The sequence below is a fragment of the Salinisphaera japonica YTM-1 genome, from assembly GCF_003788585.1.
GTDB lineage: Bacteria > Pseudomonadota > Gammaproteobacteria > Nevskiales > Salinisphaeraceae > Salinisphaera > Salinisphaera japonica.
The window spans coordinates 1-83819 of sequence record NZ_AYKG01000003.1 but is presented as its reverse complement, the minus strand read 5'-3'; the positions used below and the strand labels follow the sequence as shown (position 1 = coordinate 83819).

Below are 83819 nucleotides of genomic sequence, written 5' to 3'. Positions count from 1 at the left end.
CCTCGTCTTGCCGCAAAACAGCGCTTGGCGCGGACTCGTACGAAACGGCAACAGCCCCTAGTCATCGCAGGGCGTTATGGCGGTCGTTGGACGCGGTCTGATCAGCCGCCAGGATGCGTGCTGGCACAGCGCTGGTGTATCGCTTCGATAGCAATTATCCATAGCCGCGAGCATGGAAAAAGCGCTGCACGCGAGGATAGCGCTTGGCCGCGGGTGGCAACGCTTGGGTATGCAGCGGCCAAGGCCGCATACTTCACGCTATTCGCTATAACGATATTCGTTTCGAGCATGGCCAAGCCCACGGACAGACCCGCGACCGAAGAATGTGAGCCGGATTATCGTTTCACTCTGGCCAACGAACGTACGTTTCTGGCCTGGATACGAACGGCGTTGGCCTTGCTGGCCGGGGCCGTTGCCATCACGCAGTTGGTGCCCGATCTGGGCGTGCCGCTGGCGCGCCAGATCATCGCCTCGTCGCTGGCGATCATCAGCATCGCGGTCGTTGCCGGCAGCGCGCTGCGCTGGCGCAGCACCCAGCTCGCCATGCGGCGCAGCCAGGCCTTGCCCGGCACGGTCATGCCCTGGGCGTTATCGATCGGCGTCATGGCGATCGGTGGACTGGTCGTGGGTCTGGTGCTGCGCTACGGCGTGAACTAGATGAGCGCCGCCAACCAGTCACCGAGCGAGGCAGGCCTGCAGGCCGAACGTACGGATCTGGCTTGGTCCCGTACGGCGTTGTCCTGTGCCGTCAACGGCGCCTTGTTCGCCTTGCAACATCACCTGCAGGGCCCGGTCTGGGTTGAAGCGAGTGCGATCGGCCTGGCGGCCATGCTGTGGCTGATGACCTGGCTGATGAGCACACGCCGGCGCCGGGTGCTCGATCGGCGCCCGTTGCCCGAACCACTTGCCGCCCCGGCCACGATCACACTGTTGAGCCTGGGCACAGCCTCGCTCGGCGTGCTTACGCTCGTGCTCGTCTGGATCGAATAGTCACGCCGGCACGGTGCTTCTAGCCGCCGATCCAGAGCAACAAAGCCGCCCCGAAGATGATGCGATACACGGCAAACGCGGTGAATCGATGGCTCTGGATATAACGCAGCAGCCATTTGACGGCGACAAAGGCGACGAGGGTCGACACCACAAAGCCAACGATCACACCGGGCCAGTCGATATGCGCGGCGTGCCCGGCCTGTACCTCGGAGACTAGCTCATAGCCACTGGCGGCGAACATGGTCGGGATACCCACCAGAAACGCGAACTCGGTGGCCGCACTACGGTCGTTCGTGCCGGCCAGCAGGGCAACGAAAATCGTGGTCGCCGAGCGTGACGTGCCGGGAAACAAACCCGCCACCATCTGGGCGATACCTACCAGAATCGCGACCGTCCAGGTCACATGCGCCGAATGCGGCCGGCGCGCGGCAACCTGTTCGGCCACGATCATCCAGATCCCGCCGATGATCAGCGCCCAGGCCACCGGCCCGATTTCCGTGGGCAGGGAAAACCCGGCCTTGACCGCGATCAGGCCAAGTACGGCCGTGATGAGAAAAGCCAGCGTCAATTTACCCAGATAGGCGCGTGTTTCTGAATCGCGCCAACCGGTCGCCAATTCGTAGAGCCGTGTGCGATAGATCAAACAGACCGCCAGAATCGCGCCGGCCTGGATCACGATATTGAACAGGTCCGAGCGCAGCCCCAGCCAGCGTTCGGCGATCAACAAGTGTCCGGTGCTGGAAATCGGTAGAAACTCGGTAATGCCCTCGATGATGCCGAGCAGCACCACATTGATCAGATCGCCCACGAAACGGCCCTTCGTCGAAAAGCGTGCAGCTTACCGAAGATGGCGTTGTACGGGGCTATCGTCTTGCCGCTTGTAATCGCGTTTGGCCAGCGTGCCCGCCTGGTGGGGCCACGCCTAGAAAATGACGCGCATAGCGCGGGGTCAGTGCCGCCAGATCTAGATGCATGAACACATCGGCCACGTTGAAATCCGGGTCGTGGCAGGGCGCGCCGCCGACTCGGGCGCCGATACGCAAATAGGCCTTGATCAGCGGCGGCAGGCTGATGCTTTGTGCCATCTCGCTGGTGCCTGGCTCGGGCAACGCACGATAGGGCGCGACCCGGCAATCCGCCGGGGCGGGCTGGCGGGCCAGGATACGGTTACAGATCGCATGCGCCTGGCCCAGGCCGCCGGCCAAGTCGATACTCGCGCAGCCGATCAGGTGATCATAATCGTCCCCGCGGATCAGATCGGCCAGGCCGGCCCACAGGGCGGTGATGGCCGCGCCGCTGCGATAGGCCGGGTCCACGCAGGTGCGTCCGATCTCCAGAAACCGCCCGGGCCGTTCCAGTACCGCCGCGATATCAAACTCGGTCGCTGAATAAAACCCGCCGGCCACAATCGCGGCCTCGTGGGTCAATGCCCGCGTACTGGCCACCAGGCGATGGGTGGTCGAATCACGTACGCCGATATGCAGGCAATACGCATCCAGCGCATCGGTTTCGCGCCCGGGGGCGCCGGCGGCTCGTGCGCCTTTCTCCTCAACGAACACGCGATGGCGCAGCGCCAGGCTTTCGGCGACGTCGGCATCGGTCTGGGCGAATTCGTGATAAAAGCCGCCACTCGGGCGGGGCGCGACAGGCATCGAGAGTACGGCAGACATAAGCAAGCGCCTTTCGTGGATCACTTGTGAAGGTGACTTGCCACGCAGTCTCCGCGTCTCAGATGATGCGCCGATGACCTGGCGATGACGGGCCCATGACAACGAGCGCCGCACGATCGTGGCGCGTGCCTCGGATCGGGGCGCTGTCACTGCCCGGTCATGTACGGCGTGTTGACTGGGGCCATGCCAACCCAAACCCCACAACCGCTGGCCGATATCGCCACCCTGTGCCGGCTATGGCTGACCAAGCCACGCCAGATAGCGACCTGGGCGCCCAGCAGCGGCGATGTCGGTCGGGCGTTCGTGCGCCAGCTGGCCGGCGCGCCCGACGGCCTCGTCGTGGAACTCGGCGCCGGTACCGGCCCCATTACCGCGGCACTGCTGGAAAACGGACTGGCTCGCGAGCGGCTGATCGTCATCGAAGCCGATCATATTCTTCATGCCCGGCTGTGCCGGCGCTTTGGTCCTGAAGGCATGCGCTGCCTGGATGCTCGTGACCTGGCGCCCACGCTGGGTGACGCCTTGGCGCGGGGTGGTTACGAGCACGTCAGCGCCATCGTCTCGACCCTGCCGATACTCAACTTTGCAAAAGCCGACCAGAAAGCGGTTCTCGATGGCTGTTTCGCTCATGCCGCACCCACGGCGGTCATGACCCAAATCACGTATCTGCCCGGCTCACCGGTGCGCCAGCGCGCATTGGCCGGGTGGGGCTATTACGCCCAGCGCGTTGCGCGTGTTCGACATAACTGGCCGCCGGCCACGCTATGGCAATATCAGCGCGCCTGAATTGGGTGTTGTCGGCCGCCTACAGCCGACAAGCGCACGGCGCGCTGTCGGCCAGGGGCGGCCAACCATCTTCTAGTTTGCCGCTCCGCCTTCGGTGGCCTGGCTACATTCGGCTCTTGCCGAGTCGCTGTCGCAGCGAATCTTCTTGAGCAGATGTTGCATGCGATGGTCGTACCAGCCGCTGGCCCAGAGATCACCCCGCGCGCGGCGTAGCAGCTCGACATATCGGGCCTTGTTCTGGGGGCTGATATCGACCCAGTGACGCGGCAAAACATCATCTTCGGCGGCGCGCATCCGAACCAGCGCCTTATCAAACAGATGATCGATGACCCAGCGACGTGACCGGGCGCCGAAGTCGTCGGGGAAACGTCCCTGATGCACGATGATCTGTACCGACAGCATCGATAGCACCAGATCGGCAATGCCGCCTTGCTGGCCAAGCCCTTTGGAGAGTTCGAGCCCGTCGTAAGCGATGGCCGGTGCGAACGCCATATCGACCGAGCCGTTGGTGAACATCGGCCCGAACGTGGCAATCGATGCGTTGACTGCCGACGCCCCGGCCGCATCCACGATCGTCGTTTGTTGTTTGTCGCCGGTCAGTACCGCGATTTTCTTCCCGGCGCTATCGGCCAAGCTGTCCAGATATTGTTTCCGGCGCGCGAAAATGAACACCTTGCCAAACGGCATGACGCCGACGACTTCATAGCCGTTTTCCTGCATGTACGGTGCGGCTTTCGGGCTCGACATGACGCGGATTGCCGTCCGCTCCTGGTCATAGGTCTGAAGCCCGCCCACCATATCCAGAGAGCCGGCGAATTTGACGAAGTTGATGGTCTTGATGCCGGTCAACGCGGCCAGATCACAACGCCCGGCCTTGAAATCGCGGGCAGCGACCTGTTCGTCGGTATAGGCCCGGGGCTTGAGTTTATAGCCCCAGGCGTTGGCCTGAATCACATAGTTCTGCGCGATCTGATAGAACACGCCGTTGGCCCCGACGGGGTCAAAGATACAGAACGTGCGCTCTTTGGCCGGGGCGGCCGAGACGGTGGCCGTGATCACCAACAGACCAAGCCCGAAGACCAATGACAGGGCGCTTGTATAGGCACGGCCCAGGAGACTGCCCGGGCCGCGTGCCCCGCACACGGGCGCAAGTGTTTCATTCATCACAAGGCGGCGCCTGGCGCGTGGCGAAACACGTTGTCGATCGTTGCTGTACGTGAACGAGCGGATATCGAATCCGGCATGTCTTTTGCTATTCATGACCCCCTCCGTATTGGCAGCGCTTGAGGCGCAGGTGCCAGGTTGTGACTTGCCGCCTGTGGCATCTGAGCAGTTGCCCCGTAAACACGGGCGTTCAGCCACTCATGACGTGTTGCATGATCTTTCGCTGCATGGCCCGCGGCGATATCCGATTGGTTTGTGCGGTGAATTTATTCATCCAGCCGGCCACCACGCTGGCCCGCCCACGCTCCAGACCTGCAATGCCCGCGTTTACCACCGGTTCGGGCGGCGTCATCATGTTTTTTGGCATAGGCTTGGGCAAAAAAGGCCCCCAGACCGCTGGACGCGCCGGTAATCAGGGTGCGTGGGTGTTTTGATGAAGTCATGGCGTTATCCTTGTGCCTTGGGATCGGCGTCGCCGGGGCGAAGGCCGTACCAGATGGCATACATGGCCGGCAGAAAGACCAGCGTGAGAATGGTGCCGGCAAACGTGCCGCCGATCAGGGTGTAGGCCAGCGTGCCCCAGAACACCGAATGGGTAAGCGGCACGAACGCCAGCATGGCCGCCGCCGCGGTCAGAAGCACCGGGCGCGAGCGCTGTACCGTGGCTTCGATGACGGCATGAAACTCGTCGAGCCCGTTTTGTCGATTCACATCGATCTGGCCGATGAGAATCAGCGTGTTACGCATGATGATCCCCGACAGCGCGATCAGACCCACGAGGGCGTTGATACCGAACGGCTGCTGGAAGACGATCAGCGTGGGCACCACCCCGATCAGGCCCAGCGGGCTGGTCAAAAACACCATGAACATGGCCGATATCGAGCGCACCTGAATGATAATGATCAACAAGGTCGCGGCCACCATCAGCGGAAACAGCGGCAGCAGTGCTTTCTGGGATTTGCCGGATTCCTCGATCGAGCCGGCCTCGGCGATGTCATAGCCCGAGGGCAGCGTTTCTCGCAGATGCTTAAGCTCGGCAGTGATCGTGCTGGAGACATCCGGCGGCTGTAGACCGGGGGCAACATCGCTACGCACGGTGATGGTTGGCGTGCGATCCCGGCGGCGCATGATCGGTGCTTCCTGCTCGACCGAGAGCTCGCCGATCTGGGCCAGCGGCACACGCTGGCCCTGGTCGCCGACAAGCGACAGATCCTTGATACGGGCCGGGTCAAGCCGGACATCACCAGCGGCCCGGGCCATCATCTCCACGGTACGAATATCTTCGCGTACCTGGGTGATCTGTGCCCCGCTCAGCAGGAACTGAAGCTGCTGGGCGGCTGATTGCGCATTGAGCCCCATCGCCTGCAGCCGGTTGGCATCGAGCGCGAAATGCAGCGCGGGCACCTTGGCCCCCCAGTCTTGATTGACCGTTCGAGTCAGGGGACTGGCCCGCATGACAGTGGCCACCTGATCAGCGATATCGCGCAGGCGCTCGGTATCCGGGCCGGATACGCGATACATCACGGGGTAGGGCGAATACGGGCCAAAGACCAGTTGCGTGACCCGGACCTGGGCGGCAGGCGCCAGGCCGTTGGCCACGGCCGTGCGCAAACGGTGCTGCAGGGCATCACGCTCGGCCTGGCTGGCGGTACGAATCACGATTTTGGCAAACGACGGATCGGGCAACTCCTGGCCCATGGAGAAATAAAAGCGCGGTGCGCCCTGACCGATATAAGCGGTGACGACTTCCGACTCATCTTGTTCTCTAAGCCAGGCCTCGACCTGTTTTGTGGCGGCTTCGGTCTGGCCGATGGCCGTGCCGTAGGGCATCTGTATTTCAACCAGCACTTCAGGCCGATCCGAAATCGGGAAGAACTGTTTCTTGACCACCGACATACCCAACACGGATGCCACAAACAGCACGACAACGATGGCCGCAGTCAGCCATTTGTGGGCAATGATCCGTATCAGCGCCGAGCGAAAACGTCGATAGCGCGGCGTGTCGTAGACCGCGCCGGGACTGGTGGCGTGGCCCTGGATCTTGGGCAGCAGCTTGACGCCCAGATACGGCGTGAACACCACCGCCACGACCCAAGAGCAAAGCAGCGCGATACCCACAATCCAGAACATATTGTGGGTATATTCACCGGCCGCGGAGCGGGCAAACCCGTTGGGCAGAAAGCCGATGGTGGTCACCAGCGTGCCGGCCAGCATGGGCGCGGCGGTATAGCGCCAGGCATAAGCCGCAGCGGCCACGCGCTCGATGCCTTCTTCCATTTTGACCACCATCATCTCGATCGCGATGATGGCGTCGTCGACCAGCAGGCCCAGTGCCAGAATCAGTGAGCCCAGCGTGATTCGGTCAAAGTTCTTGCCCGTGGCCGCCATGATCACGAACACCATGGCCAGCGTCAGCGGTACCGCCGCGGCCACCACCAGGCCCGCTCGCCAGCCCATGCTGAGAAAACTGACGAGCATGACCACGAGCAGAGCGACAACAAACTTGACCATGAACTGATCGACCGCGGCCTTGATGTTGACCGATTGATCAGTGACTTCTCGCAGGTGGATACCCAGCGGCAGATCCTGGTTGATCGCGGCGACCTCATCGGCCAGGGCCGCCCCCAGGTCCAGCCCGTTCCAGCCCGGGCGCATGACCACGCCCAGCAGTAGGCTCTGCTGGCCGGCGTTGTGCACGATGAAACTGGCCGGGTCTTCGTAGCCGCGGGTGACGGTGGCGATATCGCCTACCCGCAGGCTTTGGCCGGCAACGACGACCGGGGTATCGCGAATCGTGTCCAGATCGTCGAGATCGTTATCCAGGCGCACATATACACGCGGCCCGCTGGTCTCTATCGAGCCCGAGGGCGTCATCTCGTTTTCATTATTGAGGGCGGCAAACACCCGCTGCGGCGTGAGGCCGAGTTTGGCCAGGCGCTCATGCGAAAAATTGATATAGATGCGCTCGTCCTGCTCGCCGATCAGGTTCACTTTCTTTACGCCCGGCACGTGCAGTAACTGTTGGCGCAGCCGCTCGGCGTCACGCACCAGCAGGCGCTGGGGCTCGTCCTTAGCGTTGAGTGCATAGAGCGCGAAGGTCACATCCGAGTATTCGTCGTTGACCTCGGGCCCGATAACGCCTTTCGGCAAGTTGTCGGTTTCGTCACGTAGCTTCTTGCGGGCCTGGTAGAACTGCTCCGAGACCTCGTCGGGCGGTGTACTGTCCAGTAGCTGGAGTTTGGTGAAAGCAAGACCCGGCCGGGTGAAGGTGTCGGTATGGTCGTAGTAGCGCAGCTCCTGTAGCCGCTTTTCGAGCTTGTCGGCGACCTGATCCTGCATTTCCTTGGCGGTGGCCCCCGGCCACGCGGTCACGACCGTCATGACCTTGACCGTGAACGCAGGATCCTCCTCGCGGCCCAGGCCGTAGAAAGCCACGATGCCGGCGATACCGATCAAGATGATCAGAAACAGCGTCACGGATCGTTCTCGAACCGCGAGCGCCGACAGATTGAAGCCCGTTTTATTCACGTCCGAGGATCTCCGCATCGGTTTCACCCGTCGTGGACACGCGTACTTGAGCCTCGGGATGGAGCCGGTCGGCGCCGAGCGCCACGATCTTCTGACCCAGCGCCAGGTCCGCGCTGATAATCGCGTTCTGATCGGTTACGCGCAGCAGTGCCACCGGCTTCCAATGCACCGTTGCGGGCTTGCCGGGGGCAACGGTCCATAACCCCGGACCGTCTCCCGGATCGTGGATAGCCAGTAGCGGCACCTGAAGCGCATGTTTCTGCGTCTCGTCCGGCGCGTGCGCCACGTTGACCGTGACCGTGGCGCCCAGCGGCGCGTCGAGGCTTTGCGTGTCAAGCACGTAGCGTGCTTCATACGTGCGCGTGGCGGGGTCCGCGGCGTCCGAGAGCAGGCGCAGGTGGGTGGCGATCGCGCGATCCCCCTGGCCATAGATCATCGCCTGGGCCGTGCTGCCCAACGCCGGGCGCTCGGTTTCGGGCAGGCTGATCTTGGCCTCTCTCGGGCCCGCCTGGGCGATTCGGATCACGACCTGGCCGGGGGTGACCACCTCACCCGGCTCGGCCATCGTGTTCATGATCACGCCATCGCGATCCGCGATCAGCTCGGCATACCCCTCGGCATTACCCGCGACCTTGGCGTTGGCCTGTGCTGCGTTCAGGTCGGCCTGGGCCGACTCGGCGGCAGCTTGAATCCGGTCATACGTGGATTCGGATATGGCGCCGCTGCCGCGCAGGTCACGATACCGCGCCAGATCTTCCTGGGCCTGCTGTGCGCGAGCCCGCGCGGCGGCGACAGACTCACGGCGTGCGTTCTGAGCCAGCGCCAGATCGTCTGGATCCAGTCGCATCAGGGGCTGGCCGTGTTCGACAGTCTCGCCACGCTCGACCAGCCGGGCGATGACCTTGCCTGATACCCGAAACGCAAGATCACTTTCGACACGTGCCACCACGGTCCCCGTGTAAGCGACGCTTGCTGGCGGCGCCGACTCGACGATCGCCGTGCGGACCAACGGCGGGGCGGTCCGGGGGTCGTCGGCTGTTGCATCAGCATGGCCACAGCCGCCAAGGCCAACGCTCGATATACCCGTGATCAGGCATAGCAGGGGCAGACGAGTCGATATCCATAGCCAGCGCGATTCGATCATGGCGTCCTCGGTGCCAAACAGGATCGAATTGCAGTTTCTTTCGGGTGACTAAATAAGTCAATAGTCACAAAGTCGCGATATGGCTCGCGGCTGTATCGTGCTCGTCAGGGTGCCAGACTGCGTAGCACCAGGCTGGCCAGCTCAAGCGGCGCGCTATCGGCGCGGTCGAGGTTATGCTCGAGCAAGAGCGGGTGCATATAAGGCCTGAGCGCGTGATTGATTGCTCGCGTGGTCTCATCAAGCGGCGTCTTGCGCTCGAATGCACCGCTTTGGCGCCCGGCGATCACGATCTCTTCGATCAACGCTTCGATCTGTCGCTCATATCGGCCGACCGGCGCCCAGTTCTCGGTCGCGGCCGATGCGGCGATCTCATAAAGCTTGAAATCATGAAACCACAGGTTCAGGCCCGCCTTGGCGGCCGTGGAAAAGAGCCGGCGTATCTTTTCCTGTGGCCGCTCGGCCTCGTGTACGGCCTCTTTGACCTCGACCATCAAACGATCCAGGCATTGCCCGCAGATCACTTCGCCGATCGCCTGTTTCGAGGCGAAGAACTTGTATACATAGGCTTTTGAAAAGCCGATAGCGCGCGCCAGATCCGATACCGTTGTCTTGTAATAACCGTAGCGTCTGAAATGTTCGGCAGCCGCAACAACGATTTGGCCGCGAATATCATGCTCTTCGGGGCCGCGGAGGTCAGTGGGCTCGGAAATAGTATCGCTCATACGCAAAGCATATCGTGTGTCGACTGCTTTGACAGTATGTGACCAAATTAGTTTATAGTCACTAAACGCGTTTGTTCGTCGTTTTCCTGAGGCTGGCTATGTCGCTGTTTCGCATCGTTTTAACGCTAGGCAGCCTGACTGCATTGGCGGGTTGTGCCGTCGGGCCGGACTACGAAAGACCAGAGCTTGCGCTGGATGAAAGCTATAGCCCGCAGATAGCCGGCTCGACGGGTCCGGGCACATCCGCGCCGGTCGACGACGCGGCGTTAATACGCTGGTGGAACCAATTCGATGATCCAGCGTTGAGCCGTTATATGCGTTTGGCCTTGGCGCAAAACCTCAACCTTGCCCAGGCGCGCGCACGCGTAACCCAGGCACGGGCAGTCGTTGGCGGTGCCACGGCTGATTTGTTGCCATCGGCCAACGTCAGTGGCCAGGCCGCCCGCGCGTATCAGTCGGTAGAAACCCAGCTTGGGCGAGTACTGAACACCATTCCCACCTACGAACGCTATAACGACAACTACGAAGCAAATCTGACCGCGAGTTGGGATTTAGACCTGTTCGGCGGATTACGCCGCGCGCGTCAGGCCGCACTTGCCGACTACGAAGCCTCGATGGCAGGCGTGGCCGCCACGCGCCTGGGTGTGGCAGCCGAAGTGGCTGATACCTATATGGTGCTGCGTGGCGTGCAGCAACGCCTGGATATCGCACAGCAGAAACTTAATACCCAGCGCGAGCTTCTCCGGCTGACGCGCAAACTCTCTGATCATGGCCTGATACCCGAGGCGCAGACCGATCAACAAGCCGCGCGCGTGGCCCAGACCCGAGCCGCGCTGCCTGTATTGCGGGCCGCGCGAGATCAAGCGACCAACGGCCTGGACGTGCTGCTCGGCGTACCGCCTGGTACCTATCGCAACGACTTTGCATCGACCCACGATATCCCGCGTGCCCCGGCCCTCAACGCGATGGGCAGCCCGCGTGATCTGCTCACGCGACGCCCTGATCTGATGATTGCCGAGCGCCGGCTGATGGCGGCCAACGCACGAATCGGCGCCGCGATAGCCCAGTACTACCCGAGTATCTCGTTAACCGGGCTCATTGGTACCGCAACGACGATCGGGGGCAGCAATCTCTTTTCCGATGGCGCCACCCAAGCCGCGGGCGCGGTCGGGCTGCGCTGGCGGCTGTTCGATTTCGGACGAATCAACGCCCAAATCAAGGCCGCGCGAGGACGAAACGCCGAAATGCTGGCCGCCTATCGCCAGACAGCGCTTCAGGCGACCCAAGACGTCGAAAACGCGGTCTCAGCACTCACGAATCGCCAAGAACAAAGCGCCACGCTCGCCAGCGGCGTGGCGTCGCTGGACCGTGCAAGAGCCGCACGCCAGAAAGCCTATGAACGCGGTGTGGCCAGCCAAATCGATGTACTGCAAGTCGATGCCCGGCTTTTGTCTGCCCGCGATGCCGAAGTGCAGGCCCGCGTAAGCGCAGCACAGGCGGCGGTGGCCACGTTCAGAGCGCTGGGCGGCGGCTGGAACTACCTCGGTAGCGCAAAAGACTCATAGCCAAAGCGCCGGCGGGTACGACAGCACCACGCAGCGATTTAAGAATTGGTGGGCCCGGTCGGACTCGAACCGACGACCAAGGGATTATGAGTCCGCAACCATACGAATTAGTCTAAACTTACATGCGCTTCTCAAGCCGTTGCAGCGTAAAGGATACGGCGATTTTTAGAGCATTGTAGATATATCTGCGTTAGTCTGCATTTACGGCAATTTGCTGCCCAGGTGCTGCCCAAGTGCTGCCCAGGGCGACCGAGGGATTGTCGTAAAGGTGGCCGCGACGTATTGCACCACGTCGCGGCCGGACCACAGACCACCTGTAGAGAGGTGACGCATGGCCAGTGCAGATGCTACCAGCCGGGTGAACTTCACCCACCGCCGCGTGGATACTTTCCGCTGCCCTGATGGCAAATCCGGCGCCTACCTTTGGGATGCCCGCACGCCGGGCCTTGGCATACGCGCCCGGTCGAACGGCAGTCGCCACTACCTGTTCCAGACCCGCATGCAACGCGAGACCGTGCGCGTGACGATCGGGCGGGTGGAAAGCTGGTCCCTTGATGACGCCCAGGCTGAGGCGCGCCGACTGCGCGTGTTGGTCGATTCAGGCGTGCATCCGAAGGAAGAACAACAAGCACACCTCGAACAGCGTGAATCACAGCGTCAGGAGGCAGCCCGGGCGACCGTGACCCTGGCCGACGTGTGGCCCGTCTACATCGCAGCGCGCCAGGCCAACTGGAGCGAGTCACACCGCCTCGATCACGACAAGATGATGCAGGCGCCCGGCCAGCCTCGGCGGCGCTCTCATAAGACCACCACGGCCGGCCCGCTGTATGAGCTGAGCGCCGCGCGCTTGGTCGATCTCGATGCTAGCCGTATCACGGCCTGGATTGAGCAGGAGAAAGCGCATAGGCCGACCGTGGCAGCGCGAGCGTATCGGCTACTGCGGGCGTGTCTTGTCTGGTGTGACGAACAGCCGGCCTTTCGTGGCCTCGTGGACGTGCCCCGCGTGTTCAGTAGCACGGTGCGCCGGGCAGTGCCCAAGCCGCGCGCCAAGTCGGACGTGTTGCAGCGCGAGCAGCTCGCCCCGTGGTTCGCGGCCGTGCGCACCATCGACAACCCGGTGATGGCGGCCTATCTACAGGCGTTGTTGCTCACTGGCGCTCGGCCCAGCGAGATGGCGCGTCTGAAATGGCCCGATCTTGATCTGCGCTGGAACAGCGTGACGCTGCGTGACAAGGTCGAGGGCGATCGAGATATACCGCTCACGCCCTACCTATCCCAGTTATTCGGCTGGCTGCCACGACGCAACGAGTGGGTATTCTCAAGTCCCACGGCCGAATCCGGGCGCCTGACCGACGCCAACCACCGTCACACCCGCACGCTACAGGCCGCGGGCCTGCCGCACGTCACGCTGCACGGGCTGCGCCGGAGTTTTGGCACGCTCTCGGAGTGGGTGGAGTGCCCTGTAGGCGTCGTTGCCCAGATCCAGGGTCACAAGCCGAGCGCACTGGCCGAGAAGCATTACCGCCAACGGCCGCTTGACTTGCTGCGCATGTGGCATGTGCGGATCGAGGCTTGGGTTCTTGATCAGGCAGGGCTAGGACAGCCGAAAAGTCTTAACGCAAAACGTTTGGAGGCCGCTCAGTAACGAATGCTAATTCATGCTTGCATGCATGTCCGGAATAGTGCAGCATTTATCGTAGAAGCTGTCAGTATTGCGTCCAAAGGTTGCGCTACAGGCGGCTTTTTTGTGTCCGGATTATTTAGCGCGGTCCGACGAATACAACCCGCTCTAACCAATTCCCATTAATTCATACTTGCTCGATTTAAATCGGTGCGGTATGGAAAAAGGAAAGCTACCAAAATAGTATCCAACGGATGCTGCCTTGGTAGTTTTTTTATTTCCGGAATATCTAACAGAGCCCGTCAATTGAGCGGGCTTTTTTGTGCATATCAAATATGCGCCACGAACCCGCCCTCGAGCGGGTTTTTTTATGTCTGGAGAAAATCTCATGGATCAAGAAAACCAGCCGGCGAATGGCCTTTCGACCGAAAGCTTGGCCCGCGCTATCGATGGCAAGGCTAGCGCCATTCGGGTTCGACTTTGCAAAACCGGTAGCTACCACGGCATCAAGCCCCGCAAGCTCCCAAGCGGCCGTCTACTTTGGCCCAGTGACTCGGTCGAGCGCCTGCTAAAAAAGAAGCGGAGCACCACGGCATGAGAACGCTTGCAACGATCTCTAAGTGGTGGCATATTCCAAATGTCCTCGCAAAATCGAGGGCCGGGTTTAGCAGCCTGAATGAATCTAGGCGCACAAGCGCCAACCACCTAAGCGGCGCTTTTTTTGTGCTCGCTCTCAATGGTGGCTGTGCGTGGGAGGCTTTCGAGCCTGCCGGTTTCCTAGATTCCCGGTCTGCTAACCCGCGTACAGCCATCTCCCTTCGATTAGCAGCGAAAGGCGGTGGCTCCAATAATCTAGGAGCCGCAATGCAAACCCCATTCCGCGCGAACCGCCGCGCACACGCCCATCGACGCATGGCCTATGCCGCCCTGCGTTCTGATTCCAGCCTCGCTGTCCGGCTGAGGCGCTACAACCGTCACATGTCGAAAGCTCGCCGCTTGGCCGATGCGGGAGAGTTGTCATGAGTGTGAAGAACAGCGCAAGCACTGGCATGTCGACAGCGGCTTTCGCCGATTCGATCGGGGCGAAAGCCGGATCGATCCGCGTCCGCCTGTGTCAGACAGGCTCCTACTTCGGGATCAAGCCTAAGAAGCTTCCCAATGGCCGCCTGCTCTGGCCAGCCGACTCCGTTGAGCGCCTTTTGGGCGAGGTGCCGGCATGAGCGATCACACCCGCAGTTCACTCGAACGCTTGAACGAGATCCACGCTGCGATCGAAGGCATCGCGGAGATTCAGCGCGATATCGATTTCGAGCGCGTTTGCAACATTGGCGAACCCGAGTGGTGGACTTCGCGCCACGAGAGCAGCTTGATCAACGCCACCCGTCTGCTGGCGGGTCAGGCCGCCAAGCTGACCGAGGATATTCAGTCCGAGCTCAAGGCGGTGCGTCATGGCCGGTAATGTCATCGATCGCGCGTTCTACGTCGCTGAAGCCCGCACCACGCCCGGCGGCCAGCGCATCACCGAACACGCCTCCGGCCGGTTCGATGATGCCGACGAGGCGCGCCAGGCGTGTATCGCCATGCGTCATGCCGAACCCGAGCGATCGCTGCACTGCGTGGAGGTGACCAGCTATGACTGATCACCACCACCTTGAGGCCTTCGAGGGCTGTAAGCGCGTGATCGTCTACGTCCACGGCGACACGGGCGAGATCGCCCGGCGTGCCACCCATGGGGCGATGGACGATCGCGGCTTCATCGAGCGCTTTATCGGCCGCGACGCCGCCCGGATCGGGGCGGCAGTCGAGCGGATTGCGCACGACGGCATGACTGACGAGCGCCTGGCGGATCTGACCAACGGCCGAAAGGCGTTGTCGCAGATCCGGGCCATTCTCGACCAGACGTAGAAAGGCCCATCTCGAGGGACGATCGAGACGGGCCTACTTACCTACGGCACACGCCGCATCACAGAAATATAACAATAGCAGGCGTGTGCACGATCTGTCACAGGAACGTGCATGGATTCTAAAGAAAAGTTGCCATTTGTCGTGCGCTGGCGCAAGGCGCTGTTGTCCGAGAACGGCCCCGAAAAACCGATGACGCGTTACGTGCTCGATGTGCTTTCCAAGTACATGCAGCCCGACGGCACGCAGTGCTACCCGTCTACGCGATCGATTGCACGCGATTCCGGTCTCAGCGAGCGAGCCGTGTGTGAGCACTTGGCGCTTGGCGCCGATGCGGGGTGGATTGTGAAGACATCGCGCCAAGCCGGTGGGCGCGAATGGCGAAGTCACTTATACATCCCAATTATCCCCTCGGGCGCTGACTCTCAGTTAGTACCCGATAGCCGAGGCACTGACCGAGAGTCAGTGACTCATGATCGGGGCACTGACTCTCACAACAGTGGGGCACTGACTCTCACGCCGCGGGGCACTGACCGAGGGTCAGTCGAAGTAACCAAAGAAGTACCCAAAGAAGTAAAGACTCGCGCGAGACCTGATGAACTGCCCAAATCGGTAACCACCGAATTGTGGTCGGACTTTGTCGATCACCGGAAAGCGCTCAAGAAACCGATGACGGATAAGGCCGTCTCGATGATGGTTTCCAAGCTCGCCAAGCTTGAGGCTGATGGGCATAGCGCTGCGGATGCCTTGAGCGAATCAATTATTCAGGGCTGGCAAGGCGTGTTCACCCCGAGGTTTGGCGACCGAACTGCCGGGGCCGCCAAGCCCAGCCAGCGGCGTGTATCGCCCTCCGACCATTTCATCGCCAGCTATGACTGAGCCCACCCGAATGTTCGACGAGTCGGCCGAGCGGGCGGTGATCGCCGCGGCGGTGTTCGATGACAGCGCAGTGGTGGATATCGCATCGGTCATCACGCCGGGCGATTTCTACGTTAGTGCCCATCGGGCCATCTGGCAGCGCGTTGTGCAGCTGCACGCCGCCGGCACGCCCATCGATGCCGTCACGCTCGGCGATGCCGTGCGCGACGATGGTCACACGGTGCTGGCGGGCCAGATCGCGCTTGATGCCTTCACGGCGGCCAACGCGGCCAGCTACGCGCGGATTGTCTCCGACTGGTCGCGCCGCCGCGCCGTGGTGGCCGCCTGCCAGCAGGCGATCGCAGGCGCGACGAGCTCCGAGCCCGGCGAGCTGATCGCCGATCTGGCCGGGCGGATCGAGGCGGCCGGCGAGCAGGCCATTGGCGAGAGCCTGGACATGCACACGGTCATGACCCGGCTGATGGGCGAGATCGAGCAAGCCAGCCAGACCGGCGATGACGGCTTGGTGGGCGTGCGAACCCGCATCCCCATGATCGACGGCGCCCTGGGCGGGCTCTGCCCCACGCGGCTGATCGTGCTGGCGGCCCGGCCATCGATCGGCAAGACCGCGCTCAGTTTGCAGATTGCGGTGAACGCCGCCCGAGACGGCGTGCCCGGCGGAATCTGTTCGCTCGAAATGGGTGAGACCGAGCTGGCCGCCCGCATGAACGCCTATCACGCCGGGGCCAACTTCACCCGCCTGATGCGTGGCCGTAGTGACGCGCTCGATCGCATGGTATCGGCATGGCGCAGCGATCAGCCGGGCACCTGGCCGCTTCACCTGGACGTGGATACCTACGGCCTGGCCGGCATCGAGGCTCGCATCACGTCGTGGAAGCGCCGGCACGGCATCCGGTTCGCGATCGTCGATCACATCGGCCTGGTCGAAGTGGAGGGCGACAAGAGCCCGTATGACCGTGTGAGCCTCGTGTCACGCCGGTTGAAGAAGCTCGCCAAGCGTCTGGATATCGCGATCATCGCCGTGGCCCAGCTCAACCGGGCGCTGGAAAAAGAGCGCCGCAAGCCGACGCTGGCCGACCTGCGCGACTCGGGGAATATCGAGCAAGACATCGATATCGGCATGTTCCTGCACGTTGACCCCGACGACATGGACGCCCAGCCGGTGCCCGTGCAGGTCGGCTTTCTCAAAAACCGTACCGGGCGCCGTGGCTGGCAACGTGAGGCGTTGATGTTTGACGGCCAGTGCCAGACCTTTCGCGAGCAAGCCGTGGGATACGGGGGGCCGAGCTGATGGCCTCCCCGGTCAACCAGTTCCGCGACCTGATCGAGGCCCTGGAGGTCGGCCCGGAGGTGCCCGGCGACGTGGCCGCTTGGCTGCACGACGGCTGCGTGCGCTTCGCCACCGGCGAGACGCGTTCGCTCGATGCAGCGCTCGGGCTGCGGGGGCAGGGGATCAATCGCCCAGCCAGCCAATACGCGTTGGAAACCCGCGACGCCGAGCTGATCGCGGCGCTGAACCTGATTGATGGCAAAAGCGATCGTGCCCGCTGCAAAGAGCTTCGCCGCCAGATCGCCGCCTTCGACTCTCGCACCTGGCCACGGGTGCGGGCCTACCACCGACCGCCGGATCGACTAACGCCGATACAGGCACATCTGTTTCATGCGTTCAAGACGGGGCAACACATGCCGGAGGCCGGGCGCCTGGCCGAAATTGCACGACGAAACCCCCTGTTTTCCTCGTGCAAAAAGGACGGAATCATGGAAGGCAGTCAAGAACCGAGCGGCTCATGAATCCGAAACTGATACGTCTGGAAAACCTCGCCGACGCCGCACATGCCCAGCTGCGCCAGTGCGGCGAGAACCTGCGCAAGGCCCGCGAGGAGCGCATGGCGCTGGATCGGCACCGCGAGGATCTGGAAGCGAAGAAATTCAAGCTCAGCGCCTCCGACCGCGAGCGTCTGAACGAGCTGGCTGATCGCGTAGAGCATCTGACGGGCGTCTACGACGACCTGCGGGCAGACCACCGGGCCAAGCGCGATCTGTTCAACCGCTGCAAGGAGCACGCCCATGGCTAAGCGCCCCGAGAACGCGGTGGCCGATCATCGCGAGGCGATCACCGAGTTGAAGGCGGCGCGGGCCGAGGTACTGGCCCAGCCGACCACGCCCAGCGAGGCCGAAACCCGTATTGATCGATATCTGGCCGGCGAGGCCGCGCAGTATCGCGAGCGGGCCACGGTCGAGCGCCTGAAACACCGCGGCGCCATCGACGATCTGGGCACGAAGGACAATGCGTTCTTTGCCTTCTATTTCCGTGAGCCCATCAAGGCGGCGCTCATGGCCGAGATGGCCGAGGGTATAGCACAGGGCGACCGTGCCGCGGAGATCGAGCGCATCGATACCGATCTGTACGCGGCCGAGCGGGCCGAAGAACAGGCGATCTGCGAGGCCGAGGCCCGCGGCCATTCCATTACCCGGCGTGCCGATGCTGATCCGCGCACTGTCCTGTCTGTCGAATAACCGGAGGCACGTATGCCCTCACTCGATATCTTTCGCGGCGATGCCTTCCACATGGATACGTTGTCGCACACCGTGAACCAGATGCCGCGGCTGGAAACCAAGCTGGCGGCCATGAATCTATTCGCCCAGAACGGCATTCGCACCACGGAAATGTGGATCGAGCGTCAACAGGGCGACCTGAGCCTGGTACAGACCCGGCCCCGGGGCGCGCCCAGCCAGCAGATGCGCGGCGACGATCGCGACGCGCTCAAGTTCAAGGTGCCGCACGCCAGTCTGGAGTCGACCATCTACCCGGACGAAGTGCAGGACGTGCGTCGGTTCGGAAGCGACAACGAGATGCAGTCGGTGCAGGAGGTGGTGAACGCCCGGATGACCAAGATGCGCCGGCACATCGACGCCACCACCGAGCACATGCGCGTCGGCGCTTTGAAAGGCCAGATCCGCGATGCCGATGGCTCAATCATCCATGACCTGCATGACGAGTTCGCCACGTCGCCGACCAAGGCCAGCTTCCAGTTCAGCGATCCGGCGGCCAAGATTCGCCAGTCGTGCCTTGGCGTGTCGCGCACGATTGAGGACGAGCTGGGCGAGGAAGGCCACAGCGGCATTACGGCCATCTGCGGCCCGATGTTCTTCGACGCGCTGATCGATCACCCCGACGTTCGCGAGGCCTATGCCCGCTGGCAGGACGGGGAAGCCCTGCGCAACGACCCGCGGGCCGGCTTCCAGTTCGCCGGGATCGAGTTCGTCGAATACCGCGCCAAGACCAACGGCAAGAACTATCTCGACCCCGACGATTGCCTGGCCTTCCCGCGGGGCACGTCGCTGTTCATCGAGCGCTACGCACCGGCGGACTGGATCGGCGCCACCAACACAATCGGCGCGCCGGTCTATGCCCGCATGGCCGTCGATCCCGAGTTCGAGCGCTGGGCCAAGGTGCATGTTCAGTCGAACCCGCTACCGCTGGCCGTGCGGCCGTCGATCGTGACCCACATCGAGATGGCCTGAGCATGTACCCGCAGCTCGCCAATCGGATATTCAATCGGTGCCACCTGATCGAACCGGCCGCCGGGCGCACTCTGATCGGGGCGCTGGGCCGACGGCTCGACGTGGACTCGGTACAGATGCCCGACGGCGCCGTGTTGGATGCCGAGGCCCTGGCCGAGACGGCTGGCAACACGCAACGCCGTGAAGGCCGGCCCCTGTTCGAGCGCTTGGGCAACGTGGCGGTGATTCGGGCGACCGGCACGCTTGTGCATCGGTTCGGCCATCTCGATCCGGTCAGCGGCATGAGCGGCTACGATGGTCTGGAAGCCAAGCTCGACGCCGCGATGGATGACGCCACCATCGAGGGCATCATCTTCGATATCGACTCGCCAGGCGGCGAGGTGGCCGGCTGTTTCGATCTGTGCGATCGGATCTACGCCGCGCGGGCCGATAAGCCCATCTGGGCCTTGGCCGACGAGCAGGCCTGTTCGGCGGCCTATGCCATCGCCAGCGCCTGCACGCGCATTGTAGCCCCGGGCACGGCCCGCATCGGCTCGGTCGGCGTGCTTACAGCGCATTGCGACCAGTCGGCCATGCTCAAGGGGGCCGGCCTGGACGTGACGCTAATCTATGCCGGCGAGCACAAGGTCGATGGCAACCCCTACGCGCCGCTGGCGCCCGACGTGCGCGAGAACATTCAGGGCGAGATCGATGCGCTGTACGAGCGCTTCGTGGGGCTGGTCGCCCGTAACCGGGGCATCTCGGCCAACACTGTGCGCGATACCGGCGCTCGTGTTTACGACACGGCCGGCGCCGTCGAGGTCGGGCTGGCCGATGCCGTCATGCCCAGCCGCGATGTGCTGAACGCCTTCAATTCTTCATTGCGCCGCGGTGGCGGCGTGTCTTTCGCCAATATCAAGGAGCGATCCATGGCGCTGTTCAATCGTAACCGACAAGCCGATACCGACGAAAAGGTCTATACCGAAGCCGAAGCGCGAGCTGCGTTCGCCAGCGGCGCCGACGCGGCCAGCCTGGAAAGCCTGGTCTCGTTATGCGGTGACAAGAATCTAGCTTCGCTGGCCAAGCCTTTACATGACCGGGGCGTGACGCAAGAGCAGGCCGAGGCTGTGATGATGGACGCAAGCGACGTGCGAGACCGGCTTGCCGCGACTTTTCCCGTAGACATCAACGCCGCGACTACCTTGGCCGATCAATTCATCGTGGCCGCCTACAGCGGCGATACGCCGCGCTTTGGGCCGGCCATCGGTGCGCTGATGGTCGATGCCGCCGCGGTGATGAGCGGCGAGGAGATCGACCATCACCCGCCGGCCGGCTACGAGCAGGGCGGAAGCGCCTTCAACCCCGAACAGTATTACCGCTAGGAGATCACCATGATCGTGAAAGAGCAGACACACGCCGGCGAGTTCATGGTCAGCGAGGCCAACGGCTCTCGCTCGCGAGAACAGATCACCATCGCCTACTCGAAAGACCTGCCTCCCGGCACGGTGCTGGGCAAGGTCAACGAGACGGGCAAGTATCGCCAGCTCGACCCGGCCGCTACCGATGGCAGCGAGACACCCGGAGGCGTTCTGTATGACTGGTCGGACGCTTCCGCCGGTGACCGCAAGGCGGTGGCCATCGTGCGCGATGCCGAAGTCGTGCGGGCCAGTCTGGCCTTTGCCGATGGCATGAGCCAAGACGATAAGAATGCAGCCCTCGACGCGCTCGCCGAGCGTGGCGTGGTCTCGCGCTGAGTTTGTCCGGGCGATGGCTTGTGCGGCTCGCCATGCCGCCGGCTCCCCATCGTCCGGGCGCCCCGCTCGCCGGCCTGGGGGGTTGTGTCCCTGGGCTGGCGAGCACCTACACCCGGCCCCGCGCCCATCGGCGAGGGGCCCCTGGCCGAATCGATCGTGTTTACGAAGCGGCGGACTCGCGGTTTTCGACTAATTTTCGTGCCCCTTAGGGCAGCAGCAGCAGGGCGCTATGCAGTAGCTAGGTAAGTGATTGATATGCAAAAGAAAGCGGCCAGACGACAAGTGACCGAGCTGGCGAAGCCGCCCAATAACCCGACGCATCAACCGCGCAACGACGGCTTTCGCTGGAACATCTCGACGATCGGCGCCGCGCTGAACCTGCACCGAGACACGGTGCGCGCGAAGCTGCGCACTGCCGGCATCGAGCCCGATGGCCATGTCGGCAATTCCCCCGTCTACGAGCTATCGCGCGCTATCCCCGCCATCTATGGCCACGAGCCACGGGCGCCAAAACGATGAGCAACGATAATCGCGTCGTGCCATTCGGGCGCCCAGCCGCTGCGCCCAGCGAAGTGCCGGCCACGATAGTGCTGGAACCACTCAACGCCGGCGTGACTGCGCAAAACCTGCCCGCCCGCCTGTATCACGCGGGCGTGATTACGCGTGCCGAAGCCCAGGCGCTGGATGAGAAGGCGGCCGCCTTTGCCAGCGCGGTGCGGCGCCACCTCTCCAAAGAAATGAACGAATGCTGGCCGGCTGCGCCAGCGATCGAGGGCTGACATGGCACGACAATACAAAACCGGTCTTGTCATCACCGGCGACGCCAAGGGCGGCATCCGCGCGATCCGGGCCACCGAGAGCGAGATCGCCAAGCTCGACGCGGCCAGTGCGCGCTCTGCCGCCCGGCAGCGCCGCACGGCGACGGTCGCAGCGCGAGGCTATCGCAACCTGACCAGTACCATCGCGCGCACATCGGCCGCCATCGGCGCCTTGGGCGCTGGGGCCGCGGTCGGCGGCCTGATATCGCTGACCGCCCGCCAGGCAGAGGCCGCGCGCGAGGCGGATAATCTGGCCCGCACCCTGGGCACGACGGCCGGGGAAGTGCAGGCATTCCAGTACGCCGCCGAGCAGGCGGGCATCGGGGCCGACAAAGCATCGGATATCTTCAAAGATCTGGCCGACAAGATCGGCGATGCCGCCCTGACCGGGGGCGGCGAGATGGCCGAGGTGCTGGATCGTATCGGCGTGTCGGCCGACCAGCTCCAGCGCCAGAACCCCACCCAGCAGCTGGAGACCATCGGCCAGGCCATCCAGGGCTTGCCCCGAGCGCAACAGGTCAACGTGCTCGAAAGCATCGCCGACGACGGCGCACGGCTTCTACCGCTGCTCGACAACGGCGCGGCGGCGCTTCGTGAGTACACCGATCAAGCCCGGCGCTTCGGCATCAGCCTGTCCGCCGTGGACAACGCCCGGCTGGTCGAAGCCAATCAGAACATGCAAGAGCTGCGCGGGCTGGCCACGGGCGTGTCGAACCAGTTCGCCATCGCCATGTCGCCGGCAATCGATCAGGCCGCGGGCCACGCGGACGAGATGGCCGCGATCTTCAGAGACGAAGACTTCAAGAACGGCGTGGCGACGATCGCCAGCGGCATGGGCAGTATTGCCACCAGCGCCGCGCGCAGCGTGTCCGAGGTGGGCAAGCTCGCCGACGCGATAAGCGGATTCGATATCGGCGGTATCGCGTCTTTTGCTGCCAGCCGTACCGGCCCCGGCTATCTCTACGATCGTCTCTTCGGTGACGAGGACGATGCAGGGGTGCGCGATAAACCGGTGCCGGCAGGCCCCACATCGCAGACGACCATCACCGCGAACGCGCCGCGTCGCGGCGTCACCCAAGGCGCGCCGAGCCTTCTGGCCGACTACGACAAGACCCATCGCAAGCTCGAACAGCTGCAACAGGATCGGCGCAAGCTCCAGGCGGCAATGGCCGACGACCCGGCCCATGTGGCCGCCTACCGGCGTGCGATCGCCGAGGTCGATTCACAGATCATCAAGCTCTCGCAGAGCAACAAGAAAGCCACCGCCACCCTGACCGAGCAGCAGCGCGCGGCCAATCAGCTGACGAGCGCCTTCGAGAGCGAGCGCGATAGCCTGCAACGCCGCATCGCGCTGTACGACGAGAACAGCCTGGCGGCACAGACGGCCTACGACGTAGAGCAGGGCGGTCTGAAAGGCATTTCAGCTGAGCGCCAGATTCAGCTCACACAGATGGCACAACAGCTGGATATGCTCGATCGCCAGCGTGACGCTGTGGCCACTTTGTACCCGGAATGGCAGCGCCTGGAGCAGATCAAGCAAACCCGAGCCGCGGCCAATGACCTGCCCGAGGGCCTGCAAGCGGCCGGGCAGGCCCGAGCCGGCCAAATGGCGCAGAGCATGGCGACACAGGGCCTGCCCGGGATGTCCGGGCTCGATCCGCAGTACAACGGCGCCTTCGGCGAGGCCAATCGTTTGGGCGATGAGCGCGACCAGTTCGAGCAGGCTTACCAGCGACGCCGGGAAGCGTTTCAGGAATACGCCCGCCAGCACCAAGAGGACAAGGCCAACGCCAACGCAGCAATCGAGGCGCTGGACCAGGCCCACAACAATCGGATCTTGCAATACGACCAGCAAATCGGCCGCGCGCGCATCGCCGGCAGCGCTCAGACGTTTTCCAGCCTAGCCGACCTGAGCCGGACGTTTGCCGGCGAGCAAAGCGGCATATATCAAGGACTGTTCGCAGCGTCGAAAGCGTTTAGCGTGGCCAATTCGGTGCTGGCCACCTATGACGCCATCTCTGGCGCGTTCAAATCCAGCCTTCCTTTCCCGGCCAACCTGGCCGCGGCAGCGACTGCGGCGGCACAAGCAACGTCGATGCTATCCGGCGTTGGCAGCGTGGCTATGGCCTCCACCGGTGGCCTAGCCGGCCAGGCCCACGACGGCATCGACAGCGTTCCGAACACCGGCACCTGGAACCTCGAAAAAGGCGAGCGCGTGGTCGACGCACGCATGAACCGTGACTTGACTCGCTATCTCAACCAGCAGACCACCAACAACACGACAAACCAGGGCGCCCGGTCAATCCACGTCACCAATCACGTCACAGTGCAATCCAGCCCCGGCCAAAGCCAAGAGCAAGCTCGCCAGCAGGGCATCGAGGCCGGTCGGGCACTCACGACGAAGATCAAGAGCGTACTGGTTGATGAAAAGCGGGCCGGTGGGATCTTGGCGCGTTAGCCGTTCTCGGACCTTTTCGCTATCTGCGAAAGCAGAGCATGCGCGGGTTGATGAAAGACGAGATGCGGCTGGGCGGGGTGTTGGATGAGGGTAGGCAGTCGAGCCACGTCAATCGATTGAATCGGGTTGCTGCCCATATGCTGCCCAGAGCAAGACCCGGAAAAAGCCTTGTGTTGGCGAATCGGGATAAGCAACTGAATTTAATGGTGGGCCCGGTCGGACTCGAACCGACGACCAAGGGATTATGAGTCCCCTGCTCTAACCACTGAGCTACAGGCCCGTCGTCTTGTCAGACGAAAACGCCGGATGCGTTGCGCATCCGGCGCGAAACTATAGCGCGCCGGCCTTGTCGGGCCAAGGCCGGCGGCGGGTATGCGTTATTCGTCCAGAAAGCTTTTCAGGAACGTGGCACGCGAGGGGTGGCGCAGTTTGCGCAGGGCCTTGGCCTCGATCTGGCGGATACGCTCGCGGGTAACATCGAACTGTTTGCCGACTTCCTCGAGGGTGTGGTCGGTGTTCATGTCGATGCCGAAACGCATGCGCAGCACTTTGGCTTCTCTCGGGGTGAGGCTGGCCAAGGTGTTGTGCGTGGCCTCTCTGAGGGACTCGCCGGAGGCGGAATCATCGGGCGCGATGGCGTTGATGTCTTCGATGAAATCGCCGAGGTGCGAGTCTTCGTCGTCGCCGATGGGGGTTTCCATCGAGATCGGTTCCTTGGCGATCTTCAGAACCTTGCGGACCTTGTCCTCGGGCATCTCCATGCGCTCGGCCAGTTCTTCGGGGTTTGGCTCGCGGCCCATTTCCTGAAGCATCTGCCGGCTGATGCGGTTCAGCTTGTTGATCGTCTCGATCATGTGCACCGGGATACGGATGGTGCGGGCCTGGTCGGCGATCGAGCGGGTGATGGCCTGGCGAATCCACCAGGTGGCATAGGTCGAGAACTTGTAGCCGCGACGGTATTCGAACTTGTCCACGGCCTTCATCAAGCCGATGTTGCCTTCCTGAATCAGGTCCAGGAACTGCAGGCCACGGTTGGTGTATTTCTTGGCGATGGAGATGACGAGACGCAGGTTGGCCTCGACCATTTCTTTCTTGGCACGACGGGCCTTGGCCTCGCCGATGGACATCTTGCGGTTGATTTCCTTGATGTGATTCACGTCCAGCGAGTTTTCGTTCTCGATCTCGCGGATGCGATTCATGTGGCGCACGATGTCATCGCGCCGGCTGGCGATCGTCGAGGAATAACGACGTTTGGCCCGGATGAGCTTGTCGAGCCAGTCGACGTTGGTGATGTTTTCCGGCAGCTGGCGGATGAAATCACGCCGCGGCATGCCGGCTTCGTTCACACAGATGCGCAGCATGTCGCGCTCGGCACTGCGGATATCGATCATGGCCGTGCGCAGCTGCAGCGTGAGATCGTCGGCTGTCTTGGGCACGAGCTTGAAGCGCATGTAGTGCTGCGCCAAGCCGGCCAGTGCGACCTCGGTTTCCGCGGCTTCGCGGCCCTTGGATTCAAGCTTGTCCACGGCCTGATCGTGCAGACGACGCAACTCGGCGAACTGGGTGTTGGCCTCTTCGGGATCGGGGCCATCGTTACCCGGCGCCGGGGCGCTGTCTTCTTCGTCCTCGTCGTCGGCGTCCGTGTCGGCCTCGGCGCCGGTGGCCTCGGCTTCTTCTTCGTTGACGATCGGGTCACCCGTGTCCGGATCGACAAAGCCGACCAGCACGTCGGTGAGACGCTTGTCACCGGCCTCGACCTGTTCCCAGAGTTCGAGCAGACGCCCCGTGGTGGCCGGAAAATAGGCCAGCGAGTACATCATCTCCGCCAGGCCTTCCTCGATACGCTTGGCGATACGAATCTCGCCCTGACGATCGAGCAGCTCAACCGTACCCATCTCACGCATGTACATGCGCACCGGGTCGGTCGTGCGGCCAAACTGTGGATCAAGTGCGGCCAGCGTGGCGGCGGCTTCTTCGGCATCGTCGTCGTCGTCATCGTTGACGGTGTTGCCGGCGATGGTCATGTCATCGTCGTCCGGTGCCTGCTCGTGCACCGTGATGCCCATGTCGCTGATCATGTTGACGATGTCTTCGATCTGCTCGGGATCGACGATATCGTCGGGCAAAGTATCGTTGACCTCGGCGTAGGTCAGATAACCTTTCTGCTTGCCGTGGGCAATCAGAAGCCGAAGCTGTGATTTCTTGTCTTTGCTGCTCATGTGACTCGCTGCGTGTTGAATCTTAGGGGCAGGGCGCACTCGGCGATAACCAACCAGTTTAGCATCGCCCGTGACAGGGCGCGTGATCGATCAGCCGGTGCTGCCCTGCAGCTGGCTCAAGACTTCCTTCAACTCTTGTGCGGCGCGCTCATCCAGCGGGCCGTGTTCCTGCTGGGCGAGCAGGGCGTTATAGCGCTCGCGCAGGGTCTGGCGCGAGCGGCGCTGCTGCGACAACCGGGCCACCGCGTCGACGAATTCGTCGGCCCGGGTATCGTCGTCCCCGGGTGGGCTCTGGGCGGCCAGTGTCTGCAGGCGCGAGAAATAACGATTGTCCCGGTATCGCTCCAACCATCGTGCAACGGCGACATTTGGGTTGTTTGCGAAAAAGTCAATCGCCTCGGCCAGAATTCTTGCCCCGGGGTTATTGTGATCGGCTAGGTCGGCGCGGGCATTATCGACCTTGCCGGCCAGCGCGGTATCGGCCAGAAGCAACGACAGGGCGCGGGTAACGGGTGTCACGCGAGCGCTGTCGGCCTCGCGGGCGGCGGGTTTGTGTGCCACAGGCGTGTCATGGGCCGGTCGCGCACTGGCATGGGTGGCAAACAGCTCGCGCAGATCGGCCGAGGGCAGGCGCGACAATCGCGATAACTCACCGATTAGCTCGGCGCGGAATGCTTCCGGTGGCAGTGCGTTGATCGGCGCACGGGCGCGCTCGATCAGCTGGGCGCGCCCGTCCGGCGTGGTCAGATCCAGGCCTTCGGTCAGCCCGTTGAGCAACACTTCGGAGGCCGGGCGTGCCTCGTCGATGGCCGCCTGCATGCGCGCCGTGCCGTTATCGCTGTGTACCAAGGTGTCCGGATCTTCGCCTTCGGGCATGAACATGAAGCGCACACGGCGTGCGCCGCGCATCACCGGCAGGCTGATATCCATGGCCTTGCGGGCAGCCCGGGTGCCGGCCGCGTCGCCGTCGAAGCAGAAGACCACTTCCTGGGTATGACGAAACAGGGTGGTCAGATGACTGGCCGTGGTGGCCGTGCCCAGCGTGGCCACGGCGTTGGGAAAACCGTGCTGGGCCAGGGCGATGACATCCATATAGCCCTCGACCACCAATAGACGCGGCAGATCCCGCATGGCCTGGCGTGCCTCGTACAGGCCGTACATCTGGTCGGATTTGTGAAACAGCGGCGTTTCCGGCGAGTTGAGATACTTCGCCTTGTCGTCGCCCAGGGCGCGGCCGCCGAAGGCGATGGTGCGCCCGCGGGTATCGCGAATCGGAAACATCAAGCGATTCCGGAAGCGGTCAAAGTAGCCGCCGGAATCGCGTTCGATAAGCATGCCCGCGCGGGCAGCGGCCGGCTTGTCGCCGATGATGCCGGTCAGCGCGTCCCAGCTGTCGGCGGCATGGCCCAGGCCGTAGCGCTTGGCCATATCGCCCGAGACACCGCGTTTCTTGAGATAGGCGATGGTGGCGTCATTTTTTCGCAGCGCACTCTGGTAATGCCGATCGGCGATACGCAGGACATCGTACAGCGGCTCGCGCGGCGGCCCGGTTGGGGTATCTTCGACGGCTTCTTCGGGCAGCTCCATGCCGGCGGCCTGGGCCAGCACGTCGACCGCGTCGCGAAATTCCAGACGGTCGTATTCCATCAAGAAGCTGATGGCGCTGCCGTGGGCCCCGCAGCCGAAGCAGTGATAGAACTGCTTGGTCGGCGACACCGTGAACGAGGGGGTGTTTTCGTCGTGAAACGGGCAACAGGCGCCGTACTCGCGGCCGGTCTTTTTCAGCGACACCCGCAAGTCGATGATCGACACGATATCCGTGCGATCCAGTAGTTGATCGATAAAGCTCTGCGGGATGCGTGCCATGACATCTCGGGTATCGCCCGGCCGTGGCCGAGCGAATCAGGGATTACTGCAGCCGGGCCTTCAGGCGCGCGGACACATCGGACATATCGGCCTGACCGGCCAGCTCGGTCTTGAGCTGGCCCATGATCTTGCCCATGTCGCGCATGCTTGCGCCCTCGTGATCAGCCACGGCCCGGTCGATCACGGCATCGAGATCGGCGTCGGTCAGCCGGGCCGGCAGATAATGCTCGAGGACATGGATCTCGGCGTTTTCGGCATCGGCCAGCTCATCGCGGCCGGCGTCGCGATACTGGGTTTCGGCATCGCGACGCTGCTTGATCATCTTTTCGATCACGGCCAGGACTTCGGCGTCGTCCAGCGTGGTGGATTCATCCACTTCGCGCTGTTTGACGGCGGCCTGGGCCTGACGAATGACCGACAGACGTTCCTTGTCCCGGGCGCGCATGGCCGACTTCATATCGTCAGCCAGCTGTTCTTTAAGGTTCAAGGGCATTCTCCACAAGAGACATTGATACATGTCGAATCGATGGCCGGCGATGATTGCAGGGCCGGCGATCGTCAGACAAAAAAACAGCGGCCCGAAGCCGCTGTCTTAGACGATTCATTCGAATCGTTACCGTGTCAGTGATCGAGAGACTCGATCAATACTGACGCGTAAAACGCTGCTGCTCACGCTGTAGACGCTTGGCGTGGCGCTTTACGGCGGCCGCGCGCTTGCGCTTGCGTGTCTGACAGGGCTTTTCGAAGAATTCGCGACGGCGTACTTCGGTCACGACGCCGGCTTTTTCGCAACCGCGCTTGAAACGACGCAGGGCGACTTCAAACGGCTCGTTCTCTTTTACGCGTACGCTAGGCATTGAGCATCACACTCCGGAAAATAGGTGCAGTCTTGTCGATCCAGCCGCTGACGATTATTAACCGCGCAGCTAGAATAGGACGATGAATAATACGCCTGAAATATCGACCGTGCAACGTGGCACGCTGATCCTGGGTATCGAAAGCTCTTGTGACGAAACCGCGGTGGCCTTGTACGGCGATGACGGACTGGCCGGCCATGCGTTACACAGCCAGGTTGCACTGCACGCCGATTACGGCGGCGTGGTGCCCGAGCTGGCTTCGCGCGATCATATCCGCAAGATCACGCCGCTGATCGAAACCGTCTGCGACAGCGCTCGGCGGGCCGAGATCACGGGCATTGCCTATACGCGGGGCCCGGGGCTTGTCGGGGCACTACTGGTGGGCAGTGCGGTGGCGTCGGGCCTGGGCATGAGTCTGGGCGTGCCGGTCCTGGGTGTTCATCACATGGAAGGGCATCTGCTCTCGCCGTTGCTGGAAGACGCAGCCCCGGCTTTTCCGTATACCGCGCTGCTGGTGTCTGGCGGGCATACGTTGCTCGTGGCGGTTGAAGGTGTCGGGGCGTATCGGGTGCTTGGCAAGAGTATCGACGATGCCGTGGGCGAGGCCTTCGACAAGGCCGCCAAGATGCTGGGGCTGGGTTATCCCGGCGGGCCGGCGCTGGCGGCACTCGCCGAGCAGGGGGATCCGGGCGCTTATGATTTTCCGCGACCCATGACCAAACGCCCGGGCCTGGATTTTTCTTTTTCGGGGCTCAAGACTGCGGTCATGCTGGCGATCAAGGCCTGTGACGGCACGCCGCAGGTGCATGCCGATATCGCGGCCAGTTTCCAGCAGGCCGTGATCGATACGCTGGTGATCAAATGTCGACGGGCGATGCGCGATAGCGCCACGGGTCGTCTCGTCGTCGCCGGCGGGGTGGGTGCCAACCAGGCGCTGCGTGATCGTCTCGGCGCGGCCGGAACGACAGACGGGTTCGCGCTGTATTACCCGCGCCAGGCGTTTTGTACCGACAACGCCGCCATGATCGCGCTGGCCGGCTGGCTGCGCCGGGGGGATTTCATGCCCGGTATCGCCGCTGCCCAGGCCACGGCTCGCTGGTCGCTGGAAACACTGGTCCCGCCGCGACCAACAAAGCCGGTATCCTGAGCGGCTGCAATACAACGATCTTCAACGTCGTGGACACGATATTCATCGACCAACTGGCCATCGATACACAGATTGGCCTGTACGACTGGGAGCGCCGGATTCGCCAGCGCGTAGTGCTGGATCTGGCCATGGATTTCGATATTCGCGCGGCCGCAGCCACCGACGACGTGGCAAAGACCCTGGATTACAAGGCCGTGTCCAAGCGCGTGATCGCTTTCGTTGAAGACGCCGGCTTCGAGCTGGTCGAAACCCTGGCCGAACGGGTTGCGGCCTTGATCATCGAGGAGTTCGGCGTCACACGCGTGACCTTGCGATTGAACAAGCCGTTCGCCCTGCGCGGGGCGAAGAACGTCGGCGTACAGATCACGCGCCCGGCGGTATGACGAGGGTCGTGGATACAGCCGTGGGCATCGGCTCGAACATCGCCCCGGGACGTTATGTACCGGCGGCGATTCAGGCGCTGCACGCGCGTTTTGGCACGCTGGATATCTCCACGCTCTATCGGTGTCCGGCGGTGGGGTTTGACGGCGCGGATTTCATCAATCTGGTGGTGATATTCTCGACCGACGAGCCGATCGAGCAGGTTCAGGCGGCCCTGCGCGATATCGAGACAGCAAACGGGCGGGCCCAGCGTGCCCGCGACGGCTCACGCACGCTGGATTTGGATCTGTTGCTCTACGGCGACACCATCCACGACGACGGCACTATTCGGGTGCCGCGGGCCGATATCACCGACTATGCCTTCGTGCTGGCACCGCTGGCCGAGCTGCGACCGCAGGGTGTTCATCCGAGCCTTGGCCGGACGTATGCCGCGCTCTGGGGCGACGATAGCGCGCCGTGCCAGCCGCTGATCGCCATCGATTGGGCCGAGCTGGCCGGCGCTGACTGAAGCTGCCGGCTGTCGGCAACCAGCCGCTCGCGATCAACCGCCAGTGATCAATTCCCCAGGCGCAGACCGCCATCCACCGCGATCACGGCGCCGGTCTGGAAGGGGTTGTCCATACAGCTGCGCAGGGCGGTGTAAATCGTCTCCGGTGTGCCCGTCTTTTGCAGCGGGGTGGCGGCCAGAGTCTGCTCACGGCCGGCCTCATCCACCCAGTGCTGAAACGAGATCGGCCCCGGCTGGATCATGTTGACCTTGATCGTGGGGGCTAGACGCTTGGCAAACGACAGACCCAGATTCTGCAGGCCCGCCTTGGTCGCGCAATAGACGTCATAGACCGGCTTGGGGTTGTCGGCCTGTATGTCGGTGATCTGGATGATATCGCCCGGCGCCTCGCGGCTGCCGGCCAGGCAGTCGGCCAGTTCGGTATTGAGCAGGTAAGGCGCGCGCATGTGGACCTCGAAGAACGCCTGGAACTGGTCCGAGGCGGCCTCGATATCGTCATCGGTGGGGGCAAAGGCCGAGGCATTATGGATCAGGGCGCGCAGCCGGGGCGCGAGCGCGCGGATACGAGCTGCGATAGCCCGCGTGCTGGCGGTATCGGCGAATTCACCTTGTACGACATGCGCGCCGCGCTCGATCAGGCCAGCGATGTCGTCGGTTTCGCTGCGATAGACGGCGATGACGGAAAAACCGTCGTCGATCAAGCGGTTGGCGATATGCGCGCCGATATTGCGGTTGGCGCCCGTGACCACGACAGGTGCGGCGTCGGTATTCATGCGGTTATGTCTCGTGCTGCAAGTTCTCTGCCGTGAATCGCGCGCTGAATAGCCAGGACACGCAACTCGCGTAATTTTTCGCCAACGGCGGGGCCGCGCAGCCCGTGCGTGGCGACCACCTCGGCCCCCGTCAGCGCATTGGCCGCGGCCAGTGCCTTGCGGGCCAGCTCGGCCTGGGGATAGGCCCGGTGTTCATAGCCGAGGCGCCCGCGGACGTCGGCGATGCACACGCTGATCAGATTCTCCAGCCGGTCGGGCCGACGAAAGGCATCGACGGCTTCAAACAGCGCCATCAGCGTGGTGGCCTTGAGCTGGGTGATGCGATGGATATGCGTATGCCAACGCGCGGTCAGATACGCGGTTTCACGCAGCGCGCGCGGCACGCCCATGCGCCGGCTGGCGGTATCGGCGGGTATCACGCCGCGTTCCTCGTGGCCGCGATGGCCGGGCAGGATATCGGCCGGCGTCAGCCCCTTGCCATAGTCGTGACACAGCGCGCCGTAGCGCGCCGCAAGCCCGGCGTCGTCGGCGGCGGCCAGGCTCAACACCAGCAGCGTATGAATTCCGCAATCCACCTCGGGGTGATACTGCGGCGGCTGGGGCACGCCGAAAAGCGCCGACAGTTCGGGAAACAGCCGCTCGAGTGCGCCGATCTCGCGCAGGAAATAGAAGAACAGGGCCGGCTCGTCGCACATGAGCGCGCGCTCGGTCTCGGCCCACACCCGTTCGGGCACGAGATGATCGACCTCGCCGGAAGCCACCATGGTCTGGCACAGGGCCCGTGTGTCCTCGGCCACGGTAAAGCCGAGTGGGGCGAAACGGGCATAGTAGCGGGCCAGGCGCAGGAGTCGCACCGGGTCTTCGACAAACGCGGGCGATACGTGACGTAACCGCCGGGCTTCAAGATCGGCCTGGCCGTCATAAGGATCGACACGCACGCCGTCCGGGGCCTCGGCGATGGCGTTGACGGTCAGATCACGCCGGGCCAGATCGGCCTCGAGTGTGACCTCGGTATCCGCATGAAAGACAAAACCGTGATAACCGGGGCCGGATTTGCGCTCGGTGCGCGCCAGGGCATGCTCTTCGCGGGTTTGGGGATGCAGAAACACCGGAAAATCACGGCCGACCGCGATATAGCCGCTCGCCTGCATGGCCTCGGGTGTCGCCCCGACGACCACCCAATCGCGATCGGCCACCGCAAGGCCCAACAGGGCGTCACGCACCGCGCCGCCGACCAGGTAACGCGCAGCACCGGCCGGCAGGCCGTCGGTTGATTCGTCGATGACTGAGCTCCCGGAAACTTAAAAAGACGTCTTACGATTCGGATACGCAGGGCGCACGGAATCGATGCGCGAATTCAGCCGCGTGATCGATTCCGACAGCCGATACTGGAAGACCGTCATGTGTGACATCACGCGTTGGACGTATTGGCGGGTTTCGGTATAGGGAATCGTGGCGATCCAGATATCCGGCGCCATGTTCGCCTGCGGTAGCCACTGCGCCACCTTGCCCGGCCCGGCGTTGTAGCTGGCCGTGGCCAGCGCCAGATTGCCGGCCCAGTCATCGACCATATCGGCCAGATAGCGCGCGCCGAGCGTGGTGTTCTCGCGCGGGTCGTTCAGATCCGAGCTGCTGGGGGCGGGGCGGCCCATCTGGCGGGCCACGAGCTTGGCCGTGCCGGGCATGAGCTGCATCAGGCCGCGCGCGCCGACCGGCGAGGCCACGGTCGGCTGGAACAACGACTCCGTGCGCACGATACCGTAGACGAACGCCGGGTCCAGATCGTTGGCTGCGGCGGCCGCGCGCACGTCATCGCTGTAGGGCGTGGGATAGCGGATGTCTAGGTCGTTCCAGTAGTCGGCGTCAGCCAGGGTGAGGATCGCCCGGGCATACCACCGCCATTCATAGGCCCGGCGTGCGGCCTGCATCTGCTCGTCCTGGGGCAGGGCCTTCATCATCGCCTGCCATTCCCGATAGGCGTAGCTGTCCATGCCCAGCGCATGCAGCTCGCGGGCCCGCGCATAGCCGGGCCGGGCATCCAGGCGAGCGGCGATCGCGGCGTCATCGGGCACGCGCTGTTCGTTGAACTGATAGTCCTGATCCAGCGCGTCCGCGGCCAGATAACCGTGATACGAACGCTCGGCGGCCAGCGGACGATAGATCGCCCGGGCGGCATCCGCCTGGTCCGTGGCCGCCAGCGCGCGGGCCTTCCAGTAACGCCACTCCTCGTCCTGGGCAATCGCCGGCGGCAGGGCGTTGATCGCGGCGATGACCAGCGGCCAGCGCTGATCGCGTATCGCCGCGCGGATTTCCCAGCCCAGCGCGTGGTCATCCTCGGCCTGATCCAGCCGGGCATGATCGACGCGGGCAAACCACAGCAGCGCCTCGGGCCGGTGCTCCTCGGCGAACAGCAGGGCGACGTAGCGCTGCATCTCGTACTTGCCGGCCGCGTCGATACCGAAACGGCTTACCAGCGTGGGCAGCGCGTCGGCGGCGGCCTCGGGCGCGGCCAGCACGTAGCGCTTGAACACATGAACAGCGATATCGTCGTCCAGGCCCGGCGCAGCCTGGGTGAGGCCGCGCGGGTTGTTCGTCAGGTCCAGCCAGTTCTGGATCACGGGCGCATCGCCGCTGGCCTGGCCGGTCAGATACTGGGCCAGGCCGGTATCACCTTTCAGTATCGCCTTGTGTGCCCGGCTGCGGATCAGGCCGGAATCGAGCGCGCCCTGGCCGGCCAACCATTCGAAGATCGGGTCGCATGCGCCGGGCTGGCTTTCGCCGACGTCATAGAGCGCCCGGGCGTTGGCCAGCGAGCCGCGACCCATGCCGATACGGGCTGCCTCGGCGCGACAACGCGCGGTTGTCGTATCCACGCCTTGTGTGTGGTTCAGAACCTCGGACCAGCGTCCGCGATCGGCCAGATCGTCCAGCCAGACGCTTTCCAGTTTTGTCGCCGGCGGCAGGTCGGGATAATCGGCCAAAAACGCATTGATACGCGTATCCAGCGCCCCATCGGCCCCACGCGCCAGTTCGTGTTGCAGATCGGCCGCGGTCAGGTAGGGATAGAGCGGATAATTGCGCAGGTCATAGGCCAGATCGCTCTGGGCCGAAAACGCGCCGTGGCGCGCCTCGTCCAGCGCGCGTATGAAGCGCTGGCGGGTGGTGTCGCTGTAGGCGCTCACGGCATCGGCGTTCACCCTGGCCGTGGCCTGACACACAGGCAGAAGTCCTGCCACGACGAGCGCTGAATAGATCAGAAAAGCGCGCATATCCGAGCATGCCGGCAAACGATGGCCCTGAGTGTAACGTACGGTCCGCCCCTACGACGGCTACGACGCGTCGAGAAACGCCTCGTCGACGTTGAGTGCGTTCTGCTCTTCCATGAGCGATACCCCGGCCAGATCACAGCCCATGACCGCCTCGTGCAGGGCGCTGATGGCTTTCGGGCGCGGAAAGCTGCGTCGCCAGGCGATCGCGATCTGGCGCTTGGGCGCGGTGCCGGAAAACGGGCGGGTCTCCAGAAGACGCGACTCATGCGACAGGTTCGGAATCGATGAGCGTGGCAGGACCGTCACGCCCAGCCCGCTGGCGACCATATGGCGAATGGTCTCCAGCGACGAGCCCGAGCGGGTGCGATGGGCTTCCTCGGTTTCGCGACAGCCCGCACACAGATCCAGCACCTGGTCACGAAAGCAGTGGCCCGGGCCGAGCAGCAGCAGGTTCTCGTCGGCCAGTTCGTTGGCATCGACGGACTCACGCTGGGCCCAGGCATGGCTCTGTGGCATGACCACGACAAAGCTTTCGTCGTAGATCGGCCAGACCGACATGCCTGAAACGTCATAGGGCATGGCCACGATCACGGCGTCGAGCTCGTTGTTGCGCAGCTGCTGGGTAAGCTGGCCGGTGAGGTTTTCCTCGATGATCAGCGGCATATCCGGGCTGGTGGCGCGCAGCGCCGGAATCAGATGCGGCAGCAGATACGGGCCCACGGTATAGATCACGCCCAGACGTAGCGGGCCCTTGAGCTCGTCGCGGCCCTGTTCGGCCACGGATTCCAGCGCGCTGACTTCGCCCAGCACGCGATAGGCCTGCTCGATGATGCGCCGGCCGATGGGCGTGACCCGGGCCTCGCCGCGGTTGCGTTCGAACACGGTCACGCCGAGCTCGCCCTCGAGTTTCTTGACCGCCACGGACAGCGTGGGCTGGCTCACGAAGGCGCGCTTGGCCGCGCGGCCGAAGTGACGCTCCTTATCAAGCGCGATCAGATAGCGCAGTTCCGTCAGCGTGATATGCATCGCCTGTACAAGCTCCCCAGTTATGATCCGGCGCGATCTCTAGACACGCCGAAGCCAGTCCTGAGGCTTGAGAAAGCGCGCATACAGATCGGCCTCGGCGCTCCCGGGCACCGGTTTATAAGCATACTGCCATGCCGCGCGTGGTGGCATCGACATCAGGATGGACTCGGTACGGCCCTTGGACTGCAAGCCAAACAACGTGCCGCGGTCATAGACGAGATTGAACTCGACGTAACGCCCACGTCGGTACAGCTGGAAATCCCGCTCGGCCGGGCCGTAATCGTGGTCCTTGCGTGTCTCTACGATCGGCGCATAGGAATCGATGAACGCCTGGCCCACCGATTGCACGAAGGCAAACGAATCGGCAAAGCCCAGCTCGTCAAAATCATCGAAGAACAAGCCGCCGATGCCACGTGTCTCGTCGCGATGCGGAAGATAGAAATACTCGTCGCACCAGGCCTTGAACCGGTCATAGAGATCATCGCCAAACGGCGCGCAGGCGTCATGCGCGCCTTGATGCCAGGCGATCGCATCGTCATCGAAGCCGTAGTGCGGCGTCAGATCGAAACCGCCGCCGAACCACCAGACCGGTGCCTCCCCGGGTTTTTCGGCGATGAAGAAACGCACGTTGGCATGCGCGGTCGGCGCATAGGGATTCCACGGATGGGCAACCACCGACACGCCGGTGGCCACGAACGAGCGCCCGGCCAGCTCGGGCCGGCGCGCCGAGGCCGAGGCCGGCAGGGAATCCCCGGTGATATGCGAGAAATTGACCCCGGCCCGCTCGAACACGGCCCCCTCGGACAGCACGCGCGTATCGCCGCCACCGCCGGAGGGCCGATCCCATTGATCGACGAAAAACCGGGCCTCGGGCTCGAAGGCCTCCAGACGGGCCGCGATATGATCCTGCAGCCCCTTGAAGTAATCGATCACCGCATCGGCGGTGACCGGCGCGTTGGTATCAACCGCCACGAATGATCTCCCCGGTGTCGGCGTTTCGAATCGTGCTCGGGATGCCCGGCGTATCCGGCACGCCGGCGACCACGCCGTCGATGGCCGCGCCAAAACGTGCACGCGCACTCCAGGTCGAGCGTACCGGCGGGCGGCCCGTGACGTTGGCACTGGTAGAGACCAGCGCGCCGCCAAACGCGTGGCACAAGGCACGGGTCAAGGCATGCGCCGGCTCGCGAAGCGCGATGGTGGCACGGCCGCCGGTCAGCCAGACCGGCGCATCGGCAGCCGCCGGCAACAGCCACGTTTCGGCGCCCGGCCAAGCGGCGATCGCCCGCTGCCATGCCTGGTCGGCGTCTGCGGTTACCAGCCGCGCCAGATGCGCCGGATCATCGGCGATCACGATCAGCCCGCGGGAGACGTCGCGTTGCTTCATGGCCAGAATACGGCCCACCGCGACCGGGTCGGCCGCATTAGCGGCCAGTCCCCAGACCCCGTCAGCCGGATGCGCGATCACGCCGCCGTCGGCCAGCAAGCGCGCGGCATGACGCACACGAAACCGTGCGCCGACCTGCTCGTTCATCGTTCACCTCGTGCCAGCGTTGTTTTTATCCGCAAATGAACGCGAATGCGCGCAAATGAATACAGGCAAGCCAATCCGCCGATAGACGCCGATTGGAGCAGATTAAAAGACGATGATATGAAAAAGCGCTGAAAAGCGTTTCTCTGGGCATCTTTTGAAGTCCGCACGTACCGGGACAGGCGAAAACGCTCGCTTTCGGCCATCGTCTTTTTATTCATGCCCGTTCGTTTGCTGTTCGCCCTGAAAAGCCATGGTTATCCGCGAATGAACGCGAATGAATACAGGCGGTTATCCGCAGATGAACGCCGATGAAAGGCGTCTTTGATTATCGGTCGCCAGAGCCTGTTCAACCCGGCAAGCGTTTTCAGCCGGCACGCAGCGGCGCGTCGCCAAGCCCACATCTGCGTAATCTGCGTGAATCTGCGGATTGTCTTGTCTTGTTCGTTTTTATTCGCGCGTATTGGCGTCTATTAGCGGACGATTTCAAAAGAGGCGCCCCGAACCAAGCTAGCTCGAAGACGACGTCTTGCCGGCCTTGGTCTTGGCAGCCGACGTCTTCTTGCTGGTGGCGGTCTTTTTCGTCGTGGACTTCGAGGCCGCGCTCTTGGTGGCGGCTTTCTTCGTCGTCGCCGATTTGGACGTGCTTTTCTTGCTCGTCGCGGTTTTCTTGGCAGCGGTCTTTTTCGAGGTCGCGGCCTTGGTGCCCGAGGTCTTGGTGTTCTTCTTGCCGCGTTTCTTCTTCTCTGGCGCCTTGGCCAGAATCTCCTGGCACTGTTCCAGTGTCAGCTCGGTTGGCTCCTGGTCCTTGGGCGCGCGGGCGTTTTTCTTGCCATCGGTGATGTAGGGCCCGTATGGGCCGTGCTGGACCTTGATGCCGGCTTCTTCGAAATGAGCGATGAGTTTCTTGGCATCGGCCTCTTTCTTTTCAGCGATGACCTCCAGCGCCCGCTCGCGCGAGATGGTGTAGGGGTCATCCTCCTTGAGTGAGGCAAAGGTCTTGGCAAAACGCACATACGGGCCGAAGCGCCCGATATTGACCTGGATTTCCTCGCCCTCGGGCGTCGTGCCCAGATCACGCGGCAAGTTGAACAGATACAGCGCTTCGTCGAGCGTGATCTTGTCCATGTCCTGGCCCTTGCGCAGGCCGGCGAACTTCGGCTTTTCTTCGTCGTCCTTCGAGCCCAGCTGCACGAACGGCCCGTAGCGGCCGATTCGTACGATCACCGGCTTGCCGGTTTCGGGGTCCGTGCCCAGCTCACGGGCCTGGGCGACCTCTTCGCGCGAGAGATCCTGCTTGGCCTCGATCTGGTCTGAAAACCGCTCCCAGAACTCGGCCAGCAGCGGTTGCCATTCCTCTTCACCGCGAGACACGGCATCCAGCCGATCTTCGAGCTTGGCGGTGAACTCGTAGTCCACATAGCGGGTGAAGTGATCGGTCAGGAACTTGTTGACGATCTTGCCCAACGGCGTCGGCATGAAGGCCTTGCCGTCCATCTCGACGTATTCACGATCCTGCAGCGTGGAGATGATCGAGGCATAGGTCGACGGCCGGCCGATATCATATTCCTCCAGCGTCTTGACCAGCGCGGCTTCGGTGAAACGCGGCGGCGGCTCGGTGAAGTGCTGGGTGGGCACGATTTCGTTCAGATCCAGAATCTGGCCTTCTTCGAGCGGCGGCAGACGCTTGTCGGCGTCGTCGTCGCCCTTGTCATCGTCGCGACCTTCCTTGTAGACCGACAGAAAGCCGGCCTCGCGCAGCGTGCGCCCGCTGGCGCGGAACAGATGCTGGCCGGATTGGTCGGCGGCCAGATCGGCCGAGACGGTATCGAACAGGGCATGCACCATTTGACAGGCCACGGTGCGCTGCCAGATCAGCTCATAGAGCCGGAACTGGTCCGAGGTGAGATAGCGCTTGATCTCGTCGGGAATCCGCGCGCTGGCCGTTGGCCGGATGGCCTCGTGGGCCTCCTGGGCGTTCTTGGATTTGGTCTTGAAGCTGCGCGGGGCGTCCGGCAGGTTCTTCTTGCCGTAGCGATCGCCAATGGTCTGGCGCACCTCGGCCAGTGCATCCTGCGACAGGCTGACCGAGTCGGTTCGCATGTAGGTGATCAGGCCGGTTTCATCGCCGTCGCCGAGTTTGACGCCTTCATACAGGCCCTGGGCCGTACGCATGGTGCGCCGGGCGTTGAAACCCAGCTTGCGGGCGGCTTCCTGCTGCAGCGTGGAGGTCGTGAACGGCGGTGCCGGATTGCGCTTGCGCTGTTTCTTCTCGACCGTGGCCACGCGCAGCGTGCCGCCGGTGGCCCGCATGCCCGATGATTTCGAATCGGCCTCGGGATCGACTTCATAAGTCTCGACCGTACCGCCGACCGCGCCAGCCAGGGTATCCAGCACCTCGCGGGCGCTGCCCTGGTTATTGACCGTGAACTGGCTGACCTTGTCGCCATTCAATTGCGACAGCCGTGCCGAGAAGGGTGTCGCCTCGGCTTCGGCTTTCGCCTCGACTCGCCAGTATTCCTCGGGCTCGAAGGCCTCAATCTCGGCGTCGCGCTCACAGATCAGGCGCAGCGCCGGGCTCTGGACACGCCCCGCTGACAGGCCGCGCTGAACCTTGCGCCACAGCAGCGGCGACAGATTGAAGCCCACCAGATAATCCAGCGCGCGCCGGGCCTGCTGGGCGTTGACCAGATCGTTGGAGATCGTGCGCGGGTTATCCACGGCATGGGCTACCGCGCGCTTGGTGATCTCGTGAAAGACCACGCGGGCGACGTGCTTGTTCTCGATCAGCCCACGATCCTTCAACAACTCCAGTAGATGCCAGGCGATGGCCTCGCCTTCGCGGTCCGGGTCAGTGGCCAGCAGCAGGGTGTCTGCTTTCTTCAGCGACTTCGCGATCTTTTCGACGTGTTTCGCGTTGCGATCGATCACGTCGTAGCGCATGGCGAAGTTATTGGCCGTGTCGACCGCGCCTTCCTTGGGGATCAGATCGCGCACGTGGCCGTACGAGGCCAGGACCTGATAGTCCTTGCCGAGATATTTCTCGATGGTCCGGGCCTTGGCCGGGGACTCCACGATGACGAGGTTTCGGCTCATGAGCGGATCGTTGGTCGTATAGGTGACACGGAGAACGCCGCGAACCCTAGCACAGGCTTTTGAAGCCTGCGCTACGAGCGTGTGATCGACGTCGAGGCAAGGGTTTGCAGGTCGTGGCGGTGTTTTTCAAGCCGCGTGGGCGCTTTCAACGCCCGGCGGGCGTCACCGCTCGGTGGGGCTGCGTCAATGCGCCGCACCCGGCGCCTCGGCGTGCATGAGTGCTTCCATGCGGGCATAGGCCAGGTCCTGATCGGGCGCTTGTGAAAGCACCATCATCACGACCCATTTCACCTGTTCGAGTTCGGCGGTGGCGGCTTCGTCATCGGCCAGCGCCATCAGACGATCAATCACCAGTTCGCGGTGTTCGGCGTTCAACACCTCGATATGCTCGAGATAGGCGATGAAGCCGCGGCATTCGGCATCCAGCACCAGCAGCTCGGCCCCGGCATAGACCCGCACGGCATCCGAGGTGGGGGCGGCGAATCGTGCCCGGCCGTCGCCGCGCGTGGCACTCAGCCAGTCGAAGGCATCATCGATTTCATCGGGGAAGAATCCGGCTTCGCCAAGATCATCGCGAATCTCGCCGCTGGTGCCGATATCGGGCAGCGAAAAGTTCTCGAACAGATACAACAGGACGTCCAGCACGTTTTCGTTCATATAAAGACCTTAGCACGGTGCCGCCAATCGAACGGCTCAGCCGCTGCGGATATAAAGCCCGCCGGGCAATGCCTTGATGCGGCCTTCCAGCTCCAAGATCAAGAGACGGGACGAGACTTCATCGGCGCGCCAGCCGGTGCGGGCGATCAGCGTGTCCATGCGGACCGGATCATGGCCCACGGCCGCAAGCAACGGATCCTCGGCCGCCTCGGCGGTTTTGTCGGGCATACCGCTGGCCTGTGTTTCGCGAGTCTCGGCCCGGGGAGCAGCCCGATAACCGGGCAGCACGGCCGCGATCTCTTCGATGATGTGCTCGGTGGTTTCGACCAGTTTGGCGCCGTCGCGGATCAGCTGATGACAGCCGCGGGCCAGCGGATTATGGATCGAGCCCGGCATGGCGAATACCTCACGCCCGGCCGCGCTGGCCAGGCGCGCCGTGATCAACGAGCCCGAGGCCCGGGCGGCCTCAACCACCAGGGTGGCCGTGGACAGGCCGGCGATGATGCGATTGCGCCGGGGGAAATTGCCGCGGGCCGGCTGCGTGCCCAGCGGAAACTCGGACACCAGCAGGCCCGAGTCGGCGATACGACGGGCCAGCGCTCGATTGGCCGCCGGATAGACCCGATCCAGGCCGGTGCCGGTCACCGCGATCGTCATCCCGTTGGCGGCCAGCGCGCCCTCGTGGGCGGCGGCGTCGATACCGCTGGCCAGGCCCGATACCACCACGAAGCCGGCCGCGGCCAGCGCCTGGCCGAACTCTTGGGCCGCGGCGCGCCCGGCGTGGCTGGGGTTGCGACTGCCCACGATAGCGATCGCCGGGTAATCCAGCAGATCGGTATCGCCCAGGCCATAGAGCCAGGGCGGGATCGGCTCCAGCCCGGCCAGGCTGGCCGGAAACCGCGGATCATCCATGGGTATGAAGTGATGCATGCGATCCGCGGCCAGCCAGTCGGTGATGCCCTGTAGATAGGCCGGGTTCGGCTCGGCCAGTGCGGCGCGTGCCGGCGCGCTCACCCCGGCCTCTTTGAGCGCCTGTTCGGAGGCGGCCAGGGCGGTCGGGGCATCGCCGTAGCGTGCCAGCAGTCGCTCGACGGTCACCGCGCCGATGCCGGGCGTGTTGGCCAGGCGCAGCCAGGCATCGCGCGTGCTCATGCGCCGGCCGCCGGGCTGCGGGCGATATCGCCGATATGGATGGCCCGCTCGGCCTGCACGATCAACGCATAGCTCACGCGGGGGCCCGCGTCGAAGACCATCAATCGCCCGGCGCGCCGCTCGGGCAGGCGGACCCGGTCGTCGGTGACCGGATCGATGACCGTGTCGCCGGCCTGGTAGATCTCCAGCACATCGCCGCGGGCCAGTGCCGTGGCCGGCGTGTCGGGCGTCGCGGCCAGCGCGACCACGTCATAGCGCCCGATCTGGCTGATGCCGCCATAAACCGAAACGATACGCCGCTGCACGGGCGTTGTCGGCGTGCGGGGCTGGAAATCCTGGGCCAGCGTGCTGTCACTGATCGGCAATAACCGGTCGCCGGGGCGTGCTTCGCGCAGGGCCCTGACAAAACGCGCGGTGGCGATCGACGAGGCCGGCTCGCGAGCATCGCGGGGCGTGTTCGAAGACGGTTCACGGCTCGCCAGGATCTCGGCGTCGCCGACCGGCACGGCGCGTGCGCCCAGGTCGCTAATATCTGAGGTCTCGGAATAGGCACGGACCGGGCGGACTAGCGCATAACGGGCGGCCGCATCGTCGGCCAGGCCCCGGATATACAGCAGGGCATCGTTACCGGCCACGAGTTGGCCGTCGCCTACGGCCACGACATACGGGGCCGCGGCCAGGCGCGCGGCCTCCACACGGCGCGGGCCTTGTAGAAAGGCCCGCAGTGATGCGGCCGGGATCGTCGGAATCGCGGTTTCAAGTGACGCCACGCGCACCTGGGGCGACAGATGCACGGTACGGCCCTGGGTACGGGCCTGGGTACGGTCCTGGCGCGACAGCCGCGGCGTGCCGTCCATGCCGCGGGTGAGCACCAGCACATCGCCGGGATAGATCCGGTTGGGGTCGTCGATGTCGGGATTGGCCTGCCAGAGCTGGCGCCAGTACCAGGGCGCGCGCAGATAACGGGCCGCAGTGGACCAGAGCGTATCGCCGGGGGCAACGACATAACGCTGCGGCGCGTCCTCGCGCATGGCGCCGGCCAGATCTTTGGTCGTGCGCGGTTCGGTCGTTTTCGCCGGCGTATAGCCCGGGTCGTCGGTCAGACTTGGCGTTGTCATCGTGGCCGCCGTGTTCGGCGGCGCGCCGCGATCATGGGCACAGCCGCTCGCCAGGCCGGCGGCCAGCGCCAGGGCGAGCCACACGGCGCGTGGCTCGCGTCTTGTCGTATCGATCAAACCGTTATACTCCCCGCGCTGACGATGGGCCGTTTGAATGGCCCCGCCTTTTCAACCCCCATGCAACAGCCGACAGCGTATGGCGATTCTCGAGATTTTGCATTTCCCCGATCCGCGACTGCGGGAGACCACCGAAGAAATCACGGTCTTCGACGACGCGCTATCGCGCTTTGTCGACGACATGTTCGAGACCATGTACGACGCCCCGGGCGTGGGCCTGGCCGCGACCCAGGTCGGCGACATGCGTCGGGTTGCCGTCATGGACTGCTCGGAGGACAAGAACGAGCGCATCGTGATGTGCAACCCGCGCATCCTCTGGACCGAGGATGAACAAACCGTCGATGAAGGCTGTCTGTCCGTGCCCGATCATTATGATCGCGTCACGCGGGCCACGCGTCTGGGCTTTGCCGCGCAGGATCGCGACGGCACGGCTTATGAGATGACCGCCGAGGGCCTGCTGGCCCAGTGCGTGCAGCACGAATTGGCCCATCTCGACGGCGGCCTGTATATCGACAAGCTCTCCCGGCTCAAGCGCGAGCGTATCCGGCGCAAGATGGCCAAGACCGCCAAGCGCGCTACGTGATGCGTATCGTGTTCGCCGGTACGCCGGATTTCGCCGTGCCCACGCTCGATGCCATCGCCGCCAGCGAGCATGACCTGGTTGGCGTGCTCACCCAGCCCGATCGCGGCGCCGGGCGCGGGCGCCGGGTGACCTACTCACCGGTCAAACGCCGGGCGCTGGAGCACGGCGTGGCCGTCGAGCAGCCCGAGACGTTCAAGAAAAACGCCGAGGCACGCGCGGCACTGGCTGCCTGGGCGCCCGACGTGCTCGTGGTGGTGGCTTACGGGCTGATCCTGCCGAAATCGGTTCTCGCCTTGCCGACACACGGCTGTCTGAACGTGCATGCCTCGATTCTGCCGCGCTGGCGCGGGGCCGCGCCCATCGCCCGGGCGATCGAGGCCGGTGACCGTGAAACCGGTGTCACCATCATGCAGATGGCCGCAGGGCTGGACACCGGCGACATGCTGGCCGTGCACAAGACGCCGATCACCGAGGCCACGACCGCGGGCACGCTGCATGACACGCTGGCCGAGCAGGGCGCCGCAGCACTCGTGGATGTGCTGAACCGGCTGGGCGGGCTGCCAGCCACGCCCCAGAACGACACACAGGCGACCTATGCCCGCATGCTGGATAAACAAGAGGCCGTGATCGACTGGCAACAGCCCGCTGCGATCATCGCTCGATTGGTACGAGCCTTCGTGCCCTGGCCGGTCGCGCACGCCTCGCTGGCCGGCCAGAACATCCGTTTCTGGCAGGCCACAGCACTCGAGACGCCCAGCGACGGCGTCCCGGGCGAGGTCGTCGCGGCCGATCGTCAGGGCATCGATATCGCCACCGGCGATGGCATCCTGCGCGTGGCAGAGCTCCAGCTGCCCGGCAAGCGCCGCATGGCCGCGCGCGATGCCGTCAACGGGCGCAATTGGGTAGGGCAACGTTTTGGCACGTGAAACAAGTGCAGGGGCGCGGCCGCGCGTATTGGCTGCACGGGCCGTATCGGCCGTTATCGATCAAGGGCGCAGCCTGGACGCCGCGTTGGCGGATTGGCCGGTGGATCTCGTGGGCGCCGATCTGGCCCTGGCCCGTATGCTGGCCTACGGCACGCTGCGCGAGCATCGCCGGCTGGGCGCGCTTCTGGCGCCGCGGTTGAAGAAAGCGCCCCAGCCGTTGCTCGCCGCACTCCTGCACGTCGGTGTCTTCCAGCTGGAGGCGACCCGGGTGCCCGCGCATGCCGCCGTACATGCCACGGTGGCCGCGACCAAGGCGCTGGGGCTTGGCGGGGCACGCGGCATGGTCAATGCCGTGCTGCGCGGGCATCAACGCGCCCCGGCCCCGATTGCCGCCGATGATGCCGCCCTGATTCACAGCTATCCCGACTGGCTGGCCGAGCATATCGGGGCTGACTGGGCCACGGACGCGGCGGCCGTTCTGGCCGCCGGTAACCAGCGCGCCCCCATGCAGCTGCGTGTCAATGCCCGTCGTGCCACGCGTGAGGCGCTGCTGGCCGAGTATGCCGAGGCCGGCATAAAAGCCACGACCATGCCGGCCTGTCGTGACGGCATCTGCCTGGACGAACCTATGGCGGCCGACAAGCTGCCGGGATTTGTCGAAGGCCGTGTCTCGATTCAGGACGGCGCTGCCCAGCTGGCCGCCGATCTCGTGGCCCCGCGCGACGGTGATCGGGTGCTGGATGCCTGTGCCGCGCCCGGGAACAAGAGTGCTCACCTGCTCGAACGCGCCGATATCGCCCTCACCGCGCTGGATATCGATGACACACGGCTGTCTACATTGGACAACACGCTGGCCCGTCTCGGCCTGGCTGCCGATAGCCGCGTGGGAGACGCCGCTCGGCCACAGGCCTGGTGGGATGGCGCGTCTTATGACCGGATCCTGCTGGATGCGCCCTGTAGTGGCACGGGCGTGATCCGACGCCACCCGGATATCAAGTGGCTGCGCCGGGCATCCGATATCGATGCGGCCAGCGCACGCCAGGCCGCACTGCTGGCTGCACTCTGGTCAACGCTGGCCCCCGGCGGGCGACTGGTCTATGCCACCTGCTCGATTCTGGCCGCCGAGGGCGACGGCCTGATCGATGCGTTTGTCGCTGAGACGCCCGAGGCCGCGGTCGTGCCAATCGACGCCGACTGGGGGCAGGCTACCGCACACGGACGACGTATCGCCCCGGGCGATCACGGCTTCGACGGTTTCTATTATGCCGTGCTGGAGAAAACGACCGGCTCTCCGTAACTTCCCGGATTTGAAAGATCGGGCTGGGCCACCACATTGTCTGGGTATTGCAATGAATGCCCAAGGAGGCAATGTCATGGCAGGTGAACTGCAAGGCAAGAAAATCGCATTTCTGGTGACGGACGGCTTCGAACAGATCGAGCTGACCCGTCCGTGGCAAGACATCAAGGATGCCGGCGCCGAGGTCGAGCTGATTTCGCTGAAATCCGGCGAGATTCAGGGCATGAACGCCGATATCAACAAGGGCGACACGTTCAAGGTCGACAAGACCGTGGACGAGGTCTCGGCCTCGGATTATCACGGCTTGGTGCTGCCGGGTGGCGTCGTCAACCCCGATGCGCTGCGCGTCAATGACAAGGCCGTAACCTTCGTGCGGGACTTCTTCGCCCAGCACAAACCGGTCGCCGCGATCTGTCACGCGCCGATCATGTTGATCGAGGCCAACGTGCTGGACGGGCGCACCGTGACGTCCTTCCCGTCGATCAAGACCGATATCCAGAATGCCGGCGGCAACTGGGTCGATCAGGAAATGGTCTGCGACGAGGGCCTGGTCACCAGCCGTACCCCGGATGATCTGGATGCGTTCTGTGCCAAGGCGATTGAAGAATTCGCCGAAGGCAAGCACGAAGACCAGACGACCTAAAAACCGGTCGCCCCCTGACCGCGTTGAAAAGCCCGGACTTCGGTTCGGGCTTTTTTCGTTTGGGAGAAGGGGGTTTTCTCTATCCGCAGATTGCACAGATTTCGCGGCCGGCGCTTGAGTCGTTATGGCCGCGGGGCGCTTCTCACGCGTTGCCTGCGTTCTGCGAGGTTTTTATCCGCAGATGGACGCAGATTACGCAGATGGCGGTCGAATGAAGGGGCCGTAGCGGCTGAACAGGCGCCACGGCTTTATATGCTCGTTGTCAGCTCTTTGAACAATAGAAAAAGAGGGGCTGTGGCGCGCGAGGGTTCGTGGCGGGTACCCGAGTCAAGCAAGGACCCGTATCAAAGTACGAAGCCGGAAAGTCCCGTGTGGCCATTATCGAATGTCCAACAACGACGCGATCAATGGCGGCGCCCGCACCAGCCTTTCCGACTGATCAGCCGACCGCCACCTGCGTCATCTGCGGACAAAACCCAGCGGAAGGTGGCTGCGAGCAGAGAAGCGCCCCTATCGCCGCAACGACTCAAAGGCCGACCGCAAAAATCTGTGCAATCTGCGAAATCTGCGGATAAAAACCAAGCAATTCAACGTACGCAGCAAGAACAGCCCCGCGCACCCAGCATCACATAGCCAACAATGACGCGATCAACCGTGGCGCCCGCCTCAGCCGCTACGACACGCCCGCCGACCGCCATCTGCGTAATCTGCGTTCATCTGCGGATAAAAACCTCGCAGAACGAAGGCGCGAAATCGAAAGCGCCCCGCGGCCATAACGACTCAAAGGCCGACCGCAAAATCTGTGCAATCTGCGAAATCTGCGGATAAAAAACCAAGCAATTCAACGTACGCAGCAAGAAAAGCCCACTCAACCATTCGCGCGTATTCGTGTTCCTAGCCGACCATGAATCAGCGGATGGTCGCATCCCGTACGACCACGCCCCGGTCGGCCAGGTAGTTCTTGGCCTGTTGGATGGTGTAAGTGCCGAAGTGAAAGATCGAGGCGGCCAGGACGGCATCGGCGCGGCCGTCGACCAGGCCGTTGTAGAGATCATCCAGATCGCCCACGCCGCCGGAGGCGATCACGGGCACGGCCACGGCGTCGGACACGGCCCGGGTGAGCTTGATATCAAAGCCGGATTTGGTGCCGTCGCGATCCATGCTGGTCAACAGCACTTCGCCGGCGCCCAGTTCGACGAGCTTCTGGGCCCAGCCGATGGCCTCGATGCCCGTGGATTTGCGCCCGCCGTGGGTGAAGATCTCGTAGCGCGGCTCTTCGTCTTTTTTGGCCGCGTTTTTCACATCCAGCGCGACCACGATGCACTGGCTGCCGTAGCGATAAGCCGCCTCGGCCACGAACTCGGGGTTCGAGATGGCCGCCGTGTTGATCGAAACCTTGTCCGCGCCGGCCGAGAGCAGACGCCGGACATCGGGCAGGCTGCGTACGCCGCCGCCCACGGTCAGCGGGATGAAGACTTCGCCAGCGACTTTCTCGACGACCTCCATCAGCGTGCCGCGATCCTCGTTCGAGGCGGTGATATCCAGAAACACCAGCTCGTCGGCGCCCTGCTGGTCATAGCGACGGGCGATTTCCACCGGGTCGCCGGCGTCCTGGATCTCCAGGAACTTGACGCCCTTGACGACCCGGCCCTTGTCGATATCCAGGCAGGGGATGATGCGCTTGGCAAGAGACACGTAATTCAGGCTCCGGAGGCGTTTTGCTTGCGCGCGTTGACCCGCTCGCGGGCCGCGGTGAAATCGAGCGTGCCTTCATAGATGGCGCGGCCGATGACCGCACCGGCCACGCCGTCGTCCTCGGCGGTCAGAAGCGCTTCGATATCGTCCATGTTGGTCACTCCGCCCGAGGCGATGACGGGAATGGTCAGCTCGGCGGCGAGTGCGCGCGTAGCCTCGACGTTCAAGCCCTGCATCATGCCGTCACGGCTGATGTCGGTATGGATGATGGCCACCACGCCGTCTTGTTCGTACTGCTGGGCCAGATCGGCCACGGTGTGATTGGACAGCTTCGACCAGCCGTCGGTGGCCACCATGCCGTCCTTGGCATCCAGGCCCACGATGATGCGCCCGGGGAACTCTACGCCCACGTCGGACACAAAGTGCGGCTCCGAGACCGCACGCGTGCCCAGGATCACGAATTCCACGCCGCGATCCAGATAGGTCTCGATGGCGGCCTCGTCGCGAATGCCGCCGCCGACCTGGACCGGGATGGCGCCGGCGGCGTCGACGATCTCGCCGATCACGCGATGATTGACCGGATGGCCGGCCTTGGCGCCGTCGAGATCGACCACGTGGATACGATCCGCGCCGGCGTCGATCCAGCGCCGGGCCACGGCGACCGGGTCGGCGTCAAAGACGGTGACATCGTTATCCATATCGCCCTGACGCAGACGCACGCAGGACCCGTTCTTGATATCGATAGCAGGGATGAGTAGCACGCCGTGACTCCTCGTTAGCTGACGGCTGGTTGACAGCGCAATACGCGCCCGAATACGACTAGTAGGCCTGACCGTCCCATTCCAGGAAGTTGGCCAGCAACTGCAGGCCCGCCGATTGGCTCTTTTCCGGATGGAACTGTACCGCGAACGTGTTCTCGCGCAGGATCACCGAGGCAAACTGCACGCCATACTGGGTCGTACCGGCGATATGGCGAGCCTCGTCGGGCACCACGTGATAGCTGTGCACGAAATAGAACCACGAATCCGGGGCGATATCCTTCCACAGGGGATGATGCCGTTCCTGGCGGACCTGATTCCAGCCCATGTGCGGGATCTTGCGCCGGGTGCCGTCCGGTTGGGCATCCGGCTCGGCGAATTTCACCGTGTTGCCCGGAAATGCGCCCAGACAATCCACCCCGCCCGATTCCTCGGAGTGGGCCATCAGGGCCTCGATGCCCAGGCATACGCCCATCAAGGGTTTCTGGCCCAGCACGTCGGCCAGCATGGCATCCAGCTCCAGGCGGTGCAGCTCGTCCATGCAGTGGCCGATCGCGCCCACGCCGGGCAGTACCAGCCGGTCCATGCGGGCCAGGGCATCCGGGTCGAAGCTGACCTCGATCTGCTCGTCGGAGGCGACATAGCGCAGCGCCTTGGCAATCGAGTGCAGATTGCCCATGCCGTAGTCGATGATGCCGACGGTGGCCATTACAGGTGCTCCTTCGTGGAGGGCAGGGCATCCATGGCCCGCTCGTCACGGGCCACGGCGCCGCGCAGTGCGCGTCCGAAGGCCTTGAACAGGGTCTCGGCGATGTGATGCGCGTTGGCCCCGGCCAGATTATCCATATGCAGGGTCATGGCTGCACCGGCGGCCACGCCGCCAAAGAACTCGCGCACCAGTTCGGTATCGAAGGTGCCGATCTTTTCAGCGGTGAAATCAGCCCGAAAGAACAGGCCCGGCCGGCCCGAGAAATCGATGACCACACGCGACAGGGCTTCATCCAGCGGCACGTAGGCATGGCCGTAGCGCATGATGCCGCGCTTGTCGCCCAGTGCCTCGCGCAGCGCCTGGCCCAGCACGATGCCCACATCCTCGACGGTGTGGTGATCATCGATATGCAGATCCCCATTGGCCGACACGCTCAGATCGATCAGCGCGTGGCGGGCGATCTGATGCAGCATGTGCTCGAAAAAGCCGACGCCGGTGGCGGCTTCGAATACGCCCGCGCCGTCGAGATCGAGCTCGACGCGGATATCGGTTTCGGCAGTGCGACGTTCGATCGTCGCGCGACGCGCTGTCATGACAACCCTGATTGGCCCCTAGCGGACAGCCGATGATACGCACTTGCCCAATCGATGGCGAGCAATAGAAATTCGGGCTTCAATCAGCTCGTCAGCCAGAACGTGACGGGGCCATCGTTGATCAGCCCGACCTGCATATCCGCGCCGAAACGCCCCGTGGCCACGGCCTCGTGGCGTGCGCTCAGGGCCGAGACGAAATCATCAAACAGCCCGCGTGCCCGCGCCGGCGGGCAGGCGCCGGAAAAACCGGGCCGATTGCCGCGTGCGGTATCGGCGGCCAGGGTGAATTGCGGCACGGCGAGTACCGCGTGGCCGGCATCCCGTACGCCGATATTCATGCGTCCGTTATCGTCGCCGAAGACCCGGTACGCCAGGATACGCTCGGCCAGGCGCGCTGCGCGCTCGGGTGTATCGTCGGGCACGGCACAGACCAGGGCCACGAGCCCGGCGCCGATTTCGGCCACGCGCGCATCGTCGATATCGACCCAGGCATGACGGGCGCGCTGGATGAGCCCGATCATGGCAGCGTCAGGCCCGGGGGATCATCGCGATAGGCCAGCAGCAAGTGCTTGAACGGCGCCGGGTCGTGAATTTTCACGTCCGGCCCGCCCATCGGAAAATAAGCATCGATCAGGCGCGAGACCCAGAATCGCAGAGCCACGGCCCGCAGCATGGCCGGCCAGGCCGCTATTTCGGCCTCGGTCAGCGGGCGCCGCCGTGTGTAAGCCGCCAGAAATGCCTGCCAGTGGGCCGCAAGGAATTCGCCGTCGCGCCAGGCCCAGTCGCTACAGATGCCGGCCAGGTCGAAAAGCAGGCATTCGTGGCAGGCGTAGTAGAAATCGATGACGCCGGCGACCCGATCGCCGCGGAACAGCACGTTGTCACGAAACAGATCGGCGTGGATCACCGCGCGGGGCAGATCGTTGAAATGCTTCTCCGTGGCCTGGCGCTGAAACTCGATTTCTTCGACCAGCAGGCGGCAGTCATCGGCCGGCAGGGCCTCGAACAGCCGTACGGCGGCGGCGTCGATCCAGGTCAGATCGCGCGGGTTGGCCTGGCGAGCCGTGAAGCCGCCCACGCCGCGATGCATTTCTGCCACTACGCCGCCCAGCGCCCGGCACTGCTCGGGTGAAGGCATCTGCGTGCTGGCTCCTTCCAAACGATAAACCAACGCAGCGGGCTTGCCCTGCACGCTCGAGAGAAAGCCGCCGTCGTTGCGCGCCACGGGGTGCGCGCCCGGCACCCCGTGGGCAGCCAGATGATCCATCAGCTGCATGAAAAACGGCAGCTCAACCGGATCTGATTGCTCAAACAGCGTGAGCACCCAGCGGCCCAACGTGGTGTCGACGAAATAATTGGTATTGGTCACACCGGCTGAGATGCCTTGATGATCTTCCAGCTCGCCGATGGCGTAATCAGCAAGCAGAGCGCGCAGATCGTGTTCGGTGACCCGGGTATAGACCGACATCAGCCAGTCTGCTTGGCGGCGCGTTTGGCAAAGACCTGCATCTCGCGGGCGGCCTGATTATCGCCGTTGTCCTGGGCGACCTGAACGCCCCGGGCCAGAATATCCACGGCTTGTTGGTAGCGCTCGGCCTCCAGGAGCACCCGGCCATAAAGTTTCCAGGCCGCGGAATAGCTGGGATCCTGAGCCACGGCCTCGGCCAGGTGGTTCAGGGCCGCGTCGAGTTCGCCGTCGCGGTGGAGCAGTTCGCCGAGGGTGAACCGGGCCAGCGGGGTGTCCCGGCCGGCATCGATCATGGCTTGTAGTTGGTCGCGCATTGACATGAATCGGAGTGTAGAGCGTTTGAAACGGTGCGTCAGCGACGCCAGAAGGCCGGGGTGAGAATGACCAGCAGGGTGAAGACCTCGAGCCGGCCGAGCAGCATCGACAGGCACAGCGTCCACTTGCCGGCGGCCGGAATACTGGCCATGTTGGACGAGACCTCGCCCAGCCCCGGGCCGATGTTATTGATCGTGGCCGCCACGGCTGAGAACGCAGTCAGCTCGGACAAGCCGGTCGACAGCAGAATCAGGAACATCAGCACAAACACGGTCACATAGACCGCGAAAAAGCCCCAAACCGCCTGCACAACGCGATCAGGAATGACCTTCTGACCCATCTTGATCGGAATTTCGGCGTTGGGGTGCACCAGCCGGCTGATCTCGCGCACGCCCTGCTTGGCCAGCAAAATCGAGCGCACGACCTTCATGCCGCCCGTGGTTGAGCCGGCACAGCCGCCGACAAAGCCCCCGAGCAACAAGAACATCGGCAGAAAACTGGGCCAGATCGAGTAATCGGTGGTGGTGAAGCCGGTCGTGGTACCGATCGAGAGCACTTGGAACAACGATTTGATGACCGCATCGCCCAGGCCGACATAAGTGCCGGCGACCATGAGCACGACGGTGGCGATCGTGGTGGCCGCCAGAATCATGATCACGAAGGTCCGGGTCTCCGAGTCGCGCCAGTAGATACGCGGATCGGCGTTGCGCCAGACCATGAAATGCATGCCGAAGCTCACCGAGCCGGCGAGCATCGAGATGATCGCCACCAGTTCGATGGCCGCGCTGCCGTGATAACCCAGAGAGAGATCGTGGTTGGCAAAGCCGCCGGTAGCGATCGAGGAGAACGCGTTACCCACGGCATCGAACACGCTGGTGCCCGCGGCCCAGAACAACAGCGCGGAGATCAGCGTCAACGAGACATACAGATACCACAGCGCCTTGGCGGTCTCGCGGATACGCGGGGTGAGCTTCGAGTCCTTGATCGGCCCCGGGGTTTCGGCGCGATAGAGCTGCATGCCACCCACGCCCAGCATGGGCAGCACGGCCACTGCCAGCACGATGATGCCCATGCCGCCCATCCAGTGCAGCAGCACGCGCCAGAACAGGATGGCGTGGGGCAGGGTGTCCAGGCCCACCAGCACCGTGGCCCCGGTGGTCGTCAGGCCCGAGACGGCCTCGAAGGTGGCCTCGGTGAAGCTCATGTCCGGACGCACGGCCAGCCACAGCGGAATGGCCCCGAACAACGACAGCACCATCCAGAACAGCACCACCACGAGAAAACCGTCGCGGATCTTCAGCTCACGACGCACCTGACGCGTGGGCGCCCAGGCCATGAAGCCGGTGGCCAGCGTGACCGCGAAGCCGATCACAAACGCGGCCAGCTCGCCGTCGCCGTAGAGCGCGCCCACGGCCACGGGCAAGAGCATGGACACCGAAAAGATCATCAGCAGGATGCCCAGCACCCGCTGGACACCGGCATAGCGATAGTTGAACTCGCCGTCGATCATGGGGCGGGGCAGCGCTCAGACATACGACACGCCGACCTGGAAGAGCTGCTCCACGGCCGGGGTGTAGCGTTTGTCGATGATGAAGATCATCACATGATCGCCGGATTCGATGACGGTGTCGTGGTGGGCGATGATGACCTCCTCACCGCGCGCAATGGCGCCGATCGAGGCCCCGGGCGGCAGTTTGATCTCATCCAGACGCCGGCCGACCACACGTGAATTGCCCCGCTCGCCGTGGGCGATCGCTTCGATGGCCTCGGCCGCCCCGCGACGCAGGGTGTGTGCGCGCACCACGTCGCCGCGCCGGACATGGGCCAGCAGGGCCGAGATCGTCGATTGCTTGGGCGAGATGGCGATATCGATCTGGGTGCCCGAGGACTCGATCAGATCCACATAGGCCAGGCGATTGATCAACGACATGGCCTTGCGGGCGCCCAGGCGTTTGGCCAGCATCGCCGACAGGATATTGGCTTCATCGTCATCGGTGACCGAGCAGAACACATCGATCGATTCGATGTTCTCCTCGCGCAGCAGGGTCTCGTTGGCGGCATCGCCCTTGAGCACGATCGCGCGGTTGACGCGCTCGGACAGCCAGGCCGCGCGCTCCGGGTTGTGTTCGATCACCTTGACCTGGCACTGGTTTTCCAGCGCACGGGCCAGGCGTGTGCCGATATTGCCGCCGCCGGCCAGCATCACACGCTTGACCGGGCGATCGATCTTGCGCAGCTCGCCGATCACCTGCTTGATATCACGGCGTGCGGCCACGAAGAAGACTTCGTCGTCGGCCTCGATGACCGTATCGCCTTCAGGGATCAGCGGTTTGCCGCGCCGATAGATCGCGACCACGCGCGTATCCACGTTCGGGATATGCGTGCGGATCGTGGCCAGTTCGTTACCCACCAACGGGCCGCCGTAATACGCCTTGACGCCCACCACCTGCACGCGCCCACCGGCGAAATCCACCACCTGCAACGCGCCGGGATACTGGATCAGGCGTTTGATGTAGTCGGTGACCAGCTGCTCCGGGCTGATCGACATATCGATCGGTATCGCATCCTGATGGAACAGCCGGTCCTCGATCAGATACTCCGAGGAGCGGATACGCGCGATCTTGGTCGGCGTATGAAACAGGGTATAGGCGATCTGGCAGGCCACCATGTTGATCTCATCGACCGCAGTGACGGCGATGATCATATCGGCATCGTTGGCGCCGGCATCGCGCAGCACGGCCGGGTGCGCGGCATAGCCGTGCACCGCCCGGATATCCAGGCGATCCTGCAAGGGCCGGAGCAACGATTGATTGGTATCGACGACGGTGACGTCGTTGGCCTCGTGCGCCAGATTCTCGGCGAGCGTGGCCCCGACTTCACCGGCCCCCAGGATGATGATCTTCATGCGCGGCAACAGTAGGCGCTGTTGGCGTATCGTACAAGCACGGGCCGTGTGCGCCCGGCGGGCGCACACGGCCCGTGACCCGCAGGCGCACCGGCCTGCGCGACACCGCGACAAGGCGTAGGATGACGCGCCATTTGAAACATCCCGTCAAAGACACGCTCGATGAACGATCAAGACACGACGGCCTGGCTGGATCAGATCGCCTGGAACGCCCAGGGGCTGGCCCCGGTGATCACCCAGGCGGCTGATACGAAGCGCGTGCTGACCCTGGCCTGGATGAATCGTGAATCGCTGGCCGCGACCGTGGCCTCCGGTTATGCCACATACTGGTCACGTTCGCGGTCCAAGCTATGGCGCAAGGGCGAAACCTCGGGCAATCTGCAACGCATCGTCTCCATCGCCCTGGACTGCGACGCCGACGCGCTGCTGCTCCAGGTCGAGCAGATGGGTGGCGTGGCCTGTCATACCGGGCGGGAATCCTGTTTCTATCGGGTGCTCGACAAAGGCACCTGGCAGGCCGATGAGCCGGTGATCACTGACCCCGAACAAATGTATGGCAAATCGTGAGTCCGATATGAAACCACCGTCCGGGCAGGATATATTCGCCGTACTCGATCGGGCATTGGCCGAGCGCAGCCAGGCCGATGCGGCTAAAAGCTATACCGCGTCGCTGTATGCCGGTGGCACGGAAAAGATCTGCGCGAAAATCAGCGAAGAGGCCGACGAGGTTGTCGAGGCCGCCGCAGAAAACGACGACAACCATGTCGTGCACGAAATCGCGGATTTATGGTTTCACTGTATGGTGTTATTACAATCACGCGGCTTGAACGCTCAGGCGGTACAAGACGAACTCGCACGCCGATTCGGCGTATCCGGCCATGATGAAAAGGCCGCACGACACGGCGGCGGCGAAAGCCGCCACGACTAGCTGGAGGAAATCATGCTCAGCGGTATCAGTATCTGGCAGCTCCTGATCGTTCTGGCGATCGTTCTACTTCTGTTTGGCTCCAAGCGCCTGCGCAACCTCGGCCCGGATCTGGGCTCGGCGCTCAAGGGCTTTCGTTCGGCGATCAAGGACGAAGACAAGGATAAGGACAAGACCGAAGACGACGATGACCCACAGGTCGTCGAGCACGCCAATCGCGATCGGGCCGATTCCGAAACGCACGATCGCCAGCGCTCGAACACCCCGCGCGATTGAGCCGCGCGCACCTGCGACGATAACGAGCCGCTATGTTCGACATCGGTTTCTGGGAGCTGAGCGTTCTGGCCGTCATCGGCCTGATCGTGCTGGGGCCCGAGCGCTTGCCGGTGGTCGCCCGGACCATGGGTCGCTGGGTGGGCCAGGCCAAGCACTACATGAGCGCGCTGACCAGCGAGCTCGAGCGCGAGGTCAAGGCCGACGATATCCGGCGCGAGGTCCGCGAGGCACGCGAGCAGATCGAGTCGGAAACCCGCCAGGCACGCGATAACACCGATCGCGAGGTCGATTCGGTCATGCGGCCGCTCAAAAGCGAGCTGGAGCGGGATGCGGCCGACGACAAATCCGCATCGACACCGACCTCGAAATCGACCCCAAAATCGACCGATAAAGACCGTAATACGTGAGCACCTCGGACGAACAAGAACAGCCCTTGATGGCGCATCTGCTCGAGCTGCGCACTCGAGTGATTCGTATCGTGGCCGGCATCACGGTCGTGTTTCTGCCGTGTTTCTATTTCTCGCGCCCGCTGTTCACGTTTCTGTCCGGGCCGCTTCTGGCGCACATGCCCGACACCAACAGCCTGATCGCCACCGGCGTCACCGCACCGTTCCTGGTCCCGGTCAAGCTGGCGATGATGCTGTCGTTCGTGCTGTCATTGCCCTGGACGCTGTATCAGGTGTGGATGTTCGTCGCCCCCGGGCTGTATCTCAACGAACGCCGGTTGATGACGCCGCTGCTGGTGTCCTCGACGCTGCTGTTCTACTTCGGCATGGCGTTTGCCCAGTTCGTGATCTTTCCGATCGTGTTCGGCTTCTTCATCTCGGTGGCACCGGCCGGCGTGTCGGTGATGACCGATATCTCGAGCTATCTGGATTTCGTGCTCAAGATGTTCATGGCCTTCGGCATCGCCTTCGAGATGCCGGTGGCGATCTTCCTGATCGTCTGGGCCGGGTTCGTCACGCCCAAGCAGTTGGGCAGTTATCGCCCTTACGTGCTCGTGGCCTCGTTTGCCGGCGGCATGCTGCTGACGCCGCCGGACGTCATCTCCCAGACCCTGCTGGCGGTGCCGGTCTATCTGCTCTATGAGCTGGGTATCATCACGGCCCGTACGTTCGCCCCCGGCGGGCGCGAGCGTGAGAATCAGTCGTCCTGAGCCTTGGCGCGGTCGTTGTGATCCATCACAAGGCCGCCAGTCGCGGATTAAGCCGTGATTCATACCCCAAGCGTAGCTTGAAGATTCTTATTCAAGACGTCCCAAGGACTTCTTAAGATGTTCAATAAAACAGCTATTGCTTTCGGTCTGGCCATCGTTGCGGGCACGGCAGTCGCCGCGCCCACGGACAGCATGGACACGAGTGCCAATGCCAACGTCAGCGCGAACGCCTCGACGGCCGGCATGAACGCCAGCGCGGGTGCCGGGCACGGCATGGCCGCACACTTCAAAAAGCTCGATACCGACGGCAACGGCGTGTTGAGCATGAGCGAAGCCCAGGCCAACCCGACCGTGGCCAAGCTTTATGAGTCGCTCAAGACGAACGAGTCGATCAAGACCGACCCGGCCGCCAAGGCGTCTGACTCCAAGCCCAGCGGCGTGACGCTCGAGCAGTTCAAGGCCGGTATGGAAGCCGCGACCGGCGGCACGGCCGGCCCTGCCGTATCCGGCGGGGATACCTACACCGTGATGAAAGACGGCACCAAGAAAAAGATGTCGGAAGGCGCGATGCGTGCCCAGGACGGCATGAAGAAAGCCGGCCAAGGCATGGATAAAGCCGAGCAGAACGTGAAAAACGCTGGCGCGACGACCAAGCAGAACATGACGACATCGGCTGCAGACGCCGAGACGCGCATGAAGGAAGCCGGCACGCAGATGAAGCAGGACGGCGCCAAGATGCGTCAGGGCATGAGCGACCGCATGGACAAGACCAAGTCCAGCATGGCGGGCGCCGGTGCCGGCATGAAAGCCGATATGGACGGTGCAGCCCAGACCGAGGCTAACGGCAGTGCCAATGCCAGCGGCGGCAGCACACAGATGAGCGGATCGGCGAACACCGATACCACCACCGACATGAATACGACTGACGAATAAGCCAGTCGCAAAACAGATGACTGATCGGTGGCCCCGTCGTTTTTACGACGGGGCTTTTTTGTGTTCACCGCAGATTAGCGGGATGCCACGCGGCGCAGGCGACTCGTCCGCAAAAGACGCAGATGAGCGCAAATAACGTGCGATGTGGCATCGAAGCGACTCGCGCAGCCCGAACGCGTGCGCGCTAAATGTGGGTTATCCCGAAAGACGTCTTTCATGGGCCTTCGTCGCCGACTTGATTCGCATGAATGGACCGTAACCACCAGCTTTATTTGCGTTTATTCGCGGACTGTCATTCTCGAATCCCGGTAATCTGCGAATAACCTTTTTTGTGCGTGAAACATCTTCCCCGGATGCATGAGTTTGTGTAAAACCACCGGGGCCCGTTATCCGTCGAGAGCTTGTCATTACGCTGACACCACAATGTCCTGACCCGGCTGCGGCCGCCGGCTGGTGCGCGCAGATCGATCTGGGCCTGGCCCGATCAAACGGGCGCAGCGTGCCCGTGCGGCGCCAGCATACCGGCCCGCTGTATATTCAGCGGGCGTTGTATCCAGAGGACGATGGCACTGCGCATCTTATGCTGTTGCACCCGCCGGGCGGGTTGGTTCAGGGCGATCGAATCGATATCGATATCGAGGCCGTCGATGCGGCCAGCGTGCTCGTCACGACCCCCTCGGCCGGCAAGTTCTATCGCACACCGGCAACCGGCACCCATCAACGCGTGGGGTTGCATGCCGGGCCGAACAGTCGGCTGGAGTGGCTTCCCCAGGAAGCGATTCTGTTCGACGGCGCCAATGTTGCCCTGAGCCTTGACGTGGATCTATCGGCCGACAGCCGTGTCATCGTCTGGGACAGCGTGGTGCTGGGCCGGCCGGCCATCGAAGAACGCCTGATGCAGGGCCATCTCGATACGCGTCTCGACGTGCGTCTGGAGGCGCGCCCGATCTTTTCCGAGCGCACGCGGGTGCCGGGTCTTGCCGACTCGTGCCTGCAGGATGCCGGTTGGGGATTGGGCGGGGCGATCGCGATGGGCACGCTCATTGCATATCGCCCCGAGGACTTTGTGGCGCAGGACATCGAGGCACTGCGCCAGCTCGCCGTAAGTGGCGACGGGCGTTATACAGTTACGCTAGTGGATCAACTGCTGGTCGTGCGCGCGCTCGGCCAGAGCAGCCGTTTCGTGCGTGAAACACTGGCGCTGGCCTGGCAGGCGCTGCGTCCGCGGGTGATGGGCAAACCGGCGGTCGCCCCGCGTATCTGGGCAACATGAGCACGCATCGGGCGATGCCCGCGGCTTAAACGGTAGAGACGATGGAACTGACACCTCGCGAGAAAGACAAACTGCTGATCTTTTCGGCCGGCCTGCTGGCCGAGCGTCGACGAGACAAGGGCCTGAAACTCAATTATCCGGAGGCGATGGCCTATATCGCCTCTGCCCTCATGGAGGGCGCGCGTGCCGGGTACAGCGTGGCTGACATGATGGCCCACGGACGCACGTTGCTCACGCGTGAAGACGTCATGGACGGGGTGCCGGAAATGCTGACCGAGGTACAGGTCGAGGCCACGTTCACCGACGGCACGAAGCTCGTGACCGTGCACGACCCCATCGTATAGGAGTCCATTGATGCATCCCGGAGAACTTTTGCCCCGCGCTGGCCGTGTCGAGATCAACCCCGGCCGCGAGCGCCTGACGCTGGATGTCGCCAACACCGGCGACCGGCCGATTCAGGTGGGTTCGCACTATCATTTTGCTGAAACCAACCCGGCGCTCGTGTTCGATCGCGATGCCGCACGCGGGCATCGTCTGGACGTGCCCGCCGGCACCGCCGTGCGTTTCGAGCCCGGCGATACGCGCCGGATCACGCTGGTGCCCTATGTCGGTGCACGTCGGGTCTATGGCTTTCGCGGCGCGGTGATGGGCGCCCTTGATACGGCAGACAACACATGACCGATATGGACCGACGCGCCCACGCCGAAATGTTCGGCCCCTCGACCGGTGACCGTCTACGCCTGGCCGATACGGCCTTGACGATCGAGATCGAGCGCGATATCGGCCAGCCCGGTGACGAGGTCTCCTTCGGCGGTGGCAAGGTCATTCGTGACGGCATGGGCCAGAGCCAGGCCACCAACGAAACGGCGGCCGACACGGTCATCACCAACGCCGTTATTCTGGACTGGTGGGGCATCGTCAAGGCCGACGTGGCGATCAAAAACGGGCGTATCAGCGGGATCGGCAAGGCCGGCAACCCGGATGTCATGGACGCGATCGATATCATCATCGGCCCGGGCACCGAGATCATCGCCGGCGAAGGCCAAATTCTGACGGCCGGTGGTATCGACTCGCATATCCATTATGTCTGCCCGCAGCAGATTGAGGAGGCCCTGGCTTCCGGTGTAACCACTATGATCGGCGGCGGCACCGGCCCGGCAACGGGCACCAAGGCCACCACGGTCACGCCCGGGCCGTGGCATATGCACCGCATGCTCGAGGCCGCCGAAGGCTTTCCCATGAATCTGGCGTTTCTGGGCAAGGGCAATGCCAGCCAACCCGAAGCACTCCACGAACAGATCGTGGCCGGTGCGGCCGGGCTCAAGCTACACGAGGATTGGGGCACCACGCCCGCAGCCATCGACAACTGTCTCAGCGTGGCGGATGCCCTTGATGTACAGGTGGCGATTCATACCGATACGCTCAATGAATCGGGTTTCGTCGAGGATACGTTTGCGGCTTTCGGCGACCGGGTGATCCATACCTATCACACCGAGGGCGCCGGCGGCGGCCATGCGCCGGACATCATCGTGGCGGCCGGCAAGGCCAATATCCTGCCGTCCTCGACCAACCCGACGCGGCCGTATACCGCCAACACGGTGGATGAGCATCTGGATATGCTCATGGTCTGTCATCACCTGAACCCGGCGATCGCCGAAGACGTGGCGTTTGCCGATTCGCGTATCCGGCGCGAGACGATCGCCGCCGAGGACATCCTGCATGACCTGGGCGCGTTTTCCATGATCGCCTCCGACTCGCAGGCCATGGGCCGCGTGGGTGAAGTGATCACCCGGACCTGGCAGACCGCACACAAGCTGCGTCTGCAGCGTGGCCCGCTGGATGACGACACGACGGCCGATAACGCCCGCGCCAAGCGCTATATCGCCAAATACACCATCAACCCGGCCATCACCCACGGCATCGCCCACGAGGTGGGCTCGGTGGAAGTCGGCAAGCTGGCCGATCTGGTGCTCTGGAAACCGGCGTTCTTCGGGGCCAAGCCGGCCCTGGTGATCAAGGGCGGCATGATCGCGGTGGCGCCGATGGGCGATCCCAACGCCTCGATCCCCACACCGCAGCCGGTTCATTATCGGCCCATGTTCGCCGGTTTTGGCCGCGCAACCGCGGCCACATCGGTGACGTTCACCTCACAGGCCGCCATCGATGCCGGCATTGGCGAACGGCTGGGCCTTGGCAAGCGGCTGGTGGCCGTACGCAACACACGAACGCTGTCCAAGGCCGACATGAAGAACAACGATTATTGCCCCGATCTCGACGTGGATCCGCAAACATACGAAGTGCGTGCCGATGGCAAGCTGTTAACCTGTGAGCCGGCCACAGAGCTTGCGCTGGCACAGCGCTATTTCCTGTTCTGAGCGCACCGGATGGCGCCTGTTCCCGCGATCGCGATGCGCGACACCAAAAGACCCGGCAACCGGGCAGAACCCATGATACGACTCGATAGAAAACAAGATGCGGCGCCCGCGCTGATTCATACCACCGTGACGCTGGATTTCGATGCCCGCCAGAAATCGCGCCAGCGCGTGGTGCTCGACGACGGACGCGAAGCCGGCATACAGCTGGCGCGTGGCAGTGTTCTGGTCGACGGTGACGTGCTTACCGATGCCGAGCGCTCGGTGTGTGTACGTGTGGCCGCCGCGCCGGAAGCACTGTCCTATGTGCACTGTCACGATCGGCTGCTGCTCAACCGGATCTGTTATCACCTGGGCAATCGTCACGTGCCGCTGCAGGTAACCTGCGAAGCGGTGGCCTATCGCCATGATCACGTGCTTGATGCCATGGTCGCCGGGCTCGGCGTGACCCCCAGAGCCTGCTGCTGTGCCTTTCAGCCCGAGCCGGGCGCCTACGAAGGGCATGCCCACGCTGCGGGTGGGCATCATCACCCGCATTCCCACGGGCATGGCCATGCGGATCATACCGCCGCACTGGACGAGACACCCCGCCAGGCTCATGGGTGACGGCCAGCCGGGCCTAGCGCTCCAGCGCCTGCTACAGCTGGCCAGCCCGTCGCTGCCCGTTGGCGCCTTTGCTTATTCCGAGGGTCTGGAAACCGCCGTGGCCGACGGCCAGATCACCCACGTCGATGCCGTCGCCGACTGGCTGCGCGGGGCGTTCACCTACAGTGTCGTGCCGGGCGACCTGGCAATCACGCAGCGGCTGCATACGGCCTGGCGGGCGGCGTCGATTGATGACGTGACAACCTGGAGCGCCCGACTGCTGGCCATGCGTGAGACCGCCGAGCGACGCGCCCAGGAGCGCCATCTCGGTCATGCGCTGGCCAATCTTCTGTGCGCGATGGATATGACCGAAGCCGCGGACTGGCGCCTCGGCCGGGCCCATGCGCCGGCTGTAACCTTCGCTGCGCTCTGGGCGCTGGCCGCCACGCGCTGGCAGATCGCGGTCACGGACAGCCTGTCGGCCATGGCCTGGGCTTGGCTGGAGAACCAAGTGCTGGCGGCCGTCAAGCTCGTGCCGCTGGGCCAGACGGCCGGCCAGCGATTGCTCTTCGAGCTGGCCGGCGATATTCCGGCCGGCGTTGCCCGGGCCACCGCACTAAGTGACGACCAGCTGGGTGGCTCGCTGCCCGGGCTGGCGATGGCCTCGGCCGGGCATGAAACCCTGTATTCGCGTCTTTATCGTTCCTGAATTCGAGATAGAGCCAGACAATGACTGACAAGACCCCGCTTCGCGTTGGTATCGGTGGCCCGGTCGGCTCGGGCAAGACCGCCCTGACCGATGCGTTGTGCAAGACCCTGCGCGATCGATACTCGATCGCCGTCGTGACCAACGATATCTATACCCGCGAGGACGCGGATTTTTTGATTCGTAGCGGAGCACTGCCCGAAGCCCGTATCCGCGGCGTGGAAACCGGCGGCTGCCCGCATACCGCGATCCGCGAGGATGCCTCGGTCAACCTGGCCGCCATCGATCAGCTGACCGCGGAATTCGATGATCTGGATATCATCTTCATTGAATCCGGCGGCGATAACCTCGCGGCCACGTTCTCGCCGGAACTCTCCGACCTCACGCTGTACGTCATCGACGTATCGGCGGGCGACAAGATCCCGCGCAAGGGCGGGCCGGGCATCACGCGCTCGGATCTGTTGGTGATCAACAAGATCGATCTGGCCCCGATGGTGGGTGCCTCGCTCGAGGTGATGGATCGCGATGCCAGGATGATGCGCGGATCACGGCCGACGTTGTTCACCAACCTGCGTGGCGGGCAGGGCACGGCCGAGATCGTGGCCTTTATCGAACGCGAAGGATTACTGGCCTGATACAAAACGGTGCAGCCGCACCTAAACAAGGCAAATCAGACCCCGTGATCGCCGGCACCTGGGTCTGAGGGCCCGCTCGATCTGGCACGACACTTGCTCCAGCCCGCACATCGTTTACAAAACGTGAGCAAGACGTGGCAACGACCGCCGAGCAGATCGGCCGTTCGATCGATACCGAAACGGCCAAGAAGAACGAAACGCTGGAAGATTACACCCTGCGCTATGCGCCGCACTCGTTCCGGCGCTGGAGCACGGGCACGGTCGCCATCACCGCGCTCGGCGGCATCGCCTATCTGGCGGATTTCTCCATCGGGGCGAGCATCGCCATCAGTTTTGGCACCGTCAATGCGATTCTGGCGATCCTGTTCGCCGCGGCCCTGATCTTCGTCACCGGCTTGCCGGTGGCTTACTACGCGGCGCGCTACAACATCGATCTGGATCTGATCACCCGCGGGGCCGGTTTCGGCTACTACGGTTCGGTGCTCACGGCGATCATCTTTGCCTCGTTTACGTTCATCTTCTTTGCCCTGGAAGGCTCGATCATGGCCCAGGGCTTGTTGGTGGGGCTGGGCGTGCCGTTATGGGCCGGCTATCTGGCGTCCACGCTCATCGTGTTGCCGCTTGTGATCTACGGCATGAAGGCGTTGTCTAAGCTCCAGCTCTGGACCACGCCGTTCTGGCTGATTCTTATGGCGGCCCCGGTGATTTATCTGGTATCCAGCCAGCCGGCTATTCTGGGCGACTGGATGGCCTACCAGGGCACCGAGGGTTACGGCGGGGTGAGTATCGCGGCCGTCATGCTGGGGGCGGGCGTCTGTCTCGCCCTGATGGGCCAGATTGGTGAGCAGATCGACTACTTGCGGTTCATGCCGGCCAAGACCCGTGAGAACCGCGGGCGTTGGTGGGCCGCCGTGCTGGCCGCCGGGCCGGGCTGGGTGATTCTGGGCGCGGCCAAGCAGATGATCGGTGCGCTGCTGGCCTTCTATTTGATGTCCAAGGTCGCCGACTCGGCGGCCACCGAGCCGGTACGCCAGTTCGTCTCGATCTTTTCCGAGATGCTGCCCCTGTGGGCAGCCCTGACGCTATCGGTGATCCTGGTCGTCATCAGCCAGATCAAGATCAACGTCACCAACGCCTACTCGGGCTCGCTGGCCTGGACCAATGCGTTCACCCGCATCACCCGTCACTACCCGGGGCGCATCGTGTTCGTCGTGGTCAACCTGGCAATCGCCCTGGCGCTCATGGAAGGCAACATGTTTGCCGTGCTGGGCAATATTCTGGGCTTTTACTCGAACTGCGCGATCGCCTGGGTCGTGGTGGTGGCCACGGATATCGTGATCAACAAATATCTGCTTGGGTTGTCGCCCAAGGAGCCGGAGTTCAGGCGTGGCATGCTGTATGCCGTCAATCCGGTGGGCACGATCGCATTCGTGGCCTCGGCGGGGTTGGCGATCGCGGCCTATTTCGGCTTGCTGGGCGCGTTTCTGTCGTCCTATTCGCCGCTGGTGGCGGTGAGTGTTGGTGGGGTGTTGCCGCCAATTCTGGCGGCACTCACCGGCGGGCGGTATTATCTGGCCCGCGATGATGACGGCATCGATTCGCCGCGTTTTACCGCCGACGGCACGCCCTCGGCCGATGTCCATACCTGCCAGTCCTGCCAGGCGGATTTCGAGCGTCCGGACGTGTTGTATTCGGCTTATCAGGGCGGGGTGGTGTGCTCGTTGTGCCGGGCGACCGAGCCGTTGAACGCGGGCTGATACATCAACAAGACAAGGCATGCAGGTGACGTATTCTCAGACCCGGCGGCCGCCGCGGGCATTGATCGCAATGATCGCTGCCCTGCATCTGGCCGGTATCGCGCTGCTCGTGGCCGGTGCGGCCCAGGGCACACTGTTGTTTGGCCTGGGCGGGCTGGCCTATCTGCTGGGGCTGCGACACGCCTTCGATATCGATCATATCGCGGTCATCGATAACGTCTCGCGCAAACTCATCGACGACGAGCGATCGCCCGCGTTCGTGGGGTTTGCCTTCTCTGCGGGCCATTCGACCGTTGTATTCCTGTTGTGCGTGCTCGTGGTCCTCACCGCCGGTGCGCTGGCGGGCCGGTTGGAGGGGATCGCCGCACTGGGCAGCGTGATCGGCACCGTCGCCTCGGCCACGTTCCTGAGTGTGATGGCCGCGTTCAACGCGCGGCTCGTCTGGCAGCTGTGGCAGCGCTACGCCGGCCGGTCGACGTCCGTGGACGAATCCCGCCCGGGCCAAGGCATGTTGTCGCGCCTGGTGGGCCGCAGCACGGCGTGGATCGATCGCGGCTGGAAGATGTATCCGCTGGGATTCGTCTTCGGTCTGGGCTTCGACACGGCCACCGAAGTCGCTCTGCTGGGGCTCTCGGCCGGTGCCGCGCAACATGCCGGCTGGCCGCCGTGGACGATCATGGCCCTGCCACTGTTGTTTGCAGCCGGCATGACGAGCCTGGATTCGATCAACGGCTGGCTGATGCAGCGGGCATATCGCTGGGGCGCCGACAGTCGCCGACGTCTGGGCTTCAACCTGGCGATCACCGCCCTGTCCGTGGCCGTGGCCGGCCTCGTGGCCGCCGTGGAATGGACCGGCCTGGCCCTCGATCACCTGGCGCCCACCTCCGGGCCGGCCGAAGCGATCGCCCATCTGCCCAGCGCGGCCCTGGGCGCCCTGATCCTGCTGAGCTGCCTGGCCCTGTGGTGGTGGGCGCGCCGACGCGGGCGTGCTGCGGCGCTTTCTGGGTGATTTTGCGGGGCGTTCTTTTTAAACCGCAGATTTACGCAGATGACGCAGATGTGGGCTTAGTGGCCGTTGAAGCCTACGGCTGAATGATGGCGCGAGCCGTGGGCTTGTGTTGCGTGGAAATAAAAGACAACTGGATTTTGTCTTAAAGCCACGGTGTGCAGGCGCTTTCTGGCTGACTCTGGGGCACGTTCTTTTTAATCCGCAGATTTACACAGATGACGCAGATTTGGGCTTGGTGGCCGTGGACGTTTACGGCTGAATGATTGCTCAAGGCGTGGGCGTGTGTTGAGTGAGAATGAAAAACAAAAAATTTCTGTCTTCATCTTCGCTTAACGCTAAGACGAGCGAGCGTCTTATTATTCAGCCCTGATCGTCGACGCTCGCCAAGCCAAAATCTGCGTCATCTGCGTCCATCTGCGGATAAACGTTTTTTCGGACGCGCATAAAAAAGCCGGAGCGAATGCCCCGGCTTGTCGCCGACTACTTGAGCTAGACCCTAGCCCTTCTGCTCGGCGAGCGTCGGGTAGTCGGTATAGCCTTTCTCGTCACCCCCATAGAAGGTGCTGGGATCGGGCTCGTTGAGTTCGGCGTTCTGGCGGAAGCGTTCGACGAGATCCGGGTTGGCGATATAAGGCCGGCCGAAGGAGGCGCCGTCGCCTAAGCCGTCGGCGATCAGGGCTTCGGTCTTGTCGGCCGTGTAGTGGCCGTTGAACAACAGTGCGCCGGCGGTGAAGCGCTCGCGCATCGCGGCGCGGAAATCAGCGCTCAAGGAGACATCGCCGCCGGCCCAGTCGGGTTCGGCCACGTGCACATAGGCCAGGCCGCGCTCGTTGAGCTGCTCGGCCATGTAGAAGGCCATGGTCTTGGGCTCGTCGTCGCTCAGGCCGAAGATCTCGATGAACGGCGATAGGCGAATGCCTACGCGATCAGCCCCCATCACCTCGATGACGGCATCGACCACTTCCAGCGTCAGCCGGGCGCGGTTTTCCAGATTGCCGCCGTAGGCGTCGGTGCGTTGGTTCGAGCCGGTGGCCTGGAATTGCTGCAGCAGATACGCATTGGCGGCATGCACTTCAACCATGTCAAAGCCGGCCCGCTTGGCGCGAATGGCAGCCTGGCGGTATTCGTCGATGACGCCCGGGATTTCTTTGGTTTCCAGTGCGCGCGGTGTGGCCGTGTCGTGCAATCCGGAACTGCCATCCTCGAATTCGACGTACGATTGGGCGCCCTCGGCTTTCAACGCCGACGGGGCGACCGGCTTGCGCCCATCGGGGTGCACCATTTCATGACCCACGCGCCCGACGTGCCAGAGCTGGCAGCACATGCGTCCGCCGGCACCGTGAACGGCCCCCAGCACGTCTTTCCAGCCCGCTTCCTGGGCATCGGTGAAGATACCCGGCGTATAGACATAGCCACGCGCGGATTCCGAGATATTGGTGGCCTCGGAGATGATCATGCCCGCGCCGGCACGCTGGGCATAATAGGTCTGCTGCATTTCACCCGGCACCTGATCCGGGCAGCGGGCGCGCGTGAGCGGCGCCATGAATACCCGGTTGGGCAGTTCCACGGCACCGACCGTCATCGGTGATAGCAAGCGTTCGTAAGCCATTGATGATCCTTGTGCGATAGATGGATAGGATCTGGGTTCGACCGGCCGCAAGAACAAGCCCGCGCCGGCCGAGCGGGCCTACTTGACGGTGAGCACGCCTTTCATGCCGGCCGCGAAATGCCCGGGAAAGGTGCAGATATAGCTGTAGTCACCCGGTTTGTCGGGCGCGGTGAACGTCACCGTATCGCTTTTACCGCCGGCGACCATGCCCGTATGCGCGATGGTTTGATCGGCGCGGGCTTTCGGGAAGTAATCGTTGGCCGGCGCGTTCTGCGCCGCGTTGTCGAAGGCATCGGCATCAGCGCCGTGTTTGAGCAGCACCCAATTATGCGCCATGGCCGAGGCCGGCAGGTGTGACTTGTTGACCAGTTTGACGGTCACCGATTCGCCCGGCGCCACGCGCAGATGCTCCTTCGAGTAACGCAGGTCGTTCTGGCCGATAATCTTGAATGAGGCATCAGCCTGTGCGGCCAGTGGCGACAGCGACAGGCCGACAAGCGCGGCGACGAGTAGAGCACGTAGTGACATGACGAGCCTTGGTTCGATGCAATGCCCGGATGATTGGGGTGGCCGCCGCGCAGACAAGCCGGCATCAATCAAAGACGATGACCTGACGGATCGCCTCGCCGGCGGCCAGCCGCTCGAAGCCGGTGTTGATTTCGTCCAGCGTCAGCCGGTGGGTGAGCAGTTTGTCCACCGGCAGGCGCCCGGCCTGATAGAGCGCGATGTATTCGGGGATATCGAGCTTGGGCACATGGCCGCCGAGATACGAGCCCAGCAGCGAGCGCTCTTGGGCGACGAGCTTCAGGGCAGGCAGGGCCATGCGTGCATCGGGATGCTGCAGGCCGGCGGTCACCGTGGTTCCGCCCTTGCCGGTGGCTTCGAAGGCGAATTCCAGGGCGGCGGCCACGCCGGCGAATTCGGCGGCCAGATCCACGCCGCCGCCGCTCAGCTGCTGCACCTGCTCAAGCGCATCGTCGTCGCGTGTGTTGATGGTGGCGGTCGCGCCCAGCTCGCGCGCCTTGGCCAGTTTCTCGTCGTCGATGTCCGCGGCGATGACCTGGGCGGCACCGCCGGCGATCGCGCCCAGCACCGCCGACAGGCCCACGCCGCCCAGACCCACGACGAGCACGCTCTGCCCGAGGGTCATGCGGGCGGTCTTGAGCAGCGCGCCCACGCCGGTCAGTACCGCGCAGCCAAAGACAGCGGCCACCTCGAAAGGCAGCTCGGGGTCGATCTTGACCAACGACTCGGTGGCCACCACGGCATGTTCGGCAAAGCCGGACACACCCAGATGGTGATAGATGTCGTCACCGTTCTGGCTCAGCCGGAAATCGCCGCCGAGCAGCGTGCCGGCGTTGTTGGCCGCGGCCCCCGGCGTACAGAGCGCGGCCCGCCCGTCGGCGCAGTAGTCACAGTGGCCACAGCTGGGCACGAACGAGCAGACCACGTGATCGCCCACGGCGAAATTCGATACGCCGTCGCCCACCGCGATGATCTCGCCGGCGGCCTCGTGGCCCAGCACCATCGGCGTGGGCCGCGGGCGATTGCCGTTGATGCTCGACAGATCGGAATGACACAGCCCGGCGGCACGGATCTTGAGCAAGACTTCACCGGGGCGTGGCTCGGCCAGCTCGAAGGTTTCGATCGCAAGCGGACGCGACTGATCGTAGGGGCGCTCGGCCTCGGCGGTGCGTAGAACGGCGGCACGGGTCTGCATGACAGAACCTCACAGATAAACAGGTAGGGGCAATGTAGCGGCTTGTCTCATCGCGCGCGATGGGCCATGCGTCGAATTACCGGCCGCGCTGTTGCACAATACGCCGCGTTCATCGACCCACCCGACCCGATCATGCAACCGACCCGCCAGACGCACCCCGTGGATATCGCCGGCCTCAAGCGCGAGCTGCCTTTGTTCGAGGTCGCCGACGGCGTGCAGATCGCGGTATTGAACGTGCTGGGTGATACCGCACTGGTCCAGGCCGCGGCCACGGGCCTGGCCAACAAGCTGGCCGCGCTGGACTATGGCGTGCTGGTCACGGCCGAGGCCAAGTCGATCCCGCTGGTGCATGCGCTATCGGTGGCCACGGCCCGGCCTTATGTGGTGCTGCGCAAGTCGTACAAGCCTTATATGGGCGATGCGCTATCGGCGACGACCCACTCGATCACCACGGGCGACGAGCAGACGCTCTATCTGGATGAAAAAGACCGGGCGCTGGTCGAGGGCGCACGTATCGTGCTGGTCGACGACGTGATCAGCTCGGGCTCCACGCTGCAGGCCATGCAGGCGATCATGCACGAGGCGCGTTCGATCATCGCCGGCGAGGCCGCGATCTTCACCGAAGGCGATCGCGCGGACTGGGCGGATGTGATCGCCCTCGGTCATCTGCCGATCTTCACGGCGTCAGAAGAATAGAGACAGCGCCACACCCAGCACGTAAAGGCCCGCGATCGACGCACTCTCGAAGCCGACGTTGCCCAGGCCGCTCTTCTCGCGCCGGATCAGGCCCAGCAGCAGCACGCCCGTCATCAATACCGACAGGGCGATCCACAGCAGCGTCGACCCGGACACCGCGTGATAGATCGAGCCGTCGCGATACGCCACGTCGGCCGCACCGGCGAACAGACAATCAAAGGCGTTGCCGCCGATGATGCCGCCCACGGCCAGCTGTAGCGCGCCGCGTCGCACGGCCGCAATCGAGGTCACCAGCTCGGGCAGAGAGGTGACCACCGAGGTCAGCACGATGCCCACGGCCGTCTCGCCCATGCCCGTCTGGCTGCCCAGCCGGGTCGCCACGCTGGTCAAGACATAACCGGCTACGCCGAGCACGGCGGCCAGGCCCACAAACCGGCCCCATAGCGGGAAGAGCGCCTGATTCGCGGCCTCGTCGTCAGGCTCGTCCGCGCGGGTTTCTTCGGTGTTGCGCGGCGTCCACATCCGGAAATGCTCGGCATCGTTGACCACGCGCAGGCCAAAGGCATACCCCGCGAACAGCACAATCGTGGCCGGATGGATGCCAAAGATCGTCAACGCCGGCGAGTAAGGCGCGACCAGCAGCAGCGACAGCAGGATGATCAAGAGCGCGCTCTGGGCCAGATTGGCGGTCGAGGCGGCGGCATGCTCAAGGTTGGCCCGTCGATAGACCACGTCAGCCACCGCCAGAAACAGCGTCTGGACTGCGATACCGCCGAGCGCGTTGCTCATGGCCAGCTCGGCCTCGCCGCGCCAGCCGGCGGTTACCGAGACCACGATGCCCGGCAGCGACGTGGCTGCGCCAAGCAGCACCGCGCCGATCACCGCTTCGCCGAGCCCGGTTCGATCGGCCAGGTTATCGGCCACCGCGGTCAGGCGCGTGCCCACCACGGCGATAATCACCGCGATGAGCGCAAACACCGCCAGATTGGGCCACAACGACAGGGCCGGCATAAGTGTCATGTGGCCCCCTTCAGGGCATCGAAAAATCAAGTGTCTCGGTACCCGAACACGAGTGCCGTGATAGGCGGGTATCGCGAGACGTCAGGGCGGCCCGGCATCAATAACCAATGAAGGCGCCCGGTCTGCCCGTGGGGTATGGCGCCGGGCCAGCGCAGCGTCTGCGCATCGTAACCCGGCGCCCCGCCGCCTGCGCAATGGCTGGCAATGCGCGGTCTTGTCTGTGGCGGCACAGGATAAGCCAAGTCCCTGAGCGTAGATGATCTTTGCCGGCGCAATGGGCCGCGCGCCCGAACCTGTTTTGACGCGTGACGTGGCACTCGGGCACAACACGAGCGGGTGGCAACGAAACGGGCGGGGGCGTCGAGGATGCAGGCGACACGGGGAAATACGGCAGGTTTCACGTTGATCGAGCTGATGATCGTCGTGGCCGTGATGGGTGTCCTGGCAGCGGTGGCGATCCCGTCGTATCGCGACTATGTCGCCCGTGCGCACATCAGCGAAGGGCTGGCGCTAATCGGGCCGGTGAAAAACGCCGTTGCCGAGTATTACGCCGTCAACGGCGGGCTGCCGCAGGTCGCCAACAATCACATGACCAACGTGCTGGCCGCACTCGGCCTGCCCAACAGCAGCGAGACCGGCGCAGCCAGCGGCCAGGCGGTCAAACGGATCTGGTGGTACAACAACGCCGATGACCCGGCGATCAAGATCAAATACGCCGGCCCCGGCATCGACGACAAGGTGCTGTTGGTGGCCGCGCACTTCGATGCCGGTGCCATCACCTGGCGCTGTACGCCGGCGAGCGGGGCCGACGGCGTGCCGGCCGACTATCTGCCGGCGCGCTGTCGACGTTAGCCGGCGTCCTCGCCCTGCTTGAAGCGGCGCAGGCGGCGGCGTGATTTCTTATCGGGCCGGGCCGTCGGGCGAGGCATGGTCAGGCGCGCGGCTCGCCGCTCGGCGGCCTCATCTTCGCGGCGTTTCTGGCTTTCCGGGGTTTCCTGCCAGAGCTGTTCGGCCTGGCTTGCCGGGCCGCGCTTGTCGGATACGGCGATGATTTCGACATCAAAGACCTGCTCGGGCTTCTTGATCTTGAGCATCTGGCCGGCACGCACGGCTGCGCTGGCCTTGGCCTTGTGGCCGTCGAGCTCGACGTGCCCGCCCTTGATCGCAGCGGTGGCCAGGCTGCGGGTCTTGAAGAACCGCGCGGCCCAGAGCCATTTATCGATTCGTACCGTCGGCCCGGCGCCGGTGTTGCGTGGTGCATCGTTCATGGTGAAACTTTGACACGGGTTTCAACCACAGGCCAAGGACGGCCGCGGCATGCTTGATCGCTTCCGCTTGAATTTTCGGCTACGTATCGATGACGATCGCCAGATACACGTTCAGCGCGGCAAGGTATCGCCCCGATTCTTACGTGAGCTGGCCGACGTGCTCGCCCTGTTCGATATCCGCCGCGGCGCGATCGAGTGCAAGGGCCGGGGCGCGCGCATGCGTCTGATCTTTACCGACGGTTTTCCGCAGGCCGGGCGCCAGGCGGTTCGCAATGTCTGGCAGCCGCCCAGCGGACCGGGGGGCGGTGGCGGCATGCGCGCCGCCGGCTGAACACCGATCGTGGACAGCGTAGGCTGGTATTGAACCCATCCAACCGGCAACCGTCATGATCACCGTGCATCACCTGGCCGACTCGCGCTCACAGCGCGTGCTCTGGCTGCTTGAAGAACTGGATCTGGATTACGAGGTCGTGCGCTACGAGCGTGACCCCGCCACGTATCTGGCCCCGGCCTCACTCAAGCGCGTACATCCGCTGGGTAAATCGCCGGTCATCACCGATGATGACAACACGGTGGCCGAGACGGGCCATATCGTGGATTACATCGTGCGCCGTCACGGCCAGGGGCGTTTGGCGCCGGCGGCTGACAGTCTGGTCTACGAGCGCTATCAATACTGGCTGCACTATGCCGAAGGCTCGCTCATGCCGCCGCTGTTGCTGCAACTGATCTTCAATAGTGTCGAGACCCGTGCGCCGATGCTGGCCAAGCCCGTGGCCAAGGCGATCTCCGGGCAGGTCAAGAAACAGTTCATCCGCCCGCAACAGAAGCTGCATTTCGATTATCTGGAAGACCAGCTGGCGGATAACGATTGGTTTGTCGGCGAGGCGTTCACGGCCGCGGATATCATGCTCAGCTTTCCGATCGAGGCCGGTACGGCGCGCGGCGTCGTGCGCGACAGCCACCCACGGTTGAAAGCGTTTATTGAGCGTATCCATGGGCGCGAGGCCTACAAGCGCGCGCTGGCGCGTGGCGGTGAATACGCCTACGCCTGATCGCGCATCCTCTGGATGCCATCGGGGTTTGATCCGCAGATGATGCAGATTGCGCCGATGTGGGCCGGGTCGCACGGCGGGTTGGCGGCTGAATGATCGGTTCGTCGGCGGCGGCCAGCCGAGCCGGATACCAGAAACAGGGTATCGGCCGGCCGGTGCGATGGCTTATCTGAGGACGACAGGCCCCGCAGCAACCAAAACCGAACTCGGAACCAAAAAAGGCTCGTCGCACATCACCGGGATTCGAGAATGACAGTCCGCAAATAAACGCGAATAGAACGCAAATAGAGACCACAGGCAATAGTGGTTACGGTCTATTCATGCGAATCAAGTCTGCGATGAAGGCCCATGAAAGACGTCTTTCGGGATAACCCACGTGCAGCGCGCACGCGTTCGGGCGGCGCGCGGCGCTTCGATGCCACATCGAACGTTATCTGCGCTCATTTGCGTCCTTTGCGGACGCGTGGCCTGCGCGGCTTAGCGTCCCATTAATCTGCGATGAACCAAAAAAAAGCCCGGCGCGAAGGCCGGGCTGTCTTTTCTTGGGTTATCGCTGGACGATTACTGACCCGCGTTGCCACCGGCCTGGCCGGCGCTGCCCATCTGCTGCTGCAGCTTGGAGCGCTTGGTCTTCATGTCCGAGATGATCTGATCGGTCTTGCCGTTCTCTTTCTTCATCGCCTGGACCGTGTTCTGTTGCAGCTGCTCGCCGGCCTGCTGGATTTCCGGCTGCTGCATGGCGGCGTTACGCGCCTTGACCATCTGCTGACGCTCGCTCTGGAACTTCTGCATCACGGCCTTGCGCTTGTCGTCCGACAGGTCCTTGTTCTGAAGCTGCTTGGCGTATTTTTCCATACGCTCCTGGCCGGCATCCACGTCATAGCCCTGTTTCTTCACGGCTTTCTTGACCTGGTTCTCGAAGGCTTTCTGCTGCTTGGCCAGCTGCGGATTGTTTTCGATCGTCTTGTCGTGAATCTGTTTGAGCTGCTGGGCATCCGAGCGATAGCCCTGCATCAGCTGCTGGGATTGCTTGTTGCCAGCGCCGGTATCGTCGGCCGCCACGGCCACGCTCGTGAATGACACGGCAGCCAGTGCGAGCAGACCGATGGTGGAAAGACGTTTGATCATAAAAAACCTGTCGTGCAGATATGTACGAATAGAATCAGACCACGAGGCAGCTTAACAGTTGCAAGACAAAACGAAATAAGCCGTAAAAAATGCTTATTTGTTGTGCGAAGCCAGCTTGTCGGCCGCTCGGGTCGTCTCGGGTAGACGATAGCGCGTTAGAAAGCGAATACACCAGTCCAGCGCGTTGGTCAGATCGGTACGATGACCCGGCGAGACGAAAATCGGGTTCACACGGGGCCGAGAACGCAGCACCGCCGCAATGGTTTCGTCGCGCTCGACCAGTGGTGTCCAGGCCAGGCGCTGCTCGGGCACGGTCGCATGTGTGCCGACCAGGCGCTTCTTGGCGATGCCGATACTGGGCAGGCCGCTGGCAAGCCCTAGATGCGTGGCCACCCCCAGACGCTTGGGATGGGCGATACCGTGGCCATCGACCATCAACAGATCCGGCGTGACGTGCAGAGCAGCCAGTGCATCCAGCGCGCCGGGTACTTCGCGGAACGACAGGAGCCCGGGAATATAGGGCATCCGCGTCGGCGAGCGCACCAGGGCCTCGTCCACGCGCTCGTGTGTGTCGGCATCAAAGACCACGATGGCGGCCCGAGTGGTGGCGCCCTGGTCCTCGAAGCCGATATCCACGCCGGCCACATGACGAATCGGCAACGCACCCAGCGGGGCGACGACGACGTCCTTGCGGATCGTGTCCTGAAGCGCGCGGGCCTCGGCTGCGGTGGTCGGCCAGTCGTGGGTCAGACCCGGGGCGGCGTTACTGGCCACGCTGCTCGGCAAACTGCTGCAACACGGCCAACGTTTCGTCGCTGACGTGGTGTTCCATGCCCTCGGCGTCCTGGCGGGCCGTGGCCTCGGCCACGCCGAGCGCGCGTAGAAACCGCAGGACGACGATATGGCGCTCGCGCGAGATACGTGCCATCTCGCGGCCCTCGTCAGTCAGAAATATCGAGCGATACGGCTGGCTGGTCACCAGCCCGGCCTCGGTCATGCGCCGGATCATCTTGCCGACCGTGGCCTGGGTCACGCCCATACGCTGGGCGATCTCGACCGCGCGTGCCTCGCCCTTGGCATCGATCAGATCGCCGATCAGCTCGACGTAGTCCTCGATCAGCTCGGTCTCGTGGGCTTTTCGCACCGTGCTGTACTGCCGGGCATGGGTGGCCGGATCGAGCAGCTCGTCGGGCCGGTCGGCACGCAGCACGTGGTCGAGTTTGTGGGCGTTTTCTGCACTCATGGCGCTATTGTAACGGTTAACAGCCGCGCAGCGCGGTGATCACCGCCCGGGTGTCCGGGCGTATGCCGCGCCACAGCGCGAACGACTCGGCGGCCTGTTCGACCAGCATGCCGAAACCGTCCTCACCGGCCACACCGCGATCGCGCGCCCAGCGCAGAAACGGCGTGGCGGTATCGGCATAGATCATGTCGTAGACCGCGCGGGCCCGGGTGAGCACCCGATCATCGAGCGCCGGCATCTCCCCGGCCAGTCCGGCGGAGATGGCATTGATCACGAGATCGGCGTCAAACGGGGCCTCGTCCAGGCCGCAGGCCGCGATAGAGCCCATGCGCAGGCAGCTCTCGGCGACCGACTGGCTTTTGGCCCGTGTGCGATTGGCGATCGTGATGCGCGCGACACCGGCGGCGAATAGATTGGGCACCACGCCGCGCACCGCACCGCCAGCGCCCAGAATGAGCACGCGCGCGCCGGCCAGATCCGTGCCCAGACGGCCCACGAGATCAGCGACCAGGCCGGCGCCGTCGGTATTGTCGCCGTGGATTTCGTCGCCACGCGCCATGAGCGTGTTCACCGCTGAGGCGCGTTGCGCGCGCTCGCTCAAGGTGTCGGCGCGTTCAAAGGCTTCCTGCTTGAAGGGCAGGGTGACGTTGAGCCCGGCACCGCCGGCGGCGAAGAACGCCTGTATCGAGGCCGCGAAGCCATCGACCGGCGCGCTGCGGCGCCCATAATGCATGTCCTGGCCGGTCTGGGCGGCGAACAGGGCATGAATATCGGGCGAGCGGCTGTGTTCGATCGGATGGCCGATCACGGCATAGGTATCGGTCATGGCAGGCGGCGTGGTGGGCATTGGCCGATAGACTGGCCAAGTCACGCAGCGGCGACAACCTCAGTGATAGCCGTGGGCGGCGTGCAAGGCTCTGATCGCCGGCGTGCCGGGCTGTTGGCACGCCAGCAGGACATCGTCGACCGATAGTTCGCTCAAACAGGCCTGATGGCCAAACGGGCAGCGGCGCTCGCGACAGGGCGAGCAATCCATGCCGCGCCACAGACGCTGGGCACGCGGGGCAAGCGGCGGGGCATAGTCCGGATCGGTTGAGCCGTACAGGCCGATCACACTGGGCGCGGCCGCGCTGGCCAGATGCATGATGCCGGTGTCATTGCCGACGAAATGAGTGGCCAGGGCGGCCAGATCCACCACGTCGGTCAAGCGCGTGCGCTCGGCAAAATCCACGCCGTGGCGCGGGGCGGCCGTCTTCATGGCATCGGCCAGCTCGCGATCGGCGGCACTGCCGAATATCCAGCAGGCCCAGCCGTCGTCATCCAGGCGTGCGGCCAGCTCGGCGAAATGTGAGGCCGGCCAGGCCTTGGCCGGGCCATAGGCCGCGCCCGGGGCAAAGCCGACAATGGGCCGAGACAGGTCAAGACCAAACCGTGCCGTCAGGGCAGCCTGGTTATCCGTATCGACGGCCAGGCGAGGATAGGTGATGGGCGCGAGCGCATCACCATCGCCGGCAAGCCCCAGCAGCGCGTAGTGCTCGGCCTTGAGCGGATAGCGCGCGGTATCAAGGGTGCGCACATCGTTGATCAGGCCGTAACGCATCTCCCCGCGTACACCGGTGCGTTGTGGAATACCGGCCAGCCAGGGCACCAGCGCGGCCTTGGCGCTGCGTTGCAGCACGATCGCCTGGTCATAGCGCCCGGTCTTGACGCGCGCGGCTTCGGCGCGGCGCTTGCCCCAGGCGAACTCGCCGTGGCGCAGCGCGCTTTCGAGCACGGTGTCCACCTCGGGCATGCGGGCCACCAGACTGGCGGTGACCGGCGGGGCCAGTACGTCAATCACGGCGTTGGGGTGTCGGGCACGCAGATCGATGAACAGGCTCTGGGCCATCACCATGTCGCCGATCCAGGACGGGCCGACGACTAGGATACGCTGGCTCACGCCTCGCCCAGCCAGCGGGCCGCATCCTTGGCGAAGTAGGTCAGAACGGCGTCGCAGCCGGCGCGCTTGAACGACAGCAGACATTCCATGACCGCCGCGCGTTCGTCCAGCCAGCCGTTGTCGATGGCGGCCTTGAGCATCGCGTACTCGCCGGAGACGTGATAAGCGAACGTCGGCACGCCGAATTCGGTCTTCACCCGATGAATGATATCCAGATACGGCATGCCCGGCTTGACCATGACCATATCTGCGCCTTCCTTGAGATCGAGTGCGACCTCGCGCATGGCCTCGTCGCCGTTGGCCGGATCGACCTGATAGGTGCGCTTGTCGGCCTTGCCCAGATTGCCGGCCGAACCCAGCGCCTCGCGGAACGGGTTGTAATAGCTGGAGGCGAACTTGGCGGCATAGGACATGATCACGGTGTTGATATGCCCGGCGTCCTCCAGGGCATGGCGCATGGCCTGAATCCGCCCGTCCATCATGTCCGAGGGCGAGACGATATCCGCGCCGGCATCGGCATGGGCCAGCGTCTGGGCCACCAGGATCTCGATGGTCGGGTCATTCAGGACATAGCCGGCCTCATCGATGACGCCGTCCTGGCCGTGGCTGGTATAGGGATCGAGTGCCACGTCGGTCATCACGCCAAGCTCGGGGTGACGCGCCTTGATCTGGCGGATCGCGGTGGGAATCAGGCCATCCGGGTTGGCGGCTTCTTCGGCCTCGGGTGTTTTCTTGCTCGGATCGATCACCGGAAACAGAACGATCATCGAAATACCGAGTGCCACCACCTCGTCGATCTCATCGGCCAGGCCGGTCAGGGTATGACGCTTCTGGCCCGGCATGGCCTGAATATCCATCGCTTCGCCTTCAGTAACAAAGATCGGATAGATCAGATCGTCCCGCGTGAGACGGTTTTCGCGCACCAGACGACGCGAGAAATCAGCCGAGCGGCCGCGGCGCAGGCGCGTGGCCGGGAAATGGCCGGGATAGGTATGAGGCATGACATCACCGTCGAAAGCGTTTGACTGCGCCAAAGCATGGAAGCGGGCCGGCCCGGATTCAACTTTAAAACCACTGTCGGCTGGTAAGCTCCACCCCTAGGCCACTATCGATCACAGAGTCGCGTCATGGCAGAAACCGCTGAAACGCTTGCGCTGTCCACGGATTTCCCTGCGATTCGTCGTGCACGGCTGCATACGCTGCAGATGAATCTGGGCTATCTGTGCAACATCGCCTGTACGCACTGCCACGTTGAGGCCGGGCCCAAGCGCACCGAGCTGATGGACTGGGCCACGATGCAGACCGCGCTGGATTTCATGAGCGCGCAGGGCATCGAAACCCTGGACGTGACCGGCGGCTCGCCCGAGATGAACCCGCACTTCCGGGATTTCATGCGCGCGGCGCGGGCACGCGGCGTGCATCTGATGGATCGTTGCAACCCCACGATCATCGTCGAGCCCGGCTATGACTGGGTGGCCCCGTTTCTGGCCGAGCAGGGGGTGAAGATCGTGGCCTCCCTGCCTTGTTATTCGGCGGATAACGTCGATGCCCAGCGCGGCAAGGGCGTGTTCGAGGCCAGTATCGCGGCCCTCAAGATCCTCAACGAGCAGGGCTACGGCCAGCCCGGCTCGGGGCTGACGCTCAATCTGGTCTATAACCCGGTCGGTGCGCACTTGCCGCCGGATCAGGCCGCACTTGAGGCGGATTATCATCGTTTTCTTTACGAACAGTTCGGCATCGTGTTCAACAACCTGTTCACGCTGGCCAACATGCCGATCAAGCGTTATGCCCACGCGCTGATGCGCGACGGCCAGTACGGTGATTACATGCAGCTGCTCAAGGACGCTTATCGACGCGACAACCTGCCCGACGTGATGTGTCGCGGGCTGGTGAGTGTGGACTGGCAGGGTTATGTCTATGACTGTGACTTCAACCAGATGCTGGATCTGCCGGTGGGCGGTGGCGCATCCACGCATCTTTCTGCGCTGATCGATGCCGATTTGACGGGCGCACCGATCGCCGTGGCCGATCACTGTTTCGGCTGTACGGCCGGTCAGGGCAGTAGTTGTGGCGGCGCGCTGAATTGATGCATAGCGCAAGACGATTGAGCCCGGCCCCGCGAAGCGCCACACTATCGAAATCGATCGCGAATCGAACCCGATGATGATTCTTCTGACACTTCACTGTCTGCGCTTGGCGCATGAAAGGGCTGCTCATGGCCGAGCGTGAACAGCTTGAAGCGTGGCTTGTTGCCACGGCACAAGGCGACGAGCAGGCATTTCGCAAGCTCTACAGCGCGACATCGTCGCAACTTTATTCGTTGTTGCTGCGTATCCTGCGCTCTCCGGAGCGTGCACAGGATGCTTTGCAGGATGCGTACGTGCGCATCTGGCAAAAAGCACATACGTATGCACCGGAACGAGGGGCGCCACTGACGTGGTTGTTGTCGATAGCGCGTTATCGCGCGCTGGATATGTTGCGACGCAAGCAGCCGGAAGTGGCCATGCCGGAAGAGCCGGATCGGGTCGCGACGCTGCTGGAGGACGAACAGAGCTTGTCTCCGCTGGAAGAAAACGAGAATCAGCAGTCTCTGTCTGCAATTAACGCGTGTCTGGGCGATCTGTCGGACGAGCAGCGCCAGTGTGTCTTGCTGGCCTACTACGAAGGGCTCACCCATCAAGAGCTGGCCGAGCGCATGGATGCACCGCTGGGCACCGTCAAGAGCTGGATTCGTCGCGGGCTGCTGCGCCTGCGTGACTGTCTCGCCGAAGAGGCTATCTCGTGAGCGATATGCAACACGACGATCGGGATCTGGACGCGGCCGAGTACGTGCTGGGCACGCTTTCGCCCGAGGCCGCCCGCGACATGGCCGAGCGCATGGCCCGCGAGCCCGAACTGGCACGTGCGGTCGCCGATTGGGAAACCCGGTTGGCCCGTTTCGGCGAGGATCTGGCGCCGGTCGAGCCGCCGGCTCGCGTCTGGCAGGCTATTTCTGATGACTTGAGCATGACGCGGCCGACCGGCCGTGGCGATATCCGCGAGGCAGCCAACGACAGTGCGTTGCGTCGCTGGCGTATCGCGGCTGTCGCGGCTTCCACGGCCGCGATCCTGTTGGCCGGCGCGCTCTGGCTGGGCGGGCCGACCGGTGGCCCCGTTGAAGCTGCGGCCCAGCCGACCTACGCCAGCATGATCTATGACCAGCCCACGGGCATGAGCTGGCTGATTCATTCCGCCGGCCAGGACGACAACGCACTGGCCGTCGAGGCGCTGCAGAATTACGACGTGCCCGAGGGTAAAGCGCTGCGCATGTACGTACGCGGTCCCGGCGGTGAAGCCAGTCTGGTCGGCGACCTGCCGCATGCACCGGGCCAGTACACGATGGATCTGAGCACCTCGGCCCGCCAGATGATGGCGCGTAACAGCGAGATCGTCGTGGCCATGGAAGACGCCGGCCAGACCGCCAGCCAGCCAAACGGTCGGATCATGTGGGTCTCGCCGATCGCGTTGCGTCGTAGCTAGTTGTCGTTCGCCTGCGTCTTCTCGACGTTGGGCGGGCTGTTGATCGACCAGTCATAGACATAGCCGTCGATCGTGTCGTGTGTGGCGATAGCCTTGGCCTTGTCGGCCGGTGCCAGGCGTGCCAGATGTTTCAGCACGCCGGCCGGTCCGCCGAAATCGGCGCCGTACCACTGATAGATCTTCGACACGACCAGACGGCCGTTGCTGATACGCGCGCCCTGCGGGCTGGCGACATAGGCCCGGGCGTTGGCAGCCAGTGCATCGGCCACGTTCGCGCCGGTGTAAGCCGAGGCGCGTAGAGCCGGGCAGGATATGGAGGCACAGTTCACGCCGTAGTGCGTCATGCCGTCGTGCCAGATCGGGCGCAGTATCCGATGTTCAATATCGTTGAGCGAGAGTTGGGCGCCCTCGACAGTCACGCGTTCTTCATCCCACGGGCCGCTATCGAACACGCCGGCATCGATGTCGCGAATCGAATCCACCGGCCAGTGATCAATCACCAACGCCAGGGTCACCGCGTTATAGAGATTGATCCAGTAGGCGCGTTGGACGTCTCGCGTGTAGTCGTCGATCTGGATCGCCTCGAGCGCGTCGATATAGCCGTGTAGCGCCTTGGCATCGGCCGTTGTGACAGCGGCGTAGCGCACGCTGTTGGGCCCGGTCTCATGCGTGACCACGTAGTCATCCAGAAAACGATTGAACACCGAGTGGTCGATCGTGGCATTGGACGTGCTGTCGTGGGCCTGCCAGCGCGGCCATAGATCAGCCGCCGGCGCTGCCAACGCGCTCTGGCAGACGACAAGCCAGAGCAGGGCACCGAGCAAGTGAGTAGGACGAATACACATCGTTGACTCTCGATGGGGCGATGCGTTCAGTCTAACCCG

General features: G+C 63.6%; 92 protein-coding genes and 1 tRNA gene. 50 read left to right on the top strand and 43 right to left on the bottom strand.

Annotated features, from left to right (window positions below; all coding sequences use genetic code 11):
* Nucleotides 1–288: 288 nt before the first annotated feature.
* Nucleotides 289–657, top strand: coding sequence for a YidH family protein (locus SAJA_RS02110; protein ID WP_123657011.1), 369 nt, complete (start codon nucleotides 289–291; stop codon nucleotides 655–657).
* Nucleotides 658–990, top strand: a complete 333-nt coding sequence (locus SAJA_RS02105; RefSeq protein ID WP_123657010.1) for a DUF202 domain-containing protein — start codon at nucleotides 658–660, stop codon at nucleotides 988–990.
* 19 nt (nucleotides 991–1009) lie between these two features.
* Here the strand turns inward: SAJA_RS02105 and SAJA_RS02100 are convergent, their stop codons facing one another.
* Both SAJA_RS02100 and SAJA_RS02095 read right to left on the bottom strand, forming a co-directional pair.
* Nucleotides 1010–1798, bottom strand: a complete 789-nt coding sequence (locus tag SAJA_RS02100; protein WP_123657009.1) for an undecaprenyl-diphosphate phosphatase — start codon at nucleotides 1796–1798, stop codon at nucleotides 1010–1012.
* A gap of 55 nt (nucleotides 1799–1853) precedes the next feature.
* Nucleotides 1854–2660 carry a GNAT family N-acetyltransferase gene (locus SAJA_RS02095; protein WP_123657008.1) on the bottom strand — a complete coding sequence of 269 codons (807 nt, stop codon included), beginning with the start codon at nucleotides 2658–2660 and terminating at the stop codon, nucleotides 1854–1856.
* A gap of 183 nt (nucleotides 2661–2843) precedes the next feature.
* On the opposite strand from SAJA_RS02095, the gene SAJA_RS02090 reads away from it, so the two are divergent.
* Nucleotides 2844–3446 carry a class I SAM-dependent methyltransferase gene (locus tag SAJA_RS02090; protein ID WP_123657007.1) on the top strand — a complete coding sequence of 201 codons (603 nt, stop codon included), beginning with the start codon at nucleotides 2844–2846 and terminating at the stop codon, nucleotides 3444–3446.
* 72 nt (nucleotides 3447–3518) lie between these two features.
* Here the strand turns inward: SAJA_RS02090 and SAJA_RS02085 are convergent, their stop codons facing one another.
* Nucleotides 3519–4706 carry a putative solute-binding protein gene (locus SAJA_RS02085; RefSeq protein ID WP_148070948.1) on the bottom strand — a complete coding sequence of 396 codons (1188 nt, stop codon included), beginning with the start codon at nucleotides 4704–4706 and terminating at the stop codon, nucleotides 3519–3521.
* Nucleotides 4707–4822: 116 nt separating this feature from the next.
* On the opposite strand from SAJA_RS02085, the gene SAJA_RS15050 reads away from it, so the two are divergent.
* A complete protein-coding gene (locus SAJA_RS15050; RefSeq protein ID WP_148070947.1) occupies nucleotides 4823–5044 on the top strand; it encodes a hypothetical protein in 222 nt (73 codons plus the stop codon).
* Between the two features lie 13 nt (nucleotides 5045–5057).
* On the opposite strand, the gene SAJA_RS02080 is transcribed toward SAJA_RS15050, so the two are convergent.
* The 3 genes from SAJA_RS02080 to SAJA_RS02070 all read right to left on the bottom strand — a co-directional run bounded on the left by SAJA_RS02080 (nucleotide 5058) and on the right by SAJA_RS02070 (nucleotide 10004).
* Entirely contained in the window at nucleotides 5058–8138 is a 3081-nt protein-coding gene (locus SAJA_RS02080) for an efflux RND transporter permease subunit (protein ID WP_123657005.1), read from the bottom strand.
* A complete protein-coding gene (locus SAJA_RS02075) occupies nucleotides 8131–9282 on the bottom strand; it encodes an efflux RND transporter periplasmic adaptor subunit (protein ID WP_123657004.1) in 1152 nt (383 codons plus the stop codon). Before SAJA_RS02075 ends, SAJA_RS02080 begins: the two co-directional genes overlap by 8 nt.
* Before the next feature lie 104 nt (nucleotides 9283–9386).
* On the bottom strand, nucleotides 9387–10004 hold the full coding sequence (locus SAJA_RS02070; RefSeq protein ID WP_123657003.1) for a TetR/AcrR family transcriptional regulator: 618 nt from the start codon (nucleotides 10002–10004) through the stop codon (nucleotides 9387–9389).
* 98 nt (nucleotides 10005–10102) lie between these two features.
* Here SAJA_RS02070 and SAJA_RS02065 point away from each other — a divergent pair, with 98 nt between their 5' ends.
* From SAJA_RS02065 to SAJA_RS01980, 17 genes are all read left to right on the top strand, one after another.
* A complete protein-coding gene (locus tag SAJA_RS02065) occupies nucleotides 10103–11569 on the top strand; it encodes an efflux transporter outer membrane subunit (RefSeq protein WP_123657002.1) in 1467 nt (488 codons plus the stop codon).
* A gap of 331 nt (nucleotides 11570–11900) precedes the next feature.
* Entirely contained in the window at nucleotides 11901–13214 is a 1314-nt protein-coding gene (locus tag SAJA_RS02060) for a tyrosine-type recombinase/integrase (RefSeq protein ID WP_123657001.1), read from the top strand.
* A 1025-nt stretch (nucleotides 13215–14239) separates the two neighbouring features.
* Nucleotides 14240–14410 carry a monooxygenase gene (locus tag SAJA_RS02050; protein ID WP_425471631.1) on the top strand — a complete coding sequence of 57 codons (171 nt, stop codon included), beginning with the start codon at nucleotides 14240–14242 and terminating at the stop codon, nucleotides 14408–14410.
* Entirely contained in the window at nucleotides 14407–14649 is a 243-nt protein-coding gene (locus SAJA_RS02045) for a hypothetical protein (protein ID WP_123656998.1), read from the top strand. Before SAJA_RS02050 ends, SAJA_RS02045 begins: the two co-directional genes overlap by 4 nt.
* Nucleotides 14639–14830, top strand: a complete 192-nt coding sequence (locus tag SAJA_RS02040; RefSeq protein WP_123656997.1) for a hypothetical protein — start codon at nucleotides 14639–14641, stop codon at nucleotides 14828–14830. The genes SAJA_RS02045 and SAJA_RS02040 overlap by 11 nt, the downstream gene beginning before the upstream one ends.
* Nucleotides 14823–15095, top strand: a complete 273-nt coding sequence (locus SAJA_RS02035) for a hypothetical protein (protein WP_123656996.1) — start codon at nucleotides 14823–14825, stop codon at nucleotides 15093–15095. Before SAJA_RS02040 ends, SAJA_RS02035 begins: the two co-directional genes overlap by 8 nt.
* Nucleotides 15096–15206: 111 nt before the next feature.
* Nucleotides 15207–15971, top strand: a complete 765-nt coding sequence (locus SAJA_RS02030) for a helix-turn-helix domain-containing protein (RefSeq protein ID WP_123656995.1) — start codon at nucleotides 15207–15209, stop codon at nucleotides 15969–15971.
* Nucleotides 15964–17262 (top strand): replicative DNA helicase, encoded by a 1299-nt coding sequence (locus SAJA_RS02025; protein ID WP_123656994.1) that lies wholly within the window; start codon nucleotides 15964–15966, stop codon nucleotides 17260–17262. The genes SAJA_RS02030 and SAJA_RS02025 overlap by 8 nt, the downstream gene beginning before the upstream one ends.
* Complete coding sequence (locus tag SAJA_RS02020; protein ID WP_123656993.1) at nucleotides 17262–17762, top strand: hypothetical protein; 501 nt, start codon at nucleotides 17262–17264, stop codon at nucleotides 17760–17762. Before SAJA_RS02025 ends, SAJA_RS02020 begins: the two co-directional genes overlap by 1 nt.
* A complete protein-coding gene (locus SAJA_RS02015) occupies nucleotides 17759–18046 on the top strand; it encodes a hypothetical protein (protein WP_123656992.1) in 288 nt (95 codons plus the stop codon). The genes SAJA_RS02020 and SAJA_RS02015 overlap by 4 nt, the downstream gene beginning before the upstream one ends.
* Nucleotides 18039–18488, top strand: coding sequence for a hypothetical protein (locus SAJA_RS02010; protein ID WP_123656991.1), 450 nt, complete (start codon nucleotides 18039–18041; stop codon nucleotides 18486–18488). Before SAJA_RS02015 ends, SAJA_RS02010 begins: the two co-directional genes overlap by 8 nt.
* Before the next feature lie 12 nt (nucleotides 18489–18500).
* A complete protein-coding gene (locus SAJA_RS02005; protein ID WP_123656990.1) occupies nucleotides 18501–19496 on the top strand; it encodes a major capsid protein in 996 nt (331 codons plus the stop codon).
* 2 nt (nucleotides 19497–19498) lie between these two features.
* Nucleotides 19499–20857: a S49 family peptidase gene (locus tag SAJA_RS02000; RefSeq protein WP_123656989.1), complete on the top strand. Its 1359-nt coding sequence runs from the start codon at nucleotides 19499–19501 to the stop codon at nucleotides 20855–20857.
* A 9-nt stretch (nucleotides 20858–20866) separates the two neighbouring features.
* Nucleotides 20867–21229 carry a head decoration protein gene (locus SAJA_RS01995; RefSeq protein WP_123656988.1) on the top strand — a complete coding sequence of 121 codons (363 nt, stop codon included), beginning with the start codon at nucleotides 20867–20869 and terminating at the stop codon, nucleotides 21227–21229.
* Between the two features lie 255 nt (nucleotides 21230–21484).
* Entirely contained in the window at nucleotides 21485–21748 is a 264-nt protein-coding gene (locus tag SAJA_RS01990) for a hypothetical protein (RefSeq protein ID WP_123656987.1), read from the top strand.
* The gene (locus SAJA_RS01985; protein WP_123656986.1) at nucleotides 21745–22008 is read left to right on the top strand and encodes a hypothetical protein; all 264 of its coding nucleotides are present in this window, start codon (nucleotides 21745–21747) and stop codon (nucleotides 22006–22008) included. Before SAJA_RS01990 ends, SAJA_RS01985 begins: the two co-directional genes overlap by 4 nt.
* A gap of 1 nt (nucleotide 22009) precedes the next feature.
* Nucleotides 22010–24505, top strand: a complete 2496-nt coding sequence (locus SAJA_RS01980) for a hypothetical protein (protein ID WP_123656985.1) — start codon at nucleotides 22010–22012, stop codon at nucleotides 24503–24505.
* A 204-nt stretch (nucleotides 24506–24709) separates the two neighbouring features.
* Here the strand turns inward: SAJA_RS01980 and SAJA_RS01975 are convergent.
* The 5 genes from SAJA_RS01975 to rpsU form a co-directional block, all read right to left on the bottom strand.
* A tRNA-Ile gene (locus SAJA_RS01975) sits at nucleotides 24710–24785 on the bottom strand.
* A gap of 97 nt (nucleotides 24786–24882) precedes the next feature.
* A complete protein-coding gene (rpoD, locus tag SAJA_RS01970) occupies nucleotides 24883–26781 on the bottom strand; it encodes an RNA polymerase sigma factor RpoD (RefSeq protein WP_123656984.1) in 1899 nt (632 codons plus the stop codon).
* A 33-nt stretch (nucleotides 26782–26814) separates the two neighbouring features.
* Nucleotides 26815–28590 carry a DNA primase gene (gene dnaG, locus SAJA_RS01965; RefSeq protein ID WP_123656983.1) on the bottom strand — a complete coding sequence of 592 codons (1776 nt, stop codon included), beginning with the start codon at nucleotides 28588–28590 and terminating at the stop codon, nucleotides 26815–26817.
* A gap of 43 nt (nucleotides 28591–28633) precedes the next feature.
* Nucleotides 28634–29077, bottom strand: a complete 444-nt coding sequence (locus tag SAJA_RS01960; RefSeq protein WP_123656982.1) for a GatB/YqeY domain-containing protein — start codon at nucleotides 29075–29077, stop codon at nucleotides 28634–28636.
* Nucleotides 29078–29231: 154 nt separating this feature from the next.
* Nucleotides 29232–29447: a 30S ribosomal protein S21 gene (rpsU, locus tag SAJA_RS01955; protein ID WP_123656981.1), complete on the bottom strand. Its 216-nt coding sequence runs from the start codon at nucleotides 29445–29447 to the stop codon at nucleotides 29232–29234.
* Between the two features lie 82 nt (nucleotides 29448–29529).
* Here rpsU and tsaD point away from each other — a divergent pair, with 82 nt between their 5' ends.
* The 3 genes from tsaD to folK are packed head-to-tail and all read left to right on the top strand — an operon-like array spanning nucleotide 29530 to nucleotide 31483.
* The gene (gene tsaD / locus SAJA_RS01950) at nucleotides 29530–30594 is read left to right on the top strand and encodes a tRNA (adenosine(37)-N6)-threonylcarbamoyltransferase complex transferase subunit TsaD (protein WP_123656980.1); all 1065 of its coding nucleotides are present in this window, start codon (nucleotides 29530–29532) and stop codon (nucleotides 30592–30594) included.
* A 29-nt stretch (nucleotides 30595–30623) separates the two neighbouring features.
* On the top strand, nucleotides 30624–30977 hold the full coding sequence (folB, locus tag SAJA_RS01945) for a dihydroneopterin aldolase (protein WP_123656979.1): 354 nt from the start codon (nucleotides 30624–30626) through the stop codon (nucleotides 30975–30977).
* Nucleotides 30978–30985: 8 nt separating this feature from the next.
* Nucleotides 30986–31483, top strand: coding sequence for a 2-amino-4-hydroxy-6-hydroxymethyldihydropteridine diphosphokinase (gene folK / locus SAJA_RS01940; protein ID WP_221180088.1), 498 nt, complete (start codon nucleotides 30986–30988; stop codon nucleotides 31481–31483).
* 47 nt (nucleotides 31484–31530) lie between these two features.
* On the opposite strand, the gene SAJA_RS01935 is transcribed toward folK, so the two are convergent.
* The 11 genes from SAJA_RS01935 to SAJA_RS01885 form a co-directional block, all read right to left on the bottom strand.
* Nucleotides 31531–32256 carry an SDR family oxidoreductase gene (locus tag SAJA_RS01935; RefSeq protein ID WP_123656977.1) on the bottom strand — a complete coding sequence of 242 codons (726 nt, stop codon included), beginning with the start codon at nucleotides 32254–32256 and terminating at the stop codon, nucleotides 31531–31533.
* Nucleotides 32253–33518 (bottom strand): multifunctional CCA addition/repair protein, encoded by a 1266-nt coding sequence (locus SAJA_RS01930; protein WP_123656976.1) that lies wholly within the window; start codon nucleotides 33516–33518, stop codon nucleotides 32253–32255. Before SAJA_RS01930 ends, SAJA_RS01935 begins: the two co-directional genes overlap by 4 nt.
* A gap of 39 nt (nucleotides 33519–33557) precedes the next feature.
* Nucleotides 33558–35492 (bottom strand): transglycosylase SLT domain-containing protein, encoded by a 1935-nt coding sequence (locus SAJA_RS01925; RefSeq protein WP_123656975.1) that lies wholly within the window; start codon nucleotides 35490–35492, stop codon nucleotides 33558–33560.
* Nucleotides 35493–35585: 93 nt separating this feature from the next.
* On the bottom strand, nucleotides 35586–36545 hold the full coding sequence (locus SAJA_RS01920; RefSeq protein WP_184999706.1) for a LysR substrate-binding domain-containing protein: 960 nt from the start codon (nucleotides 36543–36545) through the stop codon (nucleotides 35586–35588).
* 45 nt (nucleotides 36546–36590) lie between these two features.
* Nucleotides 36591–37523 (bottom strand): oxygen-dependent coproporphyrinogen oxidase, encoded by a 933-nt coding sequence (hemF, locus tag SAJA_RS01915; RefSeq protein WP_123656973.1) that lies wholly within the window; start codon nucleotides 37521–37523, stop codon nucleotides 36591–36593.
* Nucleotides 37513–38085 (bottom strand): L-threonylcarbamoyladenylate synthase, encoded by a 573-nt coding sequence (locus tag SAJA_RS01910; protein ID WP_123656972.1) that lies wholly within the window; start codon nucleotides 38083–38085, stop codon nucleotides 37513–37515. The genes hemF and SAJA_RS01910 overlap by 11 nt, the downstream gene beginning before the upstream one ends.
* On the bottom strand, nucleotides 38082–38303 hold the full coding sequence (locus SAJA_RS01905) for a hypothetical protein (protein WP_123656971.1): 222 nt from the start codon (nucleotides 38301–38303) through the stop codon (nucleotides 38082–38084). Before SAJA_RS01905 ends, SAJA_RS01910 begins: the two co-directional genes overlap by 4 nt.
* Nucleotides 38304–38592: 289 nt before the next feature.
* Nucleotides 38593–41178, bottom strand: coding sequence for a DNA topoisomerase I (locus tag SAJA_RS01900; RefSeq protein ID WP_123656970.1), 2586 nt, complete (start codon nucleotides 41176–41178; stop codon nucleotides 38593–38595).
* 183 nt (nucleotides 41179–41361) lie between these two features.
* Complete coding sequence (locus SAJA_RS01895) at nucleotides 41362–41835, bottom strand: Smg family protein (RefSeq protein ID WP_123656969.1); 474 nt, start codon at nucleotides 41833–41835, stop codon at nucleotides 41362–41364.
* A 36-nt stretch (nucleotides 41836–41871) separates the two neighbouring features.
* Nucleotides 41872–42987 carry a DNA-processing protein DprA gene (gene dprA, locus SAJA_RS01890; protein WP_123656968.1) on the bottom strand — a complete coding sequence of 372 codons (1116 nt, stop codon included), beginning with the start codon at nucleotides 42985–42987 and terminating at the stop codon, nucleotides 41872–41874.
* Complete coding sequence (locus tag SAJA_RS01885) at nucleotides 42984–44189, bottom strand: LysM peptidoglycan-binding domain-containing protein (protein WP_123656967.1); 1206 nt, start codon at nucleotides 44187–44189, stop codon at nucleotides 42984–42986. The genes dprA and SAJA_RS01885 overlap by 4 nt, the downstream gene beginning before the upstream one ends.
* Before the next feature lie 112 nt (nucleotides 44190–44301).
* Between SAJA_RS01885 and def the strand changes: the two genes are divergently transcribed.
* The 4 genes from def to SAJA_RS01865 all read left to right on the top strand — a co-directional run bounded on the left by def (nucleotide 44302) and on the right by SAJA_RS01865 (nucleotide 47671).
* Entirely contained in the window at nucleotides 44302–44805 is a 504-nt protein-coding gene (def, locus tag SAJA_RS01880) for a peptide deformylase (protein WP_123656966.1), read from the top strand.
* Entirely contained in the window at nucleotides 44805–45731 is a 927-nt protein-coding gene (gene fmt / locus SAJA_RS01875; protein WP_123656965.1) for a methionyl-tRNA formyltransferase, read from the top strand. The genes def and fmt overlap by 1 nt, the downstream gene beginning before the upstream one ends.
* Complete coding sequence (rsmB, locus tag SAJA_RS01870; RefSeq protein ID WP_123656964.1) at nucleotides 45721–47028, top strand: 16S rRNA (cytosine(967)-C(5))-methyltransferase RsmB; 1308 nt, start codon at nucleotides 45721–45723, stop codon at nucleotides 47026–47028. Before fmt ends, rsmB begins: the two co-directional genes overlap by 11 nt.
* 76 nt (nucleotides 47029–47104) lie before the next feature.
* Complete coding sequence (locus SAJA_RS01865; RefSeq protein ID WP_123656963.1) at nucleotides 47105–47671, top strand: type 1 glutamine amidotransferase domain-containing protein; 567 nt, start codon at nucleotides 47105–47107, stop codon at nucleotides 47669–47671.
* A gap of 909 nt (nucleotides 47672–48580) precedes the next feature.
* On the opposite strand, the gene hisF is transcribed toward SAJA_RS01865, so the two are convergent.
* The 9 genes from hisF to trkA all read right to left on the bottom strand — a co-directional run bounded on the left by hisF (nucleotide 48581) and on the right by trkA (nucleotide 56114).
* The gene (hisF, locus tag SAJA_RS01860; protein WP_123656962.1) at nucleotides 48581–49366 is read right to left on the bottom strand and encodes an imidazole glycerol phosphate synthase subunit HisF; all 786 of its coding nucleotides are present in this window, start codon (nucleotides 49364–49366) and stop codon (nucleotides 48581–48583) included.
* A gap of 5 nt (nucleotides 49367–49371) precedes the next feature.
* Nucleotides 49372–50127, bottom strand: coding sequence for a 1-(5-phosphoribosyl)-5-[(5-phosphoribosylamino)methylideneamino]imidazole-4-carboxamide isomerase (gene hisA / locus SAJA_RS01855; RefSeq protein WP_123656961.1), 756 nt, complete (start codon nucleotides 50125–50127; stop codon nucleotides 49372–49374).
* A 58-nt stretch (nucleotides 50128–50185) separates the two neighbouring features.
* On the bottom strand, nucleotides 50186–50833 hold the full coding sequence (hisH, locus tag SAJA_RS01850; RefSeq protein WP_123656960.1) for an imidazole glycerol phosphate synthase subunit HisH: 648 nt from the start codon (nucleotides 50831–50833) through the stop codon (nucleotides 50186–50188).
* Complete coding sequence (gene hisB, locus SAJA_RS01845) at nucleotides 50833–51426, bottom strand: imidazoleglycerol-phosphate dehydratase HisB (protein ID WP_123656959.1); 594 nt, start codon at nucleotides 51424–51426, stop codon at nucleotides 50833–50835. Before hisB ends, hisH begins: the two co-directional genes overlap by 1 nt.
* An 83-nt stretch (nucleotides 51427–51509) precedes the next feature.
* The gene (gene dtd / locus SAJA_RS01840) at nucleotides 51510–51947 is read right to left on the bottom strand and encodes a D-aminoacyl-tRNA deacylase (RefSeq protein ID WP_123656958.1); all 438 of its coding nucleotides are present in this window, start codon (nucleotides 51945–51947) and stop codon (nucleotides 51510–51512) included.
* Entirely contained in the window at nucleotides 51944–52894 is a 951-nt protein-coding gene (locus SAJA_RS01835; RefSeq protein ID WP_123656957.1) for a homoserine kinase, read from the bottom strand. Before SAJA_RS01835 ends, dtd begins: the two co-directional genes overlap by 4 nt.
* Nucleotides 52894–53208, bottom strand: coding sequence for a tetratricopeptide repeat protein (locus tag SAJA_RS01830; protein WP_281272391.1), 315 nt, complete (start codon nucleotides 53206–53208; stop codon nucleotides 52894–52896). The genes SAJA_RS01835 and SAJA_RS01830 overlap by 1 nt, the downstream gene beginning before the upstream one ends.
* Nucleotides 53209–53246: 38 nt before the next feature.
* Nucleotides 53247–54719: a TrkH family potassium uptake protein gene (locus SAJA_RS01825; RefSeq protein ID WP_123656955.1), complete on the bottom strand. Its 1473-nt coding sequence runs from the start codon at nucleotides 54717–54719 to the stop codon at nucleotides 53247–53249.
* Between the two features lie 15 nt (nucleotides 54720–54734).
* Entirely contained in the window at nucleotides 54735–56114 is a 1380-nt protein-coding gene (gene trkA / locus SAJA_RS01820; RefSeq protein WP_123656954.1) for a Trk system potassium transporter TrkA, read from the bottom strand.
* A gap of 162 nt (nucleotides 56115–56276) precedes the next feature.
* Here trkA and hisI point away from each other — a divergent pair, with 162 nt between their 5' ends.
* From hisI to SAJA_RS01745, 15 genes are all read left to right on the top strand, one after another.
* Nucleotides 56277–56681 (top strand): phosphoribosyl-AMP cyclohydrolase, encoded by a 405-nt coding sequence (gene hisI / locus SAJA_RS01815; protein ID WP_123656953.1) that lies wholly within the window; start codon nucleotides 56277–56279, stop codon nucleotides 56679–56681.
* A gap of 7 nt (nucleotides 56682–56688) precedes the next feature.
* Complete coding sequence (locus SAJA_RS01810) at nucleotides 56689–57042, top strand: phosphoribosyl-ATP diphosphatase (protein ID WP_123656952.1); 354 nt, start codon at nucleotides 56689–56691, stop codon at nucleotides 57040–57042.
* 9 nt (nucleotides 57043–57051) lie between these two features.
* On the top strand, nucleotides 57052–57315 hold the full coding sequence (gene tatA, locus SAJA_RS15510; protein WP_425471629.1) for a twin-arginine translocase TatA/TatE family subunit: 264 nt from the start codon (nucleotides 57052–57054) through the stop codon (nucleotides 57313–57315).
* Between the two features lie 32 nt (nucleotides 57316–57347).
* Nucleotides 57348–57722 (top strand): Sec-independent protein translocase protein TatB, encoded by a 375-nt coding sequence (tatB, locus tag SAJA_RS01800; RefSeq protein WP_123656950.1) that lies wholly within the window; start codon nucleotides 57348–57350, stop codon nucleotides 57720–57722.
* 29 nt (nucleotides 57723–57751) lie between these two features.
* Nucleotides 57752–58471 carry a twin-arginine translocase subunit TatC gene (gene tatC, locus SAJA_RS01795; RefSeq protein ID WP_123657016.1) on the top strand — a complete coding sequence of 240 codons (720 nt, stop codon included), beginning with the start codon at nucleotides 57752–57754 and terminating at the stop codon, nucleotides 58469–58471.
* A gap of 117 nt (nucleotides 58472–58588) precedes the next feature.
* The gene (locus SAJA_RS01790) at nucleotides 58589–59404 is read left to right on the top strand and encodes a hypothetical protein (protein ID WP_123656949.1); all 816 of its coding nucleotides are present in this window, start codon (nucleotides 58589–58591) and stop codon (nucleotides 59402–59404) included.
* Nucleotides 59405–59903: 499 nt separating this feature from the next.
* Nucleotides 59904–60677, top strand: coding sequence for an urease accessory protein UreD (locus SAJA_RS01785; RefSeq protein ID WP_123656948.1), 774 nt, complete (start codon nucleotides 59904–59906; stop codon nucleotides 60675–60677).
* Between the two features lie 41 nt (nucleotides 60678–60718).
* Nucleotides 60719–61021: an urease subunit gamma gene (ureA, locus tag SAJA_RS01780; RefSeq protein ID WP_123656947.1), complete on the top strand. Its 303-nt coding sequence runs from the start codon at nucleotides 60719–60721 to the stop codon at nucleotides 61019–61021.
* Between the two features lie 10 nt (nucleotides 61022–61031).
* On the top strand, nucleotides 61032–61355 hold the full coding sequence (locus SAJA_RS01775; RefSeq protein WP_123656946.1) for an urease subunit beta: 324 nt from the start codon (nucleotides 61032–61034) through the stop codon (nucleotides 61353–61355).
* The gene (gene ureC / locus SAJA_RS01770) at nucleotides 61352–63052 is read left to right on the top strand and encodes an urease subunit alpha (protein ID WP_123656945.1); all 1701 of its coding nucleotides are present in this window, start codon (nucleotides 61352–61354) and stop codon (nucleotides 63050–63052) included. Before SAJA_RS01775 ends, ureC begins: the two co-directional genes overlap by 4 nt.
* Before the next feature lie 72 nt (nucleotides 63053–63124).
* Complete coding sequence (gene ureE, locus SAJA_RS01765; protein ID WP_123656944.1) at nucleotides 63125–63655, top strand: urease accessory protein UreE; 531 nt, start codon at nucleotides 63125–63127, stop codon at nucleotides 63653–63655.
* Complete coding sequence (locus SAJA_RS01760) at nucleotides 63552–64343, top strand: urease accessory protein UreF (protein WP_221180087.1); 792 nt, start codon at nucleotides 63552–63554, stop codon at nucleotides 64341–64343. The genes ureE and SAJA_RS01760 overlap by 104 nt, the downstream gene beginning before the upstream one ends.
* A 20-nt stretch (nucleotides 64344–64363) precedes the next feature.
* Entirely contained in the window at nucleotides 64364–64975 is a 612-nt protein-coding gene (gene ureG, locus SAJA_RS01755) for an urease accessory protein UreG (protein WP_123656942.1), read from the top strand.
* 134 nt (nucleotides 64976–65109) lie between these two features.
* On the top strand, nucleotides 65110–66732 hold the full coding sequence (locus SAJA_RS01750; RefSeq protein WP_123656941.1) for a purine-cytosine permease family protein: 1623 nt from the start codon (nucleotides 65110–65112) through the stop codon (nucleotides 66730–66732).
* Between the two features lie 25 nt (nucleotides 66733–66757).
* Nucleotides 66758–67741, top strand: a complete 984-nt coding sequence (locus tag SAJA_RS01745) for a HoxN/HupN/NixA family nickel/cobalt transporter (RefSeq protein WP_184999704.1) — start codon at nucleotides 66758–66760, stop codon at nucleotides 67739–67741.
* Nucleotides 67742–68237: 496 nt separating this feature from the next.
* Here the strand turns inward: SAJA_RS01745 and SAJA_RS01740 are convergent, their stop codons facing one another.
* From SAJA_RS01740 to SAJA_RS01730, 3 genes are all read right to left on the bottom strand, one after another.
* Entirely contained in the window at nucleotides 68238–69350 is a 1113-nt protein-coding gene (locus SAJA_RS01740) for an alkene reductase (RefSeq protein ID WP_123656939.1), read from the bottom strand.
* A 78-nt stretch (nucleotides 69351–69428) separates the two neighbouring features.
* On the bottom strand, nucleotides 69429–69878 hold the full coding sequence (locus tag SAJA_RS01735; RefSeq protein ID WP_123656938.1) for a plastocyanin/azurin family copper-binding protein: 450 nt from the start codon (nucleotides 69876–69878) through the stop codon (nucleotides 69429–69431).
* 64 nt (nucleotides 69879–69942) lie between these two features.
* Nucleotides 69943–71070 (bottom strand): zinc-dependent alcohol dehydrogenase family protein, encoded by a 1128-nt coding sequence (locus SAJA_RS01730; RefSeq protein ID WP_123656937.1) that lies wholly within the window; start codon nucleotides 71068–71070, stop codon nucleotides 69943–69945.
* Nucleotides 71071–71136: 66 nt separating this feature from the next.
* On the opposite strand from SAJA_RS01730, the gene SAJA_RS01725 reads away from it, so the two are divergent.
* The gene (locus SAJA_RS01725) at nucleotides 71137–71766 is read left to right on the top strand and encodes a phosphoribosyltransferase family protein (protein ID WP_221180086.1); all 630 of its coding nucleotides are present in this window, start codon (nucleotides 71137–71139) and stop codon (nucleotides 71764–71766) included.
* On the opposite strand, the gene SAJA_RS01720 is transcribed toward SAJA_RS01725, so the two are convergent.
* The gene (locus tag SAJA_RS01720; RefSeq protein WP_221180085.1) at nucleotides 71755–72786 is read right to left on the bottom strand and encodes a sodium:calcium antiporter; all 1032 of its coding nucleotides are present in this window, start codon (nucleotides 72784–72786) and stop codon (nucleotides 71755–71757) included. The two genes, SAJA_RS01725 and SAJA_RS01720, sit on opposite strands and share 12 nt — an antisense overlap.
* A 366-nt stretch (nucleotides 72787–73152) precedes the next feature.
* Between SAJA_RS01720 and SAJA_RS01715 the strand changes: the two genes are divergently transcribed.
* Nucleotides 73153–73638, top strand: a complete 486-nt coding sequence (locus SAJA_RS01715) for a pilin (protein ID WP_123656936.1) — start codon at nucleotides 73153–73155, stop codon at nucleotides 73636–73638.
* Here the strand turns inward: SAJA_RS01715 and SAJA_RS01710 are convergent.
* Entirely contained in the window at nucleotides 73635–74054 is a 420-nt protein-coding gene (locus tag SAJA_RS01710; protein ID WP_123656935.1) for an RNA-binding S4 domain-containing protein, read from the bottom strand. The two genes, SAJA_RS01715 and SAJA_RS01710, sit on opposite strands and share 4 nt — an antisense overlap.
* Nucleotides 74055–74103: 49 nt before the next feature.
* On the opposite strand from SAJA_RS01710, the gene SAJA_RS01705 reads away from it, so the two are divergent.
* Together SAJA_RS01705 and SAJA_RS01700 are read left to right on the top strand one after the other, a co-directional pair.
* Nucleotides 74104–74385: a DUF3634 family protein gene (locus SAJA_RS01705; protein ID WP_123656934.1), complete on the top strand. Its 282-nt coding sequence runs from the start codon at nucleotides 74104–74106 to the stop codon at nucleotides 74383–74385.
* 55 nt (nucleotides 74386–74440) lie between these two features.
* Entirely contained in the window at nucleotides 74441–75106 is a 666-nt protein-coding gene (locus SAJA_RS01700) for a glutathione S-transferase (protein WP_123656933.1), read from the top strand.
* Between the two features lie 561 nt (nucleotides 75107–75667).
* On the opposite strand, the gene SAJA_RS01695 is transcribed toward SAJA_RS01700, so the two are convergent.
* The 6 genes from SAJA_RS01695 to hemB all read right to left on the bottom strand — a co-directional run bounded on the left by SAJA_RS01695 (nucleotide 75668) and on the right by hemB (nucleotide 80417).
* A complete protein-coding gene (locus SAJA_RS01695) occupies nucleotides 75668–76234 on the bottom strand; it encodes a hypothetical protein (protein ID WP_123656932.1) in 567 nt (188 codons plus the stop codon).
* Nucleotides 76235–76327: 93 nt separating this feature from the next.
* Nucleotides 76328–77008 (bottom strand): deoxyribonuclease V, encoded by a 681-nt coding sequence (nfi, locus tag SAJA_RS01690; protein ID WP_245963200.1) that lies wholly within the window; start codon nucleotides 77006–77008, stop codon nucleotides 76328–76330.
* On the bottom strand, nucleotides 76998–77477 hold the full coding sequence (mntR, locus tag SAJA_RS01685) for a manganese-binding transcriptional regulator MntR (RefSeq protein ID WP_123656931.1): 480 nt from the start codon (nucleotides 77475–77477) through the stop codon (nucleotides 76998–77000). The genes nfi and mntR overlap by 11 nt, the downstream gene beginning before the upstream one ends.
* Nucleotides 77478–77493: 16 nt before the next feature.
* Complete coding sequence (gene aroE, locus SAJA_RS01680) at nucleotides 77494–78303, bottom strand: shikimate dehydrogenase (RefSeq protein ID WP_123656930.1); 810 nt, start codon at nucleotides 78301–78303, stop codon at nucleotides 77494–77496.
* A 60-nt stretch (nucleotides 78304–78363) separates the two neighbouring features.
* Nucleotides 78364–79416 carry a lipopolysaccharide heptosyltransferase II gene (waaF, locus tag SAJA_RS01675; protein ID WP_184999703.1) on the bottom strand — a complete coding sequence of 351 codons (1053 nt, stop codon included), beginning with the start codon at nucleotides 79414–79416 and terminating at the stop codon, nucleotides 78364–78366.
* Nucleotides 79413–80417: a porphobilinogen synthase gene (gene hemB / locus SAJA_RS01670; protein WP_123656928.1), complete on the bottom strand. Its 1005-nt coding sequence runs from the start codon at nucleotides 80415–80417 to the stop codon at nucleotides 79413–79415. Before hemB ends, waaF begins: the two co-directional genes overlap by 4 nt.
* Before the next feature lie 126 nt (nucleotides 80418–80543).
* On the opposite strand from hemB, the gene arsS reads away from it, so the two are divergent.
* The 3 genes from arsS (at nucleotide 80544) to SAJA_RS01655 (ending at nucleotide 82935) form a co-directional block, all read left to right on the top strand.
* Nucleotides 80544–81503, top strand: a complete 960-nt coding sequence (gene arsS, locus SAJA_RS01665; protein ID WP_123656927.1) for an arsenosugar biosynthesis radical SAM (seleno)protein ArsS — start codon at nucleotides 80544–80546, stop codon at nucleotides 81501–81503.
* A gap of 128 nt (nucleotides 81504–81631) precedes the next feature.
* Nucleotides 81632–82201 carry a sigma-70 family RNA polymerase sigma factor gene (locus SAJA_RS01660; protein WP_123657012.1) on the top strand — a complete coding sequence of 190 codons (570 nt, stop codon included), beginning with the start codon at nucleotides 81632–81634 and terminating at the stop codon, nucleotides 82199–82201.
* Nucleotides 82198–82935: an anti-sigma factor gene (locus tag SAJA_RS01655; RefSeq protein WP_123656926.1), complete on the top strand. Its 738-nt coding sequence runs from the start codon at nucleotides 82198–82200 to the stop codon at nucleotides 82933–82935. Before SAJA_RS01660 ends, SAJA_RS01655 begins: the two co-directional genes overlap by 4 nt.
* Here the strand turns inward: SAJA_RS01655 and SAJA_RS01650 are convergent.
* On the bottom strand, nucleotides 82932–83780 hold the full coding sequence (locus tag SAJA_RS01650; protein ID WP_123656925.1) for a DUF547 domain-containing protein: 849 nt from the start codon (nucleotides 83778–83780) through the stop codon (nucleotides 82932–82934). The genes SAJA_RS01655 and SAJA_RS01650 overlap by 4 nt on opposite strands.
* Nucleotides 83781–83819 lie beyond the last annotated feature (39 nt).

Excerpts from the sequence above, each read along its gene's own strand:
- SAJA_RS02110 (WP_123657011.1), top strand. The coding sequence starts at position 289 with ATGGCCAAGCCCACGGACAGACCCGCGACCGAAGAATGTGAGCCGGAT.
- SAJA_RS02105 (WP_123657010.1), top strand. The coding sequence starts at position 658 with ATGAGCGCCGCCAACCAGTCACCGAGCGAGGCAGGCCTGCAGGCCGAA.
- SAJA_RS02095 (WP_123657008.1), bottom strand. The coding sequence starts at position 2,660 with ATGTCTGCCGTACTCTCGATGCCTGTCGCGCCCCGCCCGAGTGGCGGC.
- SAJA_RS02090 (WP_123657007.1), top strand. The coding sequence starts at position 2,844 with ATGCCAACCCAAACCCCACAACCGCTGGCCGATATCGCCACCCTGTGC.
- SAJA_RS02085 (WP_148070948.1), bottom strand. The coding sequence starts at position 4,706 with ATGAATAGCAAAAGACATGCCGGATTCGATATCCGCTCGTTCACGTAC.
- SAJA_RS15050 (WP_148070947.1), top strand. The coding sequence starts at position 4,823 with ATGATCTTTCGCTGCATGGCCCGCGGCGATATCCGATTGGTTTGTGCG.
- SAJA_RS02075 (WP_123657004.1), bottom strand. The coding sequence starts at position 9,282 with ATGATCGAATCGCGCTGGCTATGGATATCGACTCGTCTGCCCCTGCTA.
- SAJA_RS02070 (WP_123657003.1), bottom strand. The coding sequence starts at position 10,004 with ATGAGCGATACTATTTCCGAGCCCACTGACCTCCGCGGCCCCGAAGAG.
- SAJA_RS02065 (WP_123657002.1), top strand. The coding sequence starts at position 10,103 with ATGTCGCTGTTTCGCATCGTTTTAACGCTAGGCAGCCTGACTGCATTG.
- SAJA_RS02060 (WP_123657001.1), top strand. The coding sequence starts at position 11,901 with ATGGCCAGTGCAGATGCTACCAGCCGGGTGAACTTCACCCACCGCCGC.
- SAJA_RS02050 (WP_425471631.1), top strand. The coding sequence starts at position 14,240 with ATGTCGACAGCGGCTTTCGCCGATTCGATCGGGGCGAAAGCCGGATCG.
- SAJA_RS02045 (WP_123656998.1), top strand. The coding sequence starts at position 14,407 with ATGAGCGATCACACCCGCAGTTCACTCGAACGCTTGAACGAGATCCAC.
- SAJA_RS02040 (WP_123656997.1), top strand. The coding sequence starts at position 14,639 with ATGGCCGGTAATGTCATCGATCGCGCGTTCTACGTCGCTGAAGCCCGC.
- SAJA_RS02035 (WP_123656996.1), top strand. The coding sequence starts at position 14,823 with ATGACTGATCACCACCACCTTGAGGCCTTCGAGGGCTGTAAGCGCGTG.
- SAJA_RS02030 (WP_123656995.1), top strand. The coding sequence starts at position 15,207 with ATGGATTCTAAAGAAAAGTTGCCATTTGTCGTGCGCTGGCGCAAGGCG.
- SAJA_RS02025 (WP_123656994.1), top strand. The coding sequence starts at position 15,964 with ATGACTGAGCCCACCCGAATGTTCGACGAGTCGGCCGAGCGGGCGGTG.
- SAJA_RS02020 (WP_123656993.1), top strand. The coding sequence starts at position 17,262 with ATGGCCTCCCCGGTCAACCAGTTCCGCGACCTGATCGAGGCCCTGGAG.
- SAJA_RS02015 (WP_123656992.1), top strand. The coding sequence starts at position 17,759 with ATGAATCCGAAACTGATACGTCTGGAAAACCTCGCCGACGCCGCACAT.
- SAJA_RS02010 (WP_123656991.1), top strand. The coding sequence starts at position 18,039 with ATGGCTAAGCGCCCCGAGAACGCGGTGGCCGATCATCGCGAGGCGATC.
- SAJA_RS02005 (WP_123656990.1), top strand. The coding sequence starts at position 18,501 with ATGCCCTCACTCGATATCTTTCGCGGCGATGCCTTCCACATGGATACG.
- SAJA_RS02000 (WP_123656989.1), top strand. The coding sequence starts at position 19,499 with ATGTACCCGCAGCTCGCCAATCGGATATTCAATCGGTGCCACCTGATC.
- SAJA_RS01995 (WP_123656988.1), top strand. The coding sequence starts at position 20,867 with ATGATCGTGAAAGAGCAGACACACGCCGGCGAGTTCATGGTCAGCGAG.
- SAJA_RS01990 (WP_123656987.1), top strand. The coding sequence starts at position 21,485 with ATGCAAAAGAAAGCGGCCAGACGACAAGTGACCGAGCTGGCGAAGCCG.
- SAJA_RS01985 (WP_123656986.1), top strand. The coding sequence starts at position 21,745 with ATGAGCAACGATAATCGCGTCGTGCCATTCGGGCGCCCAGCCGCTGCG.
- SAJA_RS01980 (WP_123656985.1), top strand. The coding sequence starts at position 22,010 with ATGGCACGACAATACAAAACCGGTCTTGTCATCACCGGCGACGCCAAG.
- dnaG (WP_123656983.1), bottom strand. The coding sequence starts at position 28,590 with ATGGCACGCATCCCGCAGAGCTTTATCGATCAACTACTGGATCGCACG.
- rpsU (WP_123656981.1), bottom strand. The coding sequence starts at position 29,447 with ATGCCTAGCGTACGCGTAAAAGAGAACGAGCCGTTTGAAGTCGCCCTG.
- tsaD (WP_123656980.1), top strand. The coding sequence starts at position 29,530 with ATGAATAATACGCCTGAAATATCGACCGTGCAACGTGGCACGCTGATC.
- SAJA_RS01935 (WP_123656977.1), bottom strand. The coding sequence starts at position 32,256 with ATGAATACCGACGCCGCACCTGTCGTGGTCACGGGCGCCAACCGCAAT.
- SAJA_RS01910 (WP_123656972.1), bottom strand. The coding sequence starts at position 38,085 with ATGAACGAGCAGGTCGGCGCACGGTTTCGTGTGCGTCATGCCGCGCGC.
- SAJA_RS01905 (WP_123656971.1), bottom strand. The coding sequence starts at position 38,303 with ATGAATAAAAAGACGATGGCCGAAAGCGAGCGTTTTCGCCTGTCCCGG.
- SAJA_RS01900 (WP_123656970.1), bottom strand. The coding sequence starts at position 41,178 with ATGAGCCGAAACCTCGTCATCGTGGAGTCCCCGGCCAAGGCCCGGACC.
- SAJA_RS01895 (WP_123656969.1), bottom strand. The coding sequence starts at position 41,835 with ATGAACGAAAACGTGCTGGACGTCCTGTTGTATCTGTTCGAGAACTTT.
- dprA (WP_123656968.1), bottom strand. The coding sequence starts at position 42,987 with ATGAGCACGCGCGATGCCTGGCTGCGCCTGGCCAACACGCCCGGCATC.
- def (WP_123656966.1), top strand. The coding sequence starts at position 44,302 with ATGGCGATTCTCGAGATTTTGCATTTCCCCGATCCGCGACTGCGGGAG.
- fmt (WP_123656965.1), top strand. The coding sequence starts at position 44,805 with ATGCGTATCGTGTTCGCCGGTACGCCGGATTTCGCCGTGCCCACGCTC.
- SAJA_RS01865 (WP_123656963.1), top strand. The coding sequence starts at position 47,105 with ATGGCAGGTGAACTGCAAGGCAAGAAAATCGCATTTCTGGTGACGGAC.
- hisH (WP_123656960.1), bottom strand. The coding sequence starts at position 50,833 with ATGGCCACCGTCGGCATCATCGACTACGGCATGGGCAATCTGCACTCG.
- hisB (WP_123656959.1), bottom strand. The coding sequence starts at position 51,426 with ATGACAGCGCGTCGCGCGACGATCGAACGTCGCACTGCCGAAACCGAT.
- dtd (WP_123656958.1), bottom strand. The coding sequence starts at position 51,947 with ATGATCGGGCTCATCCAGCGCGCCCGTCATGCCTGGGTCGATATCGAC.
- SAJA_RS01835 (WP_123656957.1), bottom strand. The coding sequence starts at position 52,894 with ATGTCGGTCTATACCCGGGTCACCGAACACGATCTGCGCGCTCTGCTT.
- SAJA_RS01830 (WP_281272391.1), bottom strand. The coding sequence starts at position 53,208 with ATGCGCGACCAACTACAAGCCATGATCGATGCCGGCCGGGACACCCCG.
- SAJA_RS01825 (WP_123656955.1), bottom strand. The coding sequence starts at position 54,719 with ATGATCGACGGCGAGTTCAACTATCGCTATGCCGGTGTCCAGCGGGTG.
- trkA (WP_123656954.1), bottom strand. The coding sequence starts at position 56,114 with ATGAAGATCATCATCCTGGGGGCCGGTGAAGTCGGGGCCACGCTCGCC.
- hisI (WP_123656953.1), top strand. The coding sequence starts at position 56,277 with ATGAACGATCAAGACACGACGGCCTGGCTGGATCAGATCGCCTGGAAC.
- SAJA_RS01810 (WP_123656952.1), top strand. The coding sequence starts at position 56,689 with ATGAAACCACCGTCCGGGCAGGATATATTCGCCGTACTCGATCGGGCA.
- tatB (WP_123656950.1), top strand. The coding sequence starts at position 57,348 with ATGTTCGACATCGGTTTCTGGGAGCTGAGCGTTCTGGCCGTCATCGGC.
- tatC (WP_123657016.1), top strand. The coding sequence starts at position 57,752 with ATGGCGCATCTGCTCGAGCTGCGCACTCGAGTGATTCGTATCGTGGCC.
- SAJA_RS01790 (WP_123656949.1), top strand. The coding sequence starts at position 58,589 with ATGTTCAATAAAACAGCTATTGCTTTCGGTCTGGCCATCGTTGCGGGC.
- ureA (WP_123656947.1), top strand. The coding sequence starts at position 60,719 with ATGGAACTGACACCTCGCGAGAAAGACAAACTGCTGATCTTTTCGGCC.
- SAJA_RS01775 (WP_123656946.1), top strand. The coding sequence starts at position 61,032 with ATGCATCCCGGAGAACTTTTGCCCCGCGCTGGCCGTGTCGAGATCAAC.
- ureC (WP_123656945.1), top strand. The coding sequence starts at position 61,352 with ATGACCGATATGGACCGACGCGCCCACGCCGAAATGTTCGGCCCCTCG.
- ureE (WP_123656944.1), top strand. The coding sequence starts at position 63,125 with ATGATACGACTCGATAGAAAACAAGATGCGGCGCCCGCGCTGATTCAT.
- SAJA_RS01760 (WP_221180087.1), top strand. The coding sequence starts at position 63,552 with ATGCCCACGCTGCGGGTGGGCATCATCACCCGCATTCCCACGGGCATG.
- ureG (WP_123656942.1), top strand. The coding sequence starts at position 64,364 with ATGACTGACAAGACCCCGCTTCGCGTTGGTATCGGTGGCCCGGTCGGC.
- SAJA_RS01740 (WP_123656939.1), bottom strand. The coding sequence starts at position 69,350 with ATGGCTTACGAACGCTTGCTATCACCGATGACGGTCGGTGCCGTGGAA.
- SAJA_RS01735 (WP_123656938.1), bottom strand. The coding sequence starts at position 69,878 with ATGTCACTACGTGCTCTACTCGTCGCCGCGCTTGTCGGCCTGTCGCTG.
- SAJA_RS01730 (WP_123656937.1), bottom strand. The coding sequence starts at position 71,070 with ATGCAGACCCGTGCCGCCGTTCTACGCACCGCCGAGGCCGAGCGCCCC.
- SAJA_RS01725 (WP_221180086.1), top strand. The coding sequence starts at position 71,137 with ATGCGTCGAATTACCGGCCGCGCTGTTGCACAATACGCCGCGTTCATC.
- SAJA_RS01720 (WP_221180085.1), bottom strand. The coding sequence starts at position 72,786 with ATGACACTTATGCCGGCCCTGTCGTTGTGGCCCAATCTGGCGGTGTTT.
- SAJA_RS01715 (WP_123656936.1), top strand. The coding sequence starts at position 73,153 with ATGCAGGCGACACGGGGAAATACGGCAGGTTTCACGTTGATCGAGCTG.
- SAJA_RS01710 (WP_123656935.1), bottom strand. The coding sequence starts at position 74,054 with ATGAACGATGCACCACGCAACACCGGCGCCGGGCCGACGGTACGAATC.
- SAJA_RS01705 (WP_123656934.1), top strand. The coding sequence starts at position 74,104 with ATGCTTGATCGCTTCCGCTTGAATTTTCGGCTACGTATCGATGACGAT.
- SAJA_RS01700 (WP_123656933.1), top strand. The coding sequence starts at position 74,441 with ATGATCACCGTGCATCACCTGGCCGACTCGCGCTCACAGCGCGTGCTC.
- SAJA_RS01695 (WP_123656932.1), bottom strand. The coding sequence starts at position 76,234 with ATGATCAAACGTCTTTCCACCATCGGTCTGCTCGCACTGGCTGCCGTG.
- mntR (WP_123656931.1), bottom strand. The coding sequence starts at position 77,477 with ATGAGTGCAGAAAACGCCCACAAACTCGACCACGTGCTGCGTGCCGAC.
- aroE (WP_123656930.1), bottom strand. The coding sequence starts at position 78,303 with ATGACCGATACCTATGCCGTGATCGGCCATCCGATCGAACACAGCCGC.
- hemB (WP_123656928.1), bottom strand. The coding sequence starts at position 80,417 with ATGCCTCATACCTATCCCGGCCATTTCCCGGCCACGCGCCTGCGCCGC.
- arsS (WP_123656927.1), top strand. The coding sequence starts at position 80,544 with ATGGCAGAAACCGCTGAAACGCTTGCGCTGTCCACGGATTTCCCTGCG.
- SAJA_RS01660 (WP_123657012.1), top strand. The coding sequence starts at position 81,632 with ATGGCCGAGCGTGAACAGCTTGAAGCGTGGCTTGTTGCCACGGCACAA.
- SAJA_RS01650 (WP_123656925.1), bottom strand. The coding sequence starts at position 83,780 with ATGTGTATTCGTCCTACTCACTTGCTCGGTGCCCTGCTCTGGCTTGTC.